Raw genomic sequence first — 89,982 nt, 5'->3', positions numbered from 1 at the left:
GGTTCCTGCCCCCCGAGTGGGCCGCCGCGGCGGCATTGGTGGGGGGGGGGGCGGGGGGCGGGGGGGGGGGGGGGGGCGCCGCCCGGGGGGGCCCCCCCCCCCCGGGGGGCCCGGGCCCCCCCCCGCCCGCGGGGCCCCCGTGGCATGACGGCGACTCCCCGGGCGACGGCGCACACGCGGGGGCGGCGCCCGGCAGGGTCAAAATTTCCAAAAGAACGTCAAGTGATCTCAAAAATCAAGGCGTTCCCGACGCACCGAGTACACGACGAATCCCGCACCGAGACCGAGACAGGCGGTGCCGCCGATGACGTACGGCGTGCTGTCGAAGGTTCCGGTGTCGGCCAGCCGGGCGCTCTCCTCGCCGGCGGCCGCCGTGTCCGTCGACACGACTCTGGCCTGCTCGGTGATCTGCGGGGACGGGCTCGTGGAGGCGGTGCCCGCGGCCTGGGTCCCGGGTGTCGCGTTCGCGGACGGGACGAACCACAGGGCGCACAGCAGGCCCCCCGCGGCGGCGGCGGTCAGCAACGGACGGCGAGCGGATGACACGGAATATCGATCCCCTTGTGGCGCTGGCGAATTGGCCGTGTGGGCAGATGTTAGTGAAAGGCGCGGGTCACAGGAAAGTCACGGGAGCGGTCGGTCGTACTCTCCGGGCATGAGCACTCCAGAGACATCACGTTTTGTGCGGCTTCGCGTGGACCTCGTGCTGGCGATCGACGACGAGGAGGCGGTCACCGGCGCCGCGCTGCAGACCCTCGCGGACGACTCCACGCTGCCCGACGCGGAACGGGCGCACGCCGAGCGCGCTGTGACCGAGGACACCGCCGAGGCCCTGGCCTATCTCGTGGATCCGTTCGACCTGGTCAGCGCGGTGCCCGGGATCGAACTCCAGCAGGCCTCCTGGAGCAGTGAGCAGATCGACTACGACCCCGACTCGCCCGATTGGGACGTGGACGAGGATGATGGCGGCCAAGACGATCCGGAAGACGGGGAATCGGCGGCCGGCTGACGCGCCGTGGGGAAAATCGTGGCCCCCGGCGGCAACCGCCGTCAGGGGTTTCGCCGTCTCAAGGGGCGCACCGACCGGCCCCCGCACCATCACCGCCCCGAGGCGGAGTGGTATGTCCCACACCGGCTGACGATATGGAACGGGACGAACCGGTCGTAGCGTTGAACGTCTTGACGGGGGAGCTCGGGGTTTCGGGAATCGGCAACGATGGAGAAGCGTGTGATGACGGACGGTAAGCGGCGCAAGGGCCTGGCGGCCGCGTCCGCACTGCTCGGCGGTGTGCTGGTGCTCTCGGCATGTTCCAGCAATGACGCCGACGCCTCCGGGGGTGACGGCAACACCTCGCAGGCGCAGGTCGACGAGGCGGCAGCCAAGAAGACCTCCGAGGCCCAGATCAAGATCACGCCTGAGAACGGCTCGGACAACGCCTCCATCAACAACTCGGCCACCGTCACCGTGAGCAAGGGCACGCTCACGGAGGTCAAGATGACCACGACGGACGGCACCGAGGTCAAGGGCGAGATATCCGCCGACAGGACGAGCTGGAAGCCCAGCGCCCAGCTGGAGCGGGCCACCACCTACAGGCTGACGGCGACCGCCCAGGACTCCGAGGGCCGCGCCGCCCACGAGAACTCCTCGTTCACCACGGTCTCCAAGAGCAACAGCTTCATCGGCACCTTCACCCCGGACGACGGCAAGACCGTCGGCGTCGGCATGCCCGTGTCGATCAACTTCGACAAGGAGATCACCAACAAGGCCGCCGTCCAGAAGGCGATCACCGTCAACACCACCAGCGGCCAGGAAGTCGCCTGCCACTGGTTCAGCACCCAGCGCATGGACTGCCGCCCCGAGAACTACTGGCAGGAGGGTTCCACCGTCACCCTCAAGCTGGCGCTCGACGGTGTCGAGGGCGCCGACGGCGTCTACGGCGTCCAGCAGAAGACGGTCACCTTCAAGATCGGCCGCAACCAGGTCTCGTACGTCGACGCGAAGACCAAGCAGATGAAGGTCACGCAGGACGGCAAGACCATCCGCACCATCCCGATCTCCGCGGGCTCGCCCGACAACAAGACCTACGAGGGCCAGATGGTGATCTCCGAGAAGTACAAGGAGACCCGGATGGACGGCTCGACCGTCGGCTTCACCGACGACGACGGCAAGGGCGAGTACGACATCAAGGACGTGCCGCACGCCATGCGTCTGAGCACCTCCGGCACCTTCATCCACGGCAACTACTGGGGCAAGGGCATCTTCGGCAGCGCCAACACCAGCCACGGCTGCGTGGGCCTGGAGGACGCCAAGGGCGCCGGCGACCCGAACACGCCGGGCGCCTGGTTCTACAACAACTCCATCGTCGGTGACGTGGTCGTCGTCCAGAACACCGGCGACAAGACCGTCGCCCCGGACAACGGCCTCAACGGCTGGAACATGGACTGGGCCCAGTGGAAGGCGGGTTCGGCGGTCTGACGCCGAACCTCCCGCGGCTCACCGCGACTTCACGGCGGACGCCCGTCGCCCCTCACCGGGGGCGGCGGGCGTCCGCCGTTGCCCCCGCTTCTCATCCTCCTTTTACGCGGGCCTTATCCCTTCATCACGGGCCGTCCCTACCTTGCGGCCATGTTCTTCACCTACCTGAGGCGCGAGCTGCGCCGCCGCAGAAAGGCGGCCCTCGTCGTCGCCTCCGGCCTGGCGCTGGGCATCGCGCTGGTCATCGTCGTCGACTCCGTCTCCTCCGGCATGGGCAGGGCTCAGGACAAGGTCCTGCAGTCCCTGTACGGCCTGGGCACGGACATGACGGTCACCAAGGCCGCGTCGCCCGCCCCCAGCACCTCCGACCGGCCGCGCTTCCGCTTCGACGCGCAGGACGACGGCTCCGAGGCGGAGCAGAGCACCGACCGCGTCATGGTGCAGGGCCTGCAGACACTGGCGAGTTCGACCGTCGGCAAGGTCGCCGGGCAGAGCGGCGTCGCGGACGCGGTGGGCGGGCTGAGCCTGCAAGTCGTCAAGGTCAGCGGACAGTTCACGCGCGGTCAGTTCCAGCAGGACGGCTCGGGCGGCGGCCAGGGCCAGGGGCGGGGCGGCGGGCCGGGCGCCCAGCAGGCCCCCGAGGGCCGCGTCCAGGGCGGCGGCGCGGACTTCGACGTCAACAGCTACTCCGTCTACGGCACCGACGTCACCGAGCCCGCGCTCGGCCCGCTGACCTCCTCCTCGATCACCAGCGGCCGTACCTTCAAGACGTCGGAGACCGACGCCGAGGTCGCCGTCGCCGACGCGGCGTACGCCAAGGAGAAGAAGCTCAAGACCGGCTCCACGGTCACCATCAAGAGCACGAAGTTCCAGGTCGTCGGCATCGCCACGGCCGACAGCGGCGACGCGGCGGCCGACCTCTACGTGCCCCTGGCGCAGGCCCAGACGCTGGGTGACGCCAAGGACAAGGTCACCACGATCTACGTCAAGGCGACCGACTCGCAGAAGATCGACGGCGTCAAGTCCGCGATCCAGAAGAACATCTCGGGTACCACGGTCACCACCTCCGCCGACCTCGCCGACACCGTCTCCGGCTCCCTGTCCACCGCCTCCTCCCTCGCCGCCGGCGTCGGCAAGTGGCTCTCCGTCGTGGTGCTGGCCGCCGCGTTCCTCGTCGCCGGCCTGCTCACCTCCTCGGCGGTCTCCCGCCGGGTGCGCGAGTTCGGCACGCTCAAGGCGCTGGGCTGGCGCTCGGGCCGGGTGACCCGGCAGGTGGTCGGCGAGGCCGTCGTCAACGGCCTGGTCGGCGGCGTCCTCGGCATCGCGCTCGGCCTGGCGGGCGCGTACGCCGTCACCACGGTCAGCCCGACGCTCGAGGCCCAGCTCGGCGGCGGCACCAGCGTCGGCGGCGGCTTCGGCGGTGGCGGCGGCATGGGCGGCCCCGGCCGGCAGACCGCCGCGAAGACCCTGGACATCGCCCTCACCGCGCCCGTCAGCCTCACCACCATCGCCCTCGCGGTCGCCCTCGCCGTGGCCGGCGGACTCGTCGCGGGCGGCTTCGGCGGCTGGCGCGCCTCCCGGCTGCGCCCCGCGGACGCCCTGCGCCGCGTCGAGTAGCGCCAACCTCCACACCCTTCCCAGGAGTTGCACCATGTACGAACTCAGCGGCGTCACCAAGCGCTACACCCGCGGCAAGGACACCGTGCACGCCCTCGACGGTGTCGACCTGACCATCGCCGACGGCGACCGGCTCGTCATCCAGGGCCCCACCGGCGGCGGCAAGTCCACCCTGCTGCAGATGCTGGGCGCCCTGGACCGGCCCACCTCGGGCGAGATCGTCCTCGACGGCACCGACCTGGCCGAGCTGCCCGAGGCCCGGCTGACCCGGGTGCGCAGCGAGAGCATCGGCTTCGTCTTCCAGTCCTTCAACCTCATACCGACCCTGACCGCGCAGGAGAACGTCGAGACCGCGCTGGTCCCGCTCGGCGTCAAGGCGAAGGAGCGGCGCGAGAAGGCCGCCGAGGCGCTGGCGTCCGTCGGGCTCGGTGAGCGGCTCGGCCATCTGCCCGGCGAGATGTCGGGCGGTCAGCAGCAGCGGGTCGCCATCGCCCGTGCCCTGGTCAAGCAGCCGAAGGTGCTGCTCGCCGACGAACCCACCGGAAACCTCGACGAGTCGACGCGCGACGAGATCATGGACGTACTCGACCGCATGTGGAGGGAGCTGGGGCTCACCTTCGTGATGGTCACCCACGACTCGGCGATCGCGAAGAAGGCCCCGCGCCTGGCGACGATCCGCAAGGGGCGGATCAGCATCAGGGAGAACGCCTCCGCGTGAGCCCCGGCCGTCACGGCCGGGCGAAGGCCCCCGCCGCCGCGGCCAGCGTGGCCGTGGCGGCGGCCTGTTCGGGCAGCCGCGGGTCGGGAGCGGCCCGCAGCAGCACCAGTTGGTGGTAGAGCGGCGCGGTCGAGGCGACCAGCAGGCGCCGGGCGTCGGTGTCCGGCGGGAGTTCGCCGCGCCGCACGGCACGCTCCACGACGGCCTCGCACCGCGTGTACCGGTCCTCCCACAGCCGCTGCTGGGCCCGGGCGGCCTGCTCGGAGCGGAACGAGGCGGCGATCAGGGCCGCGGCGACCGACGGCCGGGCGACCAGGGACTCCTGGATCTCGGCGTTGAGCGCCGTCAGGTCGCCCCGCAGGGATCCGGTGTCCGGGGGCTGCCAGTCGTCCTCGCCCGCGGCGTCCAGGACGTCGGCGAGCAGGCCGCCGACATCCCGCCAGCGCCGGTAGACCGTGGTGCGGTGCACGCCCGCGCGGGCCGCGACGCCCTCCGGCGTGAGCCCTTCGAAACCGTGGTCACCGAGTTCGGCGCACACCGCGGCGATCACCTGGGCCCGGACACGGGCGGTACGGCCCCCGGGCCGGCGCGCGCCCGGGGCGGAGGGCGCGCCGTCGGTGCGCCGGTCGTCGGGGTCGTCGCCGGTGGGGCGGGCGCGGTCCGGCCGAGGGCCCGGCGGGTCGGTCATGGGAAATCCCGATTGCTCATGGACGTGGGGACGTGGCAGCATCCTAATGCATCAGTCGTCGCATTAATGGAGCCGAAATTCCGATGCCACTCGTCCCCGCCGATCCGACCGTGCTCCATCCGATGCCCGGGCAGCCGCGCGTCGTGCAGCTCAAGCCGCTGGTGAAGTCGCCGCTCATCGAGGTGGGGGAGTACTCCTACTACGACGACCCGGACGACCCGACCGCGTTCGAGACCCGCAACGTGCTCTACCACTACGGCCCGGAGAAGCTGGTCATCGGCAAATTCTGCGCCCTGGGCACCGGCGTGCGCTTCCTCATGAACGGCGCCAACCACCGCATGGACGGCCCCTCCACCTTCCCCTTCCCCACCCTGGGCGGCTCCTGGGCCGACCACTTCGACCTGCTCACCGGCCTGCCCGGCCGCGGGGACACCGTCGTCGGCAACGACGTCTGGTTCGGCCACGGCGCCACCGTGCTGCCCGGCGTGCGGATCGGGCACGGCGCGATCATCGGCACCGGCGCGGTGGTCACCTCGGACGTGCCCGACTACGGCATCGTCGCCGGCAACCCCGCCCGGCTGATCCGCACCCGCTACGACGCGGCCGACACCGCCCGGCTGCTCGCGGTGGCCTGGTGGGACTGGCCCGTCGAGCACCTCACCGAGCACATTCGCACGATCATGTCGGGCACCGTCGCCGAGCTGGAGGCCGCGGCCCCGTGACACCGGCCAGGCCCCGTGAACCCGGCCGGACCCCCGGCCCCGCCCGCCCCGCACCCCGGAACGAGGTGTCGTCGTGCCCCGACGTCCTGCCCATGTCGCGATGGTCGGCATTCCCGTCGTCAGTCACGTCCTGCCCAGCCTCGCGGTCATCCGCGAACTGGTGGCACGCGGCCACCGGGTGACCTACGCCAACGACCCGGCGGTCGGCGACCTGATCGCTTCCACCGGTGCCGAGCCGGTCCCCTGTCCCTCCGTTCTGCCGGTCGCCGACAACGACTGGCCCCAGGACCCCGTCGCCGTGATGAATCTCTTCCTCGACGACGCCGTCCAGGCACTGCCCCGACTGCGCGCCGCCTACGACGACGACCCGGCCGACCTGTACCTGTACGACATCGGCGCCTACGCCGCCCGCGCCCTCGCCGAGTCCCGGAAGCGGCCCGTCCTCCAGCTGTCCCCGACGTTCGTGGCCTGGGACGGCTACGACCAGGACGTCGCGGCACACCTGCGGAAACTGCCCGGCGCCGACGCGTACCGGGCGAGGTTCGCCCGGTGGCTCGCCGACTGCGGGGCGGCCACCACCGACGTCGACGCCTTCTCCGGCCCCCCTGCCCGGGCCCTGGCCCTGATCCCCCGGGCGATGCAGCCGCACGCCGACCGGGTCGACCCCGGCACGGTGACCTTCGTCGGCCCCTGCCTCGACGCCCCGGAGGACGCGGACGCGTGGACCCGCCCCGCGGACGCCGAGACCGTGCTGCTGATCTCCCTGGGCTCGGCGTACACCCGGCAACCGGAGTTCTACCGTCAGTGCCTCGCTGCCTTCGGCGACCGGCCCGGCCTGCACGTCGTCCTCCAGATCGGCAAGTACACCGACCCGCGGGAACTCGGTGACATCCCGCCGAACGTCGAGGTCCACTCCTGGGTCCCGCAGCGGGCGATCCTGGAGCACGCCGACGCGTTCGTCACCCACGCCGGCATGGGCGGCAGCGGCGAGGGACTGCTGGCGGGCGTCCCGATGATCGCCGTACCGCAGGCCGCCGAGCAGTTCATGAACGCCGACCGGCTGGTGGAACTGGGCGTGGCCCGGCGCGTCGACACCGCCGACGCCACCGCCGAGACCCTGCGGGCGGCCCTGCACGGCCTGCTCACCGACCCCCAGGTGCGCCGCCGGTCGGCACGGCTGCGTGCCGAGACACGCGCCGAGGGCGGCACCCGGCGCGCCGCCGACCTCATCGAGGAGGCGTTGACCTGAGAGCGGGGGCCGGCCGTCGGGTCACGTCGTCAGCGAGGCCGCCGCGTCCGTGCCCCAGCTCGCCAGCAGCCGCAGCGCCTCCGCCGACGGCGAGCCCGGCTCGGCGTGGTAGGTGATGAACGCCTGCTCGTCGTCGTCGACCAGGCGGAACGTCTCGAAGGACAGGGTCAGGTCGCCGACCAGCGGGTGCCGCATCCGCTTGACGCCGTAGCTCTTCTCCTTGACGTCGTGCGTGGCCCACAGCCGCCGGAACTCCTCGCTCTTCACGGACAGCTCGCCGACCAGGGCGGACAGCCGTGGGTCGTCCGGGTGCCGGCCCGCGTCCATGCGCAGGAAGCTGACCATGTCGTACGCCTTCTGGTCCCAGTCGACGAACAGCTCGCGGTACTCCGGGTTCAGGAAGACCAGCCGCGCCCAGTTCCGCTCCTGGGCCGGCAGTTCGCCCCAGTCGCCGAAGAGGGCGGCGGCCATGCGGTTCCAGGCGAGGATGTCCGACCGGCGGCCCGTCACGTAGGCGGGCACCGTGTCGATCGACTCCAGCAACTGGAGCAGCGCCACCCGCACCGGCTGCTGCGCCCGCCCCGCCGAGGCCCGCCTGCGCTGCTGCTTCGGCTTGGCGAGGTGCGTCAGGTGGGCGTGCTCGGCGTCGGTGAGCCTGAGCGCCCGGGCGATGGAGTCCAGGACCTCCGTCGACACGTTCTGCCCGTTGCCCTGCTCCAGCCGCGTGTAGTACGCCACGGACACCCCGGCGAGCTGCGCCAGCTCCTCGCGGCGCAGTCCGGGCACCCGGCGGTGCCGTCCGTACTCCGCCAGCCCCACGTCCTCCGGCTTCAGCCGGGCCCGCCGGGTCCGAAGGAACTCGCTCAGTTCGGCACGCCGGTCCAGCTGTCCATCCATGCCTCCAGTATTCCCGGTCGTACGCACAGGAGCCTGTCCCCGTTGGTGGTAGGCACGCTGGACGTAGGCAGAACCGTGGTCTGGGTGGAGTCCGGCGGGACAGGCAGGGTGGAGAGCGAACACCCCTCTACGAGAATCCCGGAGACTCCGGCATGACCACCACTGTCGCCGCATACGCGGCCCCCGCCGCCAAGGCTCCGCTGGAGCGCACCACCATCGAGCGGCGCGAGGTGCGCGAGCACGACGTCCTGATCGACATCAAGTTCGCCGGCATCTGCCACTCCGACATCCACCAGGCCCGCGAAGGGTGGGGCGAGGCCATCTTCCCGATGGTCCCCGGCCACGAGATCGCGGGCGTCGTCGAGGCGGTCGGCTCCGGCGTGACGAAGTTCAAGGTCGGCGACCACGTCGGGGTCGGCTGCATGGTCGACTCCTGCGGTGAGTGCGAGAACTGCGTGGCGGGTGCCGAGCAGCACTGCGTCCGCGGCAACGTGCCGACGTACAACGGCGTCGGCAAGGACGGCGAGCCCACCTACGGCGGGTACTCGCAGAAGGTCGTCGTCGACGAGGCCTTCACCCTGCGCATCCCGGACGGACTGCCGCTGGACGCGGCCGCGCCGCTGCTGTGCGCCGGCATCACCACGTACTCCCCGCTCAAGCACTGGGGTGCGGGCCCCGGCAAGAAGGTCGCCGTCGTCGGCCTGGGCGGCCTCGGCCACATGGGCGTCAAGATCGCCCACGCCCTCGGCGCCGAGGTGACGGTCCTCTCCCAGTCCCTGCGCAAGAAGGACGACGGCCTCAAGCTGGGCGCCGACCACTACTACGCCACCAGCGACCCGAAGACCTTCGAGGAGCTGGCGGGCTCCTTCGACCTGATCCTCTCCACGGTCTCCGCGCCCCTGGACTTCGGCGCCTACCTGGGCCTGCTGAAGACGGGCGGCGCCCTGGTGAACGTCGGCGCTCCGGAGGAGCCGATCTCGCTGAACCTCTTCTCCCTCATCGGCGGCAACAAGACCCTCGCCGGTTCGATGATCGGCGGCATCGCCGAGACCCAGGAGATGCTGGACTTCTGCGCGGAGCACGGCATCGGCGCCGAGATCGAGCTGATCGCCGCGTCCGAGATCAACGAGGCCTACGAGCGCGTGCTGGCGAGCGACGTCCGCTACCGCTTCGTGATCGACACGGCGACGATCTGACACCGGACGCGGGCCGGCCGGCTGCGTCGTTCCCGCGGAAAGCCCCGGCGAGACGCTGAATACGGCAGCAACGCCCACCGGTCCCGGTGGGCGTTGCTTCGTCGAAAGGCGCCGCACGAGCCGCGAACGGGCCGTCCAGGGCGGGCCGGTGCGAGGGCCTCGGCGAAGGGGGGTTCGAGCACGTCGATGTCCTCGCCCTCCTCCTCCGGCCCGCCGCCGTTGCCGGTGCGGTGAGTCGGGAGGCAGGGGCCGCGCAGAAGCGCAGGCGCTCGGTGACCGAGCCGGGGCTCATGCAGGCGTCGACGACGTGGGTGAGCGGGCCGAGCGTCCACCCCGAGTTCCTCCTCGGCCTCGCGCCGGACGGCGGCCGGCGGGTCGTCGCCGGGTCACGCGGCCCGGACGCCCTCCGGCGGAGAGGTGGGGACGGGGCCGGTCATGTGCGTCCGCCGGGGCAGCAGGAGCGGGGTGGCGAGCAGGAGGACGCCCGAGACGGTGATCGCGGTCAGGGGGCTGGTGAGGCCGGCGAGGACGCCCCAGATCGTCATCAGAGCGGCCTGCACGAGTCTGCTGCTGACGCTCCAGGTGCCGATGACCCGCGCGGCACGGTCCGTGGGGGTCCGTTGCAGGCGTTCCGTGGCGTAGATCGGGTTGAAGACGCCCATGCAGGTGATCAGCAGGGCCTCGACGACGATCACGGTGAGGAGCCCGGGGACGCCGGGCCGGACGAACGCGAGACCGAGCGGGAAGAGGGACCGCAGCCACCCGGAGACGGCCATCACCCGGTACCGGCCGTAGCGCTTCACCAGGCGGGCCGAGAGGCGGGCGCCCACGAAGCCGCCGAGCGCCGGGATGCCGAAGGCGATCCCGTACTGCCAGGCCGGGAAGTGGTACTCGCCCAGCAGGAGGACGGCCAGGAGCGGGACGGTGGCCATGATCAGGCCGCCCACCAGGACCGAGTTGAGGAACAGCCGCCGCAGGACCCGGTCGTGGAGGATGAACCGCCAGCCGCCGAGGAGGCCGGCTCGGCCCGACCCGGTCGCCGGGTCGCGTGGTGTCGCCACGTCGCCTCCGCGGATGCGCAGGATGCCGAGCGCGGACAGCAGATAGCTGAGGGAGTCGGCCAGGACCGTGACGACCGGGCCGAGCAGCCCGACGAGCGCGCCGCCGATGGGCGGGCCCGCCGCGGTCGCCACCCAGTTGGTGCCCTCGAACCTCCCGTTGGCGACGAGGAGGCGATCACCGCGGACCAGGTGTTTCAGGTAGGCGCCGGACGCGGCGGTGAAGGCGATGCCCGCGGTCCCGGAGACGACCGAGACGACCAGCAACTGGACGTAGGACAGCAGGCCGAGGAAGTACGCGACCGGGACGCTCACCATGGCGAGGAACCGGGCCAGGTCCGTCGCGATCATCACCGGACGCTTGGGCCGGTGCTCGACCCACGGCCCCAGCGGGAACGCGACGATCGCCGCGACGGCGAGCCCGGCCGCCTCCAGCAGCGACACCGCGAACGCCGACGAGTGCAGCACGCGCACCGCGATGAGCGGGAACGCGCCGAACGCCGTCCACGTGCCGTACGTGCTGATGGCGTAGGCCAGCCACAGCCGGCCGAAGTCGGACCCCGGTCCCACGCGCACACGACTCCTTCGGAACAACCGATGTTTGGGTCCGCCCATCACATCGGTCACAGCAGTGCTGGATCAAACAACCGCCCTTCGGTGAGCCACAACCATCGGTTGAGCACGCATAGGCTGCGCCCATGGACACCGAGGCAGTGCGATCGTTCGTCCGGGCGGCCGAGCTGGGACAGCTCCAGCACGCGGCCGACGAGCTGGGCGTGACACAGCAGGCGGTCTCGAAGCGGATCGCCGCCCTGGAGCGCGAGCTGGGAGCCCGTCTGTTCACCCGAACCGCCCGAGGGGTCGAACTGACGCTGGACGGCCAGGCGCTCCTCCCGCACGCCCGGAGCGTCGTCGCGGGTGTCGACCGTGCCGTCGCCGCGGTCAGGCCGGCCTCGCGGGCCCTGCGGATCGACGTGCTCGGCCTGCGGAGCGCGCAGGCCGTCGTTCTGCACGACTACTGGCGCTCGCGTCCCGGGACCGACCTCGACGTGGTGACCCTCAGGGTCGACGACCCCCACGTGGCGGCCGCCGCCGTCCAGGCGGGTGAGATCGACGCCTCGTTCCGCAGCGTCACCGATCCGGCCACGCTGCCGCCCGACGTACGGATGATCCACGCCTTCGACTCTCCGCTGGAACTCCTCGTCGGCCCCCGGCACCCGCTCGCCTCCGCACGCACCCTGACACCCTCCCGGCTGCGCGGGCTGCGGATCTGGGTGCCCGGCATCGCGCCACGCAGCGAATGGGCGGACTTCTACGACCAGCTCACCGAGGCCTTCGACCTGCGCATCGACGCGGCCGGCCCGAACTTCGGCAACGAGGTGCTCCTCGACACCCTCGCGGACTCCGCCGACGTCGCCACCCTCGTCGGCACGCGCGACCGGTACATCTGGCCCGCCCATCACGACCTGCGGCGCATCCCGGTCGTGAACCCGACGCTCGCCTACCCGCTCTCCCTCATGCTCCCCGCGACCAGTCCGCACCCGGGCCTGAGGGCGGTCATCGACCACCTCGCCACCCTGCCACCGCCCCCCGGGCCGTCCTGGCGGCCGTCCTGGGCCCTGACAAGGTGAGCGGCCGGGCGGGCACGGAATCGCGCGGAACCCTCACGCGTTGAGAGAAGCGGGCAAGGAATGCCGGCGGTGTGCGAGCCGGGCAGCCCGAGCGACCGGACCGAACGATTTTGGAGGGGCCGTAATGGCTGCGCAGACGCAGAGGGCCGTGCTGGCGGGCGGATGCTTCTGGGGGATGGAGGAGCTGATCCGCCGTCTTCCGGGTGTGACCGCGACCCGGGTCGGATACACCGGGGGTGACGTGCCGAACGCGACGTACCGCAACCACGGCACGCACGCGGAGGCCATCGAGATCCTCTTCGACCCGGAGGTGACCGACTACCGCGCGATCCTGGAGTTCTTCTTCCAGATCCACGACCCGAGCACCAAGAACCGCCAGGGCAACGACATCGGCCTCAGCTACCGCTCGGCGATCTACTACGTCGACGACGAGCAGAAGCGGATCGCCGAGGACACGATCGCCGACGTGGACGCCTCCGGGCTCTGGCCCGGCAAGGTCGTCACCGAGGTGGAGCCGGTCGGCCCCTTCTGGGAGGCCGAGCCCGAGCACCAGGACTACCTGCAGCGTTACCCGGAGGGCTACACCTGCCACTTCCCGCGCCCGGGATGGCGACTGCCCGCCCGCACGGAGGGCTGACCCGAGGGGCCCGGCCGTCGTCCCGGCCGGGCCGCCGCGCGGGGACCGCTCAGTGCGGCAGCGTCGCCGGGCTGCCGCCGTTCGCCTCGTAGCCCGCCACCGCCAGGGCACGGTAGACCGCGAACTCCGCCGCCGGGTCGGGCGACAGGGTCCAGGGCAGGGCGCCGACATGGCCGTCGATGACTATGAGCTGGTTCATGGCCTCGGCCCAGCGCTCGCCGCGGACCAGGAAGAAGACCAGCAGATGGCGCACGTGCGCCTGCGTCGGGTCGTCGGGACGCGCCGAGTGGACCGCGTGCAGCGCGCCGTGGACCGCCTTGGTGACGACCTCGCTCTGGTAGAAACCGCTGACCAGATTGACCTCGGGCAGGTGCTCGAAGACCGCGAACAGCGGCATCGCCGCCAGCAGTGACCCCCGGGGCGCGCGGGCCGCGGCGGCCTCCGCGAACGAGTACGCCAGGTCACGCGAGCCGTGCCACTTCTCGCACCAGTAGGGCAGGGCGGCCAGGTGCGCGCCCATGTGGGCCGGGGCGCGGTCCAGGATCTTCAGCCACAGCTGCTCGAACTCCTCGCGCGGGTAGGCCAGGCCGCGCGCCACCGACAGCTCGATGATGTACGGGACCGGGTCGCCGGGGGCCAGCAGCGCCGCCTCACCGCACGCGGCCTTCGCCTCCTCCATGATGATCCGGAACTCGTCCGTGCCCGGCGTCGCCGTCCGCCACGCCTGCTGCACCAGGAACTCGGCGTGCACGGCCGCGCCCCCCGCGTCCTTGGGAGCCTCCGCCCGCCACACCCGCAGCCACTGCCCGCCCGGCATCTCGCCGACCCCGCCGGGCCGCTGCCGCAGCTCCAGCGACGCGGCGCCCGCGAAGGCCTGCACGCGCTGCCAGCGGCGCTCGCCGTCGGTCTCCGTGCCGGCGAGCAGCTGCTGCGCCCCACGGTAGTCCTGCGTGCGCTGGACCAGGTCCAGGACGTCCAGCAGGTCCTGGTCGGGACCGGGCATGCGGACGTCCAGCTCCTCCTCGCGGGCGAAGCCGTAGTTCGCGGGGTCCGCGGCGTCCGGGTGGCCGGGCGGGACCAGCCCGACCGCGCTCCGTCGGCGCCGCAGCACGGGGAGCAGCACGAAGCCCAGCATGACCAGGGCGATCAGGACCCAGAGAATCTCCATGTCACCAGCGAACCAGACGCCGCCGACAATTGGCCAACCTGTGCCGGGCGCATGTGGAAAACGCGCGGAGCCGCCCGCGGCACTACTCTCGGTGCTCATGAGCGACACGCACTTCAGTCAGCACTTCGAGACGCTCGCGATTCACGCGGGCAACACCGCCGATCCCCTGACGGGAGCGGTGGTTCCGCCGATCTACCAGGTGTCGACCTACAAGCAGGACGGCGTCGGCGGCCTGCGCGGCGGCTACGAGTACAGCCGCAGCGCCAACCCGACCCGGACGGCGCTGGAGGAGAACCTCGCCGCCCTGGAGGGCGGCCGTCGCGGCCTCGCGTTCGCGTCCGGACTGGCGGCCGAGGACTGCCTGTTGCGTACGCTGCTGCGCCCCGGCGACCACGTGGTCATCCCCAACGACGCCTACGGCGGCACCTTCCGCCTCTTCGCCAAGGTCGCCGCCCGGTGGGGCGTGGAGTGGTCGGTGGCCGACAGCGGCGACCCCGCCGCCGTACGGGCCGCCCTCACGCCGAAGACCAAGGCGGTGTGGGTGGAGACGCCGTCCAACCCGCTGCTCGGCATCACCGACGTCGCGGCCGTCGCCCAGGTCGCCCGGGAGGCCGGGGCCCGGCTCGTCGTCGACAACACCTTCGCCACGCCGTACCTCCAGCAGCCGCTGGCGCTCGGCGCGGACGTCGTCGTGCACTCCCTGACCAAGTACATGGGCGGCCACTCGGACGTCGTCGGCGGCGCGCTGATCGTGAACGACCAGGAGCTGGGCGAGGAGCTGGCGTTCCACCAGAACGCGATGGGCGCCGTCGCCGGGCCCTTCGACTCCTGGCTGGTGCTGCGCGGCACCAAGACGCTCGCGGTGCGCATGGACCGGCACAGCGAGAACGCCGGCAAGGTCGCCGAGATGCTCACCCGGCACGCGCGCGTGACGAGCGTGCTGTACCCGGGACTGCCGGACCACCCCGGTCACGAGACCGCCGCCAAGCAGATGAAGGCGTTCGGCGGCATGGTCTCCTTCCGCGTCGAGGGCGGCGAGGAGGCGGCCGTCGAGGTCTGCAACCGCGCGAAGGTGTTCACGCTCGGCGAGTCCCTGGGCGGCGTCGAGTCGCTGATCGAGCACCCCGGCCGGATGACGCACGCCTCCGCGGCCGGTTCGGCCCTGGAGGTGCCCGCCGACCTGGTGCGCCTCTCGGTCGGCATCGAGAACGCCGACGACCTGCTGGAGGACCTCAAGCAGGCGCTCGGCTAGGGGTTCACCAGCCCTCCCAGCCCGTCACGGGTGGGGTCGTCTCGGACGGCGGCTCCACCCAGGGCTGGACGGTCAGCGCCCACACCGTGAACGCCACGGCCGCGGCGCACAGCACCAGCCACAGCAGACGGCGGGCCACCGCCCTGCGCCGCAGCATCCGGCTCCCACGGCGCAGGACGTCCCCGTACAGCTCGGGCGGTACCTGCGGCGGCGACTGCTCCATGATCCGCCGCGCGGTGGCCTCCCGTTCGAGGCGGTTCACCGCCGCCCCCCGGTGTCCCGCACGGTGTCCCGCGCGCGCGTGCCGGTCACGACGTCGCCGCCTTCGCCACCCGCCGGGAGGGCTCCGGCCGCGGATACAGCAAGGCGGCCATCGCCCGCTCGTGGACCGTCCGCACCCTTTCCACGGGCAGGGCCAGCAGGGCCGCCACCTGCTCCTCGGCGACCCCTTCGTACAGCCTGAGCACCAGCACCAGGCGCTCCTGCGGGGTGAGTCCGCCCAGCGCGCCGGCGGGGCGCCGACGGGTCAGGCCGAGGGCGCCGCCGTGACGGTGCCAGGCCTCGCGGGCGAACCGGGTGGCCAGGTACTGGCGAGCGCGGTCGTAGGGATCCTCGCCGCGCAGCCCGTCCCAGCACGCGTACGTGTGGGCCAGGGACAGCGCCAGCAGGCGCCGCGCGCCGGGGTTGTCGTCCGGCGGCTCGGCCGTGAGCAGGGTGGCGGCGTGCAGCAGCCGGCCCGCCGCGCCCGCGACGAACGCTTCGAACTCCCGGGTCCGCAGGGCGCCCCGGACCGCATGCCGTTCTCGCACCGCGCCTCCCGCCTGATGGGCGACACCCGTGACCTCCGGCCGCCTGCACCGGCGCCCGGTCTCATATCAGGCCAGGGTCGGCCCGCCGGTCAAGAGTGCGGGGCCGTCCGTCCGGGAGAGCCCGGGGAAGTTCGGGGAAAGCCGCGGAAACCCGGGGCTCGGCGGCTCAGGAGGCCGACGACGACTCCGGGCCCCCCGCGCTCTGCGGGGCCGTACGGGCGGACAGGGCGCTGTTGAAGCGCGACAGGAGCGTGCAGAACGCCTCGCGCTCCTCCGGCGCCCAGTCGTGGGTCAGCTCGGCCATCAGCTGACGCCGCGAGGACCGCACCTCGCCCAGTCGCGACACACCGCGCGGGGACAGCTGGAGCACCACCGCGCGTCCGTCCTCGGGGTGCGACGTCCGCTTGACGAGTCCGGTGTCGACGAGCGGGGCCACCTGCCGGGTGACCGTCGAGGAGTCGATCCCCATGCTCGCGGCGAGGGCCTTGACCCCCATCGGGCCCTCTTTGTCGAGGCGGTTCAGGAGCAGGTAGGCGGCGCGGTCCATGGAGTTGCGGACCTGCCCGACCCCGCCGAGCCGGGTCTGTTCCGCGCGGCGGGCGAAGAGCGCCACCTCGTGCTGGAGCGTCTCGAGAAGACCGGGGTCACCGGCGGTCGTCATGTCCATCGACATTTCAGGTGTTGTGGGCATGGCCGGGGGCTCACTTCGTGGAGGGCTGCTAATTGGGGGACAGGGTACGCGGCCGGGCGGCGAGACGTACCGGCGCTGCGCAAAGCGGGTCTCGGAGGTTGGTCACAACGATCGCGGGCGCCCGTGAACTGCGATGCTGGTCGCATGAGCTACAGCACCGCCGCCGCTGTCCGATCCGTCACCCTCGACGATGTGCGCGGAGCCCAGAAGATGCTCTCGGGTGTGGCGCGGGTGACGGCGATGGAGGGCAGCAGGTACCTGTCGCAGCTGGTCGGGGCGCCGGTGCACCTCAAGTGCGAGAACCTCCAGCGGACGGGTTCGTTCAAGCTGCGCGGGGCGTACGTCAGGATCGCCGGGCTGCTGCCCGAGGAGCGGGCCGCCGGGGTCGTCGCGGCCAGCGCGGGCAACCACGCGCAGGGCGTCGCGCTGGCGTCGACCCTGCTCGGTGTGCGTTCGACGGTGTTCATGCCCAAGGGCGCCCCGCTGCCGAAGATCAGCGCCACCCGGGACTACGGCGCCGAGGTGCGCCTGCACGGCCAGGTGGTCGACGAGACGCTGGCCGCCGCGCAGGAGTACGCGGAGCGCACGGGCGCGGTGTTCATCCACCCCTTCGACCATCCCGACGTCATCGCCGGTCAGGGGACGGTCGGGCTGGAGATCCTGGAGCAGTGCCCCGAGGTGCGGACCGTGGTCGTCGGCATCGGCGGCGGCGGGCTGGTGGCCGGGACGGCGGTCGCGGTGAAGGGGATCCGGCCGGACGTGCGGATCGTGGGCGTGCAGGCGGAGGGCGCGGCGGCGTATCCGCCGTCGCTGGCCGCGGGGCACCCGGTGGCCGTCGAGAACCCGGTGACGATGGCCGACGGCATCAAGGTGGGGCGGCCCGGTGACGTGCCGTTCGGGATCGTCGGCGATCTGGTGGACGAGGTCCGCACGGTCTCCGAGGACGAGCTGTCCACCGCGCTGCTGCTGTGCCTGGAGCGGGCCAAGCTGGTCGTGGAGCCGGCCGGGGCGAGCCCGGTGGCGGCGCTGATGAGCGATCCCGGCGCCTTCGAGGGGCCGGTGGTGGCCGTGCTGTCCGGGGGCAACGTGGACCCGGTGCTGATGCAGGGCGTGCTGCGGCACGGCATGGCCGCCCAGGGCCGCTACCTGGCGGTCCGGCTGCGGCTGACGGACCGGCCGGGCGCCCTCGCCACGCTGCTCGGGGTGTTGTCGGTGGTCGATGCGAACGTGCTGGACGTGAGCCACGTCCGGACCGACCCGCGCCTCGGGCTCACGGAGGCGGAGGTCGAGCTGCACCTGGAGACGAAGGGCACGGAGCACTGCGCCGAGGTCGGCCGGGCGTTGCAGGACGCGGGATACCCGGTCATCGGCTGACCCGGGCGCCGGCGCCTTCCGCATCGAAGCTCCCGGCCGGAGCCCCGCTCGTCACTCGTTCGGGGAACTGCATTGTGAGACGCGATACATCGCGTTAGTGTGTGTCCCGTGCCACTCGGCCGTTCCGTGTCCGGCGGTCGTGGGCGGAGCGCGCCGGAGAACCGGCAAAAGAACAAGCGGAAAAAATCGCACGATCCTAGGCTTTCCGAAGAATCCCCGACGACGTGGAGACTCATATGCCAGGCGCCATCTACGCCGAAGGCCTGGTGAAGACCTTCGGTGACGTAAGGGCTCTGGACGGCGTCGACCTCGAGGTCCCCGAGGGCACGGTCCTGGGCCTCCTCGGGCCGAACGGCGCGGGCAAGACCACCACCGTCCGCTGCCTGACCACCCTGCTGCGGCCCGACAGCGGCAAGGCCGTCGTCGCCGGCCTCGACGTGCTGAGGCAGCCCGACGCGGTACGCCGCTCGATCGGACTCTCCGGCCAGTTCGCCGCGGTCGACGAATACCTGACCGGCCGGGAGAACTTGCAGATGGTCGGCCAGCTCTACCAGATGCGGGGCAGGGAGGCGAAGCGCCGGGCGACCGAGCTGCTGGAGCAGTTCCACCTCGCGGACGCCGCCGACCGCCCCACCAAGACCTACTCCGGAGGCATGCGACGCCGGCTCGACCTCGCGGCGGCCCTCGTCGTCTCGCCGCCCGTGATGTTCATGGACGAGCCGACCACGGGCCTGGACCCGCGCAACCGCCAGCAACTGTGGGAGGTCATCAAACAGCTGGTCTCCGGCGGCACGACCCTGCTGCTGACCACCCAGTACCTGGAGGAGGCCGACCACCTCGCGCACGAGATCGCGGTGGTCGACCGCGGCCGGGTCATCGCCAAGGGCACCTCCGACCAGCTCAAGGCCCGCACCGGCGGCGAGCGCGTCGAACTGGTCGTGCACGAGCGCGAGCACATCGGGACCGCGTCGGAGGTGCTGCGCGGCTTCGGCAAGGGCGAGACGACCGTCGAGGAGCACATGCGCAAGCTGACCGTGCCCGTGACCGGCGGCGCCAAGCTGCTCGCCGAGGTCATCCGCGAACTCGACACCCGCGGCATCGAGATCGACGACATCGGCCTGCGCCGCCCCACCCTCGACGACGTCTTCCTCTCCCTCACCGGCCACGCGGCAGAAGCGGCGGACGAGGCGAACGAGGCGAACGGCCCGGCGGAGGGGGCCGGTCGCCGGCCGGAGGGCACCGGTCACCCGCAGGAGAAGGAGGTCACCAAGTGAGCATGATGGCCGACTCCCTGGTCATTGCCCGCAGAAATCTGATCCGGATGACCAGGATCCCCGAGATGGTCCTGTTCGGGGTCATCCAGCCGGTGATGTTCGTGATCCTCTTCACGTACGTCTTCGGCGGCTCGATGCAGATCGGGAACACCACCGACCCGGGCGTCTACAAGGACTTCCTGATGGCCGGCATCTTCGCCCAGACCGTCACCTTCGCCACCGCCGGATCGGCGGCCGGCATCGCCGACGACATGCAGAAGGGGCTGGTCGACCGCTTCCGCTCCCTGCCGATGGCCCGCGGTGCCGTGCTGACCGGCCGCACCGTCGCCGACCTGGTGCAGACGGCGATCACGCTGCTCGTCCTCGCGATCGTCGCGCTGATCGTGGGGTGGCGCACCGGCTCCGCGGAGCCGACCAACGCCGGACGGATCCTGGCCGGCTTCGGCCTGCTGCTTCTCCTCGGGTACGCCTTCACCTGGATCGGAGCGCTGATCGGCCTGTCCGTGCGGACCCCGGAGGCGGCGACCTCGGGAGGGATCATCTGGCTCTTCCCCGTGACGTTCGTGTCGAACGCCTTCGTGGACTCCAGTCAGATGACGCCCTGGCTCCGGCACATCGCCGAATGGAACCCGTTCAGCGCCACGGTGCAGGCCTGCCGGCAGCTGTTCGGCAACCCGGGGGTCGTGCAGTCCGATGCCTGGCCCATGCAGCATCCCGTCTGGGCCTCGGTGATCTGGTCCGTCCTGATCATCGCGCTCTTCCGGACACTGGCGGTGCGCAAGTACCGCTCGGCCGACGGCTGAGCACTCCCCGGGGACGACGAAGCCCCCGGCGTCACGAGGACGCCGGGGGCTCGTGAAGGACAGGGATCAGCCGTTGTAGGGCTCGGCCTTGAGGATCTTCACGGAGGCCGACTTGCCGTTCGGCAGCTCGTACTCCGCGTCCTCGCCGACCTTGTGGCCGTTGACGCCGGAGCCCAGCGGGGACTGCGGCGAATAGGTCTCGATGTCCGAGCTCGCGTACTCGCGCGAGGCGAGCAGGAAGGTCAGCGTGTCGTCCTCGTCGCCGTCGAAGGCGATCGTGACGACCATGCCGGGCGCCACCACGCCGTCCGCGGCGGGGGCCTCGCCCACCTTCGCGCTCTCGAGAAGCTGGGTCAGCTGGCGCACGCGGAGCTCCTGCTTGCCCTGCTCCTCCTTGGCAGCGTGGTACCCGCCGTTCTCGCGCAGGTCCCCCTCCTCGCGCGCCGCGGCGATCTTGGCAGAGATCTCGGTGCGCGCGGGACCAGTAAGGTACGCAAGCTCCTCCTTGAGCTTGTTGTACGCCTCCTGGGTCAGCCAGGTGACGTTCTCGCTGGTCTGGGTCACAGGTGCTCCTCGTCGGTACTGGGAATACAAAGCAACGCCCTACCCAGAAGGATGTTCCTCCACGGAAGGGCGAAACCACGAGCCTAACAATTCAGTGGGCAAAGGGGGAGGACATAAGCCACTAGATTCACGTCAACGCAGGTCAGCGTTGACGGATTCCCGGGGGTGTCACTCCGCGTGGCAGCCGAGCAGCTCGGCCGACGTGCCGCGGGCCTTCGTGCGCAGCGTGACGACCTTGTCGATGCGCTTGGCGTCCCCGTCGAAGCGGAAGTCGGCCCGGCCCACCTCGTCGCCGTTCTCGGCCTGGGAGCGCATCGTGCAGTAGCCCGCGGCCCCGGCGTCCTTGTGGACCTCCAGATGCACCTGGACCGCCTTGTCGGTGATCTCGAAGCTGATCACCTGTGCGCTGATCTTGTTCTGGCCGACGTAGTGGTAGCCGAACCAGCCGATCACCACGAGCAGCACGGCACCGAGCACGGCGCCGACGACCTTGAGGGTGCGGTCGGACCGTTCGTCCGAGGAGCGGCCGTAACGGCCCTCGGGCGCTCTCGTGGTCGCCGTGCTCATGATCGTCCTCTCGGCAGGAGCGGGAGAATGTCCCGAAAGGGGCCCCGAAGCGTGTTGTTCCCGGACCCCGGAATTATTCGCCCCCCGATTCGGTCACTATAGAAGCCTCCCGCCCGACACCCGACCGCCGCCCCTGAACGACGACGCCCCTACGGGGCGGCACCTATTGGATCGCGCCACCGCACTCAGGGCGCCGACTGACCGAGGATTGAGTCTTGACTGACCAGCTGCGACTGATGGCCGTCCACGCCCACCCCGACGACGAGTCGAGCAAGGGCGCGGCCACCATGGCGAAGTACGTGTCCGAAGGGGTGGACGTGCTGGTGGTGACCTGCACGGGCGGCGAGCGCGGCTCCATCCTCAACCCCAAGCTGCAGGGCGACGCGTACATCGAGGAGAACATCCACGAGGTGCGCAAGAGGGAGATGGACGAGGCCCGGGAGATTTTGGGCGTCAAGCAGGAGTGGCTCGGCTTCGTCGACTCCGGCCTGCCCGAGGGCGACCCGCTGCCGCCGCTGCCGGAGGGCTGCTTCGCCCTGGAGGACGTCGACAAGGCGGCCGGTGAGCTGGTGCGCAAGATCCGCGCCTTCCGTCCCCAGGTGATCACCACCTACGACGAGAACGGCGGCTACCCGCACCCCGACCACATCATGACCCACAAGATCACGATGGTGGCCTTCGAGGGCGCGGCCGACACCGAGAAGTACCCGGAGAGCGAGTACGGCCCGGCGTACCAGCCGCTGAAGGTGTACTACAACCAGGGCTTCAACCGCCCCCGCACCGAGGCGCTGCACAACGCGCTGCTGGAGCGCGGCCTGGAGTCGCCGTACGGGGACTGGCTCAAGCGCTGGGCGGAGTTCGAGCGCAAGGAGCGCACGCTCACCACGCACGTGCCCTGCGCCGACTTCTTCGAGATCCGTGACAAGGCGCTGATCGCGCACGCCACGCAGATCGACCCGGACGGTGGCTGGTTCCGGGTGCCGATGGAGATCCAGAAGGAGGTCTGGCCCACCGAGGAGTACGAGCTCGCGAAGTCCCTCGTGGACACTTCCCTCCCCGAGGACGACCTCTTCGCGGGCATCCGGGACAATGCCTGACATGAGCGCAAGCGCAAGCCTGGCAATGACGCACCTCGTCACCCTCGCCGAGATCGACGAGGACAAGGTCACCCCCGGCGTCCTCGGCTTCATCGTCTTCGCGGTGATGGCCCTGGCGGTGTGGGGTCTGATGAAGTCCATGAACCGGCACATGGGCAGGGTCGACTTCAAGGAGTCCCCGGACCCGGAGGCCGGTGCCCCCGGCGGCGGGACGGGCAAGACCTCCGGCCGGGCCGAGCCGCAGCAGGGCTGAACCCGGGACGTGCGCGCACCGGGCCGGAGCGGCAGCCGTGCCGCCCCGGCCCGGCGAGCGGCAGGGTTCACTGCCCCGCCGTCACCGCCACGCCCATCACCTCACGCGCGTGCCGGTTCGGGATCATGCCGAGACGCCAGGCCTGCCAGCCCGCCTCCAGCTGCACACCCCGCTCCAGCAGCAGCTGGTACGCCTCCACGTAGTCGTCCAGCTTCGTGTCGCGTGCCGGATGCCGGGCGCGGGACAGCTGGGCCAGCTCCTCCTGCGCCACCGCCGTGCCGACCTCCACCCCGCCGGGGGCGGCGTACGGCAGCAGCGTGCAGCGCAGGAAGCGGGCCCAGTCCTCGCCGCGCCGGTCGCCGTACGCCGCGAACAGCGCCGCCGCCTCGTCGCACAGGGCCAGCGCCTGCGGCGTACGGGCGTTGCCGGCGTCCACCACGGCCAGCTCCAGGCACGTCCACGCCTCGCCGTGGCCGACACCGATCCGCTGGAAGTCGGCGCGCGCGTCGACGAGGAGCTGGCGGGCGAAGCCCGAGTTCCTGAGCGAGCCCGTCTGGGCGGCCCGCTGGTCCCGGGTCACCCGCGCCGAATGGTGCCGGGCACAGGCCAGGCCGTACACGTCCCGCATCCGCGAGAACATCGTGCGGGAGCGTTCCAGCTCACGGACCGCCCGGTCCAGGGCGCCCGTCTCCTCGAGGGCCTGCCCCAGGTAGTAGATGCTCCACGCCTCACCGCGCGCGTCCTCGTTCTCGCGGTGGCGGGCCGCGGCCTGCCGCAGCTCCTCGGCCGCTTCGGAGGCGTCGCCGTCCATCAGCCGGGCCCGCGCCAGCTGGGTCAGCGCCCATGCCTCGCCGCGGGCGTCCTGGGTACGGCCGTACAGGTCCAGGGCGGCCCGCAGCTCCGACTCCGCCCGCGGCACGTCGCCCATCCGCAGCCGCAGCTGGCCGAGCTGGAAGTGGGCCCACGCCTGGCCGTGCACCGACTCGCCCGCGCGGTGCAGGACCAGTGACTCGGTGAGCAGGTCCATGGCCTCCGCCAGCCGGGCCCGGTCCCGCTGCACGGCCGCCAGCGCGTGCAGCGTCCACGCCCGGTCCGTGGCCAGCTCCGGCGAGGCCTGGAGGTCCAGCGCCTCCCGCAGCTTCGCCGCCGCCTCGGTCAGATTGCCCTGGTGGTGCAGCGTGATCCCGAGCGAGCACAGGGCACGCGCCGCCCCCGCGTCGTGATGGGCCTCCCTGTACAGGTCGACCACGGAGGTGAGCGTGGTGCGTGCCTTGTCCAGCTCGCCGAGCTGCCGGGCCGCGATACCGGTGCGCCACTGCACGGAGCGCACCAGCAGCCCCTGGTCCACGGACTGCGCCAGCTCGCTGATCTCGCCCAGCCGGTACAGGTCGCCCCGCAGCAGGCAGTAGTCGCACAGCGCGCCCAGCAGGTTCAGCACCGTGCCCTGGTCGACGCCCTCCGCGTGCCGCAGCGCCGCCGTGATGAAGCTCGACTCGTCGTCCAGCCAGCGCAGCGCCTCGTCCAGGGACGTGAAGCCGTGCTGCCCGAACCGGTCCGAGCGGGTCGACATGTTGCCGTCCACCAGGCGCAGCACCGAGTCGGCCAGCTCGGCGTAGTTCGCGATCAGCCGTTCCTGCGCCGCCGCGGTCTCCGCCGGCTCCTCCTCGTCGAGGAGGCGGGCCCCGGCGAAGGACCGCACCACGTCGTGCAGCCGGTACCGGCTGCCCCGGACGTGATCGAGCAGCCCCGCGTCCGACAGCGCCGCCAACTGCCGCGCCGCCTCCGTCTCGTCGGTGGCCAGCAGCGCGGCCGCGGCGGCGGCACCCAGCGAGGTGCGCCCGGCCAGCGCCAGCCGGCGCAGCAGCCGCCGGGCCTGCTCCGACTGGTCGGTGTAGCGCAGCCACAGCGCCCGCTCGACCGGCTCCACCGGACCGTACGCGCCCAGGTCGGCGGCCAGCCGGCGCGGCGAGCGCGGGCCCAGTGACGAGCCCGCGATGCGCAGCGCCAGCGGCAGCCCGCCGCACAGCTGCCGGATCCGCTCGGCGGAATCCGCGTCGTAGGGCCCCGACGCGTCCTCGGCGGCGGCGCCGAGCAGTTCCTCCGCGCCGGCCGCGTCCAGCGGCTCCACCGGCAGCCGGAACACCCGCGCGGGCAGGTCGGGCGGCAGCTCCAGCGCCTTCCGCGCGGTGACCAGCACCAGGCTGTCCGACCGCTCGGGCACCAGCGCGCGCACCTGCTCGGGGTCCGAGGCGTCGTCAAGTACGATGGTGACCGGCACGCCCGTCAGATGCTGGTGGTACAGCTCGCTCAGCCGCTTGACCTGCTGGTCCGCCGAGGACCGCTCCCGGAACAGCAGCTGCTCGCGGGGCGCCCCGAGCCGGTTCAGCAGATGCAGCAGGGCGTCCCGGGTGGTCAGCGGCGACTCGCCCCCCGACGAGGCGCTGTCCCCGCGCAGATCGACCACGCACGCCCCGCGGAAGTGGTCCCGCAGTTCGTGCGCGGCCCGCACCGCGAGCGTCGTGCGGCCGCTGCCGGGCGCCCCGTGCAGCACCACGACCGTCGGCTGCGTCTCCGTGCTCGCCCGGGCCGCCTGCACCCACTGCCGCAGCCGCGCCATCTCCTGGCGCCGCCCGGCGAACACGCCCTCGGGCTGCGGCAGCTGCGCGAACGACTGCTCCAGCACACTGCGCCCCCGGGCCGCCGCGCTCTTGTCGGCGCCCCGCAGCTTCGGCCCCGCCTTCTTCGGCCCCGTGGACGCGGCGAGCACCCGCTGCTGGTCCAGGAACGGCCGGATGCCGCGCACCTCCAGCGCGGTGAGCCACTGGAGCCGCAGCTGCTCGGGCCCGCCCGGCTGGCTCACCGCACCGGCGCGGTGATGGGCGGCCGGCACATGGGAGCCGGCCACCTTGACCACGGTCGCCGCCGCGCCGGCGACACCCACGGCCACGCCCGCGCCGACGGCCGTGCCCGTGCCGGTGCCGAGCGCCACGTCGGCGACGACCGCCGAGACCGCCGCCACGGCGGCCACCAGCAGGGGAGTGCCGCCGCCCTCCTGGGCGTAGCGCTGCCGGAAGGTGAGCTGTCCGGCCGACGCCTCGTCCAGGGCGCGGGTGTAGGCCTCGTACTCCTCGGCGGCCGTCTCCGCCATGGTGTCCAGGGCGCCGCGGGCCCGCGACAGCAGCGCGTTCCCGTCCGTGCGCCCGCCCGAGCGCCGCACCTCCTCCTCCACGGCCCGCGTCAGCAGCCGCTCGGCCTCCACCCGATGACTGTCCCGCATGTCCCGTCCCCCTCCGGCGGCAATGGCATCCCCCTGGTGTCCCCAGGCATGGCCGGTCCCTCCCGGCCCGCCCCCGGGTCCTTCCCCGGTTGTCCGCCGGTCAAATGTGCCGCGGTGAGGAGACCCTGCGGAGAGGACCGGGCGGACGGCGGTGTGCTGTCCGGCGGGGCGGGGGTACTGGGGCAGGATGGACACCATGCCGAACCGACTGGCGCACGAGACGTCCCCCTATCTCCTTCAGCACGCCGACAACCCCGTCGACTGGTGGCCCTGGTCGGACGAGGCCTTTGCCCAGGCGCGGCGACGGGACGTGCCGGTGCTGCTGAGCGTCGGGTACAGCAGCTGCCACTGGTGCCACGTGATGGCGCACGAGTCGTTCGAGGACGGGCCGACCGCCGAATTCCTCAACTCGCACTTCGTCAGCGTCAAGGTCGACCGCGAGGAGCGCCCCGACGTCGACGCGGTGTACATGGAGGCGGTGCAGGCGGCGACCGGGCACGGCGGCTGGCCCATGACCGTCTTCCTCACCCCGGACGCGGAGCCCTTCTACTTCGGCACGTACTACCCGCCCGAGCCCCGCCACGGCATGCCGTCCTTCCGGCAGGTGCTCCAGGGCGTCCAGCAGGCGTGGACGGAGCGGCGGGGCGAGGTCACCGAGGTCGCGGGCAAGATCGTGCGGGATCTCGCCGGGCGGGAGATCTCCTACGGCGACGCGCAGGCGCCCGGCGACGCCGAGCTCGGACAGGCGCTGCTCGGGCTGACCCGTGAGTACGACGCGCAGCGCGGCGGGTTCGGCGGGGCGCCGAAGTTCCCGCCGTCCATGGTGATCGAGTTCCTGCTGAGGCACCACGCCCGCACCGGCGCCGAGGGCGCGCTGCAGATGGCGCAGGACACCTGCGAGCGCATGGCACGCGGCGGGATCTACGACCAGCTCGGCGGCGGCTTCGCCCGGTACTCCGTGGACCGGGACTGGGTGGTGCCGCACTTCGAGAAGATGCTGTACGACAACGCCCTGCTGTGCCGGGTCTACGCCCATCTGTGGCGTGCCACGGGGTCGGAGCTCGCCCGCCGGGTCGCCCTGGAGACCGCCGACTTCATGGTCCGCGAACTGCGCACCGCCGAGGGCGGGTTCGCCTCCGCGCTGGACGCGGACAGTGACGACGGGATGGGCCGGCACGTCGAGGGCGCGTACTACGTGTGGACGCCCGCACAGCTCACCGAGGTGCTCGGGGCCGACGACGCCGCGCTCGCCGCCCAGTACTTCGGCGTCACCGAGGAGGGCACCTTCGAGCAGGGCTCCTCGGTGCTGCAACTGCCGCAGGAGGAAGGCGTGTTCGACGCCGAGCGGATCGCGTCCGTACGGGAACGGCTGCTGGCCGCCCGCGCGGAGCGTCCCGCCCCCGGCCGCGACGACAAGGTGGTCGCCGCCTGGAACGGCCTGGCGATCGCCGCGCTCGCCGAGACCGGCGCCTACTTCGAACGCCCGGACCTGGTCGAGGCCGCCGTGGCCGCCGCCGACCTGCTGGTGCGGCTGCACCTCGACGAGCACGGCCGGCTCTTCCGCACCAGCAAGGACGGCCGTGCGGGCGCCAACGCCGGGGTGCTGGAGGACTACGCCGACGTGGCGGAGGGCTTCCTCGCCCTCGCGTCCGTCACCGGTGAGGGCGTCTGGCTGGACTTCGCCGGGCTGCTGCTCGACCACGTCCTCACCCGCTTCACCGACGACTCCGGCTCCCTCTACGACACCGCCGCCGACGCCGAGCGGCTGATCCGCCGCCCGCAGGACCCGACCGACAACGCGACCCCGTCCGGCTGGACCGCCGCCGCGGGCGCCCTGCTGTCCTACGCCGCCCACACCGGTTCCGAGCCCCACCGCACCGCCGCCGAGCACGCGCTCGGCGTGGTGAAGGCGCTGGGCCCGCGCGTCCCGCGCTTCATCGGCTGGGGCCTCGCCGCCGCCGAGGCCCTGCTCGACGGGCCCCGCGAGGTCGCCGTCGTCGGGCCGGACCTCGGTGACGGCGCCACCCGGGGTCTGCACCGCACGGCACTGCTGGGGACGGCGCCGGGCGCGGTGGTCGCCGTCGGGGCCGAGGGAAGCGACGAGTTCCCGCTGCTCGCGGACCGCCCGCTGGTGGGCGGCGCGCCTGCCGCGTACGTCTGCCGCAACTTCACCTGCGATGCGCCGACGACGGATCCGGAGCGACTGCGGACCGCACTGAACAGCTGAAAGGACACGGACGAAACCCACCGCAACGGAACCGGTGGGCGAACTGTTCACAACCGGCTCCTGTTGTGAGGAAACACGCTCTTCACCGAAACGGCCGATGTGTTTCACAGAAGACCCCTAGCCTCTTCACCGTGACGTGGCGGACGCCTGATCCGGGCGGGCCGTCGCGCAGGGGGAGTTTCGAAGATCTGGGGGGATCTTTTCTTGCTGACGTCTGTCTTCGTCGCCGCCGTCTCGCTCGCGCTCTTCTGGATGGCGGCCTTCACGCTGTGGTGGCAGATGCACGCCTGGCGCACGCCAGAGGTGCTCGCCTCCACCCGGTTCAGCAGACCCGACGGCGACGAGCACGTGTCGTTCTCGCTGCTGCTGCCCGCACGGCACGAACAGGCCGTGCTCGACCACACCATCCAGCGCCTGCTGACCTCGACGCACACCGACTTCGAGATCATCGTGATAGTCGGCCACGACGACCCGGAGACCACCGCGGTCGCCGAGCGGGCCGCCGGCCGCGACCCGCGCGTCCGGGTCGTCGTCGACACCCACGAGAAGAAGAACAAGCCGAAGGCCATGAACACGGCGCTGCCGCACTGCCGCGGTGACGTCGTCGGGGTCTTCGACGCCGAGGACCAGGTCCATCCCGAGCTGCTCGCCCACGTCGACCACGCCTTCCGCACCACCGGCGCCGACGTCGTCCAGGGCGGCGTCCAGCTGATCAACTTCCACTCCAGCTGGTACAGCCTGCGCAACTGCCTGGAGTACTTCTTCTGGTTCCGCTCCCGGCTGCACCTGCACGCGCAGAAGGGGTTCATCCCCCTCGGCGGCAACACCGTCTTCGTGCGCACGGACGTGCTCCGCGAGGCCGACGGCTGGGACCCGGACTGCCTGGCCGAGGACTGCGACCTCGGCGTCAGGCTCTCCAGCACCGGCAAGAAGGTCGTCGTCGCCTACGACTCCGACATGGTCACCCGGGAGGAGACCCCGGGCACGCTGATGTCGCTGCTCAAGCAGCGCACCCGCTGGAACCAGGGGTTCCTCCAGGTGTACCGGAAGAAGGACTGGAAGCAGCTGCCCACCTTCACCCAGCGGCTGCTGGCCCGCTACACCCTGATGACGCCGTTCCTCCAGGCCTTCACCGGTGTGATCATCCCGCTGAACGCGGCCGTCGCGCTCTTCCTGGACGTGCCCGTCGGCATCGCCTTCATCACCTTCCTGCCGGCCGTCACGGCCCTGGTCACCTTCGTCTTCGAGGTCGTCGGCCTGCACGACTTCGGCAAGCAGTACGGACTCCGCGTCCGCCTCACCCACTACCTGAAGCTGATCGTCGGCGGCCCCTTCTACCAGGTCCTCCTCGCCGGAGCAGCCGTCCGCGCCGTATGGCGCGAGCAACGCGGCCGCAACGACTGGGAGTTGACCAGCCATGTCGGCGCCCACCTCGCGCCCGTGGACCGAGAGGACGTTCCCGCGTGACCTCCACCCTTCCCGCGGCGACCGGCACCACGGTCCCCGCGCAACGCCGGCCTGCCCACGACACCGGCCCGGCACCCCGCGGCGCCGCGCCGCCGGGCCGGCTCCGCTCCTCCCGGCCCGACCTGCTGCTGTGCGGGGCGCTGCTCCTGGCGATCATGGTCGTGCAGGGCTGGAACATCTCCGACTACCCGGCCCTCAGCGACGACGAGGGCACCTACCTCGCCCAGGCCTGGGCCGTCCAGCAGGGCGACGGCCTCGCCCACTACACCTACTGGTACGACCACCCGCCGCTCGGCTGGATCCAGATAGCCGTGCTGACCTGGATCCCCACGCTGATCAGCCCCGAGTCGATGACCGTCGGCACCATGCGCGCGGTGATGCTCCTGATCAGCGCCGTCTCCGCGGTCCTCGTCTACGTCATCGCCCGCCGGCTCTCCCTGCCCCGCTGGGCCGCCGGGCTCGCCATGGCCCTGTTCGGGCTCTCCCCGCTGTCGGTCGTGCTCCAGCGGGAGATCTTCCTCGACAACCTCGCGGTGATGTGGACCCTGCTGGCGTTCGCGCTGGCCGCCTCCCCGAGCCGCCACCTGTGGCACCACTTCGGCGCGGGCGTCGCCGCCGCCACGGCCGTGCTCACCAAGGAGACGATGCTCGTCGTCCTGCCCGCCCTGCTGGTCACGATGTGGCGCCACAGTCACCGCGACACCCGCAAGTTCGCGCTGACCGGCGCCGTCACGGCCTGCGCGCTCATCGGCTTCTCCTACCCCTTGTTCGCCCTGCTGAAGGGCGAGCTGCTGCCGGGCGGCGGACACGTCTCCCTGTGGGACGGCGTCGCGTACCAGATGACCAGGCCCGGGTCGGGCTTCATCCTCGACCAGGGCTCCGGCTCCTGGGGCGTCCTCCAGTCCTGGCTGTACTACGACCGCGTGCTGCCCCTCGGCGGCCTCGCCGGGGCGCTGCTCCTGCTGGCCACCTGGCGCTGGTCGGTCACCGCACGGTCCCTGGCCGGGCCGGCCCTGACGGTGGCGATCCTCGCCGCCCTCGCCCTGCGCCCGAACGGCTACCTGCCCGCCATGTACGTCATCCAGGCCCTGCCCTTCCTCGCCCTGGTCCTGGCCGGCGGCGCGGCGAGCATCGCCCACGCCGTGCTGCGCCGATGGCGCTCCGAGGCCGAGAAACGGGGAGTCACCGCGGGCCGGTACGCCCTCGCCGGCGTCCTGGTGCTCGCCGCCGGCGCCTACGTCGTGCCCCGTTGGTACGACGGCGACCGCACCGCCGTCACCGCCGACGCCAACGCCCCCTACGAGACCGCCGCCGACTGGCTGGCCGACGAGGTGGCGGACCCCGCCGACACCCGGGTGCTCGTCGACGACGCGCTGTGGCTGGATCTGGTGCACGCGGGTTACCGGCCCGGACTCGGGGTCATCTGGTTCTACAAGGCGGACCTCGACCCCGCGGTGACGAAGACGATGCCGGGCGGCTGGCGCGACCTCGACTACGTCGTCGCCTCCCCGACGGTGCGGCGCGACGCGGCCGACCTGCCCAACGTCCTGGCCGCGATGAACCACTCCACCCCGGTCGCCGTCTTCGGCACCGGCGCGGACCGCATCGAGATCCGCCGTATCCAGTCCTCCGGAGCCGCCCGATGAGCCACGAGTCCACCGTTCCCGGCGAGCTGGGCCGTCCGGCCGTGCGCCCCACGGCCTCGGAGGTGCCCGAGCCGGGCGCCGTCACCATCGTCGTACCGACCTTCAACGAGTCCGCCAACGTACGGCAGTTGCTGCACCGGATCACCGAGTCGGTGCCGGCCCGGCTGCCCTGCGAGGTCGTCTTCGTGGACGACTCCACCGACGACACCCCGGACGTCATCCGGGAGGCGGCCCTGGACTGCCCGTTCCCGGTCACCGTCCTGCACCGGGACGAGCCGGCCGGCGGGCTCGGCGGCGCGGTCGTCGAGGGCCTCAAGGCGGCCGGGTCCGACTGGATCGTCGTCATGGACGGCGACTGCCAGCATCCGCCGTCCCTGGTCCCCGAGCTGGTCGCCACCGGTGAGCGGGCGGGCGCCGGGCTCGTCGTCGCCTCGCGCTACATCAAGGGCGGCAGCCGTGCCGGACTCGCGGGCAGCTACCGGGTGGCCGTCTCGCGCGCGGCGACCTGGCTGACCAAGGCCCTCTTCCCGCGCCGGCTGCGCGGCATCAGCGATCCGATGAGCGGCTTCTTCGCCATCCGCCGCAGCGAGGTCACCGCGGACGTCCTCCAGCCGCTCGGCTACAAGATCCTCCTCGAACTCGCCGTCCGCAGCCGCCCGCACGCCGTCACCGAGGTGCCGTTCGTCTTCCAGGAGCGGTTCGCGGGCGAGTCCAAGTCCACCGCGCAGGAAGGGCTGCGCTTCCTGCGCCACCTGGCCGGGCTGCGCACCGCCTCGGCGCCGGCCCGCATGATCGCCTTCGGCCTGATCGGGCTGAGCGGCTTCGTGCCCAACCTGGCCGCCCTGTGGGCGCTGACCGCGGCGGGGCTGCACTACCTGCCCTCCGAGATCCTCGCCAACCAGTTCGGGGTGGCCTGGAACTTCCTCCTGCTGGAGCGGCTGCTCTTCCGCGACCGGCGCCGGCACCGGCACTGGGCCGACCGGACGCTGCGGTTCGCGCTGATCGCCAACGCCGACCTGGTGCTGCGCATCCCGCTGATCGCCCTGCTCGTCGGCCAGTTCGGGCTGGCCGTGCTGCCCGCCACCGCGCTGGCCCTCGTCATCACCTTCGTCCTGCGCTTCGCCGGCACGGAGGCGCTCGTCTACCTCCCGCGCCCGCGCCGAAGCCGGAAGGGCCTGCCGGAGAAGGCGCCGGAGCGGCAGAGCGAGGACAGCCGCACGGCCCGCACAGCGAGGAGTGAGGCATGAGAAGACCACAGGGGAGAACCTCCGCCCTCCTGGCGGTGTCCGCCCTGACCGGCGGCCTCCTGCTCACCGCCCCCCAGCCCGCCTCGGCCGCCAATCTGATCAAGAACCCCGGCTTCGAGACCGCCGGCACCGGTGACATGCCGTACTGCTGGGAGAAGTCCGGCTGGGGCGACAACGACTTCACCTTCGCCACCACCGCCGACGCGCACACCGGCTCCAAGGCCATGAAGGTCGAGCTGACCCGCCGGCTGGACGGTGACCGCAAGGCCCTGATCACCGAGTCCGCCGAGTGCGCGCCGGTGGTGACGGCGGGCAAGCAGTACGACCTGTCCCTCTGGTACAAGACCACCACTCCGGACGCCTCCCTCACCGTCTTCCGGCACGACGCCACGGCGGGCTGGCAGTACTGGACCGACCTCAAGACCCTCGGCCTGGCGGCCGGCTGGACCGAGGCGAGCGTCCGCACGCCCGAGGTCCCGGCCGGCACCGACCGCATCAGCTGGGGCGTCTCCGTCTACGGCACCGGCTCCGCGACCACCGACGACTACACGATGGAGCAGGCCGCCGACCCCATCCCCGAGCCGGAGTGCACGGGCACCGCCGAGGAGTGCGCCAATGGCCACTGGGACGTGCTGCCCACCGAGAACCCGGTCCGCTCCATGCACTCCGTCGTCCTCCACAACGGCAAGGTGCTGCTGATCGCGGGCTCCGGCAACGACACGGAGATGTTCGAGGCGGGCACCTTCACGTCGGCGGTGTACGACCCGGCGACCGGTGCGTACCGGACGATCCCGACGCCCAAGGACATGTTCTGCGCCGGTCACGTCCAGCTCCAGGACGGCCGCGTCCTCGTCATGAGCGGCAACGCCGGCTACCCGTCGGCGGACGGCACCATCGGCTACCAGGGCTTCAAGGACTCGTACGTCTTCGACCCGGAGACCGAGACCTACACGAAGACCAACGACATGAACGACGGCCACTGGTACCCGTCGGCGACGGTCCTCGGCAACGGCGACGTCCTCTCCTTCGGCGGGCTGCGCGAGGACTCCACCGGGTCGGTGACGGCCGAGCGGTGGTCGGACGCGCAGCAGAGGTGGCTGCCGACCTGGCAGGTCAACCAGACCTGGTCGTACTGGGGCCTGTACCCGTCGATGATCCTGATGCAGGACGGCCGCCTCTTCTACTCCGGCAGCCACGTCTTCGGCAACAACATCCCCGGCACCGGTTCGGCGATCTACGACTACGACGCCAACACCGTCACCCAGGTGCCGGGCCTCCAGGACAAGGACGCACGGGACCAGTCGGCCAGCGTCCTGCTGCCGCCGGCGCAGGACCAGAAGGTGCTGACCATCGGCGGCGGCAACATCGACTCCAACCCGGAAGCGAACCGCCTGACCGACATCATCGACCTCAAGCAGCCGAACCCCGCCCACGTCGCCGGGCCCCCGCTCCCGCAGGGCACGGTCGACCTCGGCGCCGGGCCGGTGCCGCAGACCGGTAACCAGGGCAAGATGTACGTCTCCGCCGTGCTGCTGCCCGACGGCAAGGTGCTGGAGACCGGCGGCGCGCTGCACAACCGGGCGAACCCGGTGTTCGAGTCCTCGATCTTCGACCCGGCGACGGAGACCTTCGACCCGGTGGCCGCCGACCCGGAGGCCCGCGGCTATCACTCGTCGTCGTTCCTGCTGCCCGACGGCCGGGTGATGTCCACCGGCGACAACCCGGGCAACGGCTCCTGGAACCACGACGTGTCCCTCTACACGCCCCCGTACCTCTTCAAGGGCGAGCGGCCCGTGATCACTTCGGTGATCGACACCGAGTGGACCTACGGCGACACCCAGCGGATCACCGTCGACCGGCCCGTCGTCAAGGCCGAGCTGATCCGTCCGGCCGCCGTCACCCACTCCTCCGACCCGAACCAGCGGTTCGTGGACCTGCCGCTGTCCGTGGACGGCGGCAACGTCGACCTGAACGTCACGAGCAACCCCGACCTGGCCCCGCCCGGCTGGTACATGCTCTTCGCGGTCGACGCGAACGGCGTGCCCTCGGTGGCGAAGTGGGTGCACCTCCAGGGCCCCCGGGCCCTCGCCGCGAAGGACGCGTCGGCGCACGTCCACTCCTTCGCCGACGCCCCGCAGGGCAAGGTCACGGGCCCCGGCAGGAAGCGTGCCTCGCAGCCGGTCAGCCCCACCGTCTCCGGCTGCGACCGGCACTACGGCTCCGCCAACGTCTGCGTGCCGACCGTCTTCCCGGCCGAGGTGAAGAAGACGACGACCGCCCGCTGCGCCTGGCTGGCCCGCAACGACTACGGCCGCCTGGAGGTCAACGGCAAGGACGACCCGCTGCGCCTGGACCCGGACCGCGACGGTGTGGCCTGCGGGAAGGGGGATGTGCGGACGAAGCGCTAGGGCTCCCGCCTGGTCCCGGCGAGGGCGCGCTCCACGATGGCCTCCAGCTGCTCGTGGTGCGCGCCCTTCCAGTACGCCCTCCCGCACGCGGTGCACTGGGCGAACACGTCGTAGGACCGCTCGGTGCCGCCCTTGAGCTGGTCCGCCACCTCTTGCTTGGTGGCCTTCCTCAGCAGGCCGTTGCAGGCGGTGCACCGGGTCCAGGGCCGCAGCTCGGGCCGGAAGCGGTCCAGGACGTCGTGGAGCTGGTCGTCCGGGCGGGTGCTGTAGACGTAGGCGCCGGCCCACAGCTCGCGGCGGCGCAGCAGTCCCCGGTCGCGGCTGAGCATGACCCGTTTCTCGGCCGCCGACAGCGCGGCGAGCGCCGGGTCGCCGAGGTCCGTCGACTCGTACGCCGTGTCCACGCCGAGCAGCCGCAGCCGGCGGGCGAGGGTGCCGAGGTGCACGTCGAGGAGGAAGCGCAGGGGCGCGCCCGGCACCCGCTGGGGGTGTTCGACGGCCCGCACGGTCACCGACTCGCCGCCGGTGGGGACGTGCCCGGGCGGCACCTCGCGGCCGTCCACGAGGAGCGCGCCGACCTCGGTCAGGGGAACGCCGAGGGACTCGACGACGTGGCCGAGGGTGGAGACGCCGTCGGTGGCGGTACGGGTAGCGCCGGTGGGGCGGGCCCGGGGCACGAACAGGCGCAGTTCGGGGGCGAATTCGACGTGGATCTCGGGACCGTTCACCTGGTCAGGATGCCACGCGGGAGGCCGGAGCCCTCAGGGTTCTCCGGGGGCCGGCAGGCCGTGCTCCAGGACGTCTAGGGCGCGTTCGGCCAGGTCGGCGAGGTCCTCCTGGTGATCGTGCTCGGCCCAGTACCGCGAGACCTCCATCAGGCCGGCGACCAGGGACGCCGACAGGACCCGCAGCTCCAGGGCCTCGGGGTCGAGGCCGGTGCGGTCGGCGATGGCCCGGCCGAGCAGACGGCCGGTGACGGACATGCTCTCCAGCATCCGGGAGTGCACCGCGGGCACCTCGGACATCAGCCGGGTGCGCAGCCGGGCCGCCTCGGGCTCCGTCTCGACGCCCTGGCCGATGACCTTGCGCAGCACGTGCCGGACGGTGTCCGGCCACGGCTCGTCCGCGGGCCGCGCCCGGAGCTCCTCCAGCATGACCGGGTCGTAGGCGTCCGTGAGGACGATGTCCTCCTTGACCGGGAAGTAGCGCAGGACGGTGGACGGCGACACCTCCGCGCGGTCGGCTATCTGCTCGACCGTGGTGGTGTCGTACCCCTGCTCCCGGATCAGCCCGTACGTCGCGGCGCGGATCGCCTCGCGGGTCTTGATCTTCTTGCGTTCCCGCAGGCCGGGCCGCGGACGGTCGGCGGGGGAGAGGGGGGAGGCAGGTGCGGCCGTCATACGGACCATTGTCGGACACCGCCGGGGCCGCGGCCACGCCCGTGAGGCGCTACGACTGCTGGTACGCGACCAGCGAGATCCCCACGTAGTGGGCGATGAAGGCGGCCAGGGTGAAGGCGTGGAAGACCTCGTGGAAGCCGAACCAGCGCGGCGAGGGGTTCGGGCGCTTGAGGCCGTAGATCACGCCGCCCGCGCTGTAGAGGAGTCCGCCCACGATCACCAGGACGAGTACGGCGACGCCGCCGGCCCGCATGAACTCGGGGAGGTAGAAGACGGCCGCCCAGCCCATGGCGAGGTAGCAGGGGGTGTAGAGCCAGCGCGGGGCGCCGACCCAGAAGACCCGGAAGACTATGCCGGCCGCCGCGGCGGCCCAGATGCCCCACAGCAGCCACTGCCCCTGGGCGCCGGGCAGGAGGAGCATCGTGAGCGGGGTGTACGTGCCCGCGATGATCAGGAAGATGTTGGCGTGGTCGAGCCGCCGCAGGACGCCGTCCATGCGCGGGCTCCAGTTGCCCCGGTGGTACAGCGCGCTGACGCCGAACAGCAGGCAGGCCGTGATGGCGTAGATACCGCAGGCGATGCGCCCCTCGGACGTGTCGGCGAGGGCGGTGAGCGCCAGGCCCGCGACGAGGACGGCCGGGAACATTCCGAGGTGCAGCCAGCCGCGCAGCTTGGGCTTGACGGGGTGCGGCAGGGAGAGCGCCACGGGACCGCGGCCGGCGGCCGTCGTGTCCCTGGGCGCGTCGGAGGCGGACGCAGTCATGTTCGTATCGTACCTACGGGACCGTAAGTTACGCATCAGTACAGACGTCGGACGCGTGTCAAGTGGTCATGGTCTCACGGGAGTACCCGTCCCGGCATCTCCCCGTCGCGCCGTCCGCGTCCTCGCGTACGCGCCGTCGGCCGCCGAAGTAAAGAAAGTTTCAGGCGAACTCCAGACGCACGCAAAAAATCACGGAGGCAATCGCTGGTACGTGGCGATCCTCACCCCGCTCAGGTGTGAGGCCCTCTGGACATATGGGCACTCTCATCGGATGATCAAATGAGTGCGGTCGGCACCGGATGAGCAGCGTGAGCTCCTCGCGTGACGCATCCGGGTCGCAGCCCCCACGGGGCCTCCAACACAAAACCCCTCATTTAGGAGCAATCGTGGCGCGCGACATTGCGGCTCCCCCCGTTGTCCCCACCCAGCACCAGGAGCTGATCTCGTGGGTGAACGAGATCGCCGAACTGACGCAGCCGGACAACGTGGTCTGGTGTGACGGATCCGAGGCCGAGTACGAGCGACTGTGCGAAGAGCTCGTGGCGAAGGGCACCTTCCGCAAACTCGACCCGATCAAGCGCCCCAACTCCTACTACGCGGCCTCCGACCCGTCCGACGTCGCCCGTGTCGAGGACCGCACCTTCATCTGCTCCGCCAAGGAGGAGGACGCCGGCCCGACCAACCACTGGAAGGACCCCGCCGAGATGCGGGAGATCTTCCGGGGCACCGGCGGCGAGGGCGGCCTGTTCCGCGGCTCCATGCGCGGCCGGACCATGTACGTCGTGCCCTTCTGCATGGGCCCGCTCGGTTCGCCGCTGTCCGCGCTCGGCGTGGAGATCACCGACTCCGCGTACGTGGCCGTCTCCATGCGCACCATGACCCGCATGGGACAGCCGGTCCTGGACGAGCTCGGCGACGACGGCTTCTTCGTCAAGGCCGTGCACACCCTCGGCGCCCCCCTCGCGGAGGGCGAGGCGGACGTCCCGTGGCCGTGCAACAGCACCAAGTACATCTCGCACTTCCCCGAGGACCGCGAGATCTGGTCCTACGGCTCCGGCTACGGCGGCAACGCCCTGCTCGGCAAGAAGTGCTACGCCCTGCGCATCGCCTCCGTCATGGCCCGCGACGAGGGCTGGCTCGCCGAGCACATGCTGGTGCTGAAGCTGACCCCGCCCACCGGGGAGCCCAAGTACGTCGCCGCCGCCTTCCCGTCGGCCTGCGGCAAGACCAACCTCGCCATGCTCGAGCCCACGATCTCCGGCTGGACCGTGGAGACCATCGGTGACGACATCGCCTGGATGCGCTTCGGCGAGGACGGCCGCCTGTACGCCATCAACCCCGAGGCCGGCTTCTTCGGCGTCGCGCCCGGCACCGGTGAGCACACCAACGCCAACGCGATGAAGACCCTGTGGGGCAACTCCGTCTTCACCAACGTCGCCCTCACCGACGACGGCGACGTGTGGTGGGAGGGCATGACCGAGGAGACCCCGGCCCACCTCACGGACTGGAAGGGCAATGACTGGACGCCCGAGTCCGGTACGCCCGCCGCGCACCCCAACGCCCGCTTCACCACGCCCGCCGCGCAGTGCCCGATCATCGCGCCGGAGTGGGAGGACCCCAAGGGCGTGCCGATCTCGGCGATCCTCTTCGGCGGCCGCCGCGCCACCGCGGTCCCGCTGGTGACGGAGTCCTTCGACTGGAACCACGGCGTCTTCCTGGGCGCCAACGTGGCCTCCGAGAAGACCGCCGCCGCCGAGGGCAAGGTCGGCGAGCTGCGCCGCGACCCGTTCGCCATGCTGCCGTTCTGCGGCTACAACATGGGCGACTACATGGGTCACTGGATCGACGTGGCCAAGGACAAGGACCAGTCCAAGCTGCCGAAGATCTACTACGTCAACTGGTTCCGCAAGGACGACGAGGGCAGGTTCGTCTGGCCCGGCTTCGGTGAGAACGGCCGCGTCCTGAAGTGGATCGTGGAGCGCCTGGAGGGCAAGGCGGACGGTGTCGAGACCCCGATCGGCGTGCTGCCGACCAAGGAGTCCCTGGACACCGCCGGCCTCGACCTGGCCGACGCCGACCTGGACTTCCTGCTCAGCGTCGACAAGGAGGTGTGGCGCGAGGAGGCGGCGCTCGTCCCCGAGCACCTGAACACCTTCGGCGACCACACGCCCACCGAGCTGTGGGACCAGTACCGGGCGCTGGTGCAGCGCCTGGGCTGATCCCCCCTGGTTCCGCGGCCGGTCCGGCTAGCCCTGACCCGCGAAGTCGTCACGAAGGCCGGCCGCGAGGGGTCTCCTCACGCTCCAGTAGCTCGATGTCCCGGAGCACGGAGAGACCCCGCTCGGGCCGGGTCCCCGCACAACGGCGTGCGACGGACCCGGCCCTTCGACATTCTTCGGCTTCACCATGAGACGCCGGTGGCCGACGCGCCCCGAAGGGGCGCGGGGAACTGCGCGAGCAACCACACACGACCGGTAGCCGCGAACCGACGAACACCCCCCGGCGCCGCCGCGACCCGGCGAAAGCCACGCAGTGAATGGCGCCCGGTCCGCGCGTCGCTGCGGGTGCGCGCGGACCGGGGCCGTCGGAGGGAGCCCGGTGAGGGCTCAGCGGGACGCCAGCTCGCGCGGCTCCAGGGCCGCGGCGTGGGCGTCCATGCGCTCGGCGGTCAGGATCGCGACCGCCGTGTCGGCGCGGGAGGCGGCCACCACCAGGGCACGGCTCGCCAGGGTGTGCGCCCTGCGGTGCAGGGCCGCCAGGTGCGGCGCGGGCGGCGCGGCGGTCACCGGCACACGGGCCGGCGCGTGACCTCCCCGCAGCCGGGCGACCTGCGCCGCGAGCCGGTCGGCCGCCGTGTCCAGATCTTCGGAGGGGCCCAGGGCGCGCAGCTCGTCCGTGGCGGCGAGCAGGGCCGCGAGATGACCCGCGAGCTGGATGTCCAGCTCCTCCTCACGGGACCGGTGGGGGAAGTCCGAGGTGCTGCCGGCCACCGTGCTGTGGACCGACTTGCTGCGGATCGGTTCGTACATGGGACGGCCTCCTGAGTGCTTCAGGAAACCATCCTACATTGGATTCAATCTAAAGTTGAGGGGCGTCGGGATTTGGCTCAGGGCTGTCCGTAGCCGTCCAGGAAGTTCCCGATCCGGCCCACCGCCTCGCGCAGATCGCCGGCCGTCGGCAGGGTCACCACACGGAAGTGGTCGGGCTCGGGCCAGTTGAAGCCGGTGCCCTGGACGACCATGATCTTTTCCTGGCGCAGCAGGTCCAGGACCATCCGCCGGTCGTCCTTGATCTTGAAGACCTTGGGGTCGAGGCGCGGGAAGAGGTACAGCGCCCCCTTCGGCTTCACGCAGGTCACGCCCGGGATGCTGGTCAGCGCCTCGTGCGCGGCGTCGCGCTGCTCGCGCAGCCGGCCGCCCGGCAGTACCAGGTCCTTGATCGTCTGCCGCCCGCTGAGCGCCGCGACCACGCCGTGCTGGCCGGGCATGTTGGCGCACAGCCGCATGTTCGCCAGGATCGTCAGGCCCTCGATGTACGACTCGGCGTGCGCGCGCGGTCCGGAGACGGACATCCAGCCGACCCGGTAGCCGGCCACCCGGTACGCCTTCGACATGCCGTTGAAGGTGAGGGTGAGCAGGTCCGGGGCGATCGCGGCGGTCGGGGTGTGCACCGCGTCGTCGTAGAGGATCTTGTCGTAGATCTCGTCGGAGCAGACCAGCAGGTTGTGCCGGCGCGCGATGTCGGTGAGCCCGCGCAGCATCTCCTTGTCGTACACCGCACCCGTCGGGTTGTTCGGGTTGATGATGACGATGGCCTTGGTGCGGTCGGTGACCTTGCGCTCCACGTCCGCGAGGTCCGGCATCCAGTCGGACTGCTCGTCGCAGCGGTAGTGCACCGCGGTGCCGCCGGACAGGGAGACGGCGGCCGTCCACAGGGGGTAGTCCGGCGCCGGGACGAGGACCTCGTCACCGTCGTCCAGCAGGCCCTGCATCGCCATCACGATCAGCTCGGAGACGCCGTTGCCGATGAAGACGTGCTCGACGTCGGTCTCGATGCCGAGGGTCTGGTTGTGCATGACGACCGCCCGGCGCGCGGCCAGCAGGCCCTTCGCGTCGCCGTAGCCGTGTGCCGTCGAGACGTTGCGGAGGATGTCCTCCAGGATCTCGGGCGGGCACTCGAAGCCGAAGGCCGCCGGGTTGCCCGTGTTCAGCTTCAGGATGCGGTGACCGGCCGCCTCCAGCCGCATCGCCTCCTCGAGCACAGGGCCCCGGATCTCGTAACAGACGTTGGCGAGCTTGGTCGACTGGATCACCTGCATGTCCGCGAGCTTACGACCCGGTTACGGCCCCTGGGTCGTGTTTTCCACCACGTGAGACGTGCGGGTCCGGGTGGCTGTCGCCGTCCTCGGCCGTGCCCGGTGGGCCGGATCGCGCCAACTGGCGGCCGAATACCGCTCCTTGTCCGCACCCCCTCTCCGTCATGACAATGCGCATGACAATCAGGGTGTCGTCCGGAAGACCTCCGGCCGGTGCCCTCCATAGAGGGGACCCCCACATGAACAAGCCTCTCCTTGCCGCGCTCGCGACCCTGGCCGTCACCGGGGTGGGCGTGGCCCCGGCGGTCGCGTCACCCGCGGCTCCCACGTCGCGTACGGCTCCCGCGTCACCCGCGGCTCCCGCCGTCCGCGCCGTGACCTTCGCCGGCACCGTCTCACTCAGCAACTGCTCCGGCTCCGTCGTCCGCCTGCCCGCCTCCGAGGACGACGACCCGGCGCTGGTCATGTCCAACGGCCACTGCCTGGAGACCGGCTTCCCGGCAGCCGGCGAGGTCGTCGTGGACCAGCCCTCCAGCCGGAGCTTCGGGCTGCTCAACGCCTCCGGCACCCGCGTCGGCACGCTGCGCGCGAGCAAGATCGCCTACGCGACGATGACCGACACGGACGTCTCGCTGTACCAGCTCACCAGCACGTACGCCCAGATCCGCGGCACCTACGGGATCAGCCCGCTCACCCTCAACGACACCCACCCCACGGCCGGCACCGCGATCACCGTCGTCTCCGGCTACTGGAAGCGGACCTACGCCTGCAACATCGACGGGTTCGCCTACCGCCTGAAGGAGGGGGAGTGGACCTGGAAGGACTCGGTCCGCTACACCTCCGCCTGCCAGACCATCGGCGGCACCTCCGGTTCGCCCGTCGTCGACAACGCCACGGGCAAGGTCGTGGCCGTCAACAACACCGGCAACGAGGACGGTGGACGCTGCACCGACAACAACCCCTGCGAGGTCTCCCAGAACGGCACGGTGACGGTCCGCAAGGGCATCAACTACGGCCAGCAGACCTACCAGATCCCGGCCTGCTTCGGCCTCGACAACAAGCTCGACCTCGGCCGCAGCGGCTGCGTCCTGCCCAAACCGTAGTCAGCGCGGGATCCGGCGGACCGAGCGTCCGGCCAGGACGTCCGTCCGGTGCCCGTCCTCCATCACGAACCGTCCGTCGACCAGCACGTACGGGATGCCCGTCGGGAGCCGGCGCGGCTCCTCGTACGTGCTGCCGGCCGCGACCGTCGCCGGGTCGAAGAGGACCAGGTCGGCCCGGTACCCCTCGCGGATCCTGCCCCGGTCCGGCAGCCGCAGCCGGGCCGCCGGGCGGGCGGTGAGATGGGCCACGCACTCCTCCAGCGACAGCACGCCCAGCTCCCGCACGTAGTGGCCGAGGTAGTGCGGGAAGGTGCCGTACGCACGCGGGTGCGGCTTGCTGCCCTGGAGGATGCCGTCCGAGCCGCCGGTGTGGACGCGGTGGCGCATGATCGCCCGGACGTTCTCCTCGTGGCCGACGTGCTGGAGAATCGTCGGGGCCAGCCGGTCGGCCAGCAGCAGCCGCCGGACGACCGCCCACGGGGTCTCGCCGCGCAGCCCGGCCGACTCCAGGACCGTCCGGCCGACGTACTCCCCGAGGGCCGGGTCGCTCACGCCGGAGATCTCGATGGTCTCCCACTCCACGGGCACGCCGTGGCAGCCGTCGGAGCCGATCCGCTCCATGTGGTGCCGGATGCGCTCGGCGGTCTCGTCGTCCGCCAGCCGTTTCAGGATCCGCTCCGGGCCGCCCTCGCTCGCCCAGCTCGGCAGCAGCGCCACCAGCGTCGTGCAGCCGGGGGTGTACGGGTAGGTGTCGAGCGTGATGTCGGCGCCGGTGGCCAGCGCGTCGTCCAGCAGCGTCAGCAGCTCGGGCGCCCGGCCCTTGTTCACGCCGAAGTTCATGGTGGCGTGCGCCAGGTGCAGCGGACAGCCCGCCTCCCGGGTCAGCTCCACCATCTCCTCGTACGCCTGGAGCGCCCCGGCGCCGTAGGAGCGGTGGTGCGGGCAGTAGTAGCCGCCGTACGACGCCACCACCCGGCACAGCTCGGTCAGCTCGGCGTCCTTGGCGTACATGCCGGGCGTGTAGGTCAGCCCGGACGACATGCCGACCGCGCCCTGCTCCATGCCCTCGGCGACCAGCCGGCGCATCCGCTCCAGCTCGGCCGGTGTCGCCTCCCGGTCCTCCCAGCCGACCGCGAGGGCGCGGACCGTGCCCTGGGGGATCAGGTAGGCGGCGTTGACGGCGATGCCCCGGTCGAGCCGGTCCAGGTACTCGCCGACCGACCGCCAGTCGAAGTCGACGTCGTCCCCGGGACCGTTCCACCCGGCGATCGCGCGGCGCACCTCGCCGAGGGTGCGGTCGTCGACCGGGGCGTACGACAGTCCGTCCTGCCCGAGGACCTCCAGGGTGACGCCCTGGGCGGCCTTCGCGCTGTGGTCGGGGTCGCGCAGCAGGGCCAGGTCGCTGTGGGCGTGCATGTCGATGAAGCCGGGGGCCAGGACCAGGCCCTCGGCGTCCAGCTCGCGGCGGGCCCGGGGGCGCTGGCAGCCGGCGGCCGCCGCCTCCTGGACGATCGACACGATGCGGCCGCCGTCGACGACCACGTCGGCGCGGTACGAGGGCTCACCGGTGCCGTCGACGACCTCGGCGTCCCGGATGACCAGCTCTTCCACCAGGGCCTCCTTCTAGAAGAACGTGCGGATGTAGTCGACGACCGTCCCGTCGGCCTCCGCGACCGGGATCAGCTGCCACTTGTCGAAGGACGTGCACGGGTGGGACAGGCCCAGGCCGACCCAGTCGCCGACCTCCAGGTCCGCCTCCGGGGCGGTGCGCAGCCAGGCGTGCTGGTCGGACAGGCCCGTCACCGTGACGCCGTCCGCCTCACGCTCGGGGCCGCCGGACGCGGGGCGGACCACCTGGGCGAAGGGCAGGTGGAGGTCGTAGGCCGCGTCCCGCTTGCCGGCGTTGGTGAAGGCCTGCTCGGGAGCGGGCCGGGAGACGACCTGGGTCCACAGGCGGAACGCGGGCTCCAGGGCGCCCTCGGCGGGGACGCGGTTGAAGGGGGTCAGCTCGCGGTAGTGGCCGTCGTCGTGCGAGACGTAGGCGCCCGAGCGCAGCAGCTTCAGCACGGGCAGGGAGAGGTCCGGGACCTCGGCGAACACGTCGGCCACCGCGTCGAACCAGGCGCTGCCGCCCGCGCTGAGCACGATCTCGTCCAGCCCGGCGAACCGCCCGGCCTTGTCGAAGTCCACGGCCAGGGCGACCAGCCGCCGCAGCCAGGCGTGCACCTTCTCCGGGCCGGCGTCCGGCACCTCGCCCTCGTACCCGGCGACACCGGCCAGCCGCAGCGTCGGTGCGGCGGCCACCGCGTCGGCGACCGCCGCGCACTCCGCCTCCGTGCGCACCCCGGTCCGGGCGCCCTCGCCGGCGGCCAGTTCGACCACGACGTCCAGCGGGCGGGAGGCGCCCGCGTCGGCCAGTGCCGCGTCCATCAGCCGCACGCCGCGGACGGAGTCGACGTAGCAGACGAAGCGGAAGTCCGGGTCGGCGTCCAGCTCCGCGGCGATCCGGCGCAGGGCGGAGGCGTCGACCAGCTCGTTGGCCAGGAAGATCCGCCCGATGCCGAAGGCGCGGGCCACCCACACCTGGTGCGGCACGGCGAGCGTGATGCCCCAGGCGCCGTGCTCGATCTGCCGGTGGAAGAGCTGGGGGGCCATGGAGGTCTTGCCGTGCGGGGCGAACGCGAGCCCGTGCCGTGCGGCGTACGTCTCCATCAGCTTCAGATTGTGCTCCAGGCGCTCGGCGGAGAGGGCCAGCACGGGGGTGGTGAAGCCGCCGGTGAAGAGGTTGCGGCGCTGGGCGGCCAGCTCGGCCACGGTCAGGCCCGCGGCGTCCGGCGGGAGGCCCTTGAAGCGGTGGTCGACATGCTCCTCGGCCAGACGGGCGAGGGCTTCGGTGCCGGTGTCGAGGGCCATGGAGCCTCCCTGAGGTGGGCTGTTGCGTCTGCTGCAACGGCCGTTGCGTATATCGCTCACTGCTGTCTAACATCTCGGCCAGCGCGGGGTCAACGGAGCCTCCGCCCGCGACAGGACAAGGAGCCCCACCATCGTGACCGCCGACGGCCCCACCAGCACCACCCCCGACGTCGTGGACGTCGTCGCGCTCGGCGAGTCCATGGTCACCTTTCTGCCCTCCCGCCCCGGACGCCTCGCCGACGTGCCCTCCTTCGACCGCGCCATCGGCGGCGCCGAGTCCAACGTGGCCTGCGTGCTCGCCGCGGCCGGGCACACCGTCCGCTGGGTCAGCGCGGTCGGCGCCGACGGCTTCGGCGACCACCTGGTCGAGGCGATCGGCGCGTACGGCGTCGACGTCCGCGCCGTCCGCCGCGACCCCGACCGGCCGACCGGCATCTACTTCCGCACCGCCGGGGACCGCGCCACCGACGCGCACGAGGTGGCCTACTACCGCGCCGGCTCCGCGGCCTCCGCGATGTCGGCCGCCACCCTGGACCTCGACGCGATCCGCTCCGGACGCGTCCTCCACCTGTCCGGCATCACCGCCGCGCTCTCCGCCGACTGCCTCGGCCTGATGCGCGAACTGACCGCCCGCCGCCCCGGCCGGCCCCTGGTCTCCTTCGACGTCAACCACCGCCCCGGACTGTGGCGGGACGGCGACGGCCCCGCCGTGCTGCTGGAGCTGGCGCGCGGCGCCGACCTGGTGTTCGTCGGCGAGGACGAGGCCTGGGGACTCGGCGGCCCCGAGGCCGTGCGCGCCGCGCTGCCCGAACCGGAGCTGCTCGTCGTCAAGCAGGGCGCGACCGGCGCCACCGCCTTCCACGGGGAGCACGTCACCTCCGTCCCCGCCCTGCACGTCGACGTCGTCGCCGCCGTCGGCGCGGGCGACGCCTTCGCCGCCGGGTTCCTCTCCGCCACCCTGCGCGGACTGCCCGTGCGCGAGCGCCTGCGCCACGGCCACCTGATGGCCGCCGCCGCCCTCACCGTCCCCGGCGACCTCGCCACGCCGCCCGCCCGTCACCACGCCGACCGCCTGGCCGCCCTCGACGACGACGCGTGGGGGAGACTGCGACTCGGCCCCGGCTGGACACAGGCCGACGAAGGGGCCGACGAGGAGGTACGCACACCATGAGCCAGACCGTCGACCGCGCGCTCAGCATCCTGCCGCTGCTCGCCGAGGGCCCCGCCGACCTGGGCAAGGTCGCCGACCGGCTCGGCGTGCACAAGTCCACGGCCCTGCGCCTGCTGCGCACCCTGCACGAGCACGGCTTCGTCTACCGCCAGTCCGACCAGCGCTACCGCCTCGGCGCCCGGCTCATCGCCCTCGCCCAGGAGGCGATGGAGAACCTGGACGTCCGCGAGATCGCCCACACCCACCTCGTACGCCTCAACGAGCAGTGCGGACACACCGTCCACCTCGCCGTCTACGAGGAGAACGAGGTCCTCTACATCGACAAGGTCGAGAGCCGCTACCCGGTCCGCATGTACTCCCGGATCGGCAAGCCCGTCGCCATCACCGTCGCGGCCGTGGCCAAGCTGCTGCTCGCCGACCTCCCCGAGAGCGAGCGCCGCGACATCGCGGAGAAGCTCGACTACCCCCTCTACACGGCCCGTTCGACACCGAACGCCGACGCCTTCCTCAAGGAGCTGGCCAAGGTGCGCGAACAGGGCTGGGCCACCGACCTCGGCGGCCACGAGGAGTCCATCAACTGCGTCGCCGCCCCCATCCGGGGCGCCGACGGCAGGGTGGCCGCAGCGATGTCGGTCTCCGCGCCGAACGTCGTCGTCACCGCCGACGAACTCCTCACCCTGCTCCCGCTGGTGCGCCGTACGGCGGACGCCATCAGCGGCGAGTACTCCGGCAGGACCCCCGTGCAGCACCCCGAGCACCACCCCGAGAAGGACACGGTATGACCGACAAGACCGAGAAGACCGCCCTCACCCCCGCGACCCACACCGTCCCGCCGGCGAAGTTCTCGCACGGCGTCCGCAAGGGCAACATCCTCCAGGTCGCCGGCCAGGTCGGCTTCCTCCCCCACGAGGAGGGCAAGGCCCCCACCCCGGCCGGCCCCACCCTGCGCGAGCAGACCCTCCAGACCCTCGCCAACGTCAAGGCGATCCTCGAAGAGGGCGGCGCGAGCTGGGACGACGTGATGATGATCCGCGTCTACCTCACCGACGTCGACCACTTCGCCGAGATGAACGAGATCTACAACGCGTACTTCGAGGAGCAGGGCCTCACCCAGCCGCCCGCCGCGCGCACGACGGTCTACGTCGGTCTGCCCGCCGGACTCCTCATCGAGATCGACGCGCTGGCCGTCCTCGGCTGACCTTCTCCACCCCGCCTGTCTGTGAACGGCACGGCGCCCCACACCCCCGGGGCGCCGTGCCGCGCCCCTCCCTGCCCGAAAGTCGTATGTGTTTACCCAGAGGACCCCCGAATGTCCTACATGTCCCTCCAGCTCGCCGCCTCCGAGACCCCGCCGCACACCGGCGGTCTGCTCACCCTGATCGACGGAACGGCGGGGCTGCTGACCGTCGCCGCGATCGGCATCGCGCTCCTGCTCTTCCTGATCATCAAGGTGCGACTGCAGCCCTTCGTCGCGCTGCTCGCCGTCTCCATAGCCGTCGGCCTGCTCGCCGGCCTGTCGGTCACCGAACTCTTCGGCACCGTCCAGAAGTCCGACGCGGTCTCCACCATCGAGTCCGGCATGGGCGGCATCCTCGGCCACGTCGCCATCATCATCGGCCTGGGCACCATGCTCGGCGCGATCCTCGAAGTGAGCGGCGGAGCGGAGGTGCTGGCCTCCCGCCTGCTCGGACTGTTCGGCGAGAAGCGCGCCCCGCTCGCCATGGGCCTGACCGGACTGATCTTCGGCGTCCCCGTCTTCTTCGACGTGGGCATCTTCGTCCTCGCACCCATCGTCTACGCCGCCGCCAAGCGCTCCGGCAAGTCGGTCCTGCTCTACTGCCTGCCGCTGCTCGCCGGCCTGTCGATGACCCACGCCTTCCTCCCGCCGCACCCCGGCCCGGTGGCCGCCGCCGGACTGCTGCACGTGGACCTCGGCTGGGTGATCCTCATGGGCATCGTCTGCGGTGTCCCGGCCGTGCTCGCCGCCTGGGCGTACTCGGCCTGGGTCGGCCGCCGCATCTTCGTCCCCGTACCGCAGGACATGGTCGAGGCCGCCGAGGAGGCCAGGCAGGCCGTCATCGACGAGCAGCGCAAGGCCGGTGTCGCGCCCCGCGAGACGCCGGTGCCGCTCGGCACGGTCCTCGGCATCATCGGCACCCCGCTGGTGCTCATCCTCGCCGCGACCTTCTCCTCCATCGCCCTGGACCCGTCCACCACCCGCTCGGTGATCGAGTTCTTCGGCAACCCCTTCGTGGCCCTGACCATCGCCCTGTTCCTCGCCTACTACCTGCTCGGCATCCGGCGCGGCTGGTCCCGCAAGTCCCTGGAGACCGTCTCGACGTCCTCGCTGAAGCCGGTCGGCAACATCCTGCTGGTGGTCGGCGCGGGCGGTGTCTTCGGCGCGGTCCTCAAGGCCAGCGGCGTCGCCCAGGCCCTCTCCGACACCTTCCACGACGTCGGCCTGCCGGTGATCGTCCTGTCGTACCTGATCTCCCTGGTGCTGAGGGTCGCCCAGGGCTCGGCGACGGTCGCCATCGTGACGACGGCGGGTATCGTGGCGCCCCTGCTCGCCGAGGGCGACCACTCCCAGGCGTTCGTCGCGCTGGTCATCATGGCCATCTCGGCGGGCTCCATCTTCGCCTCGCACGTCAACGACGGCGGCTTCTGGATGGTGGCCAAGTACTTCGGCATCAGCGAACGGGACACCCTCAAGACGTGGACCGTGCTGGAGAGCGTGCTGTCCCTGGGCGGCTTCGTGATGGCGGCGGTGCTCAGCCTGTTCGTGTAGGGCCTGCCCGGCAACTCCCGTCCGCCCGCCCGGGATCCGCCCGGAAGGAGCCCCGGCCCCGACCGGCCCGTGCGGTGCAATGGAAGCACGGGGGGAGCACCGGACCGGGCTTGTGAGGGCGGAGGCGGCGATGGGATTCTTGATGCCATGCCGCATCCCCCTCACAGGCCCGATCACGCCACGGTGCTCGCCGAGGTGAGAGCGGTGCGGCGGGCCGGAGTCGTCAGGCTCCGCGGGCTGGACATCCCGGAGCTCTCCCGCATCGCCCGGGAACGGCTGGGGACACCGGGGGAGTTACCCGGCCTCGCGGTCGAACGGCTGCTCCGGGACGCCGTCGCCGGCATCGGCGGCGGCACCCTCCAGACCGCCGCCGAGTACACCCTCGGCCTCGCCCAGGGCACCCGTGACTGGCCCCCGGCCGACCGGCGCCGCCGGGCCGCCGAGGTGTACGGCGTCAGCGTCGAACGGTTCCGCAAGCACCACGAGGTGATGGTGCTGGACCAGATCACCGAGCAGATCCTCGGCCTCACCGCCACCGCCACCGCCACCGCCACCGTCGCCACGGCCGCCGAGGACGACGCCGCCACGGCCCACGACGCGGCCGGCGGCCGGGACGCACCGGCCCCCGGGACGCACCGGCTCGCCCCCGCCCACCGCGTGATCAAGCCGCGCGTCCACGACCGCGTCGTCCCCGTCACCCTGCACGTCCACTCCGTCGACCTCCTGCGCGGCGTCGACGTCGTCGTCTCCCCGTCCAACACCTACTTCGCGCTCCCCGCGCCCTACAAGGCCTCGGTCGCCGCGGCCCTGCGCCGGGCCGCGGCCCGCACCGACGCCACCGGGGGAGTCGTCGAGGACCACGTCCACGACGAACTGCGCGACTGGGCCGTGCGCCACGGCATCCCCGGCCGCGCGGCCCTGCCCGGCACCGTCGCCGCCACCTCCGCCGGGGCCATGGCCGCCCAGGGGGTGCGCCGCATCTACCACCTCGCCGTGGCCGTGCCCCGCCCCGGCACCAACGACTACGACGTCCAGCCCGCCGACATCACCCGCGCCGTCGACCGGGCCTTCACGCTGCTCGCCGCCGAGTCCGCGCGCCACGACCCGCCGCTCGCCTCCGTCTGCCTGCCGCTGCTCGGGGCCGGGCGCGGAGGCCTGCCCGCCCTGGAGAGCTTCGGCGCGCTGTGGACGGCCGTGGAGGCCGAACTGGCGCGCGGCGCCCCGTGGGACATCCACCTGGTGATGCGCCGCCAGGCCCGCGCCGACCTGGTGGAGCGGCTCCTCACCGGGCGGCGCCCATAGCCCACCGGTCGGGCGGGCGGCGGCGCCCGGCCCGACGACCGGTACCGACGACAAGGGGGACCAGTGAATCCGTACGCCGTGCTGGCCGCGGCGGCAGCCGAATGGCACCGGCTGGCCGACCGCGTCACCGGACACACCCGCGAGCGCCTCGCCGCCCTGCTGACCGTCGTACGCCACCGCGAGGCCGGCGAACCCGCTCGCCGCGGCGCCGCGGAGGAGGCCGCCGGGCTGCTCCGCCGGGCCCTGCCCGACGAGTTCGGCACCGCGCAGGAGGCCCGGCTCGCCACCGGCGTCACGACCGGCACGGGCAGCGCCACCGACACCGGCACCGACCCGTCCTATCTGGGCTTCCGCGCCGACGACCTCGCCGTCCTGCTCCTCGACGGGCACCGCATGGTCGGTCCCGTGCTCGGCCCGGTCCGCGACCGGCTGCTCGCCGAACCCGCCCTGGACCCGGCCACCGTGCTGCGCGACGGCGGCGACCCGTACGCCCGCGACCTGATCCGGCTGCCCGGACGCGGCGGACTGGCCCGGCTGCCCCGGTTCCAGTTCTCCGATGGCTGCCTGCCCTGGCTGGTCGTCCTGGAGGTCAACGGGCTCCTCGACGCCGCCCGCGACCCGTGGGGCGCCGCCGACTGGTGGCTGGCCGGCAACGCCTGGCTCGGCACCGCGCCCGCCGCCCTCCTCGGCACCGGACAGGAGCGACGGCTCGCCGACACCGCGCGCCTGCTGATGGAGGACGTGTGACCACACCGACCGCGCAGTACGAGGAGGCAGACCCGCCGTGCCCAACTACCGGCCGCCCGAGAACCTGACGGGCACCCCGGCCAAGGCGACGCTCGCGCAGGGCACCCTGCTGCACCGCGTCCACGCCCTGCACCGGAACGCCACCGCCTTCAACCCGCAGCCGGCGCACTGCCTCTACGGCGGCGGACGCTTCGACGCCACACCCTGCGACCGCTACGGCTACCTCTACGCCGGTACGACCCCGGGCGCCGCCGTGTGCGAGACCCTGCTGCGCTCCCTGCCCTTCGACCCGGAGGGAGGCCCGCGCCTGGTGCCCGGCGTCGGCGTCGCCCGGCGCGGCCTGAGCACCCTGCGGCTGACCGCCGACCTCACCGTCGTCTCCCTGATGACCGCTCAGGACCTCGCCGGAGTACGGCAGGACAGCTGGCTGGTGCAGACCGAGGCACAGGACTACGCCTACACCCGGGACTGGGCGCACTGGATCCGCCGTCACACCGACCCCTGGGCCCAGGGCTTCGTCTGGGCCTCCAAGCGCGAGCCCGGCGACCGTACGGTGGTCCTCTTCGGCGACCGCTGCCCGCCCGGCGCCCTCGAAGCCCTCCCCGGCCACACCGTCGACTTCTCCACGGCCGACGGACGCCACTACCTCGACTCCGTGCTCCAGCCCTACCACGCGCAGCTCGCCCCCCAGTAGAAGGCCCGCCCCGTGCCCGACACCCCCGTCTCCCCCGAGGAACTCGCCGCCGAACGCGAGCGGACCCTCGACGCGCTCGCCGGGCTGTCCGCCGACGACCCCGACGTGCCCGGCATGTGCGCGTACGTCGGCGAACTCAGCTACCGGCTGTGCCACCTGGACGGAACCGACCCGGAGGGCGAGGACCTCGCCCTGGCCGTGGAGGCCTTCGAGCGTGCCTTCCGCAACCCCGGACCCGAACCCGGCTGGTCCGCCTGGCGGATCCTGTACGGACACCTGCTGGCGATCGAGTACGACGGGTCCCAGGACCCCGAACTCCTGGACCGGGCACGGGAACTGCTGGGGGCAGGCGTCGACGGCCTCACCCCCGACGGCCCCACCGCCGGCGACCCGGACTTCGACGAGGTCCGCGTCCTCGGCCGCCGCGTCCTCGCCAACTGCGCCAAGGAGCGCTACGTGCGGCGCGGCGCGGACGACGACCCGGGCGCCCTGCTCGACGAGGCGGTGCTCCGCCACGCCGACGCCCTGGACGACGCGACACCCGGGGACGAGGACGAGACCGAGCTGCACATCTCCCTCGGCTTCCTGCATCTGCAGCGCGCCGAGCTGCGCTCCGAGCCCGGCGCCGCCGCCGAGTCGGCACGCCACTACGCGGCGGTCCTCGACGCCGGCCCGCCGGGCGTCGACCTGCCGCACGTCCGGCACAGCCTGGGCCTCGCCCTGCTGCTGCGCGGCCGGGCCACCGCCGACCGCGCCCTGCTGGAGGCGGCGCGGGACGCCTTCGGCACGGCCCGCGCGGAGCTGCGCCGGGCGGGCCGGACCGGCGGGGAGGAACCCGGCTGGGCGTTCCGGTCCGAGGCCGACGCCGTCTTCGTACGCGCGCTGATCTGGACCTCGTGGCGGGACAACGGCCAGTGCGCCGCCGCCGAGGTCGAGCTGCGGGACCTGCTGGCCCGGCCGGACGCCGAGGACCGGCTGCCACCCCCCTACCTCGACCTGTTCGGCCGGCTCCTCTACGAGCGGGCCGCCGACCGCGACGACGACGCCGGCCGGGACCGGGGCATCGCGCTCGTGCGGCTGGCCCTCACCCGGTGGGAGCCGGCCCACGACGGGGACCTCACCCCGACCGCGTTCTTCCTCGCCGCGTTCCAACAGGCCAGCTACACCCGCGATCCCGACCCGCGACGCCTCGACGACGTACTGGAGGCGACCGGGCGGCTGCTGGAGCGGACGTCCGTGGACTCGGAGATCGGCCGGATGGCACGCGCGCTGGACGGCTGGGCCCGGTACATACTCGCCGGCCGCGGGATGCTGCCGGAGGTCGACGGGCAGCCGCAGGGTCTCGACCTCGACGCCCTCAAGGAGGCCACCGGCGGCCTCCTCGCGGACTTCAAGGAGGGCCGGTCCTTCGTCGACTTCGGCGAGGACGAGTTCCTGCGCGGCATCGGCCGGGACATGACGTCACGGCGCGCCCGCACCGAACACCTCGCCTGGCTGCTGGAGCAGTTCCACGCCGCCGAGCCGGGCGGCGAGGCCCGCGCCCACGCCGCCGCGATGATCCTGAGCAACCTGCCCATGATCGACCCGGAGGGCGACCTGCTCGCCCCCGACATCCGGCGGGAGCTGACCGAGTCCGTGCTGCAGCGCGCCGAGACCGACCCCGGCTGGGCCGGCCGGGCGCACGCCGTCATCGGCTTCGCGCGCCTCCACGAGGAGACCAGCACCGGCTCCGGTGCCGGGCTCGACGAGGTCCTCGCCCACTTCGACCGGGCCGAGGAGGCCGGCGGGCAGGACGACTACGGGCTCGCCCTGGCCCGGTTCATGGCGCGGACCCAGCGCGGCCAGACCGGCGGCGCGGCGGACGACATGGAGGAGGGCGCGGCCGTCTGGCGGCGGCTGCGGGACGACCCCGAGCTGCCCGCGCACGTGCGCCGCACGCTGGACCTCCAGCAGGCGGGCTTCGACGCGCAGACCGCCGTCCGGCGCGGGGACCTGGCCGCGGCCGACCGGCACATCGCTGCCCTGACCGAGGGGCACGCCGCGATGCCGGACGAGGACCCCTCGCGGATCGAGGTCCTCACCGCCCTGGAGAACGTGCGGGACGCCCGCGACGCCGTCGCCCGCAACCTGGGGGCCGCGCCGCTGCCCCCGCTCGCCGGCCGTCCCAGCGCGGCCCGGCTCCGGCTCGAGGCCAAGCGCCTGCCGCGCGACCACCGTGCCTGGGTGCTCGGCGACAACGGCATGCGCCGGTTCCTCCGGGCCGGGGAGGCGAACGACGGGCCGGGCCTGGTGGACGCCATCGGCCTGCTCCAGGAGGCCCACGACCTGTCCGCCGAGGGCAGCGACGACCGGCTGCGCTACGCCTACTCCCTCGGCGTCGCCCACTGCGCCCTGTCCACGCTCCAGGTCGACCGGCTGCACAGCCGGGAGCGGCTGGCCAAGGGCATCACGTACCTGGAAGCCGTCTTCGAGGGGGCCGGCGGACCCGAGCACCGCCTGTACGCGGAGATCGGCCTCGCCCTGGCCCGTGCCTACCGCACCCGCGACGACCTCCACCGGCGCGACCGCCCCACCGCCCGGCGCGTCGGCCTGTCCTCGCTGCGCGGACACACCTGGGCGGCGCTGCTCCAGACCGGTACCGACCACGCCGCCCTGGCCGTGACACAGGCCACCGGGGCGGCGCTGGAGATCGCCGGCTGGTGCCTGAACGACGGCAGGCCCGAGGAGGCCCTCCAGGCGCTCGACGCCTGCCGCGGGCTCGTGCTGCACGCGGCCGTCGCCTCGACGACCGTGCCCGGCCTGCTGGCCGCGGCCGGCCGCACCGACCTCGCCGACGAGTGGCATGCCTCCGGCGCCGCCGCCGAGAATCCGGCCGACCCGCTCACGGCCGCGCAGACCCCGCCGAGCGTGCCCAGTTCGCTGCGCCGGCGGGTGTTCGCCGCGCTCACCGCGGGCGACGCCCCGGGCGCGGCGCAGCTCCTGGACCCGCCCACGCCGAAGGAGATCGGCCGGGCCCTGCGCGCCGTGGACAAGGACGCCCTGGTCTACCTGGTCCCGGCCGGCGACGACGTCCCCGGCACCGCCCTGGTCGTCACCTCCTCCGCCCAGGTGCACGCCGTACCGCTGCCCACGCTCAGCCAGGAGGCGGCACCGCTGAGGGCGTACACCCCGGCGTCCCAGGCGTTCAACCGCACCGACGGGACCGCTCCCGGCCGCGACCTCGGTCCCGTGCCGGGCTACACCCCCGGCGACGGCGGCCGGCCCCAGGACGCGCAGACCCGGCTGCGGGAGCAGCTCGACCGGCTGTGCGGCTGGGCCTGGTACGCGGCGATGCGGCCGCTGCTGGAGGCGTTCCAGATGCCGGGCGGACGGCCGCCGCGCCTGGTGCTGGTGCCGATGGGCACGCTCGGGCTCGTACCGTGGCACGCCGCCTGGGAGCCCGGCGGGCCCCGGGGCCGCCGCTACGCCCTCCAGGCCGCCGAGATCTCCTACGCGGCCTCGGCCCGTCTGCTGTGCCAGGTGGCGGCCCGGCCCGCCGCACCGCACACCGGCCCCGCGCTCGTCGTCGGCAACCCCACCGGCGACCTGCGCTACGCGGGCGAGGAGGCCGACGCCGTACAGCGCGTCTTCTATCCGCACGGCCGCTTCCTCGGCCGCCGCACCACCGTCGCCGCGGACACACCGGACGGCGCGGGCACCCCGCGGGAGGTACTGGACTGGCTGCGCGGCCCGGCGGCGGACGAGGGCGGCGGCGTGCTGCACCTCGCCTGCCACGCCGCCGTCGCCGCCAACGCCCGCCGCAGCGCCTATCTCGCCCTGAACGGCGGCAGGCTGGCGGCGGAGGAGCTGACCGACGCGGCCGGCGGTCAGAACCGCCGGCTGTCGCTGGTGCTGCTGGCCGCCTGCAGCAGCCATGTGTCGGGGCGGGGCCACAACGAGGCGTTCAGTCTCTCCACCGCGTTCCTCGTGGCCGGCGCGGACTCGGTCGTCGGCTCGCTGTGGCCGGTCCCGGACGAGGCGACCTCGGTGCTGATGTTCCTCACCCACCACTTCCTGCGCACCCACGGCGAGCCCCCGGCCAAGGCGCTGCGCCGCGCCCAGCTGTGGATGCTGAACCCCGACCGGGAGCTCCCCGACGACCTCCCCCCGGCCCTGGCGGCCCGCTCCCGCCGCATCGACCCGCACGACCTGACCGCCTGGGCCGGCTTCACCCACCTGGGCCGGTGACCGGCCCGGCCTGTCCGGCCGGTACGAGCGTGCGCAGCGGCACGGTGAGCGTCGTCCACTGTCCGGGGGCGGGCCCGAGTGCCGGGCCCAGGTCGCGGGGGGTCGGGACGGTGCGCGGATCCCACGCGGGCAGCTGGAAGGGCACCGTGTTCAGCTCGCGTTCGGCGACGATCAGCTTGAGCCAGTCGCGGACCTGAGCGCCGGGCGACGCCGGCCGGCTGCGCGGCAGGGCCAGCTGAACGGGCCTGCCGTCCAGGACGTGGCCCGTGCGGCCGGGGCCGATGAAGTGCCCCGGGTACAGCAGGGAGTGGCAGGCGTAGCTGTCCGTCAGATCGAGCAGCAGGCACCACAGGGTGCGGTCGGGTGAGCGGTTGTGCAGCCGGATCGACACCAAGGGCGCCTCCGGCCCGTAGGGACCGGGCGTGTACGGGCAGACGATCTCCCCGCCGCCGTCCGGCAGCAGCACCTCGCCCGGCGCCGCGTTCCACGGCGCGATCTCCACGCGGACCAGGCCGTCCAGCGGTGAGGGCCGGGGGGTGAGGTCCCGGATCTCGTGCCAGCGGGTCAGGTGCTGCAGGCAGAGGGCCACCCGCGTGGCGTCGCCGCCGTTCCTGTACGGCAGCGGCGCGGTGAACGGCGTCCCGTCGCGCCGCTCCACGTGCGCCGCTCCCTCGGTCACCCGCACCCGGAGGTCCAGGACGGCTGGCTGCCCGGGCCCGTCGACCACCCGCAGCAACGGCAACGGCGCCACCGCCTCGGCCAGCTCCCGCACCGCCCCGGAGGGGCCCTCCAGCCGCACACTGCCCGGCGCCAGCGCGAGCGCCGAGACCACTACGGGGTAGACCCGGCCCCGATCGGGCACCCAGCCCACCGGATCGACGAGCGTCCGCTCCATCCGCACGTCCCGGGCCCGCAGAACGAGTCCGCCCCCGACGGTTCCGGCAGCACCGGCCCCGGTGCCGACCGACTCGGCCACGGCCTGACCGGCCCCACCCGGCCCGGCGTCGGGCAGCCGGGTTCCGTTCGGCCGGGCACCGGTGGGTCCGCTCCCGTCCGGACCGGTCAGGGCCGCCCCGGCCTCGGCACCGATCGGCTCGGTCGTGGCCCGCGTGGTTCCCTTCGGCCCGGCGCCGGTGGGCCCGCCCCCGCCCGGCCCGGTCACGCCCGCCTCCGTGCCGGCCACCGTGAACTCCGCCCCGTCGGTCACCTCCCGGAGCCCGTGGACCGTGCCGCAGTCGACCTCCCAGCCGTCGGGGCCGTAGCGCAGCAGGTGCGCGCCCGGGCCGTCCGGGCCGTTGCGCAGCGACTGTGCGCCCGCCGGTGCCGGGCGGGGGCTGAGCGGACCGAGGAACGGCTGGTCAGCAGGACCGCCCGGCGCGTCCGGCAGGAGTACCGGCTGCTGCTCGCGTCCGGCGCGCGCGACCCGCCCGGCCGCGGCCGCCAGCAGCTGCCGGCAGGTGGCGTCAGGACCCGCGGCACGCGCCGCGCCGATCAGGGCGTGCGTGAAGACACCGTGCTGCCGCCCGTCGAACCAGTCCTCGTACGACGGCTGGTTCAGCCGGCTCGCCGCCATCAGCACATGCCCCCCGGGCGCCTCCACCACCGCCTCCCGCGCCGCCGCACCGTCCACCGGGACCTTCCAGGCGGGGCTCGGCGGGGCGTAGCGCAGCCCCGGCCACCGCGTCGCGCCGCCCGAGTGGCAGCAGTCCAGCACCGCCGTGACCTGGGCGCCGCCCGCCGCGACCGTGTTCAGCAGCGCACCGAGCCGCTTGTCGAGCAGCGGGCCGTCCACGCACAGCACCGCCTGGTTCATGCCGGTCGCCTCGACGAGCAGGTCCGCCCCCGTGGCGGGCATCTGCGTGCCGTGCCCGGAGAACCACAGCAGCGCCGTGTCCCCGGGGCCCGCCTTCCCCAACTCCCGTACGACCGCGTCCTCCACCGCGGCCACCGTCGCCGCACCGTCCAGCAGCACGGTGACGACCGCCCGTTCGCCCGCGAGGTCCGCGACCAGCCGGCGCGCCTCGGCGATGTCGTTGCCACAGCCCGACAGCGCCGGCGCCACCTCGGCCGGATAACCGTCCACTCCCACCAGGAGCGCATGGATCTTCCCCATGCCGGAGAGTCTGTCAGTGCCCGCGACACCACGCCCCGCGTACGCGGCGACCGAACCGGCCCCGTTCCGGGCGTGTTCGGGTCACCCCCAGGTCGTTCGGTGGAGGGAGTCGCGCTCTTGACGGTTCGTCACTAGGCTTCACTTCCCGTGCATCACGCAACCGGTCCTCCGGTGCGCGCCACCCATGACTCTCGGGGGACACCATGGGGTACGCAGAACACCCACGCCGCATCGTCCGGCCCGGACAGCAGGGGCCACAGGGGCAGTCCGCCCGGCCCTTGTCGTCACCGGGCGCCGGCCGCCGCCTGATCGGCGACCTCGGTACACCCCGGCGCCAGGCCACCGGCGCCCCGGGCCCGGACGTGACCCGCCGCGAGCTGTACCGGCCGCGCCCGCTGGCACTGCGCGACGCCCTGCACCGGCTGGACGCGGGCCTGGACGACCAGGCCTGCCGCTCCCTGGCCGAGTGGATCCGCGAGGAGTACACGACCACGTACGGCGCCGTCCCGCTCGGCTTCGTCGCCCGCTGCTACCTCGGTCCGCCCTACGTGGACCACATGCTCAACCTCTTCGGCGTCATCGTGCGGCACTTCGCCCCCGCCGAGCCCATGCCCGACCCGTACTCCTCGGCCCGGATGCCGGCCCGCTCCGGCGGCTACGCGTACATCGAGGTGTACAGCGACGGACTGATCCTGCCGGTCCTCGAGGACGGCACGGTCGTACGGCCCTGACACAGCCCCGCCCCGAGAAGAACGCCGGCACCCGAAGCCCCCGCACGTGAACGGAGTTCGCGCATGTCCGAGGTCGACTACGCACTGCACCGCAAGGTGCAGGAGGTCAGCAACCTCGTCGTCAGACTCACCGAACAGGTCGGCTCGGTGTCCGGCCAGGTCTCCGCGGTCGAGGCCAACCAGCAGCAGGCCCGCACCGAACTCCAGGCACTGCGCGACGAGTTCCTCGCCTTCGTGCGGCAGGCCGAGACCACGGCCAACGTGCAGCGCGCCGAGACCCGCATCGGCGTCATCGAGGACAAGATCGACCACGAGTTCGGCCACCACAAGACGGTCCGCCGCACCGCCGTCGGCATGCTCCAGGCCTTCGACGTGGGGCTCGTCTCCGAGGACAACGTCCGGATGGTCAGCGACCAGCTGATGATCCAGACGCCCCGCTACTGGCTGGCGCCCGCCCTCGTCGCCCTCGCCTCCTGGTCGGCCGACGACCGGGACCTGTGCGAGCGCGCCGTCGACGAGGCCTTCCGCCGCTCACCCGACCGCACCGCGCTGTTCTTCGCCCTCGTCCTGCGCCGCCAGGGACGCCGCGAGGGCGCCGTGCGCTGGCTGCGGCACTACCTGCTGGCCCAGGACCCGGCCTCGCTCGGCCGCGAGTTCGCCGTCATCCTGGAGGCCATCGCCCAGGGCGCCTTCGGCGTCGTGGGCCGCGACCTGCTGGACCGCACCCTCGCCGAATGGCGCTCCCAGCTCGCGGACAGCGCCGACGCGCAGACCAAGCAGATCACCCGCTGGCGCGAAGAGATCGCCGCCCTGCGCGGCCCCTCCAGCCAGCAGGAGTTCCCACGGCTCGCGGCCGTCTCACCGCAGTGGGGTCAGCTCGACGGCGTGCTCTCCGGCGCCCGCGGCCAGCAGCTTCTGCTGGACAAGTACCGGGCCGTCCTCGACCGGGAGTTCACACCCTCCGAACGCATCGAGGACGCCGTGGACGACATCCTCGACCGGCTGGTCTCCGAGTACGACAACGAGGAGCTGCCGCTGCGCCGCGACCTCGCCTTCCACCAGGCGGTCGTCGACCACGACGGCGACCTCGACTCCGCGCGCCGGGTCGCCGACGCGGACGCCGCCTCGTACGAGGAGACCCTCGACTACCTGACCGTGCAGACCACGGCCGCCCTCAACCCGGAGGCCATCGGCACCTCACCGGCCACGCAGCGCCTGGCCGTCGCCGCCTGCCACGAGTGGTTCCAGCAGGCCCACGCCGGTCACACCCGCGACTACCGCGCGGCCATGCCGCAGGACGTCCAGGCGCACTTCGACACCGCGTACACCGTCGCCGCCCAGTCCTTCCGGCTGCCGCCCTGGACCGGCTCGTTCACCCAGCCCCTGGCCGCCCTGGAGAAGTCCCTCGCCGACCACTGGGACCGGCACATGACCCCGTTCATCGAAGCGCTCGGCTACCCGTGGCTGAAGAAGGCCGCGCCGCTGGTCGCGGTCGTGATCGGCATCCTGCTGATCGTCACCCAGGCCGGCGTCGGCTTCGCGCTCGGCGCCGCCGCGGTCGTCGGCGTCGTGTGGGGCCTCGTCCTGAACAACGGCGCCCAGGCCGCCCGGCGCAACCAGGACACCGCCCGCCAGGCCCTGGAACAGGCCAAGACCGAGTCCCTGCACGCCCTGCGCGGCGCCTCCGCCGAACTCACCGACTGGTACGAGAAGTTCCGCGCCGCCGACCAGGTGGAGGCGAAGGTCCGCGAACTGATCGCGTCCCTGCGGACCGAGGGCGGACCGGCCTCGCCGTTCGAGGGCCGCACCGTACGCCAGGAGGACGACAACCGATGACCACCCCCAGCACCCCGCCGGCCGGCTCCCCCACCCCGCCCCACCCCCGCACGCCCCCGGGCGCGTCCCCGTGGGCGGGCTCCGCCGACGCCGGACGGACCCAGTCGTCCCCGTGGGGCGCCGTCCGCCGGCCGCAGCAGGAGCGCGTCACCAGCAGGCTGCGCAAGCTCGTGGAGGGCCTGCCCGACTGGGAGCCGCTGCCGCCCGGCGAGACCCTCGTGCGCCGCCCCGGGAGCACCGCCCCGTGAGCGGACTGTGGGGCGACGGCGGCGCCTACCAGGCCTGGGCCGAGTTCCTGCGCCGCTGGGCGGCCCGCCAGCCCGTCGACCCGGCCGCCCTGCCCGCCCTCACCGACGAGCAGTACGACGCCGCCACCTGGGTACGGCTCGGCGCCCACCTCACCAGCGCCTTCAACACCCGCCTCGGCTCCTGGGCCGACGCGCTGGTGCGGGCCCTTGACCAGGCGCGCGACGAGTTCAGCTACGGCCGCGAACTCACCCAGGCCCGCGCCGGCCTGCGCGAGGTGCGCGCCCTGGCCGCCCACCCCGGGCTGCCCGAGTCCCTGCGCACCGAACTGCTCCGACTCGTCGACCAGCAGATCCCCCACGTGCAGGAGCAGCTGGAGCACCAGCTGGCCGAGGAGGAGCGCCGGGGTGCCGACCGGCGCCTGCTGGAACGCCGCCGCCGCACCCTGCGGGACAACGCCCTCACCGGCGTCCTCGCCGCGCCCCCGCCGGCCACGCCGACCGTGCCCGACCCCTGGGCGGCCGACGTCCCCGGCAGCCCGCCCCGGCGCCGGATCGTCCCCGGCTGAGCCCTCCCGGGGCCGCCCGCACCGACCCGCCCCGCACCGGCACGCGCACCCCGCCCACCCTCGCCCCGAAGGCCGTACCCGTATGTCGAACTACGCCGAGAGCCTCACCCACCTCGACAGCTACATCTCCGCCCGCGTCCCGGTCATCGCCATGCGGACCATCGAGCAGCAGCGCGCCCTGAGGCTGCTGCGGGAGGCGGCCACCCAGTCCCGGCGCAGCAACATGCCGTTCTGGATCTACACCCGCGCCACCGGCCTGCGCGACCTGCGGACCAACGCCTCCGTCCAGGACGACCGCTCGCTCACCGGCGCCATGGACTTCGCCGCCACCCAGTTCGGCAGCCGCGCCAACGCCACCGTCGTCTTCGTCGACCCCGACGAGCTCGAGTCCGACACCCCGGTCACCCGGCACTTCGCCGAGCTGGCCCGGCTCGCCGACAGCAACATGGGCAGCATCGTGATCATCACGGACACGCCCGTCTGGAGCGGCCTCCAGCGCCTCGGCATGAGCCTGAGACTCGACCTGCCGGACTCCGAGGAGATGTACGCCATCCTCAGCGGCTTCCTCGGCGACCACCACGGCCACATCCCGATCGAGTGGACCGAGGAGGACGCCCGCCGCGCCGCCGAGTTCCTCAGCGGCGTCACCGAGGCCGAGTGCATCAACCTGATGGCGACCATCGCCGCCAAGGGCGCCATCCTCAAGGAGGACGTCCTCGGCCTCGCCCAGGCCAAGGACCGCATCTTCAGCGACCTGACCGGCCTCGAACGCGTCCAGCTCCGCGACAGCGACTACGCCGTCGGCGGCCTCGTCGGCCTGCGCACCTGGCTGCGCCGCAAGAACGACATGATCTCCCGCGACCTGCGGCAGACCGCGCTGCGCCCGCCCCGCGGCGTTCTGCTGGTCGGTGTCCCCGGCTGCGGCAAGTCCCTGTCCGCCAAGGCCATCGCCCACGAGTGGCGGCTGCCGCTGTACCGGCTCGACATGGCCAGCATCCACGGCAAGTACCTCGGCGAGTCCGAGGGCCGCTTCCGTGAGGCGCTCGCCATGGCCGACCGGGTGGCGCCCTGCATCCTGTGGATCGACGAGATCGAGAAGGGCCTCGCCGGCCGCGACGACATGTCCGGCGTGCCGCAGCGCATCATCGGCCAGTTCCTGTACTGGCTCCAGGAGTCCCAGTCGCGCGCCTTCGTCGTCGCCACCGCCAACGACATCCGCAGCCTGCCGCCCGAACTGCTGCGCAAGGGCCGCTTCGACGAGCTGTTCTTCGTCGACCTGCCCGACGCCGAGGACCGCCGGGAGATCCTCGGCATCTACTACCGCCGCTACCTGGAGACCGAGCCGGAGCCCGAGCTGATCAACCGGCTCGTCGACCTCTCGGAGGGCTTCGCGGGCTCCGACATCGAGGCCGCGCTGCACGACGTGGGCGAGGAGGCCCTCGTCCGCGGCGGTGTCGCGGCGCTCAAGGACTCCTTCGTCCTCGACACGTTCGCCGACGTACGGCCGCTGAGCGTGAGCAACCCCGAGCAGATCGAGGAGATCCGCGCCTGGGGCCGCGAACGCGCGGTACCGGCCGGCCGCGGCGCGGTGACGCCGGTCCCGGGCGACGGGGCGCGCACGCGGCGGATCGTGTTCATGGACGAGTGACGGCGCGGCGGGGGCCGACGCACAACTGTGACGTGCGGGAACGCGGGTGACGTACGGTCCGGCTGTTCCCGGCACAGGAAAGTCGTCCATACTTCCGCCGTGGAGCAGCGCATAGGTTCGAGCAGCAAGCCCCTGGAAGGCGCCGGTTTCGACCCGGCCTTCATCCCCGGGCTCACCTCGCCCGTGTCCGGCGAGCCGGAGGACGCGAAGCCGGAGGAGGTGGAGGAGAAGCCACCGGCGGCCGCGGAGCCCACCGCCGGCACGGCCACCGCCGAGGAGCCCGGCCCCGACGACGACGCGGAGCCCGGCACCGAGGAGGTCCCCGACGGCCCGGTCTTCGAGGCGTCCGACCGCCGCGCCCGCATCGTCGCCGACCACAAGGGCGTACGCCTGGCCCTCGACGACCAGGAGTGCGAGTTCCGCTGGGACGAGATCGGCGCGGTGGAGACGGAGACGGGACGCTTCGGCAAGCGGTTCACCATCACGGTGCACACGCCGGACCGCCGTTGGTACCCGATCGAGATCGAGGCCACGTCCCGCAGCCGCTTCAAGGACTGGGAGTCGGCACTGGACGAGGTCCTCGACGCGTACTTCGAGGACGGCGAGTCCGAGACCTCCGAGAAGCCCGAGCCGGCCGCCGCCGAGTAAGCCCATCGCGTGAAGATCCCCGCACGCCCTCTTGCCCCACCGGCCGCTTTCCGCTTCCTTGACTCGCATGGCGGACACCACGGGCAACACCAGGGACACCGGCGCACCACTCGGAGCCGGGGCCGACTCGGCCTCCCGTAAGTCCAGTTGGCGCCACATCGGACCCGGCATCGTCGTCGCCGCGACCGGTGTGGGCGCCGGCGACCTCGTGGCCACCCTGATCGCGGGCAGCAACTTCGGCTACACGCTGCTGTGGGCCGCGATCATCGGCTGTCTGGTGAAGATCTCCCTCGCGGAGGCGTGCGGCCGGTGGCACCTGGCCACCGGCCGCACCCTCTTCGACGGCTGGGCGAGCCTCGGCCGCTGGACCATGTGGTTCTTCGCCGTCTACGCCGTGATCTGGGGCTTCGTCTACGGCGCGGCGGCGATGTCGTCCAGCGCTCTGCCGCTGCAGGCCCTGTTCCCGGACGTGATGGACCTCGAGTGGTGGGGCGTGGCCTGCGGCCTGGTCGGCCTGGTCTTCGTCTGGTTCAACAAGTACGCAGTCTTCGAGAAGGTCATGACGGTCCTGGTGGGCGTCATGTTCGTGGTGACGGTCTACCTGGCCGTCAGGGTCACACCCCACCTGGGCGACGCCTTCGCCGGCCTCCTCCCGGTCCTCCCGGACGAGAAGGACTCCGTCCTCAACACGCTCGGCCTGATCGGCGGAGTCGGCGGCACCATCACGCTGGCCGCCTACGGCTACTGGGTCAACGCCAAGGGCTGGACCGACACCGGCTGGATGAAGGTCATGCGCCTCGACAACCGCGTCGCCTACGCCACCACCGGCATCTTCGTCGTCGCGATGCTGTTCGTCGGCGCCGAGCTGCTGCATTCGGCGAACATCGCCATCGCGAGCGGCGACAAGGGCCTGATCCAGCTCGGCGACGTCCTGGAGGACCAGTACGGCACCGCGACCGGCAAGCTCTTCCTGATCGGCTTCTTCGCCACCTCCTTCACCTCGCTGATCGGCGTCTGGCACGGCGTGAGCCTGATGTTCGCCGACTTCCTGGCCCGGCAGCGGGGCGAGCGGGAGGCGCGCGGCGACGAGCTGGCCTCGGGCCGCCGTGAGCGTTCCTGGGCCTTCCGCGCCTACCTGCTCTGGCTCACCTTCCCGCCCATCGTCCTGCTCTTCCAGGGCCAGCCCTTCCGTCTGATCATCATCTACGGCGTCCTGGGCGCCGCCTTCATGCCCTTCCTCGCCCTCACCCTGCTCTGGCTCCTCAACTCCGCCCGCACACCGCGCGAATGGCGCAACGGCGCGCTGAGCAACGGCATGCTCGTCGTCGCCGGCCTGCTCTTCCTCGTGCTGTGCGTGAAGCAGGTCTGGGACCAGCCGTGGGCGGAGTTCTTCTGACCGTTCTGCCGGGCCGCGGACGGGATCAGCGCAGCCGGTCCCACTCCGGGCTGAGCGCGATCTCCTGGAGCTGTTGCAGGGTCAGCGCGGGGGCGTCACGGGTGGCGTCCTCGTGCTGGGCGCCGCTGTTGAAGGCGCTGATGACGACGCGGAGGCCGCCGGGCCGCATGGTGTCGGCGGTCCACATCACGACCCCGGCGCCGCCCTTCTCGCCGGGTCCCTGAGAGGTGGCGACCAGGGTGCCGTCGGGGCGGGTCACGGCGGAGCCGTAGAGCTGGTCGGCGACGTCGCGCATGTCGGGCTGCACGTTGATCTGGACGAGGCTGCTGCCCTCGCCGTCGTCGAGGACGAGGTAGGCGTATCCCGTCTCCTGCTCGCCCCGCGAGACGACGTCGACGCCGTCGGGCAGCAGCGACACCAGCGTCTTGCCGATCGCCGTGCCCGACGCCTCGGGCCTCCGGCTCGGTTCCGCGGACTGCGACGCCTTCGCCTTGGCACCCGCCTTCGGGTCCTCGGGGATCGCGTCCACGACCCGGCGCCACACGTCGGCGGTGACGACCTTCTGCAACTCGGCGGGCGACAGCGGCGGCTGGGGCCGCGTGATCGCGGCGTCCTTCTCGGCCGGCGCGTTCCACTCGCTCACCGACACGTGCTGTCCCCGGGCCGTGACCAGTTCCGCCGACCACCACTTGGTGTCCACGCGCCGGTCGGGATACTCGTAGCCCTGGTAGACCATGAGCACCGAGCCGTCGGCGAGCCGGCTGGTGGTGCAGTCGTTGTACGCGACGATCGTCCTGTCCGGGCAGGTCGTCCGCTCCCGGACGTCCCGGCTGCCCGGCTCCACCCGGTCGAGGCTGATGCCGACGGCCGCCGCGCCCTCGCCGTCGTCGAACACGACGTGGGCGTACGGGGGCAGCCCCGGCCCGGTGCCCTGGGCCTGCTCCTCGCTGACCGTGCCCTCGGGCAGCAGCTCCTTGAGGGCCTGGACGAGGTCGTCGCCGGAGAAGGAGGCGGTGGGTGCGGGGCTCGCGGTGGTGGCGCTCGGCGGGGCCGCGACCGACGCCTGCTGCGGTCCGGCGGAGCCGCCGCCCGGCAGCAGCAGTGCACCGCCGACGCCGACCAGGGCGATCCCGGCCGCCCCGCCGAGCACACCGGCCCGCCGCCGCAGCCGGGCCCGGCGCCCGCGGATCTGCCCACCGGCGGCCAGCGCGGCCCGGTCGGCGTCGAAGCTGTCGCCGGTGACGCGCAGTGCGGCGCCGAGCCGGTCCTCGAAGGGATCCTGGTGCTGGTTTTCGGACATGGCGAACCACCCTTTCGACAAGGTGAGAGGAGAGAGGTGAGGCGGACGGCGGCCGTCAGGGTCTGGCGTACTCCGCGAGATCCTCGCCCAGCAGCTCCCGCAGCCGGCCGAGCGCCCGCGAGCACCGCGTCCGCACGGCCGCCGAGCTGACGTCGAGCACATCGGCGGTCTGTTCGACGGACCGGTCCTCCCAGTACCGCAGGACGATGACGGCCCGGTCCTTGGCGGGCAGGCGGGCGAGCGCGGCCAGCAGCGTCAGCCGCAGCGGCGCGTCCCCGTCCGCGGCGCCCGGCAGGTCGGGGAAGACGTCCGTCGCCCGCTCGCCGCTGCTGCGCCGCCGCTGGTGGGCGAGGAACGCCCGGGTGAGCACGGTCTGCGCGTACGCGGCGGGGTTCTCGGCCCGGGACACGCGGCTCCAGCGGACGTACAGCCGGCCGAGGGTGTCCTGCACGAGATCCTCGGCCAGATGCGTGTCCCCGGCGGTGAGCAGACACGCGGACCGGTACAGATGCCCGGCCCGCGCCCCCGCGAACTCGGCGTAGTCGTCCGCCCGCCCCTGCCACATACGACGCGTCCCCCTGCGCTCGCCCGGTACTGCCTACACCTCATTGATGCGGTGGGGCGCGGGAAATGTTTCATACGGCTTCGCGGGCAGGCGTGTGAACTACTGAACGGCGCAGGCCCCTGCCCACGTCGCCGTGGGCAGGGGCCTGCGGGGAGCCGGACGGGTCACGGCAGGGCGTGCACGTGCGCTCCCACCGCGTTCGACCAGGCGTTGCCCGCCGTCGCGTCCCAGTTCGTGGACCAGGTCATGGCGCCCCGCAGGGACGGGTACGTCCTGGACGGCTTGAAGGTGCCGCAGTTCGTGCCCTTGGTCAGGCAGTCGAGGGCGTTGTTCACGACGCTCGGCGACACGTAGCCGCCGCCGGCGGCGCGGGTGGAGGCCGGCAGGCCCAGGCCGACCTGGGACGGGTCGAGGCCGCCCTCCAGCTGGATGCAGGCCAGGGCGGTGAGGAAGTCGACGGTGCCCTGGGAGTACACCTTGCCGTCGCAGCCCAGCATGGAACCGCTGTTGTAGTACTGCATGTTGACGACGGTGAGGATGTCCTTCACGTTCAGCGCGGTCTTGAAGTACCCGCCGGACGTCGACTGCATGTCGATGGTCTGCGGCGCCATGGTGAGCACCATGCCCGGGCCGGCCTTCGCCGACAGCGCGCGCAGGGCCTGCGTCATGTACGTCGGGTTGAGTCCGTTCTCCAGATCGATGTCGACGCCGTCGAAGCCGTACGTCTGCATCAGTGAGTAAACGGAGTTCGCGAAGTTGGTCGCGGAGGCGGAGTCGTTCACCGAGACGGTGCCCTTCTCGCCGCCGATGGAGATGATGACCTTCTTCCCGGCCGCCTGCTTGGCGCGGATGTCGGCCTTGAACTGGTCGACGGTGTAGCCGTTCAGCCCGGCCGAGTCGAGGTTGAAGGTGACGGCGCCCGGCGTCGTGGTCGCGTCCGCGAAGGACACGGCGATGATGTCGTACTGCGGGGAGACGTCCGAGATCTTCTGGACGGCGGCACCGTTGTTGAAGTTCTGCCAGTACCCGGTGACGGCGTGCTTGGGCACGTTGCCGCCACCGCCGCCGGACTCCGCCGTGCGGGCGGTCACGGCCGCCGACCTGGCGGACTCACCGGCCGCGTTGGTCGCCGTGACCTGGAAGGAGTACGACGTCGAGGCCGCGAGGCCGGTCACGGTGGCCGAGGTGCCGGTCACGGCCGTCACCTTCGTACCGTCGCGGTAGACGTTGTAGCCGGTGGCACCGGAGACCGCGTTCCAGGCCAGCGACGCGGAGGAGGAGGTCGTCCCGGAGACGCTCAGCCCGGCCGGGGCGGCCGGAACGGTCGGGTCGGGCTCCTGGCTGCCGCCGCCCCCGTCGGGGCCGTACACGGACACGTCGTCGACGTAGTACGCCGACTGCCCGTACCAGCCGTGCGTGTACACGGACACGGAGGTCGTCGAGGCGCCGGTCCTGAAGCTCGTCGACAGCTGCTTCCAGGAGGCCGCGTCCGGGGTCCAGGTCGACACGTCCGTCGTCCCGGTGCCCGTGACGCCCAGGTAGGAGTAGCCGCCCTGGACCCACGCGCTGAGTGTGTAGGTGGAGTTGGGCTGCACCTTGACCGTCTGCGCGCACCGGGCGTTGTCCTGCCCGCCGGGAGTCGCCTTGAGCGCGGCGCTGCCGGAGTGCGCGGGGGAGGCGACGGTCGTGCCGCTGTTCGCGGAGCAGGTCCAGTTGCTCAGGCCGGCCTCGAAACCGGCGTTCTTCGCGTTGTTGACGTCCGCGGCGGACGCCTGGCCGACGGCGCTCACGGTGAGCGCCAGAGCGGCGGCCACGGCACCGGCCGCGGACCCGACCCGCATCCGTCGTTGTCCGCGCCGTCTGTGTACGGGCTCCACTGGGGCCTCCGGTGGGGGAGTGGGGAGGAAGGGGGGACTCACGAACTGCCGACGGTGGCCACCGCGTTGACGTACAAGGTGGTCCAGACCAATTGAAGGTGTCAAGAGGTAGGTACGGACCAAGTCGTCACCTGGGCGTGGAAGATGGTGAGGGAGGGCTCACGCTTGCCCGGTCGCGAGCGTGCGCGCGTTGCGGTCGGCAAGCCGGCGAACCGGCGGATACGTCCGTCCCCGCAGACGCCCGGGCGCGCGGGACGGCCGGTTCGGCAGTGGTCTCGACGCTTCGCACCACCGCGCGATCACCCCGGGCCGCCGACCGAACTCTCGCCCGCCCCGTCTCCAGTGGCCGCAGCACGGCCCCGACAGCCTCGTTCACCCTGAGCGAGCCCGTGAGCCCGTACCGCCCCCCGCGAGCCCCCGATTGCTCAACCTGTCCCGTTTTGCCGCCTCTTGTGCCCCGTAAGTTCCCCTTGAGGTACAGAAACGCTGTTCTCCGGTCACAGACGCGTGGTTACAGTGCTCACGTAGTCACGCAGTGAAGTCGTCCGGGTGGGCCGGAGTGATGCCGGCCGGCCCAGGGGCATGGGGAGACGGGGAGCCGCGCGTGCCAACTGCCATTGCCGTGACCAGTGCCGACATGGCGCTGCCGCCGCAGGACGAACGGACCATGCCCGCGGTGGTGCTCCAGGACGTCGACCAGCGTCCCCTGGAGCAGGCCCTGGGTGAGATGCAGGCGCTGGTCGAGCAGCACGGGCACGTGATCGTCGTGTCCCCGCAGGGCGTCTCCCCGGGTGTGGAGCGACGGCTGCACACCGTCCGGTCCCTGCTGGAGACCGACCGGATCGCCCTGTTCCGGCCGGCCCTGCCTCCGCTCGGGCTCGCCGTACTGGCACGCCAGTTACGGCAGCTGGCGTCCTGCGACCTCGGCCCCGGCGTCCTCGCCTCGGCCGGACGGCTGCTCACCCACTACATCCACGCCGGCGCGCTGCTCGGCTCCGTCGCCCGGCTCGACCACGTTCCCGTGGGTCTGAAGTCGCACGCCAAGTCATGGATGCCGGGCAGCCAGTTCGGCGTCGTCGCGCACCCCGAGCCGCAGCTGGTGCGGATCGGCCCGGGCGCGGCCCTGGCCGGACCCGAGTTCGGGACCTGGATGCTCCTCGCCAAGGGCCAGCTCGCGTCCGACTGGGTCACCGGCACCCTGGCCCCCTCCTGGAACGTCCAGGGGCTGCACGAGACCCCGCTCCCGGCGGAGTCCCCCGGCTGGTGGGGGACCGGCAGGCTCACCGAGTTCTGCGCGTACCTGCCCGACCTGTCGGTCCTCTACCAGCTCGTCACCTCGGTACGGCAGAGCACCTGCCACTGGTGCGGCATCGACGTCATCGGCGACCGCTGCGTCTTCTGCTCCGCGACACCACCCGTCGACGACGGCCACGCCGGTCCCGGTCCCCGCCGCGAGCTCCAAGGCGGCAGACGCGCACTCACCGGGTAGGCCCGAACCGTCCCATCGACCCACCCTCCGATCCGGCTCAACCGATTCCCCCAATGAGGTTGCACGGCCCATGAACTCCCGTCAGCGCCGCGGCATCATCCTGCTGATCCTGTCGGTCCTCTGCGCCCTCGGCGCCTTTGCCGGCGTGCTGTCCGTCATCAACGACGTGAAGTCCAAGGTCGGCCCCGAGGTCACCGCGTACCAGGTCAAGAGCCAGGTGGCGCCCTACACGTCCCTTCGCGCGGACCAGTTCGAGAAGATCGAGATGCCCGAGCGCTGGCTGTCGGAGAACGCGGTCACGGACCTCTCCCGGATCCGCGGCAAGATCGCCGTGACGACGCTGAAGGCCGGCTCGCTGCTGCAGAGCGACATGATCGTCGACCAGCCCGCCCTCCAGCCGGGGCAGCAGGAGGTCGCCATCATGATCGACGCGGCGACCGGTGTCGCCGGCAAGATCACGCCGGGCGCCACCGTGAACGTGTACGCCACCTTCGAGGGAGAGCGCGAGGGCGCCCCCGATCTGTCCAAGATCATCGTCACGAACGCCAAGGTCATCGACGTCGGCGAACTCACCTCGCTCCAGCCCGGCGCCAAGAGCGACGACCGCCGGCCCACCGACGCGGTCCCCATCACCTTCGCCCTGTCCACCATCGACGCCCAGCGCATCACCTACGCCGAGTCGTTCGCCCAGCGGGTCCGGCTCGCGCTCGTGGCGCCGGGCAGCGACACCACGGTCCCGGACCAGGACCGTACGTACGAACTCGCGAAGGACAAGTGAGAGGCCCGCATGCCCACGAGGATCCTCCCGGCAGTCGGCGACGCGGACGCCGTACGGTCCATCACGACCCTGCTCAGCCAGCTCCCGGACGCCGAACCGGTCGCCCCGGTGACCGACTCCACCCAGCTCGTCGACACCCTCGCCCGGCTGGCCGCCGAGTCGGTCGACGAACTGCCCGAGGTCGTCGTGGTGCACGAGCGGATCGGCCCGGTCCCCGCGCTGGAGCTGATCCGCGAGGTCGCCCTGCGCTTCCCGGCCGTCGGCGTCATCCTCGTCACCTCCGACGCGAGCCCCGGCCTCTTCCAGGCCGCCATGGACTACGGCGCCCGCGGCCTGGTCGCCCTGCCGCTCAGCTACGAGGAACTCGCCAGCCGCGTCCAGGCGGTGGCCCAGTGGTCGGTGGGCGTACGCCGGCACCTCGGCAGCGGCGGCGACGTGTTCACCGGCGTCGGCGGCACCGTCGTCACGGTCAGCGGCGCCAAGGGCGGGGTCGGGGCCACCCTGACCGCCATCCAGCTGGCGCTCGCCGCACAGGCGTCGGGCCGCGCCACCGCCCTCGTCGACATGGACCTCCAGGCCGGCGACATCGCGTCCTACCTGGACGTCCAGTTCCGCCGGTCCGTGGTCGACCTGGCCGCCATCAACGACATCTCGCCCCGGGTCCTGGCCGACGCCGTCTTCCGCCACGACACCGGCCTCGCCCTGCTGCTCGCCCCCGGCGAGGGCGAACGCGGCGAGGAGGTCACCGACCGCGCCGCACGCCAGGTCGTCAGCGCCCTGCGCTCCCGCTACGAGGTCGTCGTCATCGACTGCGGCGCCCAGCTCGGCGGGGCCGGCGCGGCGGCCGTGGAGATGGCCGACAAGGCGCTGCTGGTCACCACCCCGGACGTGATCGCCGTCCGGGGCGCCAAGCGGGCGGTGCGGATGTGGGACCGGCTGCAGATCCGCAAGGCGGAGGAGACGACCGTGGTCGTCAACCGGCACACGCGCGCCACGGAGATCCAGCCCCCGCTGGTCCGCAGGATCACCGGCACGGCGGTCGCCGCCACCACCGTCCCCGCGGGCTTCAAGGAACTCCAGGGGGCCGTCGACTCCGGGCGCATCCACGAACTCGACAGCCGGAGCACCGTGAAACAGGCCCTGTGGGCTCTCGCGGGCGAGCTGGGGCTCGCCAAGGCGGCCGGAGGCGACCGGAAGGGCGGCCGGTTCCGCAGCGACCGGGGGTCGGTGAGCCTCCGGCGCCGGAAGGACGGTGGCGGATGAGGACCTACGGCCTACCCCTCCGACGGGCAGGCGACGGGGACCGCTACGGCGACCGCGGCCAGGTCACCGTCGAGTTCCTCGGCATGACACCGACGATCATCGTCACGCTGGTGGTGCTGTGGCAGCTCGTCCTCGTGGGATACACGTTCACCCTCGCGGGTAATGCTGCCGACGAGGCGGTACGGGCGGCGACGGCGGCCGGTCCGGGGGCGCGGCAGGGGGCCTGCCAGGACGCCGGCCGGGACAAGCTGCCGGGGGCCTGGGAGGGAGGCGCCGGTGTGGACTGCGGCACCGCGAACGGGTACGTCACGGCCGACGTGCGGCTCGAGGTCCCCATCCTCTTCCCGGGTGTCGTCGGCTTCCCCTACACCGTGCACGGGCACGCGGGCGCCGTCGAGGAAGAGGAGGACGACTGAGATGCCGTACTCCCCCCGGCGCGGACGGGCCGGCGACCGCGGCCAGGTCGCCATCGAGTACCTCGGCTTCCTCCCGATCCTGATCATCGTCGCCATGGCCGCCGTACAGCTGGGCCTCATCGCGTACACCGCCCAGCAGGCCGGCACCGCCGCCCGCGCCGGGGCCCGGGGGGCCTCGCTCCAGGAGAGCGCCCAGGAGGCCTGCGCCACGGCGGTCAGCGACTGGCTGGCCGACGGCACGGACTGCCCGCCCGAGTACGGCGGGGACGAGGTGACGGTCACCGCCTCCGTCGACATCCCCTCCATCGTCCCGGGCTGGGACTTCGGGGACGCGACCAGGACGGCGACCATGCCGCTCGACCACCGAGCGGACGAGTGACCGCGTGAACGAGGAGCAAGGAGCACCGGACGCATGAGCCTGCGCGCACGCATCCACTCGCCCGAGGAGCACGGCAGCCGGGGCGAGGACGGACACCTCGTCGCCTCCTACCGGGCCAAGCTCCTGGAGGAGATCGACCTCGCCGAGATGAGCTCGCTCGCCATGGCCGAGCGCCGGGCCCGGCTGGAGCGCGTCCTCGGGCACATCATCAGCCGCGAGGGCCCGGTCCTGTCCACGGTCGAGCGCTCCCAGCTGATCCGCCGGGTCGTGGACGAGGCCCTCGGGCTCGGCATCCTCGAACCCCTGCTGGAGGACGCCTCGATCACGGAGATCATGGTCAACGGACCGGACTCGATCTTCGTCGAGCGCGGCGGCCGCGTGGAGCAGCTCCCGCTCCGCTTCGCCTCCAACGACCAGCTCATGCAGACCATCGAGCGGATCGTCTCCACCGTCAACCGCCGCGTGGACGAGTCGAATCCGATGGTCGACGCCCGCCTCCCCTCCGGCGAGCGCGTCAACGTCATCATCCCGCCGCTGTCCCTGACCGGCGCCACGCTCACCATCCGCCGCTTCCCGCGCTCCTTCACCCTCCAGGAGCTGATCGGCCTCGGCTCGCTCGACGAGCACATGCTGTACCTGCTGGCCGGACTGGTGCAGGCCCGCTTCAACATCATCGTCTCGGGCGCCACGGGCACCGGCAAGACGACCCTCCTCAACGCCCTGTCCGGCCTGATCCCCGAGACCGAACGCATCATCACCATCGAGGACTCCGCCGAACTCCAGCTCCAGCAGGCCCATGTGATCCGCCTGGAGTCGCGCCCGCCCAACGTCGAGGGCAAGGGCCGCGTCACCATTCGCGACCTGGTCCGCAACTCGCTGCGCATGCGCCCCGACCGCATCGTCGTCGGCGAGGTCCGCGGCGGCGAGTCCCTGGACATGCTCCAGGCCATGTCCACCGGCCACGACGGCTCGCTCGCCACCGTCCACGCCAACAGCGCCGAGGACGCCCTGATGCGGCTCCAGACCCTGGCCTCCATGTCGGACGTCGAGATCCCCTTCGTGGCGCTGCACGACCAGATCAACAGCTCCGTCGACGTCATCGTGCAGCTCACCCGGTTCGCCGACGGCGCCCGCCGCATCACCGAGATCGCCCTGCTGGCCAGCCACGGCGGCGAGCCCTACCGCCTGGCCACGGTCGCCCGTTTCAACGCCCGGCCGATGACCGCCGACGGCCGCATCTACGGCGCCTTCGAGTACTACCCCCTCCCGCGCCGCACCGCCGAGCGCCTGTACATGGCGAGCCAGCCCATCCCGCAGGCCTTCGGCGTGGCCCACTCCGCAGAACAGCTCGCCACCCGAGAAGCCAGGTAGGACCGCCCGATGGAACTGCACACGCTCGTCACGCTCACCACCGGCATCACGCTGCTGACCTGCGCCCTGGCGGTCATGGGCCTGCACTCCTACGCCGCCGGAAAGGCCCAGCGCGAAGCCCTGGTCGACCGCCTCTCCGCCACCGGACAGCTCCCCTCCGCCGGCCGCAGGCGCCGCTTCCGCACCCTGGACCGCCGCCTGCGCCGCACGGGGCTCGGCAGGAAACTGGAACTGCGCCTGGCCGCGACCGGCCTGGACATCACCCCCGGCGAGTTCTTCGCCTACATGCTCGCCACCGTCGCGGGCCTGTGGCTGGTCGGCCAGGCCGCCCTGGCACCCTTCTTCGGCCCGCTCGCCGGCCTGCTGGGCGTCTGGGCGGCGATGCAGTTCCTCACCTGGCAACGCCAGAAGCGCATCGAGAAGTTCATCAACCAGCTCCCCGAACTCGCCCGCATCCTCGCCAACGCCACCCAGGCCGGCCTCGCCCTGCGCACCGCCATCGGCATGGCGGCGGAGGAGCTGGAGGCCCCGGCCGGCGAGGAACTCGGCAAGGTGGCCGACCAGCTGGCCATCGGCTCCTCGATGGACGACGCCCTCGGCGAACTCGCCGAACGCCTCCCCTCCCGCGAGCTCGTCGTCCTGGTCACCACCCTCGTCCTGTCCAACCGGGCGGGCGGCCAGGTGGTCAGCGCACTGCGCAACCTCACGGAGACGCTGGAGGAACGCAAGGAGACCCGGCGCGAGGTCCGCACCCAGCTGTCCCAGGTCAGCATGACGTCGTACGCCGTGCCGGTCCTCGGTGTCGGCTCGTTGTTCCTGATGAACGGGGTGAAGGACGGTGCCCTGGAGCGCATGACCGGCTCGCCGGTCGGCCAGATCGCGGTGATCACCGCCTTCGGCCTCTACGCCGTCGGGTTCGTCCTCATCCGCCGCCTGTCCCGCATCGACGTCTGAGGAAGGAGGAGCCATGGGACTGCTGCTCGCACTGGGCATGGGCCTGAGCGTCTGGGGCGCGTTCGCCGGCATCCGGATGTACCGCGCCGACGCCAAGCTCCCCGGCGACCTCGCCCTCGCGCTGGAGGTCGGCTCCACCCGCACCGGCGCCGTCGACTCCCTGGTCGACCGCCTGGGCATGCGCTACGCCCCCGGCGTGCTGCGCCTCATGGGCCCGGCCCTGGTCGCCAGGTACCGCCGCCGCATCGACCTGGCGGGCAACCCCGGCGGCCTGACCATCGACCGCTACGCCGCCCGCCGCGCCGTCTACGGCTTCCTGGGCGCCGTCGGCTTCCTGGTCTTCCTGCTGCGCGGCCAGTACCTCGTCGCGCTGCTGCTGCTGGCCTTCGGGGCGTTCTGGACGGAGGTCGGCATCTGGTCGGCGATCCGCATCCGCAAGGACGTCATCGAGCGCACGCTCCCCGACTTCCTCGACGTCCTGGCGGTCGTGGTCAGCGCCGGACTCGGCTTCCGCCAGGCCCTGGACCGCGTCGCGATGCGCTACGAGGGTCCCTGGGCCGACGAACTGCGCATCACCCTGCGCCAGATGGACCTCGGCATGAGCCGCCGCCAGGCCTTCGCGGAGCTGCGCCGGCGCAACGACTCCGAACAGGTGGCGATGTTCGTGACGGCACTCCAGCAGGGCGAGGAGCTGGGCGCCCCCATCGTGGACACCCTGGTGTCCCTCGCCAAGGACATGCGCCGCACGGACGCCCAGAACGCCCGCCGCAAGGCCGCCCGCGCCGTCCCCAAGGCCACGATGATGATCACCACGTTCATGGTCCCGGCCACGATGATCCTGCTCGGCGCCGGGCTGATCCTCGGCTCGGGCACGGACTTCGGCACGATCACGGGCGAGTAGGGGAGGACGGACGGCATGGCCACGACCAACCCCCCGGCGAGGGACCTGACGGCACGCCAGCCGGACGACAGGCCCACCCGCACGCGGCGCCGCCACCGCCCGCCGCGGCCGGCTCCGCCGATCACCGCCCCACCCGCGGACGCGGTCCCGCCGGCCCGCACCGCCCACGAGGCCGCACCGGACGGCCCGGCGACGCCCGTACTGCCGCCGGGCTGGGAACCGCTGGAGTCGCCGACGGGGCCGCCGCCGGGCCGGGAAACGGCGGAACCCCCGCCGGGGACGCCAACGGCACCGGACCGACCGGCGGCCGGCACCGACGTACGCCCGCACGCCCGGGACACGACGCGGGGGCCGCTCCCCGCGCCCGGCCCCGAGGCCACACCGCAGACCCCCGCGTTCACCCTCCAGGTGAACGCCCTCCAGGCCCTGTGCCGCCAGGTCTTCGGCTTCCGCCTGGCCATGATCGCGCTGGCCGCCCCCGCCGCCCTGCTCAACGCCAGCCCGGGCCTGGGCGCCCGCCTGGTCGGCGCCGCCGTGGTCGTCACCTTCATGGTCTCGTACGTCCTCGTCCGCGACTGGGAACGCTTCGGCCCCCTCCTCCTGCGCCACCCCACGCTCCTGGCGGTGGACACGCTCTTCGGCTCCCTGCTCCTGATCTCCGCCGGCCCCGACACGACCCTCGCCTACGTCAGCGTCTGCACCCCGCTCCTGGCCGGACTCGTCTACGGCTGGCGCGGCGCGGCCGTCTTCGCCTCGCTCCAGTCGCTGATCCTGCTGCTGGTCCACGCGACCCTGAACCCGCACCCGGGCGTGGCGGAGGCGTCACTTCTGCCGGGCCTGTGCGTCATCGCCGGGGCGGCGGGCTCCAGCCTGCGCGGGCTGCTGCTGCGCTTCGGCTCCGCCACCGAGGCCCTGACCGCGGTCCGGGCCCGACTGGCGGTCGCCGAGGCGGTGAGCGCCGAACGCGCCCGCCTCGCCCGCGAACTGCACGACTCCGTCGCCAAGACCCTGCACGGCGTCGCCCTCGCGGCCGACGGCCTGGCCGCCACGGCGGGCAGCGACCGCATGGATCCGGCGCTGGCCAGACGCCAGGCGGAACTGGTGGCCCGCTCGGCCCGCAGAGCCGCGGCCGAGTCCCGCGAACTCCTGACCGACCTGCGCCGCGAGACGGACCCGGCGCACGGCACGGACCTCGCCGCGGAACTGGGCGAAAGAGTCCTGGACTTCACGGCCCGCACCGGCGTCCCCGCCACCTGCCACCACCCCGCGCCCGACGCGCCGGTCCCGCCGGTGCCCCCGGCGGTGGCCCGCCAGCTCCTCACCATCGTCTCCGAGGCCCTGGAGAACGCCCACCGCCACGCCGCACCCGCCCACGTCCACGTCCGCACGGCCGTACGGGACGACTTCCTGCGCATCAGCGTGCACGACGACGGCACCGGTCTCCCCCCGGGCACCGACCTCGAACGCCTCCGCGGCTCAGGACACTTCGGCCTGGTCGGCATGGTCGAGCGGGCCGCCTCGGTGGGCGCCCGCATCCGCATCGGCCGGGGCGGTCACGCGCGGGGCACGGAGGTCCGCGTGGACCTGCCCCTGTCCGCCCTGACGCCCGCCCCCGGCACGAGCACGAGCCCGCCCGCATGAACACGGCGCACCCGACGACCCCCCGTGCCAGGAGAGGAGCACCCCCGATGCCGGACGACGAGACGAACCGGAACGGCCACCCACTCCACCCCTTCCCGCCGCCCGCGCCGGCCGCCGCCCTACGGGTCGTCGTGGCCGACGACAACCCGGTCGTCCGCGCCGGTCTCACCGCGCTGCTCTCCGGCCGCCCGGACATCACGGTCGTCGCCGAGGCCGCCGACGGCCGCCAGGCCTGCGAGGCCGCGCAGCAGCACCGCCCCGACGTGGTCCTCCTCGACGTCCGCATGCCCGGCGTGGACGGCCTCTCCGCCCTGCCGTACCTGGTGGGCATCGCGCCGGTGATGATGCTGACGTACAGCGGGGAGTCGGAGATCGTCCGGGAGGCCCTGCGACGCGGTGCGGGCGGCTACCTGGTCCACGGCGAGTTCACCGCGGACCAGTTGGTGACGGCGGTACGGGACGTGCGGCAGGGCAGGGCCCACTTCACCCCGACGGCGGCGGACGCGCTGCTGGCCCAGCTGCGGGAGCAGGGGCGAGGGAGTGCGAGTGCACACGCCACAGGTAGACCCAACTCGCCTGTGAGTCCGCCCGATAGACGGGTATCCGCACAGACCCTTTCGCAACTGCAACCGAATGTGGGACAGTCGTCGTCTGGTACTCCCGACAGGTCGCGGTTCCAACTGAGCACGAGGGAGGTGGAGATCATGGGCCACATCGCATCCGGCATGAACAACCAGCAGATCGCCGCCACGTGCTTCATCAGCGAGAAGACGGTCAAGAACCACATCAACCGGATCTTCGCCAAGCTCCACAGCACGAACCGCTCCGAGGCCACCGCCAAGTGGCTGGGCCTGGGGTGAGCGCGATGAGCCGACCCTCGGTACGGAATTGGGCCCGCGATTGGGCCCTGGGGCCCTCGGAGGGGCGGACGGTCCCGCCGTACGTTCCGGACGACGAGCGCGGCACCGGCCACCCTGGAGGACAACACCATGAGCAACTGGCTGCACACCACCGTCACCCACCTGAAGTCCCGCGCCGCGCGGAACGACAAGGGACAGACGGCGGTGGAGTACCTGGGGATCATCGCGGTGGTGGTGGCGATCGTGCTGGCGATCACGGGAACGGACATCGGGCAGACGATCTTCGACGCGATCACGGCGAAGATCGGCGAAGTCACCGGTGGCTGACCCACCTCCGTAACGGCACGGATGCAGGGCAGGCTTTCCCCATCTACATCACGGTGGTGGGAGGCCTGCTTTTTCTGGCGCTCGCATACTTTGCGGTTGGCCAAGCCGCGGCGACTCGTAACGAGGCACAGACGGCGGCAGACGCTGCGGCGCTCGCGGCGGCTCTGGAGACGCGCGATCAACTTGCGGACCAGTGGCTGGCGAACGTACTGAAACCCGACTCATGGCAGGACATCTTTGACGGTGAGGTGCCAGTTCCCAGCGCCTGTTGGCGTGCTCAGGAACTGGCGGCGAGCAATGACGCGAGCGTGAGTTGCCAACCGGACGGGCCACTGGGCTACTCCGTCGTTGCGGAGACCAACGAGGCCGTCGGAGACACCATCATTCCGGGCACGGAGGATCAGAAGGCCTCGGAGTCGGCGACCGCCGTCATCGAACCCCGCTGCACGTTCGCCATGCCCGGTGAGGACGCCGGCGACGATGAACTGCCCGTTCTCTCCTGTGAGGGCGAGAAGTGGGATCTGGAGCCGGATGATCTCTTGGACCTGCCGAAGCCCGAGGACCTGTTCGACGTCCACCTGGCCGATTGACGAAGGCAACGACGAGTGATGAAGGAATTCACGACATGAGCATTCGGATCGCGACGACGGCCCGTCGGGGGACGCTCACATTGGCCGTTCTAGTCAGTCTGGCCTTCGGCGCTGTCGGGTGTGGTGGTGGCGGTGACGACGAAAAGCCGAAGGCTACGGCTTCCGCCTCCACGGAGGGCGGCTCCGGACCGAGTGCTCAAGAGGGCAATGCGGAAGAACCCTTGGCCGAACTGAAGGGGAGCAACGGACTGCTCTTGCAGATCACCTCTGCTGAGCGGGATTCCGGTGGCTTCGTGACAGTGAACGGTGAGCTGAAGAACGACGGCGCCAAAGGTGTCGCGATCCCGTCCGCGCTGAGCGGGAACGAGACGGAGATCATCAGAAACGGCAGGTCGCTCGGCGGCGCCACACTCGTCGACGGCAAGGGCAAGAAGCGGTACTACGTGCTGCGTGACACAGAGGGCCGTCCATTGACGACCACAGGTTTCTCGACCATCAAGGCTGGTGACCGCCTGGCGGTCTTCATGCAGTTCCCGGCCCCACCCGCGGACACGACCGAGGTCACCTTCCAACTGCCCACCTTCGCCAGCGCGACCATCTCCATCTCCGGGTGAGGCCCACCATGACCCCGTACCCCCGTCTCACCCTGGCCCTCACCACCGCCACCCTCCTGCTCGCCACGAACCTGTACGGCGCCGCCGCGGCGCACGCCGACGACGACCCGGCCGGCCCCCCAGGCACCGAAGCCTCCGCCTCCGCACCCGTCGACGTCGACCCCAACGACCCCGACCTCAAGCTCCCGGACGGGGCCACGCTCGCGCAGGCCAAGGTGTTGGACATCAAGTCGGTGGTCGAAGACCAGAGCGGTGACGAACGCCGCGAGGACACCAACACCAACGTGACCTTCGCACTCCAGGCCGAGGTGCTGTTCGGCAAGGACAGCGCCAAGCTCAGTGGCGAGGCGAAGTCCCGTGTCGCGGGGATCGCCGAGGAGATCAAGAACCAGAACGCCGGCAAGATCCGCGTCTTCGGCTTCACCGACAACCTGGGCTCCTCCGCCCACGGCGACGTCCTGTCCAAGCAGCGCGCCAACGCCGTGCAGGAACTCCTCGCCCAGACCCTGAACGACGCCGGCATCACCTACGAGGTCCGCGGCTACGGCGAGGACTACCCCATCGCCGACAACTCGACGGAGGCGGGCCGCAAGAAGAACCGCCGGGTCGAGGTCTCCTTCCCCCGCACCTCGTGAAGCCCGGCCCCCGACCGCCGGCCGGCGTCGCCGTCACGGCGCCGGCGGCCGTCCCTGCTCCTCCACCGCCTCCACCCGCACCCCGGCCCGCACCCCCCACCCGGCCATCGCCCCCGCCTCCGACTCCAGGACATGCCGGGCGCGCAGCCGTGGCAGGCCCAGGCGGCCCGGGGGCATGGTGCGTACGGCGATGACCGTGAGACGCCGGTCCAGGTAGGCCACGTCGATCGGGAAACGCATCCGGAACGTGTGCACGCTGTTGGCCGGCGACAGCAGCAGCGCCCCGTCGATCGCGTCCCGGCCCAGCAGTCCCCTGGTGCGGGCCCGATAGGACGCGGCGATCTCCAGCGGCACGGTGACCGCGCTCCCGTCCGGCCCGCCTTCCACGACCAGGCGCCCCCGACCGTCCCGCCAGCGTCGCCCCATGCCGACTCCCTCCCCGCGCCACGCCCCCGACGGCTTGCCGGACCGCGAAATGTCGTTGTCCCGCGCCCCGGGCCAAGTGTAGGAAGGGCCCATGACCGCACTCGGCGTAGTGTTCCGCCCCCAGCTCGCCCCCGAACGGCTGCGTGCCGTGTCACGCGTCGCGGAGGAGGCCGGGCTGGAGGAGCTGTGGCTGTGGGAGGACTGCTTCCTCGAGGGAGGGATCTCCACGGCCGCCGCCGCCCTCGCCTGGACCGAGCGGCTCCGGGTCGGCGTCGGACTGCTGCCCGTGCCCCTGCGGAACGTGGCCGTGACCGCGATGGAGGCCGCCACCCTGCACCGCATGTTCCCCGGCCGCCCGATCCTGGGCGTCGGGCACGGCGTGCAGGACTGGATGGAACAGGTCGGGGCGCGGGCCGAGTCGCCCGTCACCCTCCTGCGGGAGTACCTGCTCACCCTGCGGGCCCTGCTGCGCGGGGAGCGGGTGACGACCGAGGGACGGTACGTCCGGCTCGACGACGTCGCCCTCGACTGGCCGCCCGCCCAGGGAGCCGAGGTGCTCGCGGGGGTCACCGGGCCCCGTTCGCTGCGGCTCGCCGGGGAGGCCGCCGACGGGACGATCCTCACCGCGGCCAACCCGCCCGACGCCGTGCGGCAGGCCCGCCGGCTCATCGACGAGGGGCGGACGGCGGCCGGGCGGACGGAGCCGCACAAGGTGGTCGTGTATCTCCTCGCGGCCACCGGCCCCGGCGCCGCCGAACGGCTGCGGGCCGAACAGCGGGCGGAGGGCCTCGGAGCGGTGCCGGACCTGGGTGTCGCCGGGGACGCCGACGCCGTGGCCAAGGCCGTCCGGCGGCTGGCCGAGGCCGGCGCCGACACCGTCGTCCTCCAGCCTACGGGCGACGAGCCCGACCCCGAGGGCTTCGTCCGGTTCGCCGCCGAGCAGGTCCGGCCCCTGGTGGACTGATGTCCCGGCCGTTGGCCTCCAGCCAGGACCGCCGCAAGGACCACACAGACACAGATCGGATCGACCGTCCCATGGCCCCCGCCTCCTCCCGCTCCTTCGACGACCTCCTGGCCGAAGGCGCCGCCGTGCCCACCGAGGGGTGGGACTTCTCCTGGTTCGAGGGGCGGGCCACCGAGGAACGGCCGTCCTGGGGATACGCGCGGTCCATGGGCGGGCGGCTGGCCGGAGCCACCGCCGTGCTGGACGTGCAGACCGGCGGCGGCGAGGTTCTGGACATCGCCCTCGGTGTCGCCGCCCCGCACCGGCCCCCGCTCGTCGTCGCCACCGAGGGATGGGCGCCGAACGTCGCCAAGGCCACCGAACTGCTCCGCCCGCGCGGCGTCCCCGTCGTCGCCTCGCCCGACGAGGCGCGGTTCCCCTTCGGGGACGGGGCCTTCGACCTCGTCGTCAGCCGGCATCCCGTCCGGCCGCACTGGGACGAGATCGCCCGCGTGCTGCTGCCCGGCGGCACGTACTTCGCCCAGCACGTCGGCCCCGCGAGCGTCTTCGAGCTCATCGAGTTCTTCCTCGGCCCCCTGCCCGAGGAGAACCACCGCCACCGCCACCCCGACCGTGAGCGTGCCGACGCGGAGGCCGCCGGGCTGGAGATCGTCGACGTGCGGGCGGAGCGGCTGCGGATGGAGTTCCATGACATCGGCGCCGTCGTCCACTTCCTGCGCAAGGTCGTGTGGATGGTCCCCGGGTTCACCGTCGAGGAGTACCGGCCCCGCCTCCGCGAACTGCACGACCGCATCGAGGCCGAGGGACCCTTCGTGGCCCACAGCGCACGCCACCTCTTCGAGGCCCGCAAGCCGAACCCGTAGGCCGCGGCGGGCTCCGGGGCTCACGCGTGGGCGCCCACCTCGCCCACCACCAGCTCCACCTCGACCTCCAGCACGTCCCCGACCCGGGTGGCCTGTGCCGCCGGCTCCCGCCGCTGCCGAGCCGCCAGACGGCCCAGCGGCTCCACCGTGCCGCGCGGACCGTGCGTCTTCGCCAGCGAGGCCGGCGCGGCGGGTGTGGCCGGCTCCTCGGCCTGCCACAGCGCCGTCCGTACGTCCATCCGGGTCACTTCCGGCCCGCATTCCGACGGACAGCTCGGCCGTCGACAACACCTGGGCGTGGGCGCCGAGCATCGCGGCGACCCCCCCGGCGACCGCTGGGCCCGTTCGGGTGGACTTGGCCAGGAACTGTCGTTCGAGCCGCCGTGCGCTCGCCGCGGCCCAGGTGATTCCCGCGGTCTTCGTCCTGGAGAGACGTGAGAACCGGAATGGGTCACAAACTGTTCTCGTAGCCGGAGGCGCGCGCCCGGTCGGGGGGAATGTTCCGGGCGTAAGCGACCTACCTTCGCAAATATCCGCGCTCCGGAGGGAGCGTGCGGAATCGCCCCGCGATCCTCACAGGGTTTCCACATCGTTATCCACCGGTGCCCCGCGCGGGTCGAAACCGTCCGCCATGATCGCGTAAATTCGAGGCAGGTAATTCGCGTGAGCAAAGCTGCGCGTGTGGCACCGCGCAGTGGAGGGGGCTGCGCGGTGCCCGGTCAAGCGGGCGTTCGCCGCCCGTATCACCCGGTGGAGGGATGCGGGGGCACTCCGCCGTACCGGACCCGGCGCGCATCCGGCCCTCCGTATCGCCACTCCTGTCACCCGTTTCCCTGTGAATTTCGTGGGAGCGGCCGCCTTTTGGCCATGATTCAGGGCGGAATAGGCGATTCCGTGAGCACCCGGGCGTCGCCGGACGATTCCGGAGAGTAGTTGTGGCACGCCGATGCACGCAGCATCACTTACGAAGGGTTATGGTGGAAACCCCCCCTCGGGCCGGTCCGTCTCCCCCCCACGGACCGGCCCGTTTTTTCTGCCGCATGCGCCGCCCGGTCCCAGGGACCCGCACCCCGGCCCGCCCGAGTGCCCTCGTGGGGCGCCCGTCATGAGGAGTTCACCGGTGCGTCGTCCTGCGTCATTGCATGGCGGAGCTCGTTCGAGGGCATAAGGCAAGCAGGTCGACGCCCGAACCACGGGCATCGGATCTCAGCGGACGGCGCAGAGCCGTACGCCCGGGAGGCCCTTTGCACCAGCCCTACCGTGCGGTCACGGCGCGGAAGAAGCGGCGGAGGGCCGGTTCGCGGCCCACGCCCGTGCAGGGCGGCCGACGACCGGCCGGCTCGCTCCCGCCCTCCCGGCCCAGCATCCACTCCGTCGCTCCCCGACCTCTTCCGAGGGGGTACGTCCTTCCGTGGTGACCAGCACAAAGCGCCACAAGCCAGATCGGCGCACCTACGTTCTCGACACCAGCGTCCTGCTGGCCGACCCCAACGCCCTGAACCGCTTCGACGAGCACGAGGTCGTGCTCCCGATCGTCGTGGTGACGGAGCTGGAGGCCAAGCGGCACCATCCCGAACTCGGCTACTTCGCCCGGCAGGCCCTGCGCCTGCTCGACGAGTTCCGCGTGCGGCACGGTCGCCTCGACGCCCCCATCCCGATCGGGGATCTCGGCGGCACCGTGCGTGTCGAGCTCAACCACTCGGACCCCAGCGTGCTGCCCACCGGCTACCGCCTGGGGGACAACGACTCCCGCATCCTCGCGGTCGCCCGCAACCTGCAGGCCGAGGGGTTCGACGTCACCGTCGTGTCGAAGGACCTCCCGCTCAGGATCAAGGCGTCCTCCGTCGGCCTGCTGGCCGAGGAGTACCGCGCCGAGCTCGCCATCACGGACGCCTCCGGCTGGACCGGCATGTCCGAACTCACCCTGCCGGGTGAACAGGTGGACGTGCTCTTCGAGGAGGGCCGGGTCTACGTCCCCGAGGCCGCCGAGATGCCCGTCCACACGGGGCTGACCATCCAGTCGGAGCGCGGCAAGGCGCTCGGCCGCGTCACGCCCGACGGCAACGTCCGGCTGGTGCGCGGCGACCGGGAGGCGTTCGGCATCAAGGGCCGCAGCGCCGAGCAGCGGATCGCGCTCGACCTGCTGCTCGACCCGGACGTCGGCATCGTGTCGATGGGCGGCCGGGCCGGCACCGGCAAGTCGGCGCTGGCGCTGTGCGCGGGACTGGAGGCCGTGCTCGAACGCCGGCAGCACCAGAAGGTGATGGTCTTCCGTCCGCTGTACGCGGTCGGCGGGCAGGAGCTCGGCTATCTGCCCGGCTCCGAGGCGGAGAAGATGAGCCCCTGGGCCCAGGCCGTCTTCGACACCCTGTCGGCGGTCACCAGCCGCGAGGTCATCGAGGAGGTCACCGCCCGCGGCATGCTGGAGGTCCTGCCGCTCACCCACATCCGCGGCCGCTCGCTGCACGACGCGTTCGTGATCGTGGACGAGGCCCAGTCGCTGGAGCGGAACGTCCTGCTGACCGTCCTGTCCCGGATCGGCGCCAACTCGCGGGTCGTGCTGACCCACGACGTGGCGCAGCGGGACAACCTGCGGGTGGGGCGGTACGACGGAGTGGTCGCCGTCGTCGAGAAGCTGAAGGGCCATCCGCTCTTCGCCCACGTCACGCTGACGCGGTCCGAGAGGTCCCAGATCGCGGCACTTGTGACCGAAATGCTGGAGGACGGGCACATCTGAGAACTCCGACCCGACACGGGTCCGTTGCCCCGACGGTCGACGCCGTCCGGAAAGGCCAAGAGCCTAGCCGGGCGGCGTCTTCGCGCGTGGAGGTTTCTCGAAATCCCCAGACCCAAACGGGATGTGAGCTTTCACACGCAACACAGAATTGCCTCACCCCGTCGGGTTACGGCAGAGTCTCATTCCTGTCAGGCCCCGCATACGACACATCTGTACCCCCAGCGGTACGGCACCACAGAAGCACCAGTCCAACTCCATAGCAGCGTCGTATGCCGCCCGAGCACCACGCGGCGCTCCCGTCGAGGGAGTTGTCCACCGGGCCCGTGCCTCCCGTGACCCGTAGTTGGGGAGGCCAGTGCCAGGGGCACGATTGCGTCCGCGAGGGTCACCGAAGCGGGCGATGCTGGAAGGAAACCGTGTGAGCCGGATCTCGGTCCGGGGATTCGCAGTGGCCTCGGCCACGGCGGTCACCGCAGTCGGAAGCGTCGTCGGCGTTGCCTCGGGCAGCACCGCGCAGAACCACGACGCGGAGGCGACGGCAGCAGGCACGACGCTGCTGGCGGACATCCCCATGGGCGAGCAGGCGCAGGTGCAGACCGCGTCCCTGACGCAGCAGGCCGACGTACAGGCCATCGCCGCGGACGCGAGCGCCAAGAAGGACGCCGAGGAGGCGGCCCGCAAGGCTGCCGCCGAAACCGCCGTCGCCAAGCAGGAGAAGGCGAAGAAGGCGAAGGAGGCGGCCGAGGAGGCCAAGAAGCGCGAGGCGCAGCAGGAAGCCGCCAGCCGCGACGCCGAGCGCGAGTCCACGACCTTCGCCGTCCAGAGCTCCTACACCGTCGGCCAGATCCAGGCGATGGCGCGTCAGATGGTGCCCAGCGGCCAGTTCCAGTGCTTCAGCAACATCGTGGACCACGAGTCCAGCTGGAACTACCAGGCCGTCAACGCCTCCTCGGGTGCCTACGGTCTCTTCCAGGCCCTGCCCGGGTCCAAGATGTCCTCGGTCGGCTCCGACTGGCAGACCAACCCGGCCACCCAGATCAAGTGGGGCCTCAACTACATGGACAGCCGCTACGGCAGCCCGTGCGACGCCTGGGCGTTCTGGCAGAACAACCACTGGTACTGAGCCGGCCCGGCACGGCCACCGCTCAACCTCGCGCAGCCCCTCACCGTCCTACGGTGAGGGGCTTTCGCGCTCCCGCCATGTACGGTCGGATGGGAACGACTCCAGGGGGGAGTGGTGGGGAGAGACGGGGGAAGAGGACGGATCATGTCGCGAGTGCCAGGGTGGCTGGACCGGCTCGGCGCCGGACTGACCCGGATGAGCAGGCAGTTGGACCAGCGTCGTGCCGAGGCGGAGGGCGAGGACCCCGAAACCCACGACGCTCTACCCGGGCACGCCCCGGACCACGTGTCCTTGCCGGACGCGGACCACGGGTCCGGCGGGCACGGGCACGCGTTCGTGGATCACACGCCTGTCTTCCGGGAACGGCCCGACCCCGCGCAGGCGGTGCCGTGGGGCATGCGGGTCGCGGCGGAGGCCGGATGGCGGCTGCTGGTCCTCGCGGGCACCCTCTGGGTGCTGATGAAGGTGATCAGCGCCGTACAGCTGGTGGTGCTGGCGTTCGTGGCCGCGCTGCTGATCACGGCCCTGCTCCAGCCCTCGGTGGCGTGGCTGCGACGGCACGGGGTGCCCCGCGGGCCGGCCACGGCGCTGACCGCCATCCTCGGCTTCGTGGTGATGGGCCTGATCGGCTGGTTCGTCACCTGGCAGGTCATGGAGAACATCGACAACCTCTCCGACCAGGTCCAGGACGGCATCGACGAGCTGCGGAACTGGCTGCTGAACAGCCCCTTCCACGTCACCGACAAGCAGATCAACGAGATCGCCAAGAACCTGCGCGACGCGGTCGGGGCCAACACCGACCAGATAACTTCCGCCGGACTGGAGGGCGTCACGGTCGTCGTCGAGGCGCTCACCGGCATCCTGCTGGCCGCCTTCTCGACGCTGTTCCTCCTCTACGACGGCAAGCGCATCTGGCAGTGGACGCTGAAGCTGGTGCCGGCCGCGGCCCGGCCGGGCGTCGCCGGTGCCGGTCCGCGCGCCTGGCGGACGCTGACCGCGTATGTGCGCGGCACGGTCGTGGTCGCGCTGATCGACGCCATCTTCATCGGCCTCGGCGTCTACTTCCTCGACGTGCCGATGGCCGTTCCGCTGGCCGTGTTCATCTTCCTGTTCGCCTTCATCCCGCTCGTCGGCGCCGTGGTGTCGGGCGCCCTCGCGGTCGTCGTGGCGCTGGTGACGCAGGGCATGTTCGCGGCGGTCATGACGCTCGTCGTCGTGCTGGTGGTGCAGCAGATCGAGGGCCACATCCTGCAGCCGTTCATCCTCGGGCGCGCGGTGCGGGTGCATCCGCTGGCCGTGGTGCTGTCGGTGGCCGCCGGCGGCATGGTGGCCGGCATCGGCGGCGCGGTGGTCGCCGTACCACTGGTCGCGGTGACGAACACCGTCGTGGGCTATCTGCGGGCGTACTCCCGCGAGGCCGCCGTACGGCAGGCACCCAGGCCGCGCGGCGCGACGTCGACGGACGCGTCCCCGGCGGCGGAACCACGGCCGGAGCCCGCCGCCGAGGCCGAGCCGTCACCGGAGACGCCGCCGGCCTAGCGACGCGAAGGGCCCCGCTCACCAGGACGGTGAGCGGGGCCCTTCTTGCCGGGTCCGGCGGGACTACTGGGCGAGAACGGCCTCGGCGTCCAGCGTGGCGCCGACGGCCTCGATCACCGCGGCGATCTTGAAGGCCTCCTGGATGACCTCGCGGTCGATGCCGGCCTTGCGCAGCACCTGCTCGTGCGAGTCCAGGCACATGCCGCAGCCGTTGATCGCGGAGACCGCGAAGGACCACAGCTCGAAGTCGACCTTGTCGACGCCCGGGTTGCCGATGACGTTCATCCGCAGACCGGCGCGCAGGGTGCCGTACTCGTGGTCCGACAGCAGGTGCCGGGTGCGGTAGAAGACGTTGTTCATCGCCATGATGGCGGCGGCCGACTTGGCGGCCGTGTACGCCTCCGGCGTGAGGTTCGCCTTCGCCTCCGGCTCCAGCTCGCGCAGCACGATCGGGGAGCGCGAGGCGATGGCGGTCGCCAGCACGGTGCCCCACAGCTGCTGCGCCGGGAGGTCGGAATTGCCGATGACCGAGCCCAGGTTGAGCTTCAGGTCCTTGGCGTAGTCCGGTACGGCGGACTTCAGGGAGTCGAGGGACATGTCAGATCACTCCCCGGCCAGCAGCGCGACCGGGTCGAGGGTCTCGTCGCCCTTGCTCCAGTTGCACGGGCAGAGCTCGTCGGTCTGCAGCGCGTCGAGGACCCGCAGGACCTCCTTGGGGTTACGGCCGACCGAGCCCGCGGTCACCATG

82 protein-coding genes and 1 pseudogene (1 of these 83 cut by a window edge) are annotated in these 89,982 nt (G+C 72.2%); 56 read left to right on the top strand and 27 right to left on the bottom strand.

Annotated features, from left to right (window positions below; translation table 11 throughout):
• Positions 1–228 precede the first annotated feature (228 nt).
• Positions 229–546: a hypothetical protein gene (locus ACIRG6_RS11765; RefSeq protein ID WP_403322244.1), complete on the bottom strand. Its 318-nt coding sequence runs from the start codon at positions 544–546 to the stop codon at positions 229–231.
• A gap of 109 nt (positions 547–655) precedes the next feature.
• On the opposite strand from ACIRG6_RS11765, the gene ACIRG6_RS11760 reads away from it, so the two are divergent.
• From ACIRG6_RS11760 to ACIRG6_RS11745, 4 genes are all read left to right on the top strand, one after another.
• Positions 656–1,009, top strand: coding sequence for a hypothetical protein (locus ACIRG6_RS11760; RefSeq protein WP_350714227.1), 354 nt, complete (start codon positions 656–658; stop codon positions 1,007–1,009).
• Positions 1,010–1,231: 222 nt separating this feature from the next.
• Positions 1,232–2,476 (top strand): L,D-transpeptidase, encoded by a 1,245-nt coding sequence (locus tag ACIRG6_RS11755; protein WP_364676185.1) that lies wholly within the window; start codon positions 1,232–1,234, stop codon positions 2,474–2,476.
• Between the two features lie 150 nt (positions 2,477–2,626).
• Positions 2,627–4,093: an ABC transporter permease gene (locus tag ACIRG6_RS11750; protein ID WP_403322242.1), complete on the top strand. Its 1,467-nt coding sequence runs from the start codon at positions 2,627–2,629 to the stop codon at positions 4,091–4,093.
• Positions 4,094–4,127: 34 nt separating this feature from the next.
• On the top strand, positions 4,128–4,811 hold the full coding sequence (locus tag ACIRG6_RS11745; RefSeq protein ID WP_318214192.1) for an ABC transporter ATP-binding protein: 684 nt from the start codon (positions 4,128–4,130) through the stop codon (positions 4,809–4,811).
• Positions 4,812–4,821: 10 nt separating this feature from the next.
• Here ACIRG6_RS11745 and ACIRG6_RS11740 read toward each other — a convergent pair whose 3' ends face one another.
• Entirely contained in the window at positions 4,822–5,499 is a 678-nt protein-coding gene (locus ACIRG6_RS11740; RefSeq protein WP_364676178.1) for a TetR/AcrR family transcriptional regulator, read from the bottom strand.
• Between the two features lie 83 nt (positions 5,500–5,582).
• On the opposite strand from ACIRG6_RS11740, the gene ACIRG6_RS11735 reads away from it, so the two are divergent.
• Both ACIRG6_RS11735 and ACIRG6_RS11730 read left to right on the top strand, forming a co-directional pair.
• Entirely contained in the window at positions 5,583–6,221 is a 639-nt protein-coding gene (locus tag ACIRG6_RS11735) for a CatB-related O-acetyltransferase (RefSeq protein ID WP_364676175.1), read from the top strand.
• A 100-nt stretch (positions 6,222–6,321) separates the two neighbouring features.
• Positions 6,322–7,470, top strand: a complete 1,149-nt coding sequence (locus ACIRG6_RS11730) for a macrolide family glycosyltransferase (RefSeq protein WP_403322494.1) — start codon at positions 6,322–6,324, stop codon at positions 7,468–7,470.
• Positions 7,471–7,491: 21 nt separating this feature from the next.
• On the opposite strand, the gene ACIRG6_RS11725 is transcribed toward ACIRG6_RS11730, so the two are convergent.
• A complete protein-coding gene (locus ACIRG6_RS11725; protein WP_225631988.1) occupies positions 7,492–8,367 on the bottom strand; it encodes a helix-turn-helix transcriptional regulator in 876 nt (291 codons plus the stop codon).
• Between the two features lie 152 nt (positions 8,368–8,519).
• On the opposite strand from ACIRG6_RS11725, the gene ACIRG6_RS11720 reads away from it, so the two are divergent.
• Positions 8,520–9,563, top strand: a complete 1,044-nt coding sequence (locus tag ACIRG6_RS11720) for an NAD(P)-dependent alcohol dehydrogenase (protein WP_239765629.1) — start codon at positions 8,520–8,522, stop codon at positions 9,561–9,563.
• Here ACIRG6_RS11720 and ACIRG6_RS11715 read toward each other — a convergent pair.
• Positions 9,530–9,943: pseudogene (locus ACIRG6_RS11715) on the bottom strand (hypothetical protein); the annotation flags it as partial. The gene ACIRG6_RS11720 and the pseudogene ACIRG6_RS11715 overlap by 34 nt on opposite strands.
• A 6-nt stretch (positions 9,944–9,949) precedes the next feature.
• Positions 9,950–11,197: an MFS transporter gene (locus ACIRG6_RS11710; RefSeq protein WP_403322237.1), complete on the bottom strand. Its 1,248-nt coding sequence runs from the start codon at positions 11,195–11,197 to the stop codon at positions 9,950–9,952.
• Between the two features lie 122 nt (positions 11,198–11,319).
• Here ACIRG6_RS11710 and ACIRG6_RS11705 point away from each other — a divergent pair, with 122 nt between their 5' ends.
• A complete protein-coding gene (locus ACIRG6_RS11705; RefSeq protein ID WP_364676164.1) occupies positions 11,320–12,252 on the top strand; it encodes a LysR family transcriptional regulator in 933 nt (310 codons plus the stop codon).
• Positions 12,253–12,376: 124 nt separating this feature from the next.
• Positions 12,377–12,889 (top strand): peptide-methionine (S)-S-oxide reductase MsrA, encoded by a 513-nt coding sequence (msrA, locus tag ACIRG6_RS11700; protein ID WP_189228952.1) that lies wholly within the window; start codon positions 12,377–12,379, stop codon positions 12,887–12,889.
• 49 nt (positions 12,890–12,938) lie between these two features.
• Here msrA and ACIRG6_RS11695 read toward each other — a convergent pair whose 3' ends face one another.
• Complete coding sequence (locus ACIRG6_RS11695; protein WP_350714246.1) at positions 12,939–14,057, bottom strand: hypothetical protein; 1,119 nt, start codon at positions 14,055–14,057, stop codon at positions 12,939–12,941.
• 97 nt (positions 14,058–14,154) lie between these two features.
• Here ACIRG6_RS11695 and ACIRG6_RS11690 point away from each other — a divergent pair, with 97 nt between their 5' ends.
• The gene (locus tag ACIRG6_RS11690) at positions 14,155–15,309 is read left to right on the top strand and encodes a cystathionine gamma-synthase (protein ID WP_364676160.1); all 1,155 of its coding nucleotides are present in this window, start codon (positions 14,155–14,157) and stop codon (positions 15,307–15,309) included.
• Between the two features lie 4 nt (positions 15,310–15,313).
• On the opposite strand, the gene ACIRG6_RS11685 is transcribed toward ACIRG6_RS11690, so the two are convergent.
• The 3 genes from ACIRG6_RS11685 to ACIRG6_RS11675 form a co-directional block, all read right to left on the bottom strand.
• On the bottom strand, positions 15,314–15,571 hold the full coding sequence (locus tag ACIRG6_RS11685) for a hypothetical protein (RefSeq protein ID WP_403322233.1): 258 nt from the start codon (positions 15,569–15,571) through the stop codon (positions 15,314–15,316).
• Positions 15,572–15,617: 46 nt separating this feature from the next.
• On the bottom strand, positions 15,618–16,118 hold the full coding sequence (locus tag ACIRG6_RS11680) for a sigma factor-like helix-turn-helix DNA-binding protein (RefSeq protein ID WP_364676157.1): 501 nt from the start codon (positions 16,116–16,118) through the stop codon (positions 15,618–15,620).
• Positions 16,119–16,284: 166 nt separating this feature from the next.
• Positions 16,285–16,791: a MarR family winged helix-turn-helix transcriptional regulator gene (locus ACIRG6_RS11675; protein ID WP_318214200.1), complete on the bottom strand. Its 507-nt coding sequence runs from the start codon at positions 16,789–16,791 to the stop codon at positions 16,285–16,287.
• A 162-nt stretch (positions 16,792–16,953) separates the two neighbouring features.
• Here ACIRG6_RS11675 and ilvA point away from each other — a divergent pair, with 162 nt between their 5' ends.
• The 3 genes from ilvA to ACIRG6_RS11660 all read left to right on the top strand — a co-directional run bounded on the left by ilvA (position 16,954) and on the right by ACIRG6_RS11660 (position 20,260).
• Positions 16,954–18,183 (top strand): threonine ammonia-lyase, encoded by a 1,230-nt coding sequence (gene ilvA / locus ACIRG6_RS11670; RefSeq protein WP_403322232.1) that lies wholly within the window; start codon positions 16,954–16,956, stop codon positions 18,181–18,183.
• A 236-nt stretch (positions 18,184–18,419) separates the two neighbouring features.
• Positions 18,420–19,457, top strand: a complete 1,038-nt coding sequence (locus ACIRG6_RS11665; protein WP_403322229.1) for an ATP-binding cassette domain-containing protein — start codon at positions 18,420–18,422, stop codon at positions 19,455–19,457.
• 5 nt (positions 19,458–19,462) lie between these two features.
• A complete protein-coding gene (locus ACIRG6_RS11660; RefSeq protein WP_364676203.1) occupies positions 19,463–20,260 on the top strand; it encodes an ABC transporter permease in 798 nt (265 codons plus the stop codon).
• 66 nt (positions 20,261–20,326) lie between these two features.
• Here the strand turns inward: ACIRG6_RS11660 and greA are convergent, their stop codons facing one another.
• Both greA and ACIRG6_RS11650 read right to left on the bottom strand, forming a co-directional pair.
• Complete coding sequence (gene greA, locus ACIRG6_RS11655) at positions 20,327–20,824, bottom strand: transcription elongation factor GreA (protein ID WP_161167970.1); 498 nt, start codon at positions 20,822–20,824, stop codon at positions 20,327–20,329.
• A 168-nt stretch (positions 20,825–20,992) separates the two neighbouring features.
• Positions 20,993–21,391: a DUF4307 domain-containing protein gene (locus ACIRG6_RS11650; RefSeq protein WP_350714260.1), complete on the bottom strand. Its 399-nt coding sequence runs from the start codon at positions 21,389–21,391 to the stop codon at positions 20,993–20,995.
• 215 nt (positions 21,392–21,606) lie between these two features.
• Here ACIRG6_RS11650 and mca point away from each other — a divergent pair, with 215 nt between their 5' ends.
• Positions 21,607–22,488: a mycothiol conjugate amidase Mca gene (gene mca / locus ACIRG6_RS11645; protein WP_364676142.1), complete on the top strand. Its 882-nt coding sequence runs from the start codon at positions 21,607–21,609 to the stop codon at positions 22,486–22,488.
• A complete protein-coding gene (locus tag ACIRG6_RS11640) occupies positions 22,481–22,741 on the top strand; it encodes a hypothetical protein (protein WP_189228938.1) in 261 nt (86 codons plus the stop codon). The genes mca and ACIRG6_RS11640 overlap by 8 nt, the downstream gene beginning before the upstream one ends.
• 67 nt (positions 22,742–22,808) lie before the next feature.
• Here ACIRG6_RS11640 and ACIRG6_RS11635 read toward each other — a convergent pair whose 3' ends face one another.
• On the bottom strand, positions 22,809–26,018 hold the full coding sequence (locus tag ACIRG6_RS11635; RefSeq protein ID WP_403322226.1) for a tetratricopeptide repeat protein: 3,210 nt from the start codon (positions 26,016–26,018) through the stop codon (positions 22,809–22,811).
• A gap of 196 nt (positions 26,019–26,214) precedes the next feature.
• Between ACIRG6_RS11635 and ACIRG6_RS11630 the strand changes: the two genes are divergently transcribed.
• The 5 genes from ACIRG6_RS11630 (at position 26,215) to ACIRG6_RS11610 (ending at position 35,013) form a co-directional block, all read left to right on the top strand.
• The gene (locus ACIRG6_RS11630; protein WP_364676137.1) at positions 26,215–28,245 is read left to right on the top strand and encodes a thioredoxin domain-containing protein; all 2,031 of its coding nucleotides are present in this window, start codon (positions 26,215–26,217) and stop codon (positions 28,243–28,245) included.
• Positions 28,246–28,449: 204 nt separating this feature from the next.
• Positions 28,450–29,712, top strand: a complete 1,263-nt coding sequence (locus tag ACIRG6_RS11625; RefSeq protein WP_318214207.1) for a glycosyltransferase — start codon at positions 28,450–28,452, stop codon at positions 29,710–29,712.
• Complete coding sequence (locus ACIRG6_RS11620; protein WP_403322224.1) at positions 29,709–31,358, top strand: ArnT family glycosyltransferase; 1,650 nt, start codon at positions 29,709–29,711, stop codon at positions 31,356–31,358. Before ACIRG6_RS11625 ends, ACIRG6_RS11620 begins: the two co-directional genes overlap by 4 nt.
• The gene (locus ACIRG6_RS11615; RefSeq protein ID WP_364818822.1) at positions 31,355–32,605 is read left to right on the top strand and encodes a polyprenol monophosphomannose synthase; all 1,251 of its coding nucleotides are present in this window, start codon (positions 31,355–31,357) and stop codon (positions 32,603–32,605) included. The genes ACIRG6_RS11620 and ACIRG6_RS11615 overlap by 4 nt, the downstream gene beginning before the upstream one ends.
• Positions 32,602–35,013 (top strand): galactose oxidase-like domain-containing protein, encoded by a 2,412-nt coding sequence (locus tag ACIRG6_RS11610; protein WP_403322222.1) that lies wholly within the window; start codon positions 32,602–32,604, stop codon positions 35,011–35,013. The genes ACIRG6_RS11615 and ACIRG6_RS11610 overlap by 4 nt, the downstream gene beginning before the upstream one ends.
• On the opposite strand, the gene ACIRG6_RS11605 is transcribed toward ACIRG6_RS11610, so the two are convergent.
• Genes ACIRG6_RS11605 through trhA form a run of 3 tightly spaced genes read right to left on the bottom strand, consistent with a single transcriptional unit; the run spans position 35,010 to position 37,176 of the window.
• Complete coding sequence (locus ACIRG6_RS11605; RefSeq protein WP_364818825.1) at positions 35,010–35,741, bottom strand: Mut7-C RNAse domain-containing protein; 732 nt, start codon at positions 35,739–35,741, stop codon at positions 35,010–35,012. The genes ACIRG6_RS11610 and ACIRG6_RS11605 overlap by 4 nt on opposite strands.
• Positions 35,742–35,774: 33 nt before the next feature.
• Positions 35,775–36,413, bottom strand: coding sequence for a TetR/AcrR family transcriptional regulator (locus ACIRG6_RS11600; protein ID WP_450152404.1), 639 nt, complete (start codon positions 36,411–36,413; stop codon positions 35,775–35,777).
• A gap of 49 nt (positions 36,414–36,462) precedes the next feature.
• On the bottom strand, positions 36,463–37,176 hold the full coding sequence (trhA, locus tag ACIRG6_RS11595) for a PAQR family membrane homeostasis protein TrhA (protein ID WP_318214213.1): 714 nt from the start codon (positions 37,174–37,176) through the stop codon (positions 36,463–36,465).
• A gap of 386 nt (positions 37,177–37,562) precedes the next feature.
• On the opposite strand from trhA, the gene ACIRG6_RS11590 reads away from it, so the two are divergent.
• On the top strand, positions 37,563–39,395 hold the full coding sequence (locus ACIRG6_RS11590) for a phosphoenolpyruvate carboxykinase (GTP) (protein ID WP_239765652.1): 1,833 nt from the start codon (positions 37,563–37,565) through the stop codon (positions 39,393–39,395).
• Between the two features lie 387 nt (positions 39,396–39,782).
• On the opposite strand, the gene ACIRG6_RS11585 is transcribed toward ACIRG6_RS11590, so the two are convergent.
• Both ACIRG6_RS11585 and ACIRG6_RS11580 read right to left on the bottom strand, forming a co-directional pair.
• Complete coding sequence (locus tag ACIRG6_RS11585; protein WP_364676121.1) at positions 39,783–40,205, bottom strand: SCO4983 family protein; 423 nt, start codon at positions 40,203–40,205, stop codon at positions 39,783–39,785.
• 77 nt (positions 40,206–40,282) lie between these two features.
• Positions 40,283–41,494, bottom strand: a complete 1,212-nt coding sequence (locus ACIRG6_RS11580) for a pyridoxal phosphate-dependent aminotransferase (protein WP_225632044.1) — start codon at positions 41,492–41,494, stop codon at positions 40,283–40,285.
• Between the two features lie 236 nt (positions 41,495–41,730).
• On the opposite strand from ACIRG6_RS11580, the gene ACIRG6_RS11575 reads away from it, so the two are divergent.
• Positions 41,731–42,594, top strand: coding sequence for a S1 family peptidase (locus ACIRG6_RS11575; RefSeq protein ID WP_364676117.1), 864 nt, complete (start codon positions 41,731–41,733; stop codon positions 42,592–42,594).
• On the opposite strand, the gene ACIRG6_RS11570 is transcribed toward ACIRG6_RS11575, so the two are convergent.
• Positions 42,595–44,205 carry an N-acyl-D-amino-acid deacylase family protein gene (locus ACIRG6_RS11570; RefSeq protein ID WP_403322218.1) on the bottom strand — a complete coding sequence of 537 codons (1,611 nt, stop codon included), beginning with the start codon at positions 44,203–44,205 and terminating at the stop codon, positions 42,595–42,597.
• A 12-nt stretch (positions 44,206–44,217) separates the two neighbouring features.
• Positions 44,218–45,507: an amino acid deaminase gene (locus tag ACIRG6_RS11565; RefSeq protein WP_350714292.1), complete on the bottom strand. Its 1,290-nt coding sequence runs from the start codon at positions 45,505–45,507 to the stop codon at positions 44,218–44,220.
• A gap of 133 nt (positions 45,508–45,640) precedes the next feature.
• On the opposite strand from ACIRG6_RS11565, the gene ACIRG6_RS11560 reads away from it, so the two are divergent.
• The 8 genes from ACIRG6_RS11560 (at position 45,641) to ACIRG6_RS11525 (ending at position 56,436) form a co-directional block, all read left to right on the top strand.
• Positions 45,641–46,678: a sugar kinase gene (locus ACIRG6_RS11560; RefSeq protein WP_364676111.1), complete on the top strand. Its 1,038-nt coding sequence runs from the start codon at positions 45,641–45,643 to the stop codon at positions 46,676–46,678.
• Positions 46,675–47,460, top strand: a complete 786-nt coding sequence (locus tag ACIRG6_RS11555) for an IclR family transcriptional regulator (RefSeq protein ID WP_364676108.1) — start codon at positions 46,675–46,677, stop codon at positions 47,458–47,460. The genes ACIRG6_RS11560 and ACIRG6_RS11555 overlap by 4 nt, the downstream gene beginning before the upstream one ends.
• The gene (locus tag ACIRG6_RS11550) at positions 47,457–47,876 is read left to right on the top strand and encodes a RidA family protein (protein WP_189228921.1); all 420 of its coding nucleotides are present in this window, start codon (positions 47,457–47,459) and stop codon (positions 47,874–47,876) included. The genes ACIRG6_RS11555 and ACIRG6_RS11550 overlap by 4 nt, the downstream gene beginning before the upstream one ends.
• Positions 47,877–47,987: 111 nt before the next feature.
• Complete coding sequence (locus ACIRG6_RS11545; protein ID WP_239765660.1) at positions 47,988–49,466, top strand: GntP family permease; 1,479 nt, start codon at positions 47,988–47,990, stop codon at positions 49,464–49,466.
• Between the two features lie 147 nt (positions 49,467–49,613).
• On the top strand, positions 49,614–50,768 hold the full coding sequence (locus ACIRG6_RS11540) for a hypothetical protein (RefSeq protein ID WP_403322214.1): 1,155 nt from the start codon (positions 49,614–49,616) through the stop codon (positions 50,766–50,768).
• A gap of 63 nt (positions 50,769–50,831) precedes the next feature.
• On the top strand, positions 50,832–51,515 hold the full coding sequence (locus ACIRG6_RS11535) for a hypothetical protein (RefSeq protein WP_403322212.1): 684 nt from the start codon (positions 50,832–50,834) through the stop codon (positions 51,513–51,515).
• 37 nt (positions 51,516–51,552) lie between these two features.
• On the top strand, positions 51,553–52,209 hold the full coding sequence (locus ACIRG6_RS11530; protein WP_364676099.1) for an RES family NAD+ phosphorylase: 657 nt from the start codon (positions 51,553–51,555) through the stop codon (positions 52,207–52,209).
• A gap of 12 nt (positions 52,210–52,221) precedes the next feature.
• Complete coding sequence (locus tag ACIRG6_RS11525) at positions 52,222–56,436, top strand: CHAT domain-containing protein (protein ID WP_403322210.1); 4,215 nt, start codon at positions 52,222–52,224, stop codon at positions 56,434–56,436.
• On the opposite strand, the gene ACIRG6_RS11520 is transcribed toward ACIRG6_RS11525, so the two are convergent.
• Complete coding sequence (locus ACIRG6_RS11520) at positions 56,417–58,549, bottom strand: caspase family protein (protein WP_364818840.1); 2,133 nt, start codon at positions 58,547–58,549, stop codon at positions 56,417–56,419. The two genes, ACIRG6_RS11525 and ACIRG6_RS11520, sit on opposite strands and share 20 nt — an antisense overlap.
• Positions 58,550–58,752: 203 nt before the next feature.
• Between ACIRG6_RS11520 and ACIRG6_RS11515 the strand changes: the two genes are divergently transcribed.
• The 7 genes from ACIRG6_RS11515 to ACIRG6_RS11485 all read left to right on the top strand — a co-directional run bounded on the left by ACIRG6_RS11515 (position 58,753) and on the right by ACIRG6_RS11485 (position 65,622).
• Positions 58,753–59,280: a hypothetical protein gene (locus ACIRG6_RS11515; protein WP_364676090.1), complete on the top strand. Its 528-nt coding sequence runs from the start codon at positions 58,753–58,755 to the stop codon at positions 59,278–59,280.
• 63 nt (positions 59,281–59,343) lie between these two features.
• Positions 59,344–61,116: a hypothetical protein gene (locus tag ACIRG6_RS11510; RefSeq protein ID WP_364676088.1), complete on the top strand. Its 1,773-nt coding sequence runs from the start codon at positions 59,344–59,346 to the stop codon at positions 61,114–61,116.
• Positions 61,113–61,364 (top strand): hypothetical protein, encoded by a 252-nt coding sequence (locus tag ACIRG6_RS11505; protein ID WP_189228914.1) that lies wholly within the window; start codon positions 61,113–61,115, stop codon positions 61,362–61,364. Before ACIRG6_RS11510 ends, ACIRG6_RS11505 begins: the two co-directional genes overlap by 4 nt.
• Complete coding sequence (locus ACIRG6_RS11500; protein ID WP_364818844.1) at positions 61,361–61,930, top strand: hypothetical protein; 570 nt, start codon at positions 61,361–61,363, stop codon at positions 61,928–61,930. The genes ACIRG6_RS11505 and ACIRG6_RS11500 overlap by 4 nt, the downstream gene beginning before the upstream one ends.
• 82 nt (positions 61,931–62,012) lie before the next feature.
• Positions 62,013–63,578, top strand: a complete 1,566-nt coding sequence (locus ACIRG6_RS11495; RefSeq protein ID WP_350714316.1) for an AAA family ATPase — start codon at positions 62,013–62,015, stop codon at positions 63,576–63,578.
• A gap of 99 nt (positions 63,579–63,677) precedes the next feature.
• Entirely contained in the window at positions 63,678–64,226 is a 549-nt protein-coding gene (locus ACIRG6_RS11490; RefSeq protein ID WP_318214229.1) for a hypothetical protein, read from the top strand.
• A 67-nt stretch (positions 64,227–64,293) separates the two neighbouring features.
• Positions 64,294–65,622, top strand: a complete 1,329-nt coding sequence (locus ACIRG6_RS11485; RefSeq protein WP_403322207.1) for an Nramp family divalent metal transporter — start codon at positions 64,294–64,296, stop codon at positions 65,620–65,622.
• A gap of 25 nt (positions 65,623–65,647) precedes the next feature.
• On the opposite strand, the gene ACIRG6_RS11480 is transcribed toward ACIRG6_RS11485, so the two are convergent.
• The 3 genes from ACIRG6_RS11480 to ACIRG6_RS11470 form a co-directional block, all read right to left on the bottom strand.
• Positions 65,648–66,922: a hypothetical protein gene (locus ACIRG6_RS11480; RefSeq protein WP_403322204.1), complete on the bottom strand. Its 1,275-nt coding sequence runs from the start codon at positions 66,920–66,922 to the stop codon at positions 65,648–65,650.
• 55 nt (positions 66,923–66,977) lie between these two features.
• Positions 66,978–67,487 (bottom strand): SigE family RNA polymerase sigma factor, encoded by a 510-nt coding sequence (locus ACIRG6_RS11475; protein WP_364676076.1) that lies wholly within the window; start codon positions 67,485–67,487, stop codon positions 66,978–66,980.
• Positions 67,488–67,651: 164 nt separating this feature from the next.
• Positions 67,652–69,328 (bottom strand): chitinase, encoded by a 1,677-nt coding sequence (locus ACIRG6_RS11470; RefSeq protein ID WP_403322202.1) that lies wholly within the window; start codon positions 69,326–69,328, stop codon positions 67,652–67,654.
• Between the two features lie 598 nt (positions 69,329–69,926).
• On the opposite strand from ACIRG6_RS11470, the gene ACIRG6_RS11465 reads away from it, so the two are divergent.
• From ACIRG6_RS11465 to ACIRG6_RS11400, 14 genes are all read left to right on the top strand, one after another.
• On the top strand, positions 69,927–70,853 hold the full coding sequence (locus ACIRG6_RS11465; RefSeq protein ID WP_318214234.1) for a hypothetical protein: 927 nt from the start codon (positions 69,927–69,929) through the stop codon (positions 70,851–70,853).
• Positions 70,854–70,923: 70 nt separating this feature from the next.
• Complete coding sequence (gene cpaB / locus ACIRG6_RS11460; RefSeq protein ID WP_364676071.1) at positions 70,924–71,631, top strand: Flp pilus assembly protein CpaB; 708 nt, start codon at positions 70,924–70,926, stop codon at positions 71,629–71,631.
• A gap of 9 nt (positions 71,632–71,640) precedes the next feature.
• The gene (locus tag ACIRG6_RS11455; RefSeq protein ID WP_364676069.1) at positions 71,641–72,894 is read left to right on the top strand and encodes an AAA family ATPase; all 1,254 of its coding nucleotides are present in this window, start codon (positions 71,641–71,643) and stop codon (positions 72,892–72,894) included.
• The gene (locus tag ACIRG6_RS11450) at positions 72,891–73,310 is read left to right on the top strand and encodes a pilus assembly protein (protein ID WP_239762408.1); all 420 of its coding nucleotides are present in this window, start codon (positions 72,891–72,893) and stop codon (positions 73,308–73,310) included. Before ACIRG6_RS11455 ends, ACIRG6_RS11450 begins: the two co-directional genes overlap by 4 nt.
• Before the next feature lies 1 nt (position 73,311).
• Positions 73,312–73,689, top strand: a complete 378-nt coding sequence (locus tag ACIRG6_RS11445) for a TadE/TadG family type IV pilus assembly protein (RefSeq protein WP_364818852.1) — start codon at positions 73,312–73,314, stop codon at positions 73,687–73,689.
• A gap of 33 nt (positions 73,690–73,722) precedes the next feature.
• On the top strand, positions 73,723–75,060 hold the full coding sequence (locus tag ACIRG6_RS11440) for a CpaF family protein (protein ID WP_318214239.1): 1,338 nt from the start codon (positions 73,723–73,725) through the stop codon (positions 75,058–75,060).
• A 9-nt stretch (positions 75,061–75,069) separates the two neighbouring features.
• Positions 75,070–76,014, top strand: coding sequence for a type II secretion system F family protein (locus ACIRG6_RS11435; protein ID WP_364818853.1), 945 nt, complete (start codon positions 75,070–75,072; stop codon positions 76,012–76,014).
• A 13-nt stretch (positions 76,015–76,027) separates the two neighbouring features.
• Positions 76,028–76,915, top strand: coding sequence for a DUF5936 domain-containing protein (locus tag ACIRG6_RS11430; RefSeq protein WP_403322199.1), 888 nt, complete (start codon positions 76,028–76,030; stop codon positions 76,913–76,915).
• Positions 76,916–76,930: 15 nt separating this feature from the next.
• Positions 76,931–78,556, top strand: coding sequence for a sensor histidine kinase (locus tag ACIRG6_RS11425; RefSeq protein ID WP_403322198.1), 1,626 nt, complete (start codon positions 76,931–76,933; stop codon positions 78,554–78,556).
• Positions 78,557–78,603: 47 nt separating this feature from the next.
• On the top strand, positions 78,604–79,416 hold the full coding sequence (locus ACIRG6_RS11420) for a response regulator (RefSeq protein WP_403322195.1): 813 nt from the start codon (positions 78,604–78,606) through the stop codon (positions 79,414–79,416).
• Between the two features lie 129 nt (positions 79,417–79,545).
• Positions 79,546–79,743 carry a Flp family type IVb pilin gene (locus ACIRG6_RS11415; protein ID WP_400860685.1) on the top strand — a complete coding sequence of 66 codons (198 nt, stop codon included), beginning with the start codon at positions 79,546–79,548 and terminating at the stop codon, positions 79,741–79,743.
• A complete protein-coding gene (locus tag ACIRG6_RS11410) occupies positions 79,740–80,333 on the top strand; it encodes a pilus assembly protein TadG-related protein (protein WP_403322492.1) in 594 nt (197 codons plus the stop codon). Before ACIRG6_RS11415 ends, ACIRG6_RS11410 begins: the two co-directional genes overlap by 4 nt.
• Before the next feature lie 35 nt (positions 80,334–80,368).
• A complete protein-coding gene (locus tag ACIRG6_RS11405; protein WP_403322193.1) occupies positions 80,369–80,947 on the top strand; it encodes a hypothetical protein in 579 nt (192 codons plus the stop codon).
• 8 nt (positions 80,948–80,955) lie between these two features.
• Positions 80,956–81,582 (top strand): OmpA family protein, encoded by a 627-nt coding sequence (locus tag ACIRG6_RS11400; protein ID WP_403322191.1) that lies wholly within the window; start codon positions 80,956–80,958, stop codon positions 81,580–81,582.
• Between the two features lie 33 nt (positions 81,583–81,615).
• Here ACIRG6_RS11400 and ACIRG6_RS11395 read toward each other — a convergent pair whose 3' ends face one another.
• On the bottom strand, positions 81,616–82,008 hold the full coding sequence (locus ACIRG6_RS11395; protein WP_403322189.1) for a DUF192 domain-containing protein: 393 nt from the start codon (positions 82,006–82,008) through the stop codon (positions 81,616–81,618).
• 91 nt (positions 82,009–82,099) lie between these two features.
• On the opposite strand from ACIRG6_RS11395, the gene ACIRG6_RS11390 reads away from it, so the two are divergent.
• Both ACIRG6_RS11390 and ACIRG6_RS11385 read left to right on the top strand, forming a co-directional pair.
• Complete coding sequence (locus ACIRG6_RS11390) at positions 82,100–82,972, top strand: LLM class flavin-dependent oxidoreductase (protein ID WP_364676042.1); 873 nt, start codon at positions 82,100–82,102, stop codon at positions 82,970–82,972.
• A 71-nt stretch (positions 82,973–83,043) separates the two neighbouring features.
• The gene (locus ACIRG6_RS11385) at positions 83,044–83,835 is read left to right on the top strand and encodes a methyltransferase domain-containing protein (RefSeq protein WP_350714353.1); all 792 of its coding nucleotides are present in this window, start codon (positions 83,044–83,046) and stop codon (positions 83,833–83,835) included.
• A gap of 20 nt (positions 83,836–83,855) precedes the next feature.
• Here ACIRG6_RS11385 and ACIRG6_RS11380 read toward each other — a convergent pair whose 3' ends face one another.
• Complete coding sequence (locus ACIRG6_RS11380) at positions 83,856–84,074, bottom strand: hypothetical protein (protein WP_403322186.1); 219 nt, start codon at positions 84,072–84,074, stop codon at positions 83,856–83,858.
• A gap of 1,172 nt (positions 84,075–85,246) precedes the next feature.
• On the opposite strand from ACIRG6_RS11380, the gene ACIRG6_RS11375 reads away from it, so the two are divergent.
• The 3 genes from ACIRG6_RS11375 (at position 85,247) to ACIRG6_RS11365 (ending at position 89,234) form a co-directional block, all read left to right on the top strand.
• Positions 85,247–86,572 (top strand): PhoH family protein, encoded by a 1,326-nt coding sequence (locus ACIRG6_RS11375; RefSeq protein WP_225632125.1) that lies wholly within the window; start codon positions 85,247–85,249, stop codon positions 86,570–86,572.
• A 418-nt stretch (positions 86,573–86,990) separates the two neighbouring features.
• Positions 86,991–87,695, top strand: coding sequence for an aggregation-promoting factor C-terminal-like domain-containing protein (locus tag ACIRG6_RS11370; RefSeq protein WP_318214251.1), 705 nt, complete (start codon positions 86,991–86,993; stop codon positions 87,693–87,695).
• 144 nt (positions 87,696–87,839) lie between these two features.
• On the top strand, positions 87,840–89,234 hold the full coding sequence (locus ACIRG6_RS11365; protein ID WP_392125157.1) for an AI-2E family transporter: 1,395 nt from the start codon (positions 87,840–87,842) through the stop codon (positions 89,232–89,234).
• Positions 89,235–89,297: 63 nt separating this feature from the next.
• Here ACIRG6_RS11365 and ACIRG6_RS11360 read toward each other — a convergent pair whose 3' ends face one another.
• Positions 89,298–89,831: an alkyl hydroperoxide reductase gene (locus ACIRG6_RS11360; RefSeq protein ID WP_239762429.1), complete on the bottom strand. Its 534-nt coding sequence runs from the start codon at positions 89,829–89,831 to the stop codon at positions 89,298–89,300.
• Between the two features lie 6 nt (positions 89,832–89,837).
• Positions 89,838–89,982: the 3' end of a peroxiredoxin gene (locus tag ACIRG6_RS11355; protein WP_189228881.1), read on the bottom strand. The gene runs 410 nt beyond the window's last position; only the last 145 of its 555 coding nucleotides appear in the window; its start codon lies beyond the right edge, outside the window; it ends in the stop codon at positions 89,838–89,840.

The organism is Streptomyces flaveolus (assembly GCF_044765825.1).
GTDB classification, from domain to species: domain Bacteria; phylum Actinomycetota; class Actinomycetes; order Streptomycetales; family Streptomycetaceae; genus Streptomyces; species Streptomyces flaveolus.
This window is presented reverse-complemented; position numbering and strand designations above follow the sequence as displayed.

Excerpts from the sequence above, each read along its gene's own strand:
- ACIRG6_RS11760 (WP_350714227.1), top strand. The coding sequence starts at position 656 with ATGAGCACTCCAGAGACATCACGTTTTGTGCGGCTTCGCGTGGACCTC.
- ACIRG6_RS11755 (WP_364676185.1), top strand. The coding sequence starts at position 1,232 with ATGACGGACGGTAAGCGGCGCAAGGGCCTGGCGGCCGCGTCCGCACTG.
- ACIRG6_RS11750 (WP_403322242.1), top strand. The coding sequence starts at position 2,627 with ATGTTCTTCACCTACCTGAGGCGCGAGCTGCGCCGCCGCAGAAAGGCG.
- ACIRG6_RS11745 (WP_318214192.1), top strand. The coding sequence starts at position 4,128 with ATGTACGAACTCAGCGGCGTCACCAAGCGCTACACCCGCGGCAAGGAC.
- ACIRG6_RS11740 (WP_364676178.1), bottom strand. The coding sequence starts at position 5,499 with ATGACCGACCCGCCGGGCCCTCGGCCGGACCGCGCCCGCCCCACCGGC.
- ACIRG6_RS11735 (WP_364676175.1), top strand. The coding sequence starts at position 5,583 with ATGCCACTCGTCCCCGCCGATCCGACCGTGCTCCATCCGATGCCCGGG.
- ACIRG6_RS11730 (WP_403322494.1), top strand. The coding sequence starts at position 6,322 with ATGGTCGGCATTCCCGTCGTCAGTCACGTCCTGCCCAGCCTCGCGGTC.
- ACIRG6_RS11725 (WP_225631988.1), bottom strand. The coding sequence starts at position 8,367 with ATGGATGGACAGCTGGACCGGCGTGCCGAACTGAGCGAGTTCCTTCGG.
- ACIRG6_RS11720 (WP_239765629.1), top strand. The coding sequence starts at position 8,520 with ATGACCACCACTGTCGCCGCATACGCGGCCCCCGCCGCCAAGGCTCCG.
- ACIRG6_RS11705 (WP_364676164.1), top strand. The coding sequence starts at position 11,320 with ATGGACACCGAGGCAGTGCGATCGTTCGTCCGGGCGGCCGAGCTGGGA.
- msrA (WP_189228952.1), top strand. The coding sequence starts at position 12,377 with ATGGCTGCGCAGACGCAGAGGGCCGTGCTGGCGGGCGGATGCTTCTGG.
- ACIRG6_RS11695 (WP_350714246.1), bottom strand. The coding sequence starts at position 14,057 with ATGGAGATTCTCTGGGTCCTGATCGCCCTGGTCATGCTGGGCTTCGTG.
- ACIRG6_RS11690 (WP_364676160.1), top strand. The coding sequence starts at position 14,155 with ATGAGCGACACGCACTTCAGTCAGCACTTCGAGACGCTCGCGATTCAC.
- ACIRG6_RS11675 (WP_318214200.1), bottom strand. The coding sequence starts at position 16,791 with ATGTCGATGGACATGACGACCGCCGGTGACCCCGGTCTTCTCGAGACG.
- ilvA (WP_403322232.1), top strand. The coding sequence starts at position 16,954 with ATGAGCTACAGCACCGCCGCCGCTGTCCGATCCGTCACCCTCGACGAT.
- ACIRG6_RS11665 (WP_403322229.1), top strand. The coding sequence starts at position 18,420 with ATGCCAGGCGCCATCTACGCCGAAGGCCTGGTGAAGACCTTCGGTGAC.
- ACIRG6_RS11660 (WP_364676203.1), top strand. The coding sequence starts at position 19,463 with ATGGCCGACTCCCTGGTCATTGCCCGCAGAAATCTGATCCGGATGACC.
- ACIRG6_RS11650 (WP_350714260.1), bottom strand. The coding sequence starts at position 21,391 with ATGAGCACGGCGACCACGAGAGCGCCCGAGGGCCGTTACGGCCGCTCC.
- ACIRG6_RS11640 (WP_189228938.1), top strand. The coding sequence starts at position 22,481 with ATGCCTGACATGAGCGCAAGCGCAAGCCTGGCAATGACGCACCTCGTC.
- ACIRG6_RS11635 (WP_403322226.1), bottom strand. The coding sequence starts at position 26,018 with ATGCGGGACAGTCATCGGGTGGAGGCCGAGCGGCTGCTGACGCGGGCC.
- ACIRG6_RS11630 (WP_364676137.1), top strand. The coding sequence starts at position 26,215 with ATGCCGAACCGACTGGCGCACGAGACGTCCCCCTATCTCCTTCAGCAC.
- ACIRG6_RS11615 (WP_364818822.1), top strand. The coding sequence starts at position 31,355 with ATGAGCCACGAGTCCACCGTTCCCGGCGAGCTGGGCCGTCCGGCCGTG.
- ACIRG6_RS11610 (WP_403322222.1), top strand. The coding sequence starts at position 32,602 with ATGAGAAGACCACAGGGGAGAACCTCCGCCCTCCTGGCGGTGTCCGCC.
- ACIRG6_RS11600 (WP_450152404.1), bottom strand. The coding sequence starts at position 36,413 with ATGACGGCCGCACCTGCCTCCCCCCTCTCCCCCGCCGACCGTCCGCGG.
- trhA (WP_318214213.1), bottom strand. The coding sequence starts at position 37,176 with ATGACTGCGTCCGCCTCCGACGCGCCCAGGGACACGACGGCCGCCGGC.
- ACIRG6_RS11585 (WP_364676121.1), bottom strand. The coding sequence starts at position 40,205 with ATGTACGAACCGATCCGCAGCAAGTCGGTCCACAGCACGGTGGCCGGC.
- ACIRG6_RS11580 (WP_225632044.1), bottom strand. The coding sequence starts at position 41,494 with ATGCAGGTGATCCAGTCGACCAAGCTCGCCAACGTCTGTTACGAGATC.
- ACIRG6_RS11575 (WP_364676117.1), top strand. The coding sequence starts at position 41,731 with ATGAACAAGCCTCTCCTTGCCGCGCTCGCGACCCTGGCCGTCACCGGG.
- ACIRG6_RS11565 (WP_350714292.1), bottom strand. The coding sequence starts at position 45,507 with ATGGCCCTCGACACCGGCACCGAAGCCCTCGCCCGTCTGGCCGAGGAG.
- ACIRG6_RS11555 (WP_364676108.1), top strand. The coding sequence starts at position 46,675 with ATGAGCCAGACCGTCGACCGCGCGCTCAGCATCCTGCCGCTGCTCGCC.
- ACIRG6_RS11550 (WP_189228921.1), top strand. The coding sequence starts at position 47,457 with ATGACCGACAAGACCGAGAAGACCGCCCTCACCCCCGCGACCCACACC.
- ACIRG6_RS11545 (WP_239765660.1), top strand. The coding sequence starts at position 47,988 with ATGTCCTACATGTCCCTCCAGCTCGCCGCCTCCGAGACCCCGCCGCAC.
- ACIRG6_RS11540 (WP_403322214.1), top strand. The coding sequence starts at position 49,614 with ATGCCGCATCCCCCTCACAGGCCCGATCACGCCACGGTGCTCGCCGAG.
- ACIRG6_RS11520 (WP_364818840.1), bottom strand. The coding sequence starts at position 58,549 with ATGGGGAAGATCCATGCGCTCCTGGTGGGAGTGGACGGTTATCCGGCC.
- ACIRG6_RS11515 (WP_364676090.1), top strand. The coding sequence starts at position 58,753 with ATGGGGTACGCAGAACACCCACGCCGCATCGTCCGGCCCGGACAGCAG.
- ACIRG6_RS11510 (WP_364676088.1), top strand. The coding sequence starts at position 59,344 with ATGTCCGAGGTCGACTACGCACTGCACCGCAAGGTGCAGGAGGTCAGC.
- ACIRG6_RS11505 (WP_189228914.1), top strand. The coding sequence starts at position 61,113 with ATGACCACCCCCAGCACCCCGCCGGCCGGCTCCCCCACCCCGCCCCAC.
- ACIRG6_RS11495 (WP_350714316.1), top strand. The coding sequence starts at position 62,013 with ATGTCGAACTACGCCGAGAGCCTCACCCACCTCGACAGCTACATCTCC.
- ACIRG6_RS11485 (WP_403322207.1), top strand. The coding sequence starts at position 64,294 with ATGGCGGACACCACGGGCAACACCAGGGACACCGGCGCACCACTCGGA.
- ACIRG6_RS11480 (WP_403322204.1), bottom strand. The coding sequence starts at position 66,922 with ATGTCCGAAAACCAGCACCAGGATCCCTTCGAGGACCGGCTCGGCGCC.
- ACIRG6_RS11475 (WP_364676076.1), bottom strand. The coding sequence starts at position 67,487 with ATGTGGCAGGGGCGGGCGGACGACTACGCCGAGTTCGCGGGGGCGCGG.
- ACIRG6_RS11470 (WP_403322202.1), bottom strand. The coding sequence starts at position 69,328 with ATGCGGGTCGGGTCCGCGGCCGGTGCCGTGGCCGCCGCTCTGGCGCTC.
- ACIRG6_RS11465 (WP_318214234.1), top strand. The coding sequence starts at position 69,927 with ATGCCGGCCGGCCCAGGGGCATGGGGAGACGGGGAGCCGCGCGTGCCA.
- cpaB (WP_364676071.1), top strand. The coding sequence starts at position 70,924 with ATGAACTCCCGTCAGCGCCGCGGCATCATCCTGCTGATCCTGTCGGTC.
- ACIRG6_RS11455 (WP_364676069.1), top strand. The coding sequence starts at position 71,641 with ATGCCCACGAGGATCCTCCCGGCAGTCGGCGACGCGGACGCCGTACGG.
- ACIRG6_RS11450 (WP_239762408.1), top strand. The coding sequence starts at position 72,891 with ATGAGGACCTACGGCCTACCCCTCCGACGGGCAGGCGACGGGGACCGC.
- ACIRG6_RS11445 (WP_364818852.1), top strand. The coding sequence starts at position 73,312 with ATGCCGTACTCCCCCCGGCGCGGACGGGCCGGCGACCGCGGCCAGGTC.
- ACIRG6_RS11440 (WP_318214239.1), top strand. The coding sequence starts at position 73,723 with ATGAGCCTGCGCGCACGCATCCACTCGCCCGAGGAGCACGGCAGCCGG.
- ACIRG6_RS11435 (WP_364818853.1), top strand. The coding sequence starts at position 75,070 with ATGGAACTGCACACGCTCGTCACGCTCACCACCGGCATCACGCTGCTG.
- ACIRG6_RS11430 (WP_403322199.1), top strand. The coding sequence starts at position 76,028 with ATGGGACTGCTGCTCGCACTGGGCATGGGCCTGAGCGTCTGGGGCGCG.
- ACIRG6_RS11425 (WP_403322198.1), top strand. The coding sequence starts at position 76,931 with ATGGCCACGACCAACCCCCCGGCGAGGGACCTGACGGCACGCCAGCCG.
- ACIRG6_RS11420 (WP_403322195.1), top strand. The coding sequence starts at position 78,604 with ATGCCGGACGACGAGACGAACCGGAACGGCCACCCACTCCACCCCTTC.
- ACIRG6_RS11415 (WP_400860685.1), top strand. The coding sequence starts at position 79,546 with ATGAGCAACTGGCTGCACACCACCGTCACCCACCTGAAGTCCCGCGCC.
- ACIRG6_RS11405 (WP_403322193.1), top strand. The coding sequence starts at position 80,369 with ATGAGCATTCGGATCGCGACGACGGCCCGTCGGGGGACGCTCACATTG.
- ACIRG6_RS11400 (WP_403322191.1), top strand. The coding sequence starts at position 80,956 with ATGACCCCGTACCCCCGTCTCACCCTGGCCCTCACCACCGCCACCCTC.
- ACIRG6_RS11395 (WP_403322189.1), bottom strand. The coding sequence starts at position 82,008 with ATGGGGCGACGCTGGCGGGACGGTCGGGGGCGCCTGGTCGTGGAAGGC.
- ACIRG6_RS11390 (WP_364676042.1), top strand. The coding sequence starts at position 82,100 with ATGACCGCACTCGGCGTAGTGTTCCGCCCCCAGCTCGCCCCCGAACGG.
- ACIRG6_RS11385 (WP_350714353.1), top strand. The coding sequence starts at position 83,044 with ATGGCCCCCGCCTCCTCCCGCTCCTTCGACGACCTCCTGGCCGAAGGC.
- ACIRG6_RS11380 (WP_403322186.1), bottom strand. The coding sequence starts at position 84,074 with ATGGACGTACGGACGGCGCTGTGGCAGGCCGAGGAGCCGGCCACACCC.
- ACIRG6_RS11365 (WP_392125157.1), top strand. The coding sequence starts at position 87,840 with ATGTCGCGAGTGCCAGGGTGGCTGGACCGGCTCGGCGCCGGACTGACC.
- ACIRG6_RS11360 (WP_239762429.1), bottom strand. The coding sequence starts at position 89,831 with ATGTCCCTCGACTCCCTGAAGTCCGCCGTACCGGACTACGCCAAGGAC.